This is a genomic window from Delftia sp., assembly GCF_059499305.1.
On sequence record NZ_JCABYI010000004.1, the window covers coordinates 338,224 to 449,564 of the forward strand.

Annotated in this window: 102 protein-coding genes, 1 pseudogene and 1 riboswitch (2 of these 104 only partly in view); of the genes and pseudogenes, 39 read left to right on the plus strand and 64 right to left on the minus strand. The window is 66.3% G+C overall.

Annotated features, from left to right (window positions below):
- The 5 genes from AC5I49_RS03350 to lptF all read right to left on the minus strand — a co-directional run.
- On the minus strand, positions 1-198 hold the beginning of the coding sequence (locus tag AC5I49_RS03350; RefSeq protein WP_310039501.1) for a pyridoxal phosphate-dependent aminotransferase. 969 nt of this gene lie to the left of the window's left edge; only the first 198 of its 1,167 coding nucleotides appear in the window; the start codon lies at positions 196-198; its stop codon lies off the left edge, out of view.
- A gap of 58 nt (positions 199-256) precedes the next feature.
- Positions 257-1,198: a CysB family HTH-type transcriptional regulator gene (locus AC5I49_RS03355; protein ID WP_016445880.1), complete on the minus strand. Its 942-nt coding sequence runs from the start codon at positions 1,196-1,198 to the stop codon at positions 257-259.
- 64 nt (positions 1,199-1,262) lie between these two features.
- Positions 1,263-1,676 (minus strand): sirohydrochlorin chelatase, encoded by a 414-nt coding sequence (locus tag AC5I49_RS03360; protein WP_495788836.1) that lies wholly within the window; start codon positions 1,674-1,676, stop codon positions 1,263-1,265.
- Between the two features lie 10 nt (positions 1,677-1,686).
- On the minus strand, positions 1,687-2,796 hold the full coding sequence (gene lptG / locus AC5I49_RS03365; protein ID WP_017407657.1) for an LPS export ABC transporter permease LptG: 1,110 nt from the start codon (positions 2,794-2,796) through the stop codon (positions 1,687-1,689).
- On the minus strand, positions 2,796-3,923 hold the full coding sequence (lptF, locus tag AC5I49_RS03370) for an LPS export ABC transporter permease LptF (RefSeq protein WP_016445883.1): 1,128 nt from the start codon (positions 3,921-3,923) through the stop codon (positions 2,796-2,798). Before lptF ends, lptG begins: the two co-directional genes overlap by 1 nt.
- Before the next feature lie 23 nt (positions 3,924-3,946).
- Between lptF and AC5I49_RS03375 the strand changes: the two genes are divergently transcribed.
- From AC5I49_RS03375 to AC5I49_RS03385, 3 genes are read left to right on the plus strand one after another with little or no spacing between them, the layout of a single operon-like run.
- On the plus strand, positions 3,947-5,536 hold the full coding sequence (locus AC5I49_RS03375; protein ID WP_016445884.1) for a leucyl aminopeptidase: 1,590 nt from the start codon (positions 3,947-3,949) through the stop codon (positions 5,534-5,536).
- 45 nt (positions 5,537-5,581) lie between these two features.
- Positions 5,582-6,013, plus strand: coding sequence for a DNA polymerase III subunit chi (locus tag AC5I49_RS03380; RefSeq protein WP_016445885.1), 432 nt, complete (start codon positions 5,582-5,584; stop codon positions 6,011-6,013).
- Positions 6,014-6,016: 3 nt separating this feature from the next.
- Complete coding sequence (locus tag AC5I49_RS03385; RefSeq protein ID WP_016445886.1) at positions 6,017-6,832, plus strand: hypothetical protein; 816 nt, start codon at positions 6,017-6,019, stop codon at positions 6,830-6,832.
- Positions 6,833-6,883: 51 nt separating this feature from the next.
- On the opposite strand, the gene AC5I49_RS03390 is transcribed toward AC5I49_RS03385, so the two are convergent.
- On the minus strand, positions 6,884-7,900 hold the full coding sequence (locus AC5I49_RS03390; RefSeq protein WP_212645690.1) for a D-2-hydroxyacid dehydrogenase family protein: 1,017 nt from the start codon (positions 7,898-7,900) through the stop codon (positions 6,884-6,886).
- Positions 7,901-8,336: 436 nt separating this feature from the next.
- Positions 8,337-8,981 (minus strand): DUF4124 domain-containing protein, encoded by a 645-nt coding sequence (locus AC5I49_RS03395; protein WP_074922388.1) that lies wholly within the window; start codon positions 8,979-8,981, stop codon positions 8,337-8,339.
- Positions 8,982-9,148: 167 nt separating this feature from the next.
- A riboswitch (Fluoride riboswitch) is annotated at positions 9,149-9,212 on the plus strand.
- 81 nt (positions 9,213-9,293) lie between these two features.
- On the opposite strand from AC5I49_RS03395, the gene crcB reads away from it, so the two are divergent.
- Together crcB and AC5I49_RS03405 are read left to right on the plus strand one after the other, a co-directional pair.
- On the plus strand, positions 9,294-9,680 hold the full coding sequence (gene crcB / locus AC5I49_RS03400; RefSeq protein ID WP_495788837.1) for a fluoride efflux transporter CrcB: 387 nt from the start codon (positions 9,294-9,296) through the stop codon (positions 9,678-9,680).
- Positions 9,681-9,858: 178 nt separating this feature from the next.
- Positions 9,859-10,410, plus strand: a complete 552-nt coding sequence (locus AC5I49_RS03405; protein WP_046239633.1) for a P-loop nucleotide/nucleoside kinase family protein — start codon at positions 9,859-9,861, stop codon at positions 10,408-10,410.
- Positions 10,411-10,467: 57 nt separating this feature from the next.
- On the opposite strand, the gene AC5I49_RS03410 is transcribed toward AC5I49_RS03405, so the two are convergent.
- The 3 genes from AC5I49_RS03410 to AC5I49_RS03420 all read right to left on the minus strand — a co-directional run bounded on the left by AC5I49_RS03410 (position 10,468) and on the right by AC5I49_RS03420 (position 12,965).
- Positions 10,468-11,445, minus strand: coding sequence for a FecR domain-containing protein (locus AC5I49_RS03410; protein ID WP_495788838.1), 978 nt, complete (start codon positions 11,443-11,445; stop codon positions 10,468-10,470).
- 4 nt (positions 11,446-11,449) lie between these two features.
- Positions 11,450-11,926, minus strand: coding sequence for a sigma-70 family RNA polymerase sigma factor (locus AC5I49_RS03415; RefSeq protein ID WP_017405010.1), 477 nt, complete (start codon positions 11,924-11,926; stop codon positions 11,450-11,452).
- Positions 11,927-12,083: 157 nt separating this feature from the next.
- On the minus strand, positions 12,084-12,965 hold the full coding sequence (locus AC5I49_RS03420) for an AraC family transcriptional regulator (protein WP_047472432.1): 882 nt from the start codon (positions 12,963-12,965) through the stop codon (positions 12,084-12,086).
- Positions 12,966-13,106: 141 nt separating this feature from the next.
- Here AC5I49_RS03420 and AC5I49_RS03425 point away from each other — a divergent pair, with 141 nt between their 5' ends.
- Positions 13,107-14,288, plus strand: coding sequence for an MFS transporter (locus AC5I49_RS03425; protein ID WP_017405012.1), 1,182 nt, complete (start codon positions 13,107-13,109; stop codon positions 14,286-14,288).
- An 83-nt stretch (positions 14,289-14,371) separates the two neighbouring features.
- Here the strand turns inward: AC5I49_RS03425 and AC5I49_RS03430 are convergent, their stop codons facing one another.
- Together AC5I49_RS03430 and lexA are read right to left on the minus strand one after the other, a co-directional pair.
- Positions 14,372-14,779: a hypothetical protein gene (locus AC5I49_RS03430; protein WP_016445895.1), complete on the minus strand. Its 408-nt coding sequence runs from the start codon at positions 14,777-14,779 to the stop codon at positions 14,372-14,374.
- A 162-nt stretch (positions 14,780-14,941) separates the two neighbouring features.
- On the minus strand, positions 14,942-15,616 hold the full coding sequence (gene lexA, locus AC5I49_RS03435; RefSeq protein WP_016445896.1) for a transcriptional repressor LexA: 675 nt from the start codon (positions 15,614-15,616) through the stop codon (positions 14,942-14,944).
- Between the two features lie 98 nt (positions 15,617-15,714).
- Between lexA and AC5I49_RS03440 the strand changes: the two genes are divergently transcribed.
- Positions 15,715-16,704, plus strand: coding sequence for an asparaginase (locus AC5I49_RS03440; RefSeq protein WP_495788839.1), 990 nt, complete (start codon positions 15,715-15,717; stop codon positions 16,702-16,704).
- Between the two features lie 90 nt (positions 16,705-16,794).
- On the opposite strand, the gene adk is transcribed toward AC5I49_RS03440, so the two are convergent.
- From adk to AC5I49_RS03470, 6 genes are all read right to left on the minus strand, one after another.
- The gene (adk, locus tag AC5I49_RS03445; protein ID WP_016445898.1) at positions 16,795-17,451 is read right to left on the minus strand and encodes an adenylate kinase; all 657 of its coding nucleotides are present in this window, start codon (positions 17,449-17,451) and stop codon (positions 16,795-16,797) included.
- 256 nt (positions 17,452-17,707) lie between these two features.
- Complete coding sequence (kdsB, locus tag AC5I49_RS03450; protein ID WP_272206407.1) at positions 17,708-18,502, minus strand: 3-deoxy-manno-octulosonate cytidylyltransferase; 795 nt, start codon at positions 18,500-18,502, stop codon at positions 17,708-17,710.
- A gap of 53 nt (positions 18,503-18,555) precedes the next feature.
- Positions 18,556-18,738 carry a Trm112 family protein gene (locus AC5I49_RS03455; RefSeq protein ID WP_016445900.1) on the minus strand — a complete coding sequence of 61 codons (183 nt, stop codon included), beginning with the start codon at positions 18,736-18,738 and terminating at the stop codon, positions 18,556-18,558.
- A 64-nt stretch (positions 18,739-18,802) separates the two neighbouring features.
- On the minus strand, positions 18,803-19,819 hold the full coding sequence (gene lpxK, locus AC5I49_RS03460; protein ID WP_392416913.1) for a tetraacyldisaccharide 4'-kinase: 1,017 nt from the start codon (positions 19,817-19,819) through the stop codon (positions 18,803-18,805).
- A 13-nt stretch (positions 19,820-19,832) separates the two neighbouring features.
- A complete protein-coding gene (locus AC5I49_RS03465) occupies positions 19,833-20,258 on the minus strand; it encodes an ExbD/TolR family protein (RefSeq protein ID WP_012205405.1) in 426 nt (141 codons plus the stop codon).
- A 22-nt stretch (positions 20,259-20,280) separates the two neighbouring features.
- Positions 20,281-20,913 (minus strand): MotA/TolQ/ExbB proton channel family protein, encoded by a 633-nt coding sequence (locus AC5I49_RS03470; RefSeq protein WP_016445902.1) that lies wholly within the window; start codon positions 20,911-20,913, stop codon positions 20,281-20,283.
- A gap of 395 nt (positions 20,914-21,308) precedes the next feature.
- Between AC5I49_RS03470 and xseA the strand changes: the two genes are divergently transcribed.
- Positions 21,309-22,634, plus strand: a complete 1,326-nt coding sequence (xseA, locus tag AC5I49_RS03475; protein WP_495788840.1) for an exodeoxyribonuclease VII large subunit — start codon at positions 21,309-21,311, stop codon at positions 22,632-22,634.
- Between the two features lie 318 nt (positions 22,635-22,952).
- Positions 22,953-23,534 carry a superoxide dismutase gene (locus AC5I49_RS03480; RefSeq protein ID WP_016445904.1) on the plus strand — a complete coding sequence of 194 codons (582 nt, stop codon included), beginning with the start codon at positions 22,953-22,955 and terminating at the stop codon, positions 23,532-23,534.
- Positions 23,535-23,637: 103 nt separating this feature from the next.
- On the opposite strand, the gene AC5I49_RS03485 is transcribed toward AC5I49_RS03480, so the two are convergent.
- Positions 23,638-25,182, minus strand: coding sequence for an MFS transporter (locus tag AC5I49_RS03485; protein WP_495788841.1), 1,545 nt, complete (start codon positions 25,180-25,182; stop codon positions 23,638-23,640).
- A gap of 113 nt (positions 25,183-25,295) precedes the next feature.
- Here AC5I49_RS03485 and AC5I49_RS03490 point away from each other — a divergent pair, with 113 nt between their 5' ends.
- Positions 25,296-26,177 (plus strand): LysR family transcriptional regulator, encoded by an 882-nt coding sequence (locus tag AC5I49_RS03490; RefSeq protein WP_016445906.1) that lies wholly within the window; start codon positions 25,296-25,298, stop codon positions 26,175-26,177.
- A 34-nt stretch (positions 26,178-26,211) separates the two neighbouring features.
- Here the strand turns inward: AC5I49_RS03490 and AC5I49_RS03495 are convergent, their stop codons facing one another.
- Entirely contained in the window at positions 26,212-27,429 is a 1,218-nt protein-coding gene (locus AC5I49_RS03495) for an MFS transporter (protein WP_043791374.1), read from the minus strand.
- Between the two features lie 122 nt (positions 27,430-27,551).
- On the opposite strand from AC5I49_RS03495, the gene AC5I49_RS03500 reads away from it, so the two are divergent.
- On the plus strand, positions 27,552-28,148 hold the full coding sequence (locus tag AC5I49_RS03500; RefSeq protein ID WP_026062285.1) for a TetR/AcrR family transcriptional regulator: 597 nt from the start codon (positions 27,552-27,554) through the stop codon (positions 28,146-28,148).
- Positions 28,149-28,192: 44 nt separating this feature from the next.
- Here AC5I49_RS03500 and AC5I49_RS03505 read toward each other — a convergent pair whose 3' ends face one another.
- The 3 genes from AC5I49_RS03505 to AC5I49_RS03515 are packed head-to-tail and all read right to left on the minus strand — an operon-like array spanning position 28,193 to position 31,163.
- Positions 28,193-29,053: an isocitrate lyase/PEP mutase family protein gene (locus AC5I49_RS03505; protein ID WP_016445909.1), complete on the minus strand. Its 861-nt coding sequence runs from the start codon at positions 29,051-29,053 to the stop codon at positions 28,193-28,195.
- A gap of 44 nt (positions 29,054-29,097) precedes the next feature.
- Complete coding sequence (locus AC5I49_RS03510) at positions 29,098-30,108, minus strand: Bug family tripartite tricarboxylate transporter substrate binding protein (protein ID WP_279492548.1); 1,011 nt, start codon at positions 30,106-30,108, stop codon at positions 29,098-29,100.
- Between the two features lie 44 nt (positions 30,109-30,152).
- Positions 30,153-31,163: a tripartite tricarboxylate transporter substrate binding protein gene (locus AC5I49_RS03515; RefSeq protein WP_016445911.1), complete on the minus strand. Its 1,011-nt coding sequence runs from the start codon at positions 31,161-31,163 to the stop codon at positions 30,153-30,155.
- A gap of 219 nt (positions 31,164-31,382) precedes the next feature.
- Here AC5I49_RS03515 and prpR point away from each other — a divergent pair, with 219 nt between their 5' ends.
- Positions 31,383-33,380 carry a propionate catabolism operon regulatory protein PrpR gene (prpR, locus tag AC5I49_RS03520; RefSeq protein WP_495788842.1) on the plus strand — a complete coding sequence of 666 codons (1,998 nt, stop codon included), beginning with the start codon at positions 31,383-31,385 and terminating at the stop codon, positions 33,378-33,380.
- Here prpR and AC5I49_RS03525 read toward each other — a convergent pair whose 3' ends face one another.
- Complete coding sequence (locus AC5I49_RS03525; protein ID WP_288896192.1) at positions 33,381-34,301, minus strand: LysR family transcriptional regulator; 921 nt, start codon at positions 34,299-34,301, stop codon at positions 33,381-33,383.
- Between the two features lie 67 nt (positions 34,302-34,368).
- Here AC5I49_RS03525 and AC5I49_RS03530 point away from each other — a divergent pair, with 67 nt between their 5' ends.
- Complete coding sequence (locus tag AC5I49_RS03530) at positions 34,369-35,301, plus strand: pyridoxal-phosphate dependent enzyme (RefSeq protein WP_026062287.1); 933 nt, start codon at positions 34,369-34,371, stop codon at positions 35,299-35,301.
- Positions 35,302-35,335: 34 nt separating this feature from the next.
- Here AC5I49_RS03530 and prpF read toward each other — a convergent pair whose 3' ends face one another.
- The gene (gene prpF / locus AC5I49_RS03535) at positions 35,336-36,547 is read right to left on the minus strand and encodes a 2-methylaconitate cis-trans isomerase PrpF (RefSeq protein WP_043791372.1); all 1,212 of its coding nucleotides are present in this window, start codon (positions 36,545-36,547) and stop codon (positions 35,336-35,338) included.
- Positions 36,548-37,203: 656 nt separating this feature from the next.
- Here prpF and AC5I49_RS03540 point away from each other — a divergent pair.
- From AC5I49_RS03540 to AC5I49_RS03560, 5 genes are all read left to right on the plus strand, one after another.
- Positions 37,204-40,410: a bifunctional diguanylate cyclase/phosphodiesterase gene (locus AC5I49_RS03540; protein WP_495788843.1), complete on the plus strand. Its 3,207-nt coding sequence runs from the start codon at positions 37,204-37,206 to the stop codon at positions 40,408-40,410.
- A gap of 133 nt (positions 40,411-40,543) precedes the next feature.
- Entirely contained in the window at positions 40,544-44,071 is a 3,528-nt protein-coding gene (gene smc / locus AC5I49_RS03545) for a chromosome segregation protein SMC (protein ID WP_392444168.1), read from the plus strand.
- 57 nt (positions 44,072-44,128) lie between these two features.
- Entirely contained in the window at positions 44,129-45,469 is a 1,341-nt protein-coding gene (locus tag AC5I49_RS03550) for a cell division protein ZipA C-terminal FtsZ-binding domain-containing protein (protein ID WP_016445918.1), read from the plus strand.
- 47 nt (positions 45,470-45,516) lie between these two features.
- Positions 45,517-47,652 (plus strand): NAD-dependent DNA ligase LigA, encoded by a 2,136-nt coding sequence (gene ligA, locus AC5I49_RS03555; RefSeq protein ID WP_016453503.1) that lies wholly within the window; start codon positions 45,517-45,519, stop codon positions 47,650-47,652.
- Positions 47,652-48,659, plus strand: a complete 1,008-nt coding sequence (locus AC5I49_RS03560) for a patatin-like phospholipase family protein (protein ID WP_016445920.1) — start codon at positions 47,652-47,654, stop codon at positions 48,657-48,659. The genes ligA and AC5I49_RS03560 overlap by 1 nt, the downstream gene beginning before the upstream one ends.
- Before the next feature lie 19 nt (positions 48,660-48,678).
- Here the strand turns inward: AC5I49_RS03560 and AC5I49_RS03565 are convergent, their stop codons facing one another.
- The 3 genes from AC5I49_RS03565 to AC5I49_RS03575 form a co-directional block, all read right to left on the minus strand.
- Complete coding sequence (locus AC5I49_RS03565; protein ID WP_495788844.1) at positions 48,679-51,489, minus strand: chemotaxis protein CheW; 2,811 nt, start codon at positions 51,487-51,489, stop codon at positions 48,679-48,681.
- A 247-nt stretch (positions 51,490-51,736) separates the two neighbouring features.
- The gene (locus AC5I49_RS03570; protein ID WP_016453500.1) at positions 51,737-52,300 is read right to left on the minus strand and encodes an NUDIX hydrolase; all 564 of its coding nucleotides are present in this window, start codon (positions 52,298-52,300) and stop codon (positions 51,737-51,739) included.
- 147 nt (positions 52,301-52,447) lie between these two features.
- Positions 52,448-53,143: a fumarylacetoacetate hydrolase family protein gene (locus AC5I49_RS03575; RefSeq protein WP_016445923.1), complete on the minus strand. Its 696-nt coding sequence runs from the start codon at positions 53,141-53,143 to the stop codon at positions 52,448-52,450.
- Between the two features lie 87 nt (positions 53,144-53,230).
- Between AC5I49_RS03575 and maiA the strand changes: the two genes are divergently transcribed.
- Both maiA and AC5I49_RS03585 read left to right on the plus strand, forming a co-directional pair.
- Positions 53,231-53,896, plus strand: coding sequence for a maleylacetoacetate isomerase (maiA, locus tag AC5I49_RS03580; protein WP_016445924.1), 666 nt, complete (start codon positions 53,231-53,233; stop codon positions 53,894-53,896).
- Entirely contained in the window at positions 53,893-54,774 is an 882-nt protein-coding gene (locus tag AC5I49_RS03585) for a purine nucleoside phosphorylase YfiH/LACC1 family protein (RefSeq protein ID WP_016445925.1), read from the plus strand. The genes maiA and AC5I49_RS03585 overlap by 4 nt, the downstream gene beginning before the upstream one ends.
- Here AC5I49_RS03585 and AC5I49_RS03590 read toward each other — a convergent pair.
- The gene (locus AC5I49_RS03590; protein ID WP_016445926.1) at positions 54,694-55,038 is read right to left on the minus strand and encodes a hypothetical protein; all 345 of its coding nucleotides are present in this window, start codon (positions 55,036-55,038) and stop codon (positions 54,694-54,696) included. The genes AC5I49_RS03585 and AC5I49_RS03590 overlap by 81 nt on opposite strands.
- A gap of 144 nt (positions 55,039-55,182) precedes the next feature.
- On the opposite strand from AC5I49_RS03590, the gene AC5I49_RS03595 reads away from it, so the two are divergent.
- The 3 genes from AC5I49_RS03595 (at position 55,183) to phbB (ending at position 59,327) form a co-directional block, all read left to right on the plus strand.
- A complete protein-coding gene (locus AC5I49_RS03595; protein ID WP_017405032.1) occupies positions 55,183-57,072 on the plus strand; it encodes a PHA/PHB synthase family protein in 1,890 nt (629 codons plus the stop codon).
- 123 nt (positions 57,073-57,195) lie between these two features.
- The gene (locus AC5I49_RS03600; RefSeq protein WP_016445928.1) at positions 57,196-58,377 is read left to right on the plus strand and encodes an acetyl-CoA C-acetyltransferase; all 1,182 of its coding nucleotides are present in this window, start codon (positions 57,196-57,198) and stop codon (positions 58,375-58,377) included.
- 212 nt (positions 58,378-58,589) lie between these two features.
- The gene (gene phbB, locus AC5I49_RS03605) at positions 58,590-59,327 is read left to right on the plus strand and encodes an acetoacetyl-CoA reductase (RefSeq protein ID WP_026062290.1); all 738 of its coding nucleotides are present in this window, start codon (positions 58,590-58,592) and stop codon (positions 59,325-59,327) included.
- Positions 59,328-60,039: 712 nt separating this feature from the next.
- On the opposite strand, the gene AC5I49_RS03610 is transcribed toward phbB, so the two are convergent.
- From AC5I49_RS03610 to dapC, 15 genes are all read right to left on the minus strand, one after another.
- A complete protein-coding gene (locus tag AC5I49_RS03610; protein WP_046982572.1) occupies positions 60,040-61,014 on the minus strand; it encodes an isoaspartyl peptidase/L-asparaginase family protein in 975 nt (324 codons plus the stop codon).
- A complete protein-coding gene (locus AC5I49_RS03615) occupies positions 61,011-62,093 on the minus strand; it encodes an amino acid ABC transporter permease (RefSeq protein ID WP_046238316.1) in 1,083 nt (360 codons plus the stop codon). The genes AC5I49_RS03610 and AC5I49_RS03615 overlap by 4 nt, the downstream gene beginning before the upstream one ends.
- Before the next feature lie 17 nt (positions 62,094-62,110).
- Entirely contained in the window at positions 62,111-63,160 is a 1,050-nt protein-coding gene (locus AC5I49_RS03620; protein WP_154834386.1) for an amino acid ABC transporter permease, read from the minus strand.
- A gap of 20 nt (positions 63,161-63,180) precedes the next feature.
- On the minus strand, positions 63,181-64,218 hold the full coding sequence (locus tag AC5I49_RS03625) for an amino acid ABC transporter substrate-binding protein (RefSeq protein WP_312839800.1): 1,038 nt from the start codon (positions 64,216-64,218) through the stop codon (positions 63,181-63,183).
- Complete coding sequence (locus AC5I49_RS03630) at positions 64,215-65,144, minus strand: MurR/RpiR family transcriptional regulator (protein WP_231574450.1); 930 nt, start codon at positions 65,142-65,144, stop codon at positions 64,215-64,217. The genes AC5I49_RS03625 and AC5I49_RS03630 overlap by 4 nt, the downstream gene beginning before the upstream one ends.
- Positions 65,145-65,392: 248 nt before the next feature.
- Positions 65,393-67,465: an ABC-F family ATP-binding cassette domain-containing protein gene (locus AC5I49_RS03635; protein ID WP_495788845.1), complete on the minus strand. Its 2,073-nt coding sequence runs from the start codon at positions 67,463-67,465 to the stop codon at positions 65,393-65,395.
- Positions 67,466-67,559: 94 nt separating this feature from the next.
- Positions 67,560-68,570, minus strand: coding sequence for a tripartite tricarboxylate transporter substrate binding protein (locus AC5I49_RS03640; protein WP_495788846.1), 1,011 nt, complete (start codon positions 68,568-68,570; stop codon positions 67,560-67,562).
- A 65-nt stretch (positions 68,571-68,635) separates the two neighbouring features.
- Positions 68,636-69,859, minus strand: a complete 1,224-nt coding sequence (locus AC5I49_RS03645; protein ID WP_016453489.1) for an acyl-CoA dehydrogenase family protein — start codon at positions 69,857-69,859, stop codon at positions 68,636-68,638.
- Between the two features lies 1 nt (position 69,860).
- Positions 69,861-71,453, minus strand: a complete 1,593-nt coding sequence (locus tag AC5I49_RS03650; protein ID WP_209671210.1) for a class I adenylate-forming enzyme family protein — start codon at positions 71,451-71,453, stop codon at positions 69,861-69,863.
- 180 nt (positions 71,454-71,633) lie between these two features.
- On the minus strand, positions 71,634-72,641 hold the full coding sequence (locus tag AC5I49_RS03655; RefSeq protein ID WP_495788847.1) for a LysR family transcriptional regulator: 1,008 nt from the start codon (positions 72,639-72,641) through the stop codon (positions 71,634-71,636).
- A 1-nt stretch (position 72,642) separates the two neighbouring features.
- Positions 72,643-73,620, minus strand: coding sequence for a 50S ribosomal protein L3 N(5)-glutamine methyltransferase (gene prmB / locus AC5I49_RS03660; RefSeq protein WP_046238306.1), 978 nt, complete (start codon positions 73,618-73,620; stop codon positions 72,643-72,645).
- A gap of 22 nt (positions 73,621-73,642) precedes the next feature.
- Positions 73,643-74,803, minus strand: coding sequence for a succinyl-diaminopimelate desuccinylase (dapE, locus tag AC5I49_RS03665; protein WP_016445942.1), 1,161 nt, complete (start codon positions 74,801-74,803; stop codon positions 73,643-73,645).
- An 85-nt stretch (positions 74,804-74,888) separates the two neighbouring features.
- Entirely contained in the window at positions 74,889-76,058 is a 1,170-nt protein-coding gene (locus tag AC5I49_RS03670; RefSeq protein WP_016445943.1) for a PilT/PilU family type 4a pilus ATPase, read from the minus strand.
- Positions 76,059-76,238: 180 nt separating this feature from the next.
- On the minus strand, positions 76,239-77,063 hold the full coding sequence (gene dapD, locus AC5I49_RS03675; RefSeq protein ID WP_012205450.1) for a 2,3,4,5-tetrahydropyridine-2,6-dicarboxylate N-succinyltransferase: 825 nt from the start codon (positions 77,061-77,063) through the stop codon (positions 76,239-76,241).
- A gap of 51 nt (positions 77,064-77,114) precedes the next feature.
- Entirely contained in the window at positions 77,115-78,320 is a 1,206-nt protein-coding gene (gene dapC, locus AC5I49_RS03680) for a succinyldiaminopimelate transaminase (protein ID WP_026062293.1), read from the minus strand.
- A 188-nt stretch (positions 78,321-78,508) separates the two neighbouring features.
- Here dapC and AC5I49_RS03685 point away from each other — a divergent pair, with 188 nt between their 5' ends.
- On the plus strand, positions 78,509-80,047 hold the full coding sequence (locus AC5I49_RS03685) for a methyl-accepting chemotaxis protein (RefSeq protein ID WP_074922264.1): 1,539 nt from the start codon (positions 78,509-78,511) through the stop codon (positions 80,045-80,047).
- A 36-nt stretch (positions 80,048-80,083) separates the two neighbouring features.
- Here AC5I49_RS03685 and AC5I49_RS03690 read toward each other — a convergent pair whose 3' ends face one another.
- The 3 genes from AC5I49_RS03690 to dusA form a co-directional block, all read right to left on the minus strand.
- On the minus strand, positions 80,084-80,800 hold the full coding sequence (locus AC5I49_RS03690) for an RnfABCDGE type electron transport complex subunit B (RefSeq protein ID WP_017405044.1): 717 nt from the start codon (positions 80,798-80,800) through the stop codon (positions 80,084-80,086).
- Between the two features lie 23 nt (positions 80,801-80,823).
- Positions 80,824-82,197, minus strand: a complete 1,374-nt coding sequence (locus AC5I49_RS03695; protein WP_016445947.1) for a polyhydroxyalkanoate depolymerase — start codon at positions 82,195-82,197, stop codon at positions 80,824-80,826.
- 167 nt (positions 82,198-82,364) lie between these two features.
- Positions 82,365-83,375 (minus strand): tRNA dihydrouridine(20/20a) synthase DusA, encoded by a 1,011-nt coding sequence (gene dusA, locus AC5I49_RS03700; RefSeq protein WP_080650078.1) that lies wholly within the window; start codon positions 83,373-83,375, stop codon positions 82,365-82,367.
- Positions 83,376-83,897: 522 nt separating this feature from the next.
- Between dusA and AC5I49_RS03705 the strand changes: the two genes are divergently transcribed.
- Both AC5I49_RS03705 and AC5I49_RS03710 read left to right on the plus strand, forming a co-directional pair.
- Positions 83,898-84,065, plus strand: coding sequence for a hypothetical protein (locus AC5I49_RS03705; protein ID WP_156493777.1), 168 nt, complete (start codon positions 83,898-83,900; stop codon positions 84,063-84,065).
- A 73-nt stretch (positions 84,066-84,138) separates the two neighbouring features.
- On the plus strand, positions 84,139-85,560 hold the full coding sequence (locus AC5I49_RS03710) for an HD domain-containing phosphohydrolase (RefSeq protein WP_495788848.1): 1,422 nt from the start codon (positions 84,139-84,141) through the stop codon (positions 85,558-85,560).
- Between the two features lie 42 nt (positions 85,561-85,602).
- Here the strand turns inward: AC5I49_RS03710 and AC5I49_RS03715 are convergent, their stop codons facing one another.
- Positions 85,603-86,130, minus strand: coding sequence for a hypothetical protein (locus AC5I49_RS03715; RefSeq protein ID WP_495788849.1), 528 nt, complete (start codon positions 86,128-86,130; stop codon positions 85,603-85,605).
- A gap of 130 nt (positions 86,131-86,260) precedes the next feature.
- Here AC5I49_RS03715 and AC5I49_RS03720 point away from each other — a divergent pair, with 130 nt between their 5' ends.
- The gene (locus AC5I49_RS03720; protein WP_016445950.1) at positions 86,261-86,539 is read left to right on the plus strand and encodes a hypothetical protein; all 279 of its coding nucleotides are present in this window, start codon (positions 86,261-86,263) and stop codon (positions 86,537-86,539) included.
- 60 nt (positions 86,540-86,599) lie between these two features.
- Here AC5I49_RS03720 and AC5I49_RS03725 read toward each other — a convergent pair whose 3' ends face one another.
- Entirely contained in the window at positions 86,600-88,066 is a 1,467-nt protein-coding gene (locus AC5I49_RS03725) for an IPTL-CTERM sorting domain-containing protein (RefSeq protein WP_495788927.1), read from the minus strand.
- Positions 88,067-88,123: 57 nt separating this feature from the next.
- Positions 88,124-88,534, minus strand: a pseudogene (locus tag AC5I49_RS03730) (hypothetical protein); the annotation flags it as partial.
- Positions 88,535-88,722: 188 nt separating this feature from the next.
- Here AC5I49_RS03730 and AC5I49_RS03735 point away from each other — a divergent pair.
- Positions 88,723-89,067 (plus strand): hypothetical protein, encoded by a 345-nt coding sequence (locus AC5I49_RS03735; RefSeq protein ID WP_151020288.1) that lies wholly within the window; start codon positions 88,723-88,725, stop codon positions 89,065-89,067.
- A 199-nt stretch (positions 89,068-89,266) separates the two neighbouring features.
- Complete coding sequence (locus AC5I49_RS03740) at positions 89,267-90,406, plus strand: SH2 domain-containing protein (RefSeq protein ID WP_495788850.1); 1,140 nt, start codon at positions 89,267-89,269, stop codon at positions 90,404-90,406.
- A gap of 76 nt (positions 90,407-90,482) precedes the next feature.
- On the opposite strand, the gene AC5I49_RS03745 is transcribed toward AC5I49_RS03740, so the two are convergent.
- Positions 90,483-90,620 (minus strand): hypothetical protein, encoded by a 138-nt coding sequence (locus AC5I49_RS03745; RefSeq protein WP_495788851.1) that lies wholly within the window; start codon positions 90,618-90,620, stop codon positions 90,483-90,485.
- Positions 90,621-90,762: 142 nt separating this feature from the next.
- Here AC5I49_RS03745 and AC5I49_RS03750 point away from each other — a divergent pair, with 142 nt between their 5' ends.
- Together AC5I49_RS03750 and AC5I49_RS03755 are read left to right on the plus strand one after the other, a co-directional pair.
- Complete coding sequence (locus AC5I49_RS03750) at positions 90,763-91,569, plus strand: IPTL-CTERM sorting domain-containing protein (RefSeq protein ID WP_495788852.1); 807 nt, start codon at positions 90,763-90,765, stop codon at positions 91,567-91,569.
- A gap of 27 nt (positions 91,570-91,596) precedes the next feature.
- Entirely contained in the window at positions 91,597-92,523 is a 927-nt protein-coding gene (locus tag AC5I49_RS03755) for a BclA C-terminal domain-containing protein (RefSeq protein ID WP_374005233.1), read from the plus strand.
- A 584-nt stretch (positions 92,524-93,107) separates the two neighbouring features.
- Here the strand turns inward: AC5I49_RS03755 and AC5I49_RS03760 are convergent.
- The 6 genes from AC5I49_RS03760 to AC5I49_RS03785 all read right to left on the minus strand — a co-directional run bounded on the left by AC5I49_RS03760 (position 93,108) and on the right by AC5I49_RS03785 (position 99,994).
- A complete protein-coding gene (locus AC5I49_RS03760) occupies positions 93,108-94,136 on the minus strand; it encodes a hypothetical protein (RefSeq protein WP_343739727.1) in 1,029 nt (342 codons plus the stop codon).
- 232 nt (positions 94,137-94,368) lie between these two features.
- Positions 94,369-95,058 (minus strand): ANTAR domain-containing response regulator, encoded by a 690-nt coding sequence (locus AC5I49_RS03765; protein WP_495788853.1) that lies wholly within the window; start codon positions 95,056-95,058, stop codon positions 94,369-94,371.
- A 2-nt stretch (positions 95,059-95,060) separates the two neighbouring features.
- A complete protein-coding gene (locus tag AC5I49_RS03770; RefSeq protein ID WP_016445955.1) occupies positions 95,061-96,209 on the minus strand; it encodes a transporter substrate-binding domain-containing protein in 1,149 nt (382 codons plus the stop codon).
- An 80-nt stretch (positions 96,210-96,289) separates the two neighbouring features.
- Complete coding sequence (locus AC5I49_RS03775) at positions 96,290-98,014, minus strand: nitric oxide reductase activation protein NorD (protein WP_495788854.1); 1,725 nt, start codon at positions 98,012-98,014, stop codon at positions 96,290-96,292.
- A 12-nt stretch (positions 98,015-98,026) separates the two neighbouring features.
- Positions 98,027-98,884: a CbbQ/NirQ/NorQ/GpvN family protein gene (locus AC5I49_RS03780; RefSeq protein WP_047219023.1), complete on the minus strand. Its 858-nt coding sequence runs from the start codon at positions 98,882-98,884 to the stop codon at positions 98,027-98,029.
- Between the two features lie 72 nt (positions 98,885-98,956).
- Complete coding sequence (locus AC5I49_RS03785) at positions 98,957-99,994, minus strand: aliphatic amidase (protein ID WP_043791758.1); 1,038 nt, start codon at positions 99,992-99,994, stop codon at positions 98,957-98,959.
- On the opposite strand from AC5I49_RS03785, the gene AC5I49_RS03790 reads away from it, so the two are divergent.
- Positions 99,993-100,172, plus strand: a complete 180-nt coding sequence (locus AC5I49_RS03790) for a hypothetical protein (protein WP_495788855.1) — start codon at positions 99,993-99,995, stop codon at positions 100,170-100,172. The two genes, AC5I49_RS03785 and AC5I49_RS03790, sit on opposite strands and share 2 nt — an antisense overlap.
- Positions 100,173-100,301: 129 nt before the next feature.
- Here the strand turns inward: AC5I49_RS03790 and AC5I49_RS03795 are convergent, their stop codons facing one another.
- Both AC5I49_RS03795 and AC5I49_RS03800 read right to left on the minus strand, forming a co-directional pair.
- On the minus strand, positions 100,302-101,711 hold the full coding sequence (locus tag AC5I49_RS03795) for a GntP family permease (RefSeq protein ID WP_209803573.1): 1,410 nt from the start codon (positions 101,709-101,711) through the stop codon (positions 100,302-100,304).
- A gap of 21 nt (positions 101,712-101,732) precedes the next feature.
- The gene (locus AC5I49_RS03800; RefSeq protein WP_209803575.1) at positions 101,733-102,245 is read right to left on the minus strand and encodes a hypothetical protein; all 513 of its coding nucleotides are present in this window, start codon (positions 102,243-102,245) and stop codon (positions 101,733-101,735) included.
- A gap of 110 nt (positions 102,246-102,355) precedes the next feature.
- Between AC5I49_RS03800 and AC5I49_RS03805 the strand changes: the two genes are divergently transcribed.
- Positions 102,356-104,590, plus strand: coding sequence for an NADP-dependent isocitrate dehydrogenase (locus AC5I49_RS03805; protein ID WP_016454629.1), 2,235 nt, complete (start codon positions 102,356-102,358; stop codon positions 104,588-104,590).
- A gap of 155 nt (positions 104,591-104,745) precedes the next feature.
- On the opposite strand, the gene rbp is transcribed toward AC5I49_RS03805, so the two are convergent.
- Together rbp and AC5I49_RS03815 are read right to left on the minus strand one after the other, a co-directional pair.
- Positions 104,746-105,093 carry an RNA-binding regulator gene (gene rbp, locus AC5I49_RS03810; RefSeq protein WP_016445960.1) on the minus strand — a complete coding sequence of 116 codons (348 nt, stop codon included), beginning with the start codon at positions 105,091-105,093 and terminating at the stop codon, positions 104,746-104,748.
- A gap of 111 nt (positions 105,094-105,204) precedes the next feature.
- Positions 105,205-105,414 (minus strand): hypothetical protein, encoded by a 210-nt coding sequence (locus tag AC5I49_RS03815; protein ID WP_016445961.1) that lies wholly within the window; start codon positions 105,412-105,414, stop codon positions 105,205-105,207.
- Between the two features lie 315 nt (positions 105,415-105,729).
- Here AC5I49_RS03815 and AC5I49_RS03820 point away from each other — a divergent pair, with 315 nt between their 5' ends.
- From AC5I49_RS03820 to fur, 6 genes are all read left to right on the plus strand, one after another.
- Positions 105,730-106,173 carry a Fur family transcriptional regulator gene (locus AC5I49_RS03820; protein WP_017405058.1) on the plus strand — a complete coding sequence of 148 codons (444 nt, stop codon included), beginning with the start codon at positions 105,730-105,732 and terminating at the stop codon, positions 106,171-106,173.
- 66 nt (positions 106,174-106,239) lie between these two features.
- Positions 106,240-107,460: a zinc metallochaperone GTPase ZigA gene (gene zigA / locus AC5I49_RS03825; RefSeq protein WP_495788856.1), complete on the plus strand. Its 1,221-nt coding sequence runs from the start codon at positions 106,240-106,242 to the stop codon at positions 107,458-107,460.
- A gap of 45 nt (positions 107,461-107,505) precedes the next feature.
- Positions 107,506-108,396: a GTP cyclohydrolase FolE2 gene (gene folE2 / locus AC5I49_RS03830; RefSeq protein WP_016445964.1), complete on the plus strand. Its 891-nt coding sequence runs from the start codon at positions 107,506-107,508 to the stop codon at positions 108,394-108,396.
- A gap of 44 nt (positions 108,397-108,440) precedes the next feature.
- Positions 108,441-108,590: a type B 50S ribosomal protein L36 gene (gene ykgO, locus AC5I49_RS03835; RefSeq protein ID WP_013802515.1), complete on the plus strand. Its 150-nt coding sequence runs from the start codon at positions 108,441-108,443 to the stop codon at positions 108,588-108,590.
- On the plus strand, positions 108,587-109,147 hold the full coding sequence (locus AC5I49_RS03840) for a gamma carbonic anhydrase family protein (protein ID WP_016445965.1): 561 nt from the start codon (positions 108,587-108,589) through the stop codon (positions 109,145-109,147). The genes ykgO and AC5I49_RS03840 overlap by 4 nt, the downstream gene beginning before the upstream one ends.
- A 17-nt stretch (positions 109,148-109,164) precedes the next feature.
- A complete protein-coding gene (fur, locus tag AC5I49_RS03845; RefSeq protein WP_016445966.1) occupies positions 109,165-109,614 on the plus strand; it encodes a ferric iron uptake transcriptional regulator in 450 nt (149 codons plus the stop codon).
- Here fur and AC5I49_RS03850 read toward each other — a convergent pair.
- The 3 genes in view from AC5I49_RS03850 to AC5I49_RS03860 are tightly spaced (at most 23 nt apart) and all read right to left on the minus strand, a layout consistent with a single transcriptional unit that may run on beyond the window.
- Positions 109,601-110,386, minus strand: coding sequence for a DNA alkylation repair protein (locus tag AC5I49_RS03850; protein ID WP_016445967.1), 786 nt, complete (start codon positions 110,384-110,386; stop codon positions 109,601-109,603). The genes fur and AC5I49_RS03850 overlap by 14 nt on opposite strands.
- On the minus strand, positions 110,383-110,874 hold the full coding sequence (locus AC5I49_RS03855; protein WP_012205483.1) for a MarR family winged helix-turn-helix transcriptional regulator: 492 nt from the start codon (positions 110,872-110,874) through the stop codon (positions 110,383-110,385). Before AC5I49_RS03855 ends, AC5I49_RS03850 begins: the two co-directional genes overlap by 4 nt.
- Before the next feature lie 23 nt (positions 110,875-110,897).
- Positions 110,898-111,341: the final stretch of a PepSY domain-containing protein gene (locus AC5I49_RS03860; protein ID WP_495788857.1), read on the minus strand. The gene runs 1,089 nt beyond the window's last position; 444 of the gene's 1,533 nt are visible here — the last part of the coding sequence; its start codon lies beyond the right edge, outside the window — the gene reads right to left on this strand; it ends in the stop codon at positions 110,898-110,900.

Sequence of the window (111,341 nt, forward strand, 5' to 3'; positions counted from 1 at the left end):
GTACTGGTTGTGGCCGGCCTGCATGGCGGCCGTGACGGCATCGACCAGCCTGGGGTCGCAGCCGAAATCGGGAAAGCCCTGGCCCAGGTTCACCGCCTGGTGCTCGGCGGCCAGGGCCGACATGGTGGTGAAGATGGTCGTGCCCACATGGGGCAGGCGGCTGGGGAAGGCGGGCGTGCGGGGCGTGGCAGAAGTCATGGCGGAAACAGCGGACAGCGGGAGCGGACCCGCACTGCAGGTCCGGTGGGGCGGAGGATCAGAGTTCGTAGTCGTGCACGTGGCCGTTCATGGCGCGCATGATGAGATCGCGCGTCAGGCGGTCGCTGAGCAGTTCGGCGAATCGGTAGACGAAATTGCGCAGGTAGGCGCCTCGCTTGATGGCCACGCGTGCCACGCTTTGGCCGAACAGGTGGCCCATGGGGCGCACGACCAGGTCATTGACCGGGTCGTCGCGCATGGCCATTTCGGCCACGATGCCGATGCCCAGGCCCAGGCGCACATAGGTCTTGATCACGTCGGAGTCAATGGCCTCCAGCACGATGCGCGGACGCAGGCGGCGCGTGGCAAAGGCCTGGTCGATCTTGCCGCGACCCGTGAACGAAGGGTGGTAGGTGATCAGCGATTCGTGGGCGATGTCGTCCAGCGTGATGCGCTCTTTCTGCGCCAGCGGGTGGCCTGTGGGCATGACCAGCACGTGCTGCCATTCGTAGCAGGGCAGGGTGACGAGATCGGGGTAGTCGGCCAGGGATTCGGTGGCCATGCCGATGTCGGCCACCTCGTCGATGACCATGCGCGCCACCTCTGCCGGAGTGGCCTGGTGCAGGCTGATCGTGACCTTGGGATACAGGTCGCGCAGCCGTGCCACGGCAGGCGGAAGCACGTAACGGGCCTGTGTGTGGGTGGTGGCAATCGACAGCGTGCCGCTGTCCTGGGCGCTGTACTGCTCGCCGATGCGCTTGAGATTTCCGATCTCGCGCATGATGAGTTCGATGCTCTTGAGCACCTCCAGGCCGGGTTCGGTGATGCGCTTGAGGCGCTTGCCGTGGCGCGCAAAGATGTCGATGCCCAGCTCCTCCTCCAGCTCGATGATGGCCTTGGAGACGCCGGGCTGCGAGGTGTGCAGGGCCTTGGCCGCCTCGGTGAGGTTGAGGTTGCGGCGCGCCGCTTCTTGGACGAATCGGAATTGGTGCAGGTTCATGGCGGTGACAGCAGGGTGCTGCGCGCCATTATGCTGCATTTATATAAAGAAGCGATTCGTTATTTCAGCTTCCCGGCGCGCCACGGGGCTCCGTGGCCACCAGTGCCAGTTCTGCCAGCAGGGCCGTGACACGCGGATGCTCGCCCACGGCCGGCTGCAGGTCCACGGCCACCTGCGGATGGGTATCGCTTATCTCCTGCACCAGCTTCGGGATGTCCTCGCGCGCATGTTTGCCCGTGCCAAGGAACAGGGGCAGCACGGTGATGTGCGTGGCGCCGGCCTCGACCAGCCCGCGCGCGGCAGTGGGCAGGTCGGGCGCGCAGGCCTCCAGGTAGGCGCAGGCGGCCAGGGATTGGGGATGCGTCTGCTGAACGGCCTTCAGCACGGCCTCGATGGGTTGGCGCCACAAGGCGTCGCGCGAGCCGTGTGCCAGCAGGATCAGTCCAGTCCTGTCGGCAGATGTTGTCTCGTTTTGCATGGCAACGGTCCTAGCGGCGCAGCACCAGCCAGGTGAAGGCCGTCAATGAAAGAAGGCTGTAGAGCAGGCCCGGCGCCGCAGCGGTCAGCCAGGGCGACCAGGTCTGCAGCGTGCCGATGTAGCCGAACACGTTGTTCAGCAGGAAGAAGCTGATGCCGGCCATGACGCCGCCGAACACATAGGCCGCGATGCCGCCCGAGCGGAAATGCAGGTAGGCGAAAGGCAGGGCCAGCACCACCATCACCAGGCAGCTCATCGGGTAGAAGACCTTGCGCCAGAACTCGATCTCGTACTTCTGCGCAGCCTGGCCGTTGGCTTCCAAGTGGCGCACATACTGGAACAGCGAGATGGTGGACATCCGATCGGGCTTGAGCAAAGCGGCCGAGACCATCTCGGCGCTGATGCCCGTCTTCCAGTTCATGCTGTCTTCTTTCTCGCGCTGCAGCACCATGCCGCCGTCGGGCTTGGCCGTCAGGCGGCTGGCCTGCACGCCCTGGAGCATCCAGGATTCTCCGTCTTCGCTCACCTGCGCCGATTCCGCATGGATCTGGGCAGAGATGCGGCCCTGGCCGTCAAAGTCGAAGATGCGCACATTCGAGAAATCGCCCGGCCCGCGAATGGCACGCACGTTGATGGCAATGGAATGATCGCCCTGGCGCTCCTTGAGCCAGGCACCCGTGGCCCCGCGTGATAGCTGGGCCAGGTGGATGGCGCGTATGTTCTGGCCCGCGTTCTCGGCCGCAGGTGCCAGGTAGTCGCCGGTGCCGAAGGTGACCAGCACAAAGCCCAGGCCCAGCACCATCAGCGTGCGCAGCGCCAGCCAGGGGCCCATGCCGCTGGTGCGCATGATGGTGAATTCCGAGCTCTGGGCAAAGCGCGCCATCACGTAGATGGTGCCGATCAGCACGGTGATGGGCATCAGCTCGTACAGGTGGCTGGGAATGCGCAGCACCACGAAAAGCAGCGCGTGCGTGATCTTGTAGCCGTTGTCGCCGCCGCGCCCGACCCATCGCAGCTCATCGACCAGATCGAAGAAGAAGAACAGCGCCAGGAAGGCCAGCGTCACATAGCCGACGGCCGCGATGATGTCGCGGTACAGCAGGTTTCTCAGAACTCTCATCATGGCACCGCCTTCGCGTCGTCCAGGGCAGTCGGCTTGCAGGGCCTGCGCCACAGATCGCGCGGCGACCAGCGCCTGTGCCGCACCAGCAGCACCAGCAGCGCCAGCAGCAACGTGCCGCCGTGCAGCAGGGCCGTCATGGCGGGCATGCTCAGCTTGCCCGAGGCCACCCAGTTCTCGCCCAGCGTCATGAGGTTGTAGTACACGATGAAGGCGAACAGCGCGAGCATGAGGCTGCCGCTGCCACCGGCACGCGGGTTCACGCTGGCCACGGCCAGGCCCAGGATCACGAAGTTCAGCGCCGCCAGAGGCAGGCCTATGCGCCAGCCCAGTTCGGCGCGGTAGATGGGTTCGGTGCGCGGCAGCAGCTCATGCGTGTACGTGCTGCGCGCGGCCATTTCCTCGGCGGCGGCCAGATTGTTGCCGCTGCCGAGCTGCGTGCCGTATTCCTTGAACTCGCTGATCTTCACCGAGCCGTCGCTGGTCTGCGTCTCCATGCGCTGGCCGTCGGTCAGCACGGCCATGCGTTCGCCCTTGACCACTTCCAGCCGCGCCCCGCGCGCCGAGGTCACGGACTCGCGCCCGCGCTCATTGGCCACGATGAACACATTGTTGGCAGCGGTGGCGCTGGGCACGTCCTTGTCGATGAAGAACACGCGCGAGCCGCCGGCAGACTCCTGGAACTCACCGGGAGCGATGCGGTCGATGTCGCTGCGCTGCTCGAACTGGGTCTTGATCTGCTCGATCTGCTGATTGGCCCAGGGCAGGATGCCCAGGCCCAGCACGGCGATCACGGCCAGCACCGGCCAGGCAAAGCGCAGCAGCGGGCGCAGCAGGCTGGCCAGTCCCTGGCCTGCGGCGAACCAGATCACCATCTCGCTGTCGCGGTACATGCGCGACAGCGAGCCGACCACGGCCACGAAAAGTCCCAGGCCCAGGATGGTGGGCAACTGGCCAAGCACCGTATATCCCATGACCAGCAGAACGTCGGAAGGGCTGACATTGCCCTTGTAAGCCTGACCCAGCGTGCGGATCAGCATCATGGTCATGACGACCGTGATCAGCACCACGACCGTGGCACCGAAGCTGCGGGCCAGCTCTTTGCGTATGGATGAATCGAATAACATTGGCTGAAAGGAAAACGCCGATTATGAACTTTGAACTGAAGCCGTTGACGACTGCCGCTGCAGTACGTGAAAAGTGTGACCTGTTGTTGGTGCTGGTGACCGAAGCCACGGCCACGGGCAGCGACGCGCTGTCCACCCTGGTCGCTCACGCGGTCAAGGCCGGAGATTTCGAAACGGCAGCCGGCAAGCAGTTGGCACTGTACGGCCTGCCGGCCGTGGCCGCCCGCCGCGTCGTGCTGCTGGGCGCGGGCAGCGGCTCGGCCCGCGACGTGCGCCAGGCCGTGGCAGGCGCAGGCTCGGCCCTCAAGGCAAGCGGCGTTGGCAAGGCCGTGCTGTGCTTCGGCTTCGAGGCCACGGGTGGCGCTGTTGCAGCAGCGGTGGTGGCCGCGGCCGATGCCTGCTACAGCTATACCCACACCAAGCCCCAGGCCAAGCCTGTGGCGCTCAAGAAGCTGGTGATCGCGGCGACGGGCGCCAGTGCCGCGTCCGGCAAGTCCGGCGACAAGAGCGGGGACAAGGGCGGCATCGCCGCCGCTTTCAAGATCGCCGTGGCCCAGGCCGAAGGCATGGCCCTGGCGCGCGAATGGGCCAATCGCCCGGCCAACCACGCCACTCCCATGCTGCTGGCCGACGCAGCCCGTGCCCTGGCCAAGCTGCCCGGCATCAGCTGCAAGATCCACGGCCCCGCCGAAGTCGCCAAGCTCGGCATGGGCGCCTTCATGGCCGTGGCCCAGGGGTCGGAGCAGCCGCTGCGCTTCATCGAGCTGCACTACAACGGCGGCGCCAAGGGCGCCGCGCCCGTGGTGCTGGTGGGCAAGGGCATTACCTTCGATACCGGCGGCATCTCGCTCAAGCCTGCCGCCGAAATGGACGAGATGAAGTTCGACATGGGCGGTGCCGCCAGCGTGCTGGGCGTGTTCCAGGCGCTGGCCCAGCTGCAGCCGGCCATCAACGTGGTCGGGCTCATTCCGGCCTCCGAGAACATGCCCGGAGGCGCAGCCGTCAAGCCGGGCGACGTGGTCACCAGCATGAGTGGCCAGACCATAGAAATCCTCAACACCGATGCCGAAGGCCGCCTCGTGCTCTGCGATGCGCTGACCTACGCCGCCCGCTTCAAGCCCCGCGCCATGGTGGACATCGCCACGCTGACCGGTGCCTGCGTCATCGCCCTGGGCGGGCTGCGCAGCGGCATGTTCTCGCCCAGCGACGAGCTGGCCCGTGCGCTGGAGCAGGCGGGCGATGCCGCGCTCGACCCGTGCTGGCGCATGCCGCTGGACGAGGAGTATGGCGAAGGCCTCAAGAGCAATTTCGCCGACATGGGCAATGTGGCAGGCCGCGCAGGTGGTGCGGTCACGGCGGCCAAGTTCCTGCAGCGCTTCGTGGGAGACATTCCCTGGGCTCATCTGGACATCGCCGGCACGGCCTGGAAGAGCGGCGCCGCCAAGGGCGGCACGGGCCGCCCCGTGGGCCTGCTGCTGCACTACCTGCTGGCCAGCGTCGATGCCGGCAAGGCGCCATCCAGGGCCGGCGCGCCCAAGTCGGTTGCGGCGCCCAAGGCCGGCTCTCCCAGCCGCCGCAAGGCAGCCGCTGCAGTCCAGCCGGAGCAGGCCTGATGGCATCGTCCCCATCCGCACGGGCCTGCGCGAAAGGAGCATCGCTTGACTGAAGTGGCGTTCCATTTCAACGCGCCTGACAAGCTGGCCTATGTGTGCCGTCTTGCGCGCAAGGCACTGCGGCATCGCACGCAACTGGTGGTGCTGGGATCTTCCGCGTCGCTCAAGGCCTTGTCGCCCAGGCTCTGGAGTGTCTCGCCCACCGATTTTCTTGCCCACGCCGTCGAAGGCGATGGGGCCGGCATTGTGGCCTTCTCGCCCATCGTGCTGCTGGAGCGGCTGGACAGCGCGCCGCACCACGACATGCTGGTGAATCTGGGCGGCGATGTGCCAGAAGGATTCGAGCGCTTTGCGCGTGTCGTTGAAGTGGTGTCTGCCACCGATGAGGAAGACCGGCATCTGGCCCGGCAGCGCTGGAAGCATTACGTGGCGCAGGGGATTTCCATCAAGCGCCATGACCTGGTCCTCAAGGAGTAAGCCATGAGCGCTCCCTCCAAAACCCCGCCACGCTTTGTTCCCACGCTCACCGATGTCGTGCCGGTCGATGCAGTGCAGTCGCCGGTGGCAGAACCGCCCGCTGTCGCTGCGTCCGAACTGCCGCACAGCGGCGAGACCGATTCCTGGGCGAGCGAAGGCATGCTTGCGCCACGCCGCGGCCTGGTTTCCATGCCCGCGTCCCTGCCGCCGCTGCCCCTGGATCTGCAACCCCAGCGGTCCATGGTCGCCGAGCCTGCGCCGCCTGGACAGGGCCCGCGGCCTGCAGTGCAGCCAGTGCATTCCGACTATCTGCCGCCCAGTGCGCCGTCCGTGGAAATGCAGCTGGCCCAGGAGAGCCGTCTGCTCGAAGTGGCCGAAGTTGCCGAACCGGCCGATGTGCCAGAGGTGGCCCCGGCCGCACCGATCGAAGACGACATTCCTGCCGCGCCGGTGGTGCAGGCCGACGCTGCCACGCAAGGGGTCGAGCCGGATCCGGCATCTGCGGCACCTGGAGCACCTGGGGCATCACCCGCCTGTGTATTGCCCACCATGGAGTCCATCTGGGACAGCCACGCGCAGCAGGTCACCGAGGAGTATCTGGTCCATCGCCTCATGCAGCGCGTGGACCTGGTGCTGGACCAGCGCCTGCGCGATGCCATCGCCACGGTGGTGCAGCAGCAGACGCGATCCATCGTCGTGCGCCTGCGCGAAGAGGTGGAGTCGGTGGTGCGCCAAGCCGTCTACGAGGCCGTGGCCGACGAACTGGCCCACCGGGCGAGTGCCGCACGCGGCGATGCTGTACAGGGCGGGGGGCGTTGATCCGTGATCGGGTAGGCGGGTGAAGGGCGAGGTGCCCGCCTGACCCGGCCTTCAGCCTGCGCGTGCCGGGCCTGAGAGCACCTCGGGATTGAGGATGTTGCTGGGCTGGCCTGCAGCGAAGTTCACCACATTGTCGAAGGCGGCGCGGAAATACAGCTCATAGCTGTCTTGCTCCACATAGCCGATGTGCGGCGTGCAGATGCAGTTCTCCAGCCGCAGCAGTGCGTGGCCCTGGAGAATGGGCTCGCTCTCGAAGACATCCACGGCCGCCAGGCCGGGGCGGCCACGGTTGAGCGCGCCCAGCAGTGCATCGGCCTCCACCAGTTCGGCGCGCGAGGTGTTCACGAACAGGGCTGTGGGTCTCATGCGCGCCAGATCCTGGGCGGTGACGATGCCGCGTGTGGCCTCATGCAGGCGAAGATGCATGGACAGCACATCGGATTCGGCAAAGAAATCCTCGCGCGAAGCGGCGGCCGAAAAGCCGTCGGCCTGGGCCTTCTGGCGCGAGGACTCGCTGCCCCAGACCAGAACCTTCATGCCGAAGGCATGGCCATAGTGGGCCACCAGCCTGCCAATGCGGCCATACCCCCAGATGCCCAGCGTGCGCCCGTGCAGCACGCTGCCCAGCCCGAAATTGGCGGGCATGGACGCCGCCTTGAACCCCGATTGCTGCCATGCGCCGTGCTTGAGGTTGGCGATGTACTGCGGCAGCCGCCGCGTTGCCGCCATGATCAGCGACCAGGTCAGCTCGGCTGGTGCGATGGGCGAGCCCACGCCCTCGGCAATCGCAACGCCCTGGTCGGTGCAGGCCTGCACATCGATATGGGCGCCGGCCTTGCCGGTCTGCGCGATCAGCTTCAGGCGCGGGAGTTTTTCCAGCAACTGCCGGCTGATCTGCGTGCGTTCGCGGATCAGCACGATGATGTCCGCATCGCGCAACCGCACCGACAGCTGGCCCACACCCTTGACGGTATTGGTGAAGACCTTGGCGTTGAACGGCTCCAGCAGCCGCGCACAGTCCAGCTTGCGTACGGCGTCCTGGTAGTCGTCAAGAATGATGATGTTCATTGCCTGTGAATCTCTCATAAGCCTTTGATTTATCTCTGGGTTGCCGCGCAAGAGGTTGTCGGCAAATGTTCTGATCCGCTTTTGCGCTTTGCCCTGGGCATCATCAACGCCTACCTGAACCGGCCTGCCTGACTATTGTGTGACGCTTGCGCAGCCAGGGCCCCGAGGCCCGACGGTCACATTGTCGTTCAACCAGCCCCGGGCTTGAGGCTGAAGGCTTCGGCCCGCGCCAGATCGCGCAGCCGTGGTTACACAAGCCGCGCAGATGCCAGCAAGCCCTGGCAGGTGAAGCCGATCACTGGCACGCTCTGTCGCCCGCGCAGCTGTATCAGCGAATTACACCCTGCAACGCCTTGCGGACCCCTGGTCAGACGGGACTTGGGGGTTGCCACCTGCCGGCGAAGCCGGTGAAGGCCGAGAGTGTGATGGACCGCGCTCAGTCGCACTCAATCATGGTTCCACCCAGTATTCGGCAGCTCCGCCCTTGACTGTCACTGATGAATTGGCCGTTGCGGTTGTAGATTCCGCCATTGCTGTCGTAGCAAAGTGCACCCTTGCAACTGGATAGAGGAACAGGCTGGGCCGCCCGCGGTGTGAAAACCGGCTTCGGTGGTTCCTGCATCAGCGGCGTATTGGAGCCGCATGCAGCATTGACGCTGGTGATTGCTGCATTGGTGCGTATCCGTTTTTCATCCAGGGAAAGGGTGCGAATGCTGGATACGAATTCCAGCTCCTTGCGCGCCTCCTTGCACTGGGAGGATGCGCCGAGCTGCTCCGGTGCAGGAGCATTCGCCTTGCGGGCCTGCTGTTCGATGACGCGCTGCTGGCTCTCGATCTGGCGCTGCTGCATTTCGTTCATCTGGCGCTGCTGCTTTCGCTCATTGGCCTCTGCGGCCTCGGCCCGTTCGCGGTAGATTTCATCGTCCGATTTTTTGCGCTGTATCAGTGCGCCGGATTGGTCGCTGCTGCAGGGGCTGTCTGAAAAAATCAGTTTTCCAGAAACATCCTTGCATTGATAGACCTGGGCGGTGGCAGGTAAAGCCAGAAATGTCGCAACGATTGTCAGAGTCAATAGGCGCATATGCATCTCGGTGAATGAATGGGAGTGATGGTATCCCGGTACGGTGAATCGGTTGAGGTTAAGTTATTCCAATAGGCCGCTGCAAGGGATGCAGGGTCGGTATTGCCGCCACGGGATGGCTGCCTGTGCTCGCTTGCCCGGAGTAAACTCGACCACCGCAGCAATGGCTGCACGATGGGAATGGAGCTTCCCGAAACCGCCCTGCAAGGGGCTGATGGCTCCTGCCTTGGTGGGGCGTGTCCTGCCGGTGGCAGGGCCGTGTCTTGATCCTGCCCGGCGCGCCCGTCCCGGTTGTTTGATGAAAGGACGGTCATGGGTATCTACGGTTTCATTTTGGTGTTCGTGGGCGGCGGCCTCGGCTCCGCGCTACGGCATGGCTCGAACCTGCTTGCACTGCGGCTGGTGGGCAGTGCCTATCCGCTGGGCACCTTGGCGATCAATGTGCTGGGCGCTTTCGTGATGGGGGTGGTGGTGGAGTGGTTTGCGCTCAAGACTTCGCTGCCGCAGAGTGCGAGGCTGTTCATCACCACGGGCATTCTGGGCGGCTTCACCACGTTTTCGACCTGCGCACTGGAGATCGGCATGCTGTACGAGCGCGGCGACTGGCTCGCTTCCGTGCTGTATGCGCTGGGTTCGCTGGTGCTGGGCGTTGCCGCGCTGTTTGCGGGGCTGGGGCTGGTTCGGATGGTGGCCCATTGAGGCGCCCTGATTGCGCTATGCTGTGCGCCATGGCCCGCCTGAACGCAACGCAGATTATTCGCACCATCCATTGGATGGTGGGTTAGCCAGCGGCCTTCGGCGCCATGCAACCCGCCCAGAGGAGGCGGGTTTTTTCATTCCGCCTCCAGGGTTTTCACAAGCCTTTCAGGAGATGGATATGCAGGTTTTCGAACCGTCCCGCCATGCGGACGACGCCCAGGCCGATTCCCGCGCTGCGCGGCCGGCCACGCTGCACATGGTCTGCGGCAAGATCGGCTCGGGCAAGTCGACGCTGGCACGGCAACTGGCGGCGCAGCCCGGCACGGTGCTGGTCAGCGAGGATTCCTGGCTGGCCGGTTTGTATCCTGGCGAGATGCAGTCGGTGGCCGACTATGTGCGCTGCAGCGCGCGGCTCAAGGGATTGATGGGGGCACATGTGCAGGCGCTGCTGGATGCCGGCGTTTCAGTGGTGCTGGACTTTCCTGCCAACACGCTGGAAGGCAGAGGTTGGGCGCGCAGCGTGTTCGAGAGGGTGGGTGCCTCCCACCGCCTGCATTTCCTGGATGTGCCCGATGAGGTCTGCAAGCAGCGCCTGCGTGCGCGCAATGCGGCGGGGGATCATCCCTTTCAGGCCAGCGATGAGCAGTTCGACCTGATCACCAGCTACTTTGTCGCGCCTTGCGCACAGGAGGGCTTCGACGTGGTGCATCACCCGTATGTGCGGGCCTGACCGCAAAGGCCGTGCGGCCGCCGGCTCGCCCACTGGAACGCCTCCTCGATCGCCTACTCAATCCCCGCCAGACCGTGCCTGCACTTGCACCCAATAGCGTGTACGGGTGCTCAACTGCAAGGGGAAGCGGCTGACGAGCGCGGCCAGGGCGCGATCGGTGTCGTCCACGGGAAAGGCGCCCGAGACACGCAGGCCTGCCACCTCGGGCGTGCAGCCCAGGTAGCCGGGCCGGTAGCGGGCGAGGGCGTCGATCAGCTGGCCCAGCGGCATGTCCAGCGCGATCAGTCCGCCTTCGTGCCAGCTGGCGGCAAAGGGATCGGCAGACGCGGGTGGCTGGGCGGCGCTGGCCGAGAAGGCGGCGTGTTGCCCGGCCTGCAGCTCGGTGGGGGTGGCTTCGCTGTCCAGGGGCTGCAGGCGCACGGTCTTTTCCTGCACGTTGACATGGCACAGGCCGTCGTCCGCGACATGGACCGTGAAGCGCGTTCCCAGGGCCAGTACATGGCCTTGCGGGGTTTGCACACTGAAGGGGCGGCCCAGTGCGTCTGGCCCGGTGGCGACGAGGATGCGGCCGCGGTAAAGGCGCAGCAGGCGCTGGCGGTCGTCGAAAGCCACGTCCACGGAGGTGGCTGTATCCAGGGCCACCAGGGAGCCGTCGGGCAGCGTCAGGTCGCGGCGCTCGCCAGTGGCGGTGCGATGAGCTGCCTGCCAGTGCTCGAGCGGCGCGCCTTTGCAGGCGAGCCAGGCCGTGGCACCACTGCCCAGGCCAAGGGCCACAGCACGCACCGCAGAACGGCGATTGGGGTCGGAGCGGCGGCCCAGCGCCTGGCGCGCCAAGGGTGCGGGCAGATGCGACAGCTGTGCGGTGACGGATTGCACGCGCAGCCAGGCGCGCTGGTGGGCGGGGTCGGCCTCGTGCCAGTCCGTCCATGCCTGCTGCAGGCTTGGCGTCACCGCGGTGCCGCGCAGTTTCACGTGCCAGGCAGCGGCCTCATGCAAGGCCCGTCGGTCGTTGCTTTCCAAAGATCCCTCGCCCATGTGGCTATGCCAGGACCAGGCAGCAATGCTCCATCGCCCGGGTCAGGTAGTTGCTGACGGTGCGCAGCGACACGCCCAGGCGCTCGGCGATCTCGGGGTAGCTCAGTTCCTCGAAATGGGACAGGACGAAGGCTTCGCGCACCTTGGGTGCAAGGCCCTGGAGCATGCGGTCCACGTCGAGCAGGGTCTGCTGGACGATGGCCTGCTCCTCGGGCGAAGGCGCCAGCGACTGCGGCAGCTGTGCAAGATAGTCCAGATAGGACTGCTCCAGCGTGCGGCGGCGAAACAGGTCGGTGACCAGGCCGCGGGCGATGGTGGCCAGGTAGCGCCTGGGCTCGCGGATGTCCTGCTGCGGCACTGGCGAGCGCAGCAGGCGCACGAAGGTGTCCTGGGCCAGGTCGGCCGCATCGTCACGGTTGCCCAGGCGCTTGCGCAGCAGGCTTTCCAGCCAGGGATGGTGATTCTGGTAGAGGCTGTGCACGGAGAGGGCTTGTGCGAAAGAAGCGGGGAGGCCGGGCGTAGAAGCCGAGATGGGCAACGTGGCGGTCTCGGTTGCAAAAGATAATAAGAATGCTTATCAATTATCTTTCACGCAGGCTTTACTCCTGAGGACTGGGTATCTTTCTGTTGCATGTGCGCTACAGGGAGATGCTGGCGGAACTTCCACGCCGGCCCTGCGCCGGGCGATTGCGCTGGTAGGCGCTGGGCGGAGCGCCAAAGCTGCGCCGGAAGACGGCGGTGAAGGCGCTGGGACTGTCGTATCCATGGGAGAGCGCCACTTCCAGGACCGAGGCGCCAGCGGCCAGCCGGGGCAGGCTGAGCAGAAGACGGGCCTGGCGGCACCATGCGCCGAAGTTCATGCCGGTCTCGCGCAGGAACAGGCGTGCCAGCGTGCGGGGATGCATGTGCAGCCGCTGTGCCCAACTGGCCAGGCCGGCGTCCTGCGATGGGTCGTCCACAAAGCTGCGGCAGCAGGCGGCCAGGGCGCCATGCCGGGGCATGGGCACGTGCAAGGACAGGGCGCGGGCGCGCTCCATTTCGTCGAGGATCAACTGCATGACACGCTCCTCCCTGCCGCCCAGCGGGTAGTCCATGGGCAGCTCGATGGCCTCCAGCACGAGTTCGCGCAGCAGGGGCGTGACCTGCATCACTCGGCAGTCTTGCCACAGGCCGGGCCGCAGCCCCGGCTCCACGAACACGGTGCGCATGGCCACGGGGCCGGCGGCCATGTGGATGGCGTGCAGGGCCTGTGGTGGAACCCAGACGGCGCATCCCGGGGGGACGACCCAACTGCCCGAATCCGCGCGGATCAGCATCACTCCCTCGGTGGCATGCAGCAGCTGGCCGCGGCGGTGGGCATGCGGTGCGATGGCAGCGCCGGCCGCCATGTCTGTGGCAAAGGCCACGACCGGGCGGGCCGTGTGCTCGCCGTGCGGGGGCAATGGAGCGGCCGCAGGCACGTCATCCAGGCAAGCGCGTGTGCGGGCATGGGAAAGTGGGCCACTTTGCCGGGTTGTCATTTTCTCGACGATTGTTGTTGCTTCGTAGCAGGAATGCAGATCATGCACTTTCTACGATGACCCACTTTCAATCCGCAGGAAAGTGGCAGGTATGGAGATGATTTCCCTTTCGAGAATGACGGACGTGACAGGAGGCAGGGCATGAACCGCGCACGTCTGGGGCTGCTTACGGGCACGCATGCCATCAACGACCTCTACCAGGGACTGGTTCCTGCGCTGTTGCCCTTCATGGTGCTGGAGCGCGGCTACAGCTATACGGAAGCCAGCGGCCTGATGCTGGCGGCCACGGGCCTGTCGAGCATGGTCCAGCCGCTGTTCGGCCTGTATGCCGACCGGTCGCCACGGCCCTGGATGGTGCCGGCCGGCTTTGTGGTGGCCGCCCTGGGCCTGGCCCTGGTGGGCATGAGCCCGGACTACTGGGTCAGCTGGTTGGCTGCCGTGCTGTGCGGCCTGGGGATCGCGGCCTACCATCCGTCCGCAACGGTGGCGGCCCGCATGGCGGGCGGCGGCTCGCAGAAGGCGATGAGCGTGTTTTCGGTGGGCGGAACGGCGGGGGCATCGTTCGCTCCCATGCTGGCTGCGGCCGTGGTGGGCGCAGGCGCCTTGCACCGCAGCTGGATGCTGGCCCTGCCTGCAGCGGCCATGCTGGTGCTCTGGTATGCCTGTACCTGGCGGGATGGAGCCAAGGACCATTGCGCCACCCGGCGCCCGGCCGTGGCGCAGGGCGAATTGCCCGCCAACCACTGGCGCGCCTTCTTCCTGCTGTGCGGGGTCATCGTCTGCTGGTCGATTCCCTATGTGACGGTGCTGTCCACCCTGCCCATGTTCGTGACGCGCGAGCTGGGCGGCTCGGACTTCATGGGAGCGGCCACGCTGACCTCATTCACAGCCGCTGCGGCGGTGGGCACTTTGCTGGGGGGCACGCTTGCAGATCGCCGGGGGCGCATGCAGGCCATCCGCGCCGGCTACCTGTTGGCATTGCCTGCTCTGGCGGCCCTGGCCCTGGCCTCCACGCCATGGATGGCGCTGGCCTGCACCATGGCCCTGGGCGTGTGCATGTTTCTTCCGTTTGCCGCCCAGGTCACGCTGGCCCAGGACTATCTGCCGCGCAACCAAGCCACGGCCAGCGGGCTGACCCTGGGGCTGGCCATGTCGATAGGCGGCATGGTGGCGCCGTTGTTCGGCATGCTGTCCGATGCGCGCGGACTGCGTTTTTCGTTGAGCGTCGTGCTGTGCATTCTGTGCGTTGCCGCGGCGCAGGCGTGGTGCATGCGCAATCGGCGCAGCGAGGGGAGTGCTGCACCGGCGGCTGTCAGGGCCTGATGCGCAGCCCCTGCCGCTGGGCAAGGCAAGAGACAGGCCCGGGCTCTCGCAGACCGGGTGGACGGGTTGGTCTCAGGGCGACCTCAGGCCGGTGTCTGCGCGCCGTGCGCTTCCATGCGTTCCAGGGCGGCACAGACATCGGCCATGCGGCCCGAGATGAACAGGCATTCGGGCTGCTCCTGCGGCGAGCGCTGGATGATGCGCAGACCCGAAGGCAGGGCCTGATCTGCCGGAAGGGAGGGCAGTTCGGGTTGCAGGGGCAGCAGCAGCTGCGCATCCCTGTGTTCTGGTAGCCGTGCTGACTTGCTGCGCCGCTGCTGGCTGCGGCGGCGGGCCTTGCTGAAGGACAGGATGGTCGCCTGCTCGGATTGCACAGGCGATTCGGGCTGGATGGTGCGCATGGCGGGCTCCATGGCGGCGGCGGGCAGGCGAATGCCCTGTGCCAGGCGCAGGAAGGACAGAGAAGACAGTGTTGGCAGAGCGAATCCCATGTGACGACTCCTGTTGGCGTATTTCAAAGAGGCATGGACACAGGCAGGATTGCGGTTTGCGGGCAAAGCTCCGCCCAGGGCGAAGCTGCAAGGCTTCGCGCCTACCACCTGGGCGGTGCATGAAGTAGGGGGTGGCAACCCGTGCAGGGCTGCCTGTCCGGCTTACATGGACATGCTGTTGCGGATCAGCCCCACGGCCAGGCCTTCAATGGCAAAGGCCTCTTCGGGAGCGACGCGGATCACCGGGTAATCGGGGTTTTCCGGCAGGAGCTCCACGCCCTGCGTGGTGCGGCGCAGGCGCTTGACGGTGACTTCATCTCCCAGGCGTGCCACGACGATCTGCCCGTTGCGGGCTTCATGCGCGGACTGCACGGCAAGCAGATCGCCGTCCATGATGCCCGCGTCGCGCATGGACATGCCGCGCACGCGCAGCAGATAGTCCGGGCGGACCTGGAACAGGCTGGGTTCGACGGAATAGGTCTGGTCGATATGTTCCTGGGCGAGAATGGGCGAGCCCGCCGCAACGCGGCCCACCAGCGGCAGCATCAGCGGCGCCAGGGCCGACAGCGGCAGCCCGAAGCTGGTGCCGCGTGCGGCATTGATGTTGCGCACGGTGTCGGTACGCAGGCGAATGCCGCGGGAGGTGCCGCTGACCAGTTCGATCACGCCTTTGCGGGCCAGGGCCTGCAGGTGTTCCTCTGCTGCGTTGGCGGACTTGAAGCCCAGCGTGTTGGCGATTTCCGCGCGGGTGGGGGGCGCGCCCGTGCGGGAGATGGCGGCCTGGATCAGGTCCAGGATCTGTTGCTGGCGGGCGGTGAGCTTGGGATGGTCGAGCATGGCGTGCGTCCGGTCCTTGAATTCAGATGGCAGGCAGAGAAGTCATCTGATGATTTATACAGTATCTGTATTTTTAACCAGTTTTCCAAGAGGTGCAAGTGGGGCAGTCAAAGTTGGTGATTCTTGGCACGGGCGGCACCATCGCCGGCCGGGCGGATTCGCAGTCGCAGGCAGTGGGATACAAGGCCGGACAGATCACGGTGCAGTCGCTGCTCGATGCCGTGCCGGATCTGGAGCAGCAGGCGCTGGGGCCTGTGCAGACGCAGCAGATCGCGCAGGTGGACAGCAAGGATATGGACTGGCCCGTGTGGCGCGCGTTGCTGCGTGCCTGCACGCAGGCGCTGGAGGATGCGGACACACGCGCCGTGGTGATCACGCATGGAACGGACACGCTGGAAGAGACGGCCTGGCTGCTGCACAGCCTGCTGCCTGCCGCCAAGCCCATCGTGCTCACTTGCGCCATGCGCCCGGCCACGGCCCTGCTGGCCGACGGACCGCAGAATCTGCGCGATGCCGTGACCGTGGCCGCCAGCGGCGGGCGCAGCGGTGTGTGGGTGGTGGCCGGCGGCGAGGTGCATGCGGCGGCCCAGGTGCAAAAGGTCCAACCTTACCGACTGCAGGCCATGCGCTCCATGGAAGGTGGCCCGCAGGCCGTGGTGGAGGAAGGACGCGTGCGCTGGCTGGTGCCTGATGCGCCGGTCACGCCGGTCGCCCCCGTTGCGCGGATGGTGATTTCCGCTCCCGCGCTGTCTGATCTGCTGGCGCTGGATGAGCTGCCCTGGGTCGAGGTGGTGTTCAGCGGTGCCCTGGCGCGAGCCTGCGGCGTGGATGCGCTGGTGGCCGCAGGCGTGCGCGGCATCGTGGTGGCCGGCACGGGCAATGCGACCGTTCACGAAAGCATGGAAGCAGCCTTGCTGCGTGCGCGCGACAAAGGCGTCTGGATCTGGCGGGGCACGCGCTGCGCCGAAGGCCTGCCCGTTGCCTCGGGGCTTGGCACGGACCCCGCAGAGGCCGATCTGGTCCAACTGCCCGTGGCCAAGGCGCGGATTGCCATGATGCTGGCGCTGGCCGTGCAGCCGCGCGACTGATCCTCCGGGCGTCGCCGGCGCTTCAGATGCAGGCCGGCAACAAAAAAGCACCCGGCGGGTGCTTTTCTGGGGTCTGGCGCATGGCCTGCGTCATTCAGCCAGTGCTGCGAGGGCGCGCTGGGTGATGTCTTCCACCGAGCCCAGGCCGCTGATGGCGCGGTACTTGGGGGCTGCTGCGGCTTCCTTCTCGGCCCAGGCGCGGTAGTAGTCCACCAGCGGGCGGGTCTGGCTGCTGTAGACGTCCAGGCGCTTCTTGACCGTTTCTTCCTTGTCGTCCTCGCGCTGCACCAGCGGCTCGCCTGTCACGTCGTCCAGGCCTTCGACCTTGGGCGGGTTGAACGTGACGTGGTAGGTGCGGCCCGAAGCGGGGTGGGAGCGGCGGCCGCTCATGCGCTCGATGATGGCATCGAAGGGCACATCGATCTCGAGCACGTAGTCCAGCTTCACGCCGGCGGCCTTCATGGCGTCGGCCTGGGGAATGGTGCGGGGAAATCCGTCGAACAGGAAGCCGTTGGCGCAATCGGGCTGGGCAATGCGCTCCTTGACCAGATTGATGATCAGGTCGTCGCTGACCAGTTGGCCGGCGTCCATCACGGCCTTGGCCTGCTGGCCCAGGGGCGTGCCGGCCTTGACGGCGGCACGCAGCATGTCACCGGTGGAGATCTGGGGAATGCCGTACTTCTGGCAGATGAAAGCGGCTTGCGTGCCTTTGCCGGCGCCGGGTGCGCCCAACAAAATCAGTTTCATGGAAGTCCTTGAGGAGAGTAGAAATTCTTGTCTGCCGGATCGGCCCACCGGGGCGGACAGTCCATGCGTCATATTTTTGTCGCGGGCAAGGATAGCACGCACAGGGCCAACACTGGCTTACACGCACGGGGCAAAACTGTCGCCTGTGCAATCGCCAAAACCTGCGTTTTGCTGTCCGACAAAACCGCATGGGCGGTGTTGCTGCAAATGGCGATGCCCGGCATCGCCATTTGTGCGTTTTCAGCGGCCGGCCGATTCAGGCCGGCGGGTTGGACAGCTGGGCACGCACCCGCTCCAGATCCTCGCGCGTGTCCACGCCAGGGCCGGGTGCATGGGGTGTGACATGGACGGCGATGCGGTGGCCGTGCCACAGCGCACGCAACTGCTCCAGGGCCTCCAGTGCCTCGGTGGGTGCCTGGGAAAGCTGGGGGAAGCTGCGCAGGAAGCCGGCGCGATAGCTGTAGATGCCGATGTGGCGCAGCGGTGCGAAGCCGGGGTGGCCCAACGCTGCCGATGCCGTCTCCCACCATGCCTGGTCCGCATGCTCGCGCGCGAAGGGAATGGGCGCACGGCTGAAATAGTGGGCCATGCCCTGGGCATCGCAGACGACCTTGACCACGTTCGGGTTGACGAAGTCGGCAAGGCTGTCAATGGCATGCGCCGCCGTTCCCATGCTGGCCGAAGGTTGCCGGGGCAGCAGGGCGGCCACGGCGTCGATGAGTTCGGGGGCGATCAGCGGCTCGTCGCCCTGGACATTGACCACGATGTCATCGCCATCGAGATCCAGCAGCGCGCAGGCCTCGGCCAGTCGGTCGCTGCCGCTGGCATGGTCGTTGCGCGTGAGCACGGCCGCCACGCCATGCGCGGTACAGGCGGCGAGGATGCTTTCGTCATCAGCTGCGACCACGCACCGTGCGGCGCCGCTGCGGCTGGCGCGCTGTGCCACGCGCACGACCATGGGAAGCCCTGCAATGTCGGCCAGGGGCTTGCCCGGCAGGCGGCTGGAAGACAGGCGGGCGGGAATCAGAACCGTGAAGGGCGCGGAGGACATGGTGCGTGCAGGAGTGAGGCGAAGGCGTGGGGCGGCGCAGATGATGGGAAAAATCAGTCCTCGATCTCGTCGTCGTCCAGCGTGCGGGCCTCGGTTTCCAGCAGCACGGGAATGCCGTCGCGCACCGGGTAGGCCAGGCGCGCGCTGCGCGAGACCAGTTCCTGGTGCTCGCGGTCAAAGCGCAGCGGGCCTTTGGTGACGGGGCAGACCAGCAGTTCGAGAAGTTTGGCGTCCATGGCGGATCCTGTGTTTTGAAGGGAAAGGGCGGGCCGTGGCAGCCAGCCGAGACGGAGATGATAGTCAGGCGGGGCAGGGGCGCAGTGCCTGCAGCCGCTCATCCAGCAGCGCCCAGAAATCCGCCGGCAGCTGCAATTGCAGCGCAACCGCCCAGGCCTGGGGATGGGTGCGCCACAGCTTGACGGCATCTTTTTCGGTGCAGACCAGCGGGTCTTCGTTGCGCCCCAGGCGCTGGAAGCTCTCAAAATTATAGTGATCCGGCAGCGCCTGGACATGCTCCAGCGTCAGGCCTTGCTCGCGGGTCAGCATGGAGAAAAAGCCCTCGGGCCGGGCCACGGCGGCCACGGCCTCCACGGGTCGTCCGCGCAGGGTCGCCAGGGGAATGCGCTCACCGCGCGCATTGACGCCTTCAGCGGCCAGTTGGCGATGCATGGCAAAGGCGGGTGCATCCGTTGGCGGGCAGGTACCCGCGTGCAGCACGGCGGTGACGGGGCGCGGCCAGGGCTCGCGCAGCGGGCCGGCCGGCAGCAGCCAGCCGTTGCCGATGCCGTCGTCATTGAAGACGCACAGCTCGATGTCGCGGGCCAGGGCCAGGTGCTGCAGGCCGTCGTCGCTGATGACCACATCCACCTGCGGATGGCGGGCGCGCAGGGCCTGGACGGCCTCGATGCGCTTGCGGGCCACGAAGACCGGCACGCCGCTGGCACGCGCCAGCAGCGCGGGCTCGTCACCCACGTCGGCGGGGGCGCTGTCAGGACGGGCCTCGCGGCAGTCGTCCGTGCTGCGGCCATAGCCGCGCGAGACGATGCCGGGACTCCAGCCGCCATCGCGCAGATGGCGGGCCAGGGCGAGCGTGACGGGGGTCTTTCCGGCGCCGCCCGCAATCACGTTGCCGACGACGATGACCGGAATACCGGCCTGGCCCCCACGCCTGAAGCCCAGTGCATAAGGCAGCCGATGCAGGCCCAGCAGGGCGCGGTACAGCAGGGACAGGGGAAGGAGCGCGCAGGCCAGCGGACCGCGGCGGCGCCAGGCCGCGCGAAGCCCCCGGGCTGCGGGGGCAGGACCAGTCCGGGGCATGGCGGCCTTGCCTTCAGCGCCCGGCGCTGGCCGAGGTCTGCGTGGCGAAGGTGATCTGGGACAGTCCGGCGCGGCGCGAGGCTTCCATCACCGATACCACGGACTGGTGCGGCGCAGTGGCATCGGCGCTGATGATGACCACGCTGTCCTTGCCGGCGACGGCCGCTGCGGCCAGCGCCTGGGTCAGGCCAGTGACGCTGCGGTCTTCCACGGCGGTCTTGTTGATGGCATAGCGGCCATCGGCTGCGATGGCGACGATGATTTCGCGGGGCCGGTCGCGCTGCTGCTCGACGTCGGCCACCGGAAGGGTCAGCTGCAGCTCGGTGAACTTGCTGTAGGTGGTGGACAGCATCAGAAAGATCAGCACCACCAGCAGCACGTCGATGAACGGGATCAGGTTGATCTCGGGCTCGTCACGGCGGCGGGGACGGAAGTTCATGTCAGGTCTCTCGCGTGCTGGTTCACTTGCCGCCGACGCGGGTGAGGTGGCGCACGAACTGTTCGGAAGCCAGCTCCATGCCCAGCAGGTAGCCGTCGACGCGGGCGCGGAAGTAGCGCCAGAAGATCAGGGCCGGAATGGCGACGATCAGGCCGAAGGCCGTGTTGTACAGGGCGATGGAGATGCCGGCCGCCAGCTGGGCGGGGTTGCTGCCGCCGGTGGCCGATGCGCCGCCTTGCGAGCCGAAGATCTCGATCATGCCGATCACCGTGCCCAGCAGGCCCAGCAAAGGGGCGGCAGAGGCGATGGTGGCCAGTGCGCTCAGGTGCTTTTCCAGCGTGTGGGCGGCGGCGCGGCCGGCGCCTTCCATGGACGCGCGCAGCTCTTCCTCGCTGCTGTCCGGATGGGCCTGCAGTGCGCGCAGCCCGCTGGCCAGGACCTCGCCCAGCGTGGAGTTCTGTGCCAGTTGCTGCACGACTTCCTGACTGGGCAGGCCGCGCGAGGACACGGAAATCGCCTCGCCCAACAGGGCAGGCGGCGCAACACGGGCTGTTTTCAGCGCCACGAAGCGTTCAAAGACCAGGGCCAGAGCCAGGATGGAGCAGGCAATCAGTGGCCAGATCGGCCAGCCTGCGGCTTGTATGATCGACAGCAAGTTGTTTTCCCCCCGCGTTTAACTGCAGCCGACGATTATGGCCCAGCCATGTGGCCGGTCCAGGCGTCCCGGCTGCGCGATCGGCCTAAAACTGTGACCGGGCGCAGCATCCAGGCAACGGGCGGTGTCCCGGTTTCCGGCCTCGGGCTTGCTCATATAGCACAATTTTCTGTGGATAACTTTGTTATCAAGCTGCCTGCGCAGATGCGGCGGCGACGGCGAATGACCACTGTGACAAATGTGAATTCTTTGTTTCAGTAAAAAATCTCTTATTAATCAAATGCTTGCGAGGTATTCTTGAGATTGCTTGTGCAAATCATCGCCAAAGTGCCTCTTCAAGGCTGCATCTGCCGGCCTGTGGAGAATGTTGCACTGCATGCTGACCGGGAGCCCGCATGAGCGGTGCATTTGGCGCAATGAATCCAGCAGCGGCGCCGCTGGTCTGGGAAGTCGGCGCGCTGTGCCGCGCCGTGAGCGATGCCTTGCAGGCGCGCTTCAATCCGGTGGCGGTGCGCGGCGAGATCAGCGGCTTCTCGCGCGCGGCCAGCGGCCATTGCTACTTCAGCATCAAGGACGCCGGCGGGCAGATCCGCTGCGCCATGTTCCGGCGCGCGGCCCAGCTCATGGACTTTTCGCCGCGTGATGGCGAGCTGGTCGAGTTGCGGGGCCGGCTGGGTGTCTACGAGCAGCGCGGTGATCTGCAACTGGTCGTCGAAAGCATGCAGCGTGCAGGCCAGGGCGCACTGTTCGAGCAGTTCCTGCGGCTGAAGGCGCAGCTGGAGGCCGAAGGCCTCTTCGATGCGGCGCGCAAGCGCAGCCTGCCGCCGCTGCCGCGCGGCATTGGCGTGGTGACTTCGCCGGGGGCTGCCGCGCTGCACGACGTGATCACCGCGCTGCGCCGCCGCGTGCCCCACATCCCCGTGGTGCTGGTGCCGGCCCTGGTGCAGGGCGCGCAGGCACCGGCCTCGCTGATCGACGCGCTGCAAAGGCTTTATGGGCTGGCGCAGGAAGGCGCGGGATCGGTGGCCGGCGCGCCGCACATCGACACCATCTTGCTGGTGCGCGGCGGCGGCTCCATCGAAGACCTCTGGGCCTTCAATGACGAGCGCCTGGCCCGCACCATCGTGCAAAGCCCGGTGCCGCTGATCAGCGGCGTGGGGCACGAGACCGACTTCACCATTGCCGACTTCTGCGCCGACCTGCGCGCGCCCACGCCCACGGCGGCGGCAGAGTTGGTGAGCCAACCGCGCGACGTCTGGCTGGGTGCGCTGCAGCTCATGCAGTGCCGGCTGGAGGACGGGGTGCAACGGCTGCTGGACCGCCAGCAGCAGCGCCTTGACCTGGCGTCGCAGCGCCTGGGCCGGCCCAGCGAACAGCTGGCGCGCAGCCGGCTGCAGCTCAGCCGCCAGGCGCAGCGCCTGCGCCATGCCATGCAGTTGAGGCTGCAGCGCATGGACCACGCGGGGCAGGGCCTGCAGGCGCAGCTGCCTGCGGGCATGCGCCGCGGCCTGGACAGGCGCGCGGACCACCTGGCGCGCATGGAGCTTCGCCTGCAACTGCTGGACCCGCGCCTGGTGCTGCAGCGCGGCTATGCCCTGCTCACCGATACCGAGGGCCATCCCGTGACCGAGGCGCGCCGTGCGCCACCGGGCACGGCGCTGCAGGCGCAACTGGCGGACGGCAGCCTGGACCTGGTGGTGACGCAGCCGCGCCTGCTCTGAACTGCGGCCCGCTGTGTGCAGCGTTCGGCGTGCAGGGAGTGGCGGGCGGCAGGCGGTATCCGTGTAGGCCGATTGGCCGGATTGCGGTCAATTCACATCCACCCTCGCGGCAGCGGGCCAAGATGGCCGATTTGGAGCGCGCTTTCGCCGCAGGGTCACGAACTTGTTCCTACAATGCCCGTTCGGGTGCGTGAGGGCCAGGGCTCGCAGCAATGCGCGCAATGCAGGCCCCGCGCGACGGTCACGGCAGGCGCTGCAGGCGCTCTGCGCAACAGGTGCTGGCCCGTCCTAAAAGATTTCAACCACGAAGGAAACACCATGGAACATACCTTGCCCCCTCTGCCCTATGCGATTGACGCGCTGGCGCCCCACTACAGCCAGGAAACGCTGGAGTACCACCATGGCAAGCACCACAACGCCTATGTGGTGAACCTGAACAATCTGCAAAAGGGCACCGAATTCGAAAGCATGACCCTGGAAGAGATCGTCAAGAAGTCTTCCGGCGGCATCTACAACAACGCAGCCCAGATCTGGAACCACACCTTCTTCTGGAACTGCATGGCCCCCAACGGTGGCGGCGAGCCCACCGGCGCCCTGGCTGACGCCATCAACAAAAAGTGGGGCAGCTATGCCGCCTTCAAGGAAGCCTTCGTGAAGTCGGCCGTGGGCAACTTCGGCTCCGGCTGGACCTGGCTGGTGAAGAAGGCCGATGGCTCGGTGGACATCGTCAACACCGGCGCCGCCGGCACGCCCCTGACCACGCAAGACAAGGCCCTGCTGACCGTGGACGTCTGGGAACACGCCTACTACATCGACTACCGCAACCTGCGTCCCAAGTTCGTCGAGACCTTCCTCGACAAGCTGGTGAACTGGAAGTTTGCCGAGCAGAACTTCGCCTGATCGAAGCAGCTGCCAGCAATGTGCACGCGCAACGTGCACGCAGCGCCCAAAAAGCCCCGAAAGGGGCTTTTTTGCTTTCTGGCTGAGGCCGGGGTGCCGCCGTTCAGCGGCGCTGACCGCGCAGCCGCCACCCCGTCCACAGCGCCGTGCACACCAGCAGCAGCGTGGCGCCGGCGATCACGGCGCTGAAACCCTGGCCGAAGGCCGTGCGTGCCAGTTCGGTCAACTGGTGCGCGGCCTGAGGCCTCAGCTGTTCGGCGGCCAGCAGGGCTTCGTCCAGGCTGTCGCGCACGGAATCGGGCAGGGCCAGGCCCAGCCCCTCAGGCAGGCGCAAAGAGCCTGCGTACACGGCCGACAGCAGGCTGCCCATCAGCGTCACGCCCAGGGCGCCGCCCAGCTCGTATGACACCTCCTCGACCGAAGCCGCCATGCCTGCACGGTCTGCGGGAGCGCTTTGCATGATGGTGCTCGACGCCGTGGTCATGGCCGCGCCTATGCCCAGGCCCAGCAGGGCCAGCGCCCCCGCCTGCGGCCACCAGCCCATGTCATGGACCAGCAGGTAGCCGCCCATGCCCAGGCCCGACAGCAACAGGGAGGCCGGCAGCATGCGAGCCCCACCCAGTCGCGGCAGCCAGTGGCCTGCGACGGGGCCGGCAACAAAGGCGGCCAGCGGCAGCGGCAGCACGGCCAGGCCCGCCTGCAGCGGAGACAGGCCCTGCACCAGTTGCAGGCGCTGGCTGAAGACCAGTTCCATGCCGATCAGCGCTGCCGCAGCCACCAGGGCCGAGGCCACGGCCGTGGCAAAGGCCGGGTTGCGGAACAGGGCGAAGTCCAGCAGCGGGTCGCTGCTGCGCCGCTGGCGCCGCACGAACAGCGCGAGAAAGCCCAGGCCCAGCACCAGGGCCACGGCGGCCAGGGCCCAGTCGGGCGACTGTTTGCCGGCTTCCTTGATGGCGTAGGTGCTGCCCACCAGGCCTGCCATGACCTGCAATGAGCCGATGAAGTCCCAGGGCCGCTGCGAAGTGGCCGTGCCTGCGGGAATCAGCCAGCCGGCCAGGGGCAGGGCGAGCAGCACGATGGGCACATTGATCAGGAACACCGAGCCCCACCAGAAGTATTCGAGCAGCAGCCCGCCCACCACCGGCCCGAATGCCGCGCCGCCCGAGGCCACCGAGGCCCAGATGCCGATGGCCAGCGCGCGCTCGCGCTCATCGGCAAAGCTCAGGCGGATCAGGGACAGCGTGGCCGGCATCATCATGGCCGCGCCCACGCCCAGCAGCGCGCGCGCCGCAATCAGCAGGGTGGGCGAGGGCGCAAAGGCCGCGCACAGCGATGCCAGGCCGAACACGCACAGCCCGGCCATGAACAGCCGCTTGTGGCCGAGCCTGTCGCCCAGCGTGCCCATGCCCAGCAGCAGGCCGGAAACCACCAGGGCATAGATATTGACGATCCACAGCTTGGCGGAGGCCGTGGCCGCAAGGTCATGCGTGAGGCGCGGCAGTGCCGTGTAGAGCACCGTCATGTCGATGACGATGAGCAGCAGCGCCACCGAGACGATGGCCAGCACCAGCCAGCGGCGCGGGTCGGCCGCCAGAGATTTGGAGGGATGCCCCGCAGCGAGGACCCGGGTTTGCGTCGTGAACGCCATAAAGCACCTGTTTGCCCCTGGCCTTGTGGGCCGGAGCTTCCTTTGGATGAAAGCCGCAGTTTCCATCAATAAAATGCTTTATCAAAGTTTGATTCAATCCATAAAATTGATGGATGGAATGGACACTGGACAGACTGAGGCATTTCGTGGCGGTGGCCGAGGCCGGCACCATGACCGAGGCTGCGCGCCGCCTGGGCCGTGCGCAATCGGCCGTGAGCACGGCCATCGGCCTGCTGGAGGCCGATCTGGGGCTGGAGCTGTTCGACCGTGTGGGACGCCATGTGCGGCTCACGGCCGCAGGCGAGGTCATGCTGCTGGAGGCCCGGTCCCTGCTGCACCAGGCCCAGGCCATGGACCACCGCGCACGCGCCCTGGCCGCAGGCGGGCAGGCGCGCCTGGCCGTTGCGCTGGACGAGGCATTGCCCTATGTGCCGCTGGCCCAGCTGTTCAAGGAGCTGGCGGCGCGCTTTCCGGCCATGGAGCTGACCGTGCTGAACGGCACGGCCTCCGAAGTGGCCGAGCATGTGGCGGCGCAGCGTGCCCAGGTCGCCTTCCAGTTCGACCGAGCGCCTGCGCCGGCCACCTGTGCCCAGCGCCATATCGGCAGCGTGCCGCAGACCATTTGCGTGGCCAAGGGCCATGTGCTCGATGGCGCAGAGCCCTTGACGCGCAGGCAGCTGGCCGCGCACCGCCAGTTGCTGATGCACATCGAGGGCGTGGAGGACACCGTGCTCAGTCCCGCCGTCTGGCGCTCCAACAGCTTCTATGTGATTGCCGACATGGTGGCCGACGGCTTGGGCTGGGCCATCCTGCCGGTCAATATTGCCGAGTTCGGCGATCTGCGCCCGCATCTGCGGCAACGCGCCTGCGAGGGGCTGGCGCTGCCGCCGCTGACCGTGCGCATGCTCTGGCTGGAAGGGCTGGCGCCCGGGGTCGAGGCGCTGTGGATGCGCCAGCGCCTGGCCGAGCTGCTGGCCTTGATGGCCACGGCCTGAGCGGTCTGGGCTGGCGCGGGCGTTGGGGCCGTGTTCAGGTGCAGGCAGCGGCTGCGTCTTCGGCAGGCGGGCTCTCTGCTCGTGCCTGGCGTGCGGCCAGCACGCCCAGGGCCCACATGACAGCACCGGCCAGCAGCGCCACCACGAAGGAGATGCGCGCGCCCCACAGGTCGGTGGCCCAGCCGGCGGCGGCCGCGCCCAGGGCCACGCCCATGGCAATGCCGGTCAGCAGCCAGGTCATGCCCTCCGTCAGGCGCTGGGGCGGCACCTGCTGCTCCACCAGGCCCATGGCCACGGTGATGGTCGGGCCGAAGGTAATGCCGGCCAGCAGCACGGCCAGGGTCAGCGTGAACACATTGGTGGCCAGCAGCAGGGGCACGGCCGTGATGCAGACCGAGGCGCCCACCCAGGCGATCTGGCGGTGCAGCGGCGCCTTCAGGCGCAGCGTGCCGAACACCAGTCCCATCACGCAGGAGCCCAGCGCATAGAACGACAGCACGATGCTGGCCGCCGCCGGCTGGCCCTGCTGCGTGGCAAAGGCCACGCTGGCCACGTCGATGGTGCCCACGATGATGCCCTGGGCCAGCATGAACAGCGCCAGCGTGCGCACCACGGGATGGCGGGCCAGCGACTGCTGGCGCGTGCGCCGCTGCGATGTGTCCACGGGTGGCTCTGTACGGCGCTGGGCCACGAACAGCGCCACGCCCACCAGCAGCAGCAAGGAGGCGGCCAGCGGCCCGGCCTCGGGGAACAGCACCATGCTCAGGCCGACCGACAGGGGCGGGCCGACGATGAAGCAGACATCGTCCAGCACGGCCTCCAGCGCATAGGCCGTCTGCAGTTGTGGCGTGCCGCGCAGCAGCACGGTCCAGCGCGCACGCACCATGGCCGGCATGCTGGGCAGGGCACCCACCAGCGCTGCCAGCACCAGCAGCAGCCACTCCGGTCCCTGCCAATGCGCGCAGGCCAGCAGCGCAAACATGGCGGCAGCACTCACGGCCGCTGCCCAGGGCAGGACCTTGCGCTGGCCATGGCGGTCCACCAGGGCCGAGATGCGGGGCGCCAGCACCGCGATGGACAGCGCAAAGCAGGCGGCGACCGCGCCGGCCAGCGTGTAGGCGCCGCGCTGCTGGGACAGCATGGTGATCAGGCCGATACCCGTCATGGAAAGGGGCAGGCGGGCCAGGAGACCGGCCAGCACAAAGGCGGCCGTGCCGGGCCGGGAGAACAGCTGGCGGTAGGCGTGGAACATGGAAACCTCGGAAGACGGACAGGCCGCTGCAATCACATACGCGGCGTATGTCAGCGATTCTACGGGTTGCCCATGACGCGCCGTATCATTGGCATACGTTTTGTATGTGAATGGAGTGCGCCATGCGCAAAAGCCGGGCCAGCATGATCGAGGAGACACGCGCCAAGCTCATCGAGGCTGCGCGCGAGGCCTTTGGCAGCCAGGGCTATGCCCAGGCCTCCATGGACGAACTGACGGCCAAGGCCGGCCTGACGCGCGGCGCGCTGTACCACCATTTCGGCGGCAAGCCGGGCCTGCTGGCCGCCGTGGTGGCGCAGATGGATGCCGAGATGGACGCACGCCTTGAGCAGGTGCTGGCCGACCATGCAGATCCCTGGGAGGGGTTCCTGGCCTACTGCCGTGCCTACCTGGCCATGGCGCAGGAGGGCGAGATACGCCGCATCGTGCTGCAGGATGCGCGCGCCGTGCTGACGGGCACGGACCAGGGCGAGCAGCACCGTGCCTGCATCGCCTTCGTGGCCGGCTACCTGGAGCAGCTCATGGAGCGCGGCGTGATCGTGCGTGCCAATCCGCTGGCCATGTCGCGCCTGCTCAATGGCTGCCTGGTGGAGTCGGCATTCTGGATTGCCGAGGAAGGGGCGCCCCCCGAACGCCTGCAGCAGGCGCTGCAGGCGCTGGAGTTGACGCTCAAGGGGTGGAAGGCGCCTGCGAGGGGCTGAGCGGCGCTGCGCCAGCCCGCCCTCGCTCGAACTTCACTCGTGCTTCACTCGTACTTCTTTTCCAGCGCATCCCAGAACGGCTTGTTGACCAGGCGCTGGCGCTCGGCAAAGGGGGCGACCACGGCGGGGTTCTCGTCCACCCTGCGCTCGTTGCGCAGCTGGCCCAGCGCCTTTTGCATGCCGGCCACGGCGCCTTGCAGCGCGGCATTGGCATACAGCACCAGGCCATAGCCCAGGTCTGCCAGCTCGCCCGCGTCGGTGATGGGCGTCTTGCCTCCGATCACCATGTTCATCAGCTGCGGCGTGGACAGGCGCTGGGGCAGGGCGCGGATTTCTTCGGCCTGGGTCACGGCCTCCACGAAGAGGATGTCGGCTCCCGCCTCGGCAAAGCGCTGGGCGCGCTCGACGGCAGCCTCGAAGCCCTGCGTGGCGCAGGCATCGGTGCGCGCCATGATCAGCGTGCCCTGGTCGCGGCGCGCGTCCACGGCGGCCTTGATCTTGCCCAGCATTTCCTCGGTGGAAATCACTTCCTTGCCATTGAAATGGCCGCAGCGCTTGGGGCTGATCTGGTCCTCGATCTGGATGCAGTCGGCGCCCGCGCGCTCCAGCGTGCGCACCGCATGGTAGGTGTTGAGCGCGTTGCCGAAGCCGGTGTCGGCATCGACGATCAGCGGCAGATCCACGGCGTCGCGGATGCGGGCCGTGTGGTCGGCGATGTCGGTCAGGCCCATGAAGGCCTGGTCGGGCAGGCCGAACCACATATTGGTCACGCCAGCGCCGGTCACATAGATGGCCTCGAAGCCGAGATCGGCCACGACGCGCGCGGACAGTGCGTTGAATGCGCCGGGCACGAGCACGCCGCGGCGCGCTTCGGCCAGGGCCTTGAGTTGTTGCTTGGTGTTCATGGAGGGTTCTGTCGGATGGGAAAAAGCGATGCGCGGGCTGGCGCTCAGTCCAGCGTGATGTTGGCGTTCTTGATCACCGGGCCCCACTTGGCGCGCTCGGCCTCGATGAACTTTCCGTAGGCCTGGGGCGTGCCGCCCATGACCATGCCGCCCGTGTTCTCGATCATGGCGCGCACCTCCGCGTCCTTGAGGGCCTCGTTCACGGCCTTGTTCAGGCGCTCGATCACGGCCGGCGGCGTGCTGGCCGGCGCGATCATGCCCAGCCAGTTGTATGACTCGAAGCCCTTGATGCCCGCCTCATCCAACGTGGGCACGCCGGGCAGCACCTTCAGTCGCTGCTTGCTGGACACGGCCAGCGCCTTGACCTTGTCGCCCTGGATGGCGGGCAGGGCCGCATAGCCCATCTCGAACATGAAGGCCAGGTGGCCGCCCATCAGGTCGGTGGCCGCCAGCGCGCCGCCCTTGTAGGGCACATGGACCATTTCCGTGCGCGTCTGGAAGGCCAGCAGCTCGCCCGACAGGTGGTGGGCACCGCCCACGCCCGACGATCCATAGGTCAGCGTGCCGGGCTTGGCCTTGGCTGCCGCGACCAGTTCGGCCACGGTCTTGAACGGCTGGTTGGGCGCCGTGGTCAGGATCAGCGGCGCCTCTTCGATCAGGATGATGGGCTGCAGGTCGCGTGCGGCGTTGTAGGGCAGCTTTTTCATCAGCATGGGATTGGTCACCAGCGGACCCGGCGAGCCGAAGCCGAAGGTATGGCCGTCCGTGGCCTTGGCGATGGCATCCGTGCCCGTCACGCCGCCCGCGCCGCCGCGGTTGTCGATCACGATGGGCTGGCCCAGGCTCTGGCCTATCTTGTCGGCGATCTTTCGGGCCCGCGTATCGGCAAAGCCGCCAGCCGCATAGGGCACGATGAGCTTGATGGGGCGCGAGGGCCAGGCATCTGCGCCCTGGGCCACGGCGCTGGCGGGGGCAGCGAGCAGGGCGGCAGCGGTGGCGATGGCGCTGAGGGCCAGGCCCATGCCCAGGCGGAGGGTGTTGCGGCGGGTATTCATGGTGTCTTGTCTCGGTTGGGATCGGTGGTGATGGCGCAAGCGGTTCACTTTTCCTGCATGTTCGCGGCCTTGACGATCTCGCCCAGGCGCTTGCGTTCGGCGTCTGTGAACTTCACGAACTCGGCGCGCGTGCCGCCGATGGGCTCGATGCCCAGGCCCTTGAGCTTTTCCACCGTGGCCGGCTCCTTCATGGCCTTGTCCACGGCGGCGGCCAGCTTGTCCAGGATGGCGGGCGGCGTCCCCTTGGGCGCATGGATGCCGGCCCAGTGCGCGATCTGCAGCTCGGCAAAGCCCTGCTCCACGGCGGTGGACAGCTGCGGATAGGCCGAGATGCGCTGCGTCCAGGTGGTGGCCAGGGCCTTGAACTTGCCTTCGTTGAGGATGTGGGGCAGGGCGATGATGCTGGCCTCCGACGTGCCCTCCACCTGCCCGCCCAGCACGGCCGTCGTGCTCTCCGACCCGCTCTTGTAGGGCACGGGCTGCAGCTGGGCGCCGTACTTCACGTTCAGCATCTCGGCCACGAAATGCGGCGTGCTGCCCGTGCCGGCCGTGGCGAAATTGAAGCCCTGGCCCTTCTTCGATGCCTCGACGAAATCGCGCAGGTTCTGGTAGGGCGCGTTCTTGGGAACCACGATCACGGACGGCGCCAGGCCGATCATGGCCACCGGAACCAGCGCATCGTCCTTGAACGGCATGGTCTTCTTGATCATGCTGTTGGAGATCACGCCAGCCGCGCTCACCAGCAGGGTGTAGCCGTCGGGCTGGGCCTTGGCCACGATGTCGGCGCCCACCGTGCCTCCCGCACCCGCGCGGTTGTCGACCACCACGGGCTGGCCCAGGATCCTGGACGCGCCTTCGGCAGCCGAGCGTGCCATCAGGTCATTGGCGCCGCCTGCCGAGAACGGCACCACCAGGCGAATGGGGCGGGTGGGCCAGGCATCGGCGGCGCCGGCAGCCCGTGCAGCGAAGGAGCAGGTCACGCCGGCCAGCGGCAGCGCGGCGGCAAGCAGGGTGGCCAGGGCGGTGCGGCGGGGCAGGCGGGATGGCTGGTTCATGGGGTCTCCTGGAAATGCTTGAAATGATTGAAACGCCTGCCCTGTTTGCAAGTGGCATGCCACCGGATCAAAGGGTAAACCCTTGATATCGCAAGTTGTTGATGTGAATGGGTTTTGTGATTCTTGAAAAGCCTGCTCTGCAGGCATTCACCGATTTGCCCGGTGCGGTGTTGCATGAATGAAATAATCGGTTGCATGAATGAATCAGTTGTGCCTTCCATGCATGCAACCCCTGCCGGCCCCCGCGCAGCCTGGCCGCGCGTCGTCACTGTGGGCCGCCACCGCATCGGCCGCGTGCTGGAGCGCATGTCGCTGGCCGTGGGCGATCAGGTGCGTGTGGAGCATGTCAGCGCGGCCTTTGACGATGCCGTGCAGGCCGTGCGTGCGCTGCAGGCAGTCGAGCCCATAGACGCCCTGGTGGCCGCAGGGGCCAGCGGCGCCTGGGTGCGCGAGCGGGTCGATATCCCCGTCGTCATGATCGAGGTGCGGGGGTTCGATCTGCTGCAGGCGCTGGCCAGCGCACGTGCACTGGCCCAGTCCGGCGGCACGCCGCGCATCGGGCTGGTGTCGTTCGACCATCCCTCGCCGCATCTGGCCCAGTTCGACGCGCTGTTCGGCGCCGGCATTGCGCAGTTCAGCTACCACGGACCCGAAGATGCCCAGGCCTGCGTGCGTGCGCTGCAGGCCGCCGGCGTGGGCGCCGTCGTCGCGCCCGGCCTGGTGGCCGACCTGGCCGAGCAGGCCGGCATTCCCAGCGTGCTGCTGTACTCCGATGGCGCCGTGCTGCAGGCCCTGCGTGATGCCGTGCTGCTGGCCCGCCACCGCCATGCCGAGCGCGCCCGCCACCAGCGGCTGGAAACCGTGCTCGGCCAGTTGCAGGACGGCGTGGTCGCCGTGGACACGCAAGGCCGCATCCAGGCCCTGAACCCCACCATGGCCGCGCTGCTGGGCGCGCCCGCCAATGCGCTGCATGGCCGGCTGCTGGACGAGGTGGCACCCGCGCTGGCACTGGCACAGGCGCTGCAGTCGCAGTCCCTGGAGCCCGAAGGCAGTGAAGACGTGGTCCAGCTGGCCATGCGCACCCTGGTGGTACGGCGCGCGCCCATCGTGGAAAACGGCCAGCTCACGGGCGCCTTGCTGGTCTGCCGCGACCCCGCCACCATCCAGCGCGCCGACCGCCACCTGCGCGCCAACCGCAGCCTGCGCGGCGCGGGCGTGCGCTGGCGCATCGAAGACTACGCGGGCGACAGCGGGCCCGCCCAGCGCGTGCGCCGCCTGGCGCGCCAGTTCGCGGCCAGCGATGCCACCGTGCTCATCCAGGGCGACAGCGGCACGGGCAAGGAGTTGCTGGCCCAGGGCATGCACCGCGCCAGCCGGCGCGCCGCCCAGCCCTTTCTGGCCGTCAACTGCGCGGCCCTGGGGGAAAGCCTGCTGGAGAGCGAACTCTTCGGCTACGACGAAGGCGCTTTCACCGGCGCGCGGCGCGGCGGCAAGACCGGGCTGATCGAGGCGGCCCATACGGGCACCTTGTTCCTGGACGAGATCGGCGACATGCCGCTGGCCCTGCAGTCCCGCCTGCTGCGCGTGCTGCAGGAGCGCGAAGTGCTGCGCGTGGGCTCCACCACGCCCGTGCCGGTGGACCTGCGCGTCATCGCCGCCACGCACGCCGATCTGGCGGCCCTGGTCGAGTGCGGTGAATTCCGGCGTGACCTGTTCTACCGCCTGGCCGTGCTGCGCCTGTCCATGCCCGGACTGCACGAACGCGGCCCGGCCGATGTCCAGGCCCTGGCCCGCGCCATGCTGGCGCGGCGCCTGCGCACGCAGTCGCTGCAGGCGGAAGGGCCATCGCTGGAGCCCTTGCTGGCGGCCTTGCTGGAGCTGGCATCCGGCCACCGCTGGCCCGGCAATGCGCGAGAGCTGGACAACTGGGTGGAACGCCTGCTGGCCTGCCGCCACGACCTGCGCGACAGCGCGGGCCGCGTGGACATGGGCCGCTTGCGGGAGCTGTTTCCTGAATGCGGCGGGGCTGGGCAGGGTACCGTTCAGGCCCTGCCAGCGCAGCAGCGGCAACTGCAACTGCGCGAGGCCCGGCGCGATGCCGAGCGCCAGCGCATGCGCGAAGTGCTGGAGCAGGTACAGGGCGACCAGCGCCGCGCCTGCGAGATCCTGGGCATCAGCCGGGCCACGTTGTGGCGCAGGCTCAAGGCGCCGGACTGATCAGGGTGCATGGCCACCCAGCCGCTCGGCCAGGAAATCCATCAGCACGCGCAGCTTCAGTGGCAGATGTCTGGTGGGCGGGTGAAGAATCCACAGCTGGCCGCTGTAGTTGGGCAGGAAGCTCCAGTCCGGCAGCACCTGCACGATGCGCCCGTCCGCCAGGGCCTGCCGTGCCGTGAAGCGGGGCAGGCTGGCGATGCCGATGTGCTGCAGCACGGCGTCCAGCCGCACACCGGTGTGGTTGGCGGCATAGCGCCCGCGCACGGCCACGGTGACGGTCTTGCCGCGGCCGCGCAGCTTCCAGTGCGCGTCGCCGGGCTCCTCCCCCAGGTAGATGCAGCTGTGGGCCTTGAGCTCCAGCGGATGCACGGGCGTGCCGTGCCGGGCCAGGTACTGGGGCGAGGCGCACAGCAGATGGTCGATGTCCATCAGGTGGCGGCCCATGAGGCCTGGCGGCGGGTGGTTGGTGATGCGTATGGCCAGGTCCACGGGGTCATCGATCAGGTCCATGTAGCGGTCTTCCAGCCGCATTTGCACGTCGACCTCGGGATACAGGGCCAGGAAGTCGGGCATGTGGGGATGGACCACGGTATGGCCCACGGCCTTGGGCACGCTGATGCGCACCAGGCCGCGCGGCTGCGCGTCCTGAAGCAGGGATGCAGCCATGACGGCCTGCGCGGCGCCCACCATGTCCAGGCAGCGCGCATGCACTTCGCGGCCGGCCTCGCTCAGGCGCAGCTTGCGCGTGGTGCGTTCCAGCAGGCGCAGGCCCAGCGCCTTTTCCAGCCGCGCCACGCCCCGGCTGGTGGCCGATGGCGTGCTGCCCAGCTGGCGCGCGGCCTCGGAGAAGCTGCCCGTGTCCACCACCTTGACGAAGATGGCCATTTCCCCGAACAGGGGCAGGGCTTGATTTGTGCTCATGGCGCAAAGAATATTTGGAATACCGGGGGATTATCGCGATGGCAGCCCGGTTCTACACTGCCGCTCCATGCCTTTGCACACCTCCACTCCCCTCATCGAATCCCATGCCCTGGGGCAGGCCAGCGGCCAGAACATCTGGCTCAAGCTGGACGCGCTGCAGCCTTGCGGATCATTCAAGCTGCGCGGCATAGGCCATGCCTGCGAGACCCTGGCGGGCCAGGGCAAGAAGCGCTTTGTGGCCTCGTCGGGCGGCAATGCCGGCATTGCCGTGGCCTATGCGGGACGGCAGCTGTCGATGCCCGTCACCGTGGTCGTTCCCCAGACCACGACCGAGCATGCACGGGCATTGATCCGCGCCCAGGGCGCCGAGCTGATCGTGCATGGCTCCGTCTGGGACGAGGCCAATGCGCTGGCCCAGTCCCTGCTGGGTGCCGACGATGCCTTTGTCCACCCGTTTGACGATCCGCTGCTGTGGGCCGGGCATTCCACCCTCGTCGACGAACTGGCCGCTGCCGGCTTCAAGCCCGACGCCGTGGTGCTGGCCGTGGGCGGCGGCGGCCTGCTGGCCGGCGTGGTGCAGGGCCTGGAGCGCCATGGCTGGACCGATGTGCCCGTGATCGCGGCGGAGACGGCCGGCGCCGATTCTCTGGCGCAGTCCCTGGCCCAGGGCCGCCGCGTACTGCTGGACCGCATCACCAGCGTGGCTACTTCGCTGGGCGCGCGCCAGGTCTGCCAGAGAGCCTTCGATCTGGCGCAGGTGCACCCCGTGCGAAGCGCCGTGGTGACGGATGCGCAGGCGCTGCAGGCCTGCCTGCGCTTCATTGACGACCATCGCCTGCATGTGGAGCCGGCCTGTGGCGCCGCGCTGGCCCTGGCCTACGGGCGCGCTCCTGCGTTGCAAGGCTTCCAGCGCGTGCTGGTGGTGGCCTGTGGCGGCACGACGAACACGCTGGAGCAGCTCCAGGCGTGGCGTGGGGCGGCGCTGGCAGCCGAGGCGTGAGCACGGCTGCGGCCTGAAGACCCGGCCCGCGCATTCATGCGGCGTTCAACACCTCGCCGGGGACCCTGATCCAGCCTTCCATCAGGATGCGTGCGCTGCGGCTCATCAGGGCCTTGGTCACCTGCCACTGGCCGTTCACCAAACGGGCCTCGGCGCCCACGCGCAGCGTTCCGGAGGGGTGGCCAAAGCGCACGGCGCTGCGCTCGCCGCCGCCTGCCGCCAGATTCACCAGCGTGCCCGGCACGGCCGCTGCGGTGCCGATGGCCACGGCAGCCGTGCCCATCATGGCGTGGTGCAGCTTGCCCATGGACAGGGCGCGCACCAGCAGGTCCACGTCACCCGATTCAATGCGCTTGCCGCTGGATGCCGTGTAGGCGGCCGGTGGCGCCACAAAGGCGATCTTTGGCGTGTGCTGCCGTCTGGCGGCCTCGGCCAGGTCCTTGATCAGCCCCATCTGCAGCGCGCCGTGGGCGCGTATGGCCTCGAAGCGGGCCAGGGCCTCGTCGTCCGTGTTGATGGCGTCCTGCAGCTCGCAGCCCGTGTAGCCCAGGTCCTGGGCGTTCAGGAAGATGGTCGGAATGCCCGCATTGATCAGCGTGGCCGCCAGACTGCCCACGCCGGGCACGTCCAGCCGGTCCACGAGGTGGCCTGTCGGGAACATGGCTCCGCCATCGTCTCCTTCATCGGCGGGATCCAGGAACTCCAGCGCCACTTCGGCGGCCGGGAAGGTCACGCCATCGAGCTCGAAGGAGCCGGTCTCCTGGACCTGGCCTTGCGTGATGGGCACATGGGCCACGATGGTCTTGGCGATGTTGGCCTGCCAGATGCGGATGGTGACCGTGCCGTTGCGAGGAATGCGCGCGGGATCTATCAGTCCCATGTGGATGGCGCAGGGCCCCACGGCGGCCGAGAGGTTGCCGCAGTTGCCGCTCCAGTCCACAAACGGCTGGTCGATGGCGACCTGGCCAAACAGATAGTCCACGTCATGGCCTTCCCGCGTACTGGGAGCCAGGATCACGGCCTTGCTGGTGCTGGACGATGCATTGCCCATGCCGTCGATCTGCTTGCCGTACGGGTCGGGGCTGCCCAGGGCGCGCAACAGGATGGCGTCGCGCACGGGTCCGGGGTGCCGGGCCGCCTCGGGCAGATCCTGCAGGCGAAAGAACACGCCCTTGCTGGTGCCGCCGCGCAGGTAGGTGGCAGGGATGCGCAACTGGGGAAGAAAGGTTTCGGGGATCGCGCCCATCTCAGGCCTCCTGTGCTGTTGTTCGTATCTGTGTCTGTTCTTGCGGTCTGCCGATCGCCGGAGCGCGCAGCCTCTGGCGGCGGTTGATGCACATGGACGGTGTCCCCTGCGGTGTCAGGCGATGGCAGTAGGCCAGGTTTGTTGCAAGCGCCATGCCATCCGCATCAAGGGAAAACCCGTGCAAGCCTTGCAGCGCGCCAGCACAGGGCGTGTGCACTGCGGTGCTGGCTGCCGCCGCAACATTCGTTTCACTGCCGTTTCAAAATTGCTGCTTTTGATTTCATGGATGAGGGAGCGTGCAACGGTTCGGTCCCCCAGTCCCACGCCGGCCTGCGGAGCTCTCTAGGGTTTGCCCGGGCCAGCCTTCAGCAAGTGTGCTTGCAGACGATAGAGGAAGGGTGTTTGTAGGATTTGTCTTATCCATGGTTCGCCTGCCGCGTGCCGAAATCCATTTATCCTCGCGCTCTGCTCCATATGGCCTGTACTGCCCTTTCCGGTGAACCTGCCATGGGGCTGGCAACGAGCGGTTCCGTGCTCCTGGACCGATTTCCCGTGACCGCCTATTCCGCCTTAGCCGCTCCATGTCAGTTTTTGCCCAGCGCACGCTTGTAGCCATCCGGGCCGCCTGGCCAGCCGCAACCGTCATGGCGGTGGGCATGTGCCTGAGCGCTGTGCTTGCCTTGCAGCAGCAGCGGGCGCTGGAGCGTATCGACCTGCAGCGCCATACCCAGCAGGCCCAGTCGGCCCGCCAGGCGCTGGAGATGCGCCTGGATGCCTACGCGGTCATGGTCCAGCATGTGGCCAACCAGCTGGCCGCCTCTCCCGAGATGGGGCAATCGGCCTTCGCGCGCATGGCGCAGGCGCTGCGCATACAGGCGCAGCCGGGCATGCAGGCGCTGTCCTTTACACGGGCCGCAACGCAGCGCGGTCTGCCCGGCCAGGATCAGGCCTTCACCGCTCGGCCCGGGCCGCACTATTTCTTCATCGACTATCTCTGGCCGCTGGAGGGCAACGAGTCCATTGCCGGCCTGGACATGCACGACCGCCCCAGCCTCATGGCCAGCATGGTGCGCAGCCGCGACAGCGCGGCCGCCGTGGTCTCGGCACCGTTTGCGCTGAAGCAGCCCGGCGAGCATGCCACCGCCGTGCTGGTGCGCGCGCCTGTCTTTGCGCTTGTGGACCACCAGTCCCCGGACGGGGAGGCCGCGCAGCCGCTGTTTCTGGGGACTGCCGACGTCAGCGTGCGCGTGCACGACCTGGTGCAGGATCTGCATGAACGCGGCTTTCTGCGCCGGCTTGCGCTGGCCATGCATGACGCAGGCCCGACCTCGCCCCTGCCGCCGGCCGGCATATCGCCGCTGCCGCTGTACCTGGGCGCGGCCTGGCCGGAGCGCGGGCAGGAGGCGGCCGGCATGGGCGACACCGGCCAGGTGGTGCTGGAGCAGACGCTGCAGGCCCAGGACCGGCTGTGGCGGTTGAACTTCATTCCCATGGGGACGGCCCTGTCCTGGACCGAGCGTGTCCAGCCCCTGGTTCTTTTCGCGCTGGGCATGCTCGTGTCGGCCCTGCTGGCGTCGCTGGCGGCGGCCTGGTGGCGGCGCCATCCTTCCAGCTGGGCCCAGCTGCGCGCCTCCTCCCGCAGCATGCGCGAGAGCGATGCCCGCTTTCAGGCCCTGTTCGAGCAGGCTGCCGTGGGCGTGGTGCAGGTCGATGCGGCCAGCGGCAACGTCCTGCATGTGAACCGCAGGTACTGCGACATTACGGGCCATGAGGCGCAGCAGCTGTGCCAGCGGCCCCTGCTGGCCCTGTTGGCGGCCGAAACCCTGGAGGGCGACCGGGTGCTGCTGCAGGAGCTGACGGCGGGCCAGCGCGGGGCGCTGCAGATCGAGCGGCAGCTGCGGCGCCGCGACGGCACCCTGGTCTGGGTGGAGCTGCATATCTCCGCGCTGGGCCATGGCCCGTCCCGGCGGCTGATGGCGCTGGTGCAGGACATCAGCGCGCGGCGCCACCTGCAGCAGATGCAGCGCGATGGATCGCGCCATCTGCGCATGGTCATCCAGCGCCTGCCTCTGGGCCTGGCCATGCTTCAGGACGACGGCCGCTTCGCCTACTGGAACGAGGAATTCATGCGCCTGGCGGGCCACGGTGCCACGGCCGGCATGGATGGTGATGGCTGGTGGTGCAACATGTGTCCCGATGAAGCCCGCCGCCTGCGCATGCAGCGCCGCTTCGAGGCCGCGCAGGCGAGGGCGCGCGTGGCACAGAGCCTGCACAGCGGCGAGTCCGACAGCTGCGGCACCCTCAACTGCGAGGAATACCAGCTCATGGGCAGCGATGGCCGCACGCGTTCCGTATCGATAGGCGGCATGCTGCTGGACGAAGGCTGCCTGCTGATCCTGCAGGACCAGAGCCAGCGCAAGACCGCCGAAGAGGAAATCCGCCGCCTGGCCTTCCACGACGCGCTCACCGGCCTGCCCAACCGCCGCCTGCTGGTGGACCGGTTGCAGCAGGCGCTGGCCTCCAGCCGCCGGCGCGGGCGCTGCGGCGCCGTCATGCTGCTGGACGTGGACAACTTCAAGGCCTTCAACGACAGCCTGGGGCTGGAGCTTGGCGATGTGCTGCTGCGCATGATTGCCGAGCGCCTGGCGCAGTCCCTGGGGCCCGAGGCCACGCTGGCCCGCCACAGCGGCGATGACTTCGTCGTGCTGCTGGAGGACCTGGGCAAGGACTCCATGCATGCGGCCTCGCAGCTGGAAGGCGAGGTCCAGCGCATGCGTTCGCTGCTGCAGCAGCCGCTGCAGTTGGCAGGCCAGTCCTGCCACATCACGATGAGCATTGGCGCCAGCCTGTTCGGCGAGCAGGAACTGAGCGCCGACGAGGTGCTGCGCCGCGCCGAAATGGCCATGTACCAGGCCAAGGGCATGGGGCGCAATACGCTGCAATTCTTCGATCCGCAGTTGCAGGCCGTGCTGCGCTCTCGCACGGCCATGGAGCAGGAAATGCGCGAGGGCCTGGTGCGCAGCCAGTTCGTCCTGTACTACCAGCCGCAGATGGCGCACGGACGCATCGTGGGCGCCGAAGGCCTGCTGCGCTGGAACCACCCGCGCGAAGGGCTGGTGCCGCCCTCGCTCTTCGTCTCGCTGGCCGAGGAGACCGGCCTGATCCAGCAACTGGGCGAATGGGTGCTGGGCGAGGCCTGCAGGCAGCTGGCGCAATGGGCGGCGGACCCCGAAATGGCCTGCATGGTGCTGGCCGTCAACGTCAGCCCGCGCCAGTTCCACCAGGCGCGCTTCGTGGAGCAGGTGCTGCAGGCGCTCAAGGAGCACGGCGCCAACCCGCGCCTGCTCAAGCTGGAGCTGACCGAAAGCCTGCTGCTGGCCGACGTGGACGACACGGCCGCCAAGATGGCCACGCTCAAGGCCCACGGTGTCGGCTTCTCGCTGGATGACTTCGGCACAGGCTATTCCTCGCTGGCCTATCTCAAGCGCCTGCCGCTGGACCAGCTCAAGATCGACCGCAGCTTCGTGCGCGACGTGCTCAGCGACCCCAACGACGCGGCCATTGCGCGCACCATCGTCGCCCTGGGCACCAGCCTGGGACTGCAGGTCATTGCCGAAGGCGTGGAAACCGAGGCGCAGCGCCAATTCCTCGAAGACCAGAGCTGCCACGTCTGGCAGGGCTACCTGCTCAGCCCGCCCGTGCCCGTGCGCAGCTTCGAGGCCCTGGTGCGCGAGGCCGCCCCCGCGCAGCGCCCCCCGGCCTTGAGCCCCGCATGCCTGACCCAGCCGGCGCAACACCGGCCCGAAGTGGCGGAATGCACGGACGCCAGCACGGGGCCAGAGGTCCCTTCAAACCATTCTTGACATTCGCAGCGGCCCCGCCCGGGCCGCTTTCCATTCTTGAGAGGGGGTGGCGCGCGGTATCATCCCGAGCTGCCTTGTTCTTTCCCCACCTCCTTGTTTGTCCGTTCGCCGCGGACCGCTTTGTGCCTGCATCGTGCGCCTGAATTCCATCAAGCTGTCCGGCTTCAAGTCCTTCGCCGAGCCCACCAACTTCATGCTGCCGGGTCAACTGGTGGGCGTGGTGGGCCCCAACGGCTGCGGCAAGTCCAACATCATGGATGCGGTGCGCTGGGTGCTGGGCGAGAGCAAGGCCAGCGAGCTGCGCGGCGAGTCCATGCAGGACGTGATCTTCAACGGCACCACGCACCGCAAGCCGGCCAGCCGCTCCAGCGTGGAGCTGGTGTTCGACAACAGCGACCACCGTGCGGGCGGCCAGTGGGGCCAGTTCGGTGAGATCGCCGTCAAGCGCGTGCTCACGCGCGAGGGCAACAGCAGCTACTTCATCAACAACCAGGCCGTGCGCCGCCGTGACGTGCAGGACGTGTTCCTGGGCACGGGCCTGGGCCCGCGCGCCTACGCCATCATCGGCCAGGGCACGATCAGCCGCATCATCGAGTCGCGCCCCGAGGAGCTGCGCCTGTTCCTGGAAGAGGCCGCAGGCGTGTCCAAGTACAAGGAGCGCCGGCGCGAGACCGAGAACCGACTCTCGGCCACCACCGAGAACCTCACGCGCGTGGAGGACATCCTGCGCGAGCTCAACAACAACCTCGACCGGCTGGAGAAGCAGGCCGAGGTGGCGGCGCAGTACAACGCGCTGCAGTCCCAGGTCACGCTCAAGCAGCAGCAGCTGTGGTTTCTCAAGCGCGCCGAGGCCGAGGCCGAGCAGGACCGCGTGCGCGTGGAGGGCCTGAAGGCCGTCAACGAGCTGGAAGAGCGCATGGCCGACATCCGCAACAACGAAAGCGGACTCGAAACCCTGCGCCAGGCCCACTACGACGCCAGCGACCAGGTCAACCAGGCCCAGGCCAAGCTCTACGAATCCACGGCCGAGGTCGGCAAGCTGGAGGCCGAGATCCGCTACGTGCTCGAAGGCCGCCAGCGCGTGCAGCAGCGGCTGCAGCAGCTGTCCGAGCAGGTGCTGCTGTGGAACAGCCGCCGCGAGGAGGCCGAAGCCGAAATCGAAAATCTCGACGGCGCCGGTATGGACGCCGAGGAACAGGCCGAGATGCTGGCCGCCCAGGTCGAGGAGCAGAGCATGCGCCTGCCCGACCTGGAAGAGGCGCTGCGCAATGCCCAGAAGGCCGATGCCGACCAGCGCGCCAGCGTGGTGCAGGTGCAGCAGCAGATCCAGGTGCTGGCCGCTGAGCAGCGCAGCCTGGACGAGCAGCGCCGCCAGTTCGAGACCCGCTTCGAGCGACTGCGCGCCGACCGCAATGCGCTGGAGACACCCGACGAGGCCCGCCTCCACAATCTGCAGTCCCAGCTGGACGAGGCCCGCGAACTGGCTGAAATGGCCGATGCCGTGCTCAACGAGCTGCAGGACTCCGTGCCCCAGCTCGATGAGGACCGTCGCACGCGCCAGCAGGCCGTCAATGCCGAGGCCGCGCGCCATGCCGACCTGTCGGCGCGGCTGGAAGCCCTCAAGGCCCTGCAGGAAAAGGTCAAGACAGACGGCAAGCTCCAGCCCTGGCTGGCCAAGCACGGCCTGGACGGCATGCAGGGCCTGTGGAGCCGCATTGCCATCGAGCCCGGCTGGGAAAACGCGCTGGAGGCCGCGCTGCGCGAACGCCTGGGCGCGCTGGAAGTGGGCCGGCTCGACATGGTGCGCGGCTTCCTGGGCGCAGGCGGGCACGATGCGCCCCCCGCGCGCCTGGCCTTCTTCAGCCCGCCGCAGGGCGCCCCCGCGCCCGCGCCGGGGCGCTGGCAGCACCTGTCCGATCTGCTGCGCGTGAACGATGCCGGCCTGCGCGCCGTGCTCGGCGACTGGTTGCAGGACTGCTACACGGCGCCCACGCTGGAAGAGGCGCTGTCGCGCCGCGGCGAGCTGCGGCCCGGCGAGACGGTCTATGTGCCCACGGGCCATGCCGTCAGCAGCCACAGCGTGAGCTTCTATGCGCAGGACTCGGAGCAATCCGGCCTGCTGGCACGCGCCCAGGAAATCGAGCACCTCGAAAAGGAAGTGCGCGCCCAGGCGCTGATCTCCGACGAATCGCGCACGGCCCTGGTGCGTGCCGAAAGCGCCTATGCCGAGGCCTCGCAGCGCCTGGTCAGCGCCCGGCGCGAGGCCAGCGAATCGCAAGGCCGCGCCCATGAGCTGCAGGTCGAGACCCTGCGCCTGTCGCAGCTGGCCGAGCAGGCCCGTGCGCGCAATGCCCAGATCAGCGCCGACCTGGCCGAGGTCGAGGCCCAGCTGTCCGACATCGAGGAGCGCCGCGTGGCGGCCGAAGCCCGCTTCGAGGAACTGGACATGCAGCTGGCCGACAGCCAGGAGCGCCATGCCCTGCTGGGCGACAAGGTGCTGGAGTCCGAGCGGCGCCTGAACGAATCGCGCGAGCAGCTGCGCACGCTGGAGCGCCAGGCCCAGGAGGCCACCTTCTCGCGGCGCAGCCTGGAGGCGCGCCGGGGCGAACTCAGCCGCACCATAGAGACGGCCAGCCAGCAGGCCCGCTCGCTGGCCGACGAGCAGCAGCGCGCGCAGGACGAACTCACGCGCCTGACCGATGCCGCCGCCCAGGGCGGCCTGCAGGACGCGCTGGATCTGAAGATGCAGCGCGAGCAGGCCGTGGCCGCGCGCCGCAGCGAATATGACGACCTGACCAACAAGCTGCGCGCCAGCGACGAACGCCGCCAGCAGCTGGAGAAGGCGCTGGACCCGCTGCGCCAGCGCATCACCGAATTCCAGCTCAAGGAGCAGGCCGCGCGCCTGGGCCTGGAGCAGTACTCCACCCTGCTGGAGGAGGCCGGTGCCGACCTGGCAGCCGTCTCCCAGTCCATTGCCGAGGCCAATGTGCGCATGCACGGCCTGCAGGGCGAAATCGACCGGCTGCACCGCGAGATCGCCGCCCTGGGCGCCGTCAACCTGGCGGCGCTGGACGAGCTGAAGCTGGCGCGCGAGCGCAAGACCTTCCTTGACGCGCAGACCGAGGACCTGACCCAGGCCATGAACACGCTGGAAGATGCCATCCGCAAGATCGACGCCGAGACGCGCGAGCTGCTGTCGGGCACCTTCGAGACCGTGAACGGGCATTTCGGGCGCATGTTCCCCGAGCTGTTCGGCGGTGGCCAGGCCAAGCTGGTGATCACCGGCGATGAAATCCTCGACTCGGGCGTGCAGGTGATCGCGCAGCCGCCCGGCAAGAAGAACCAGACCATCCACCTGCTGTCCGGTGGCGAGAAGGCGCTGACGGCGATTGCCCTGGTCTTCGCCATCTTCCAGCTCAACCCGGCGCCGTTCTGTCTGCTGGACGAGGTGGACGCGCCGCTGGACGACGCCAACACCGAGCGCTATGCCAAGCTGGTGGCCAGCATGAGCAAGGGCACGCAGTTCCTGTTCATCAGCCACAACAAGATCGCCATGGAAATGGCGCAGCAGCTCATCGGCGTGACCATGCAGGAGCAGGGCGTGTCCCGCATCGTGGCCGTGGACATGGAGTCCGCGCTGTCCATGGCTGAGCTATCCTGAGCATGTCCGCAACCTTTCGAACCTATTTGCTGGAACGACGTTTCATTCCTTCATTCCATGAGTAACCTGCAAATCAGTCTGGCCGTCCTGGGCTTTGTGGTGCTGGCCCTGATCATTGCCTACAACAGCTGGTCCGCACGCCGCAACGCACCCAAGCGCGCCGACCCCGTCGAAGAGGCGCAGCGCGATCCCTCGCGCCATGAGCCCGGCATGGACACCGTGGGCCACGGCCCGGACCTGACGCACAGCCTGCGCGAGCCCGTGCTGGGCGACTTCGGCACGGCAGCCCCGGGCCAGAGCCCTGCCGCCGTGGACCGCTTTGCCGAAACCGATGCCGAACTGGCCCATCTGGTCCAGCTCGAAGAGCAGCAGCGCCAGGCCGAGGCCCAGGCCGCTTTGGCGGCCAAGGCAGCCCAGGCGGTGCAGACCGCGCAGGCTGCCCATGCCCTGCAGGCGGCTGAAGACGCCAGCGCATCGGCACCCGCATCTGCGTCAGTGCCTGCGCCATCCCCGTTGGCACCGCAGTCCATCGAGCCTTCCCTCAACGACGCGGCCCTGACCAGCGCTGCGGCCAGCCGGCCGGGCCTGGATGCGCTGATCGATGCCATTGCCCCCGTGCAGGTCGGCCAGGCCGTGCCTGGCGAACTGGCGCTGCAGGCCCAGCCGGCCACGCGGCGCGCGGGCAACAAGCCGTTTGCCATCGAAGGCATGAACCAGTCCACCCACCAGTGGGAGCCGCTGCAGCCCGGCCAGCGCTACCTGGGTTTCCAGGCCGGCGTGCAGCTGGCCAACCGCACGGGTGCGCTCAACGAGATCGAGTTCTCCGAGTTCGTTGCCAAGGTGCAGCGCTTTGCCGACGCGCTGGGCGCCACGCCCGACGTGCCCGACATGCTGCAGGAAGTGGCGCGTGCGCGCGAGCTCGACCAGTTCGCCAGCGAGCACGATGCCCAGCTCACCTTCATGCTGCGCGCACGCCAGGCCTCCTGGAGCGCGGGCTATGTGCAGCAGAACGCATCGCGCCAGGGCTTTCTGCCGGGCTCCATGCCCGGGCGCATGGCCCTGCCTTCGCCCACGCCCGGCATGCCGCCGGTGCTGGTGCTCAACTACGACCCGCAGGCGGCCATGGCCGACGACCTGGACACCTCGGTGGTGCGCGAGTTCCTGCTGAGCCTGGACGTGCCCCAGGTGCCGCGCGGCGAGCAGGCCTTCGTGCAGCTGCGCCAGGTGGCCGAGCGCCTGTGCCAGACCATGGATGGAGTGCTCTGCGACCAGAACGGCTACCTGCTGCCGGCCATGGCGCTGGACCCCATCCAGCACGACCTGGAACAACTCTATGACAAGCTCGACAGCCGCGAGCTGTCGGCGGGCTCCATGCTGGCGCGGCGACTGTTCAGCTGACGCGGCGCGGTGCCCCTGGTGCACAACAGGCTCCTGGCCTCAACCCCATGAACGACAATCTGGATCTCTTCTCCGGCGCAGCCCCCGCGGCGCCGGAGTCCGGGGCCGCCCCCGACAAGGTGCTGGCCAAGGTGCAGGCGCTGCGCGCCCAGCTCAACCAATGGGCACATGAGTACTACGTGCTGGACACGCCCACCGTGCCCGACGGCGAGTACGACCGCGTCTTCCAGCAATTGCAGGCCTTGGAAGGTGCCTACCCCGAACTGGTCACCCCGGACTCGCCCACGCAGCGCGTGATCGGCGCCGTGCTCGACGGCCTGATGCCTGTGCGCCATGCCGTGCCCATGCTCAGCATCCGCACCGAGACCGACAACGAGGCCACGGGTGCCGAGGCCTTCGACGCACGCATCCGCAAGGAGCTGGAACTGGCCGAAGGCGCACCGCCCGTGGAATACGTGGCCGAGCCCAAGTTCGACGGCCTGGCCATGAACCTGCGCTACGAGAACGGCCGCCTGGTGCAGGCCACCACGCGCGGCGACGGCGAGGTGGGCGAGGACGTCACACACAACATCCGCACCATCCGCAAAATTCCGCTGTCCCTGCCCGAAGGCAAGGGCGTGCCGCCCGTGGTCGAGGTGCGCGGCGAGGTCTACATGGGCCGCGCCGATTTCGTCCGGCTCAATGAACGCCAGCAGGCCGCCGGCGGCAAGAGCTTTGCCAATCCGCGCAATGCGGCGGCGGGCTCGGTGCGCCAGCTGGACTCGGGCATTGCGGCCCAGCGCCCGCTGTCCTTCTTCGCCTATGGCCTGGGAGAGATCACGCCGGCCGCGCAGGGCGGCCCCGACTTCGGCACCCACTACGCCATGCTGCAGACGCTGCGCGACTGGGGCTTCCCGGTGGCGCCCCAGGTCTGTATCGCCAAGGGTGCGGCCGAGCTGGTGGCCTTCCACCAGCGCATGGGCGCCGAGCGCGCCACGCTGCCCTACGAGATCGACGGCGTGGTCTACAAGGTCAACAGCCTGGCCCAGCAGCGCCAGCTGGGCTTTGTCTCGCGCGAGCCGCGCTGGGCCGTGGCCCACAAGTACCCGGCCGAGGAAATGCCCACGCGCATGGAAGGCATCGACATACAGGTCGGCCGCACGGGCAAGCTCACCCCCGTGGCGCGCCTGGCGCCCGTGGCCGTGGGCGGCGTCATCGTCACCAATGCCACGCTGCACAACCTGTTCGAGATCCGCAAGAAGCGCGTGCGCACCGGCGACACCGTGGTCGTGCGCCGCGCCGGCGATGTGATTCCCGAAGTCGTGGGCCGCGTGCCCGGCGACCGGCCGGCCTATGTGCCCAACTTCCGCATGCCCGCTGCATGCCCCATCTGCGGCAGCGCGGTGTCGCGCCCCAAGGGCGAGGCCAACCACCGCTGCACGGGCGGCCTGTTCTGCCCGGCGCAGCGCAAGGAGGCCATCCTGCACTTCGCCGCGCGGCGCGCCATGGACATCGAGGGCCTGGGCGACAAGCTGGTGGACCAGTTGGTGGACGGCCATGTGGTGCGCACGCTGCCCGACCTCTACCGCCTGGGCCTGGTGGCCCTGGCATCGCTGGACCGCATGGCCGAGAAGTCGGCCCAGAACGTGCTGGATGCGCTGGAGAAATCCAAGAAGACCACGCTGGCGCGATTCCTCTTCGGCCTGGGCATCCGCCAGGTCGGCGAGTCCACGGCCAAGGACCTGGCCCGCCATTTCGGCCAGCTGGACGCCATCATGGACGCCAGCGTCGAGCAACTGCTGCAGGTGCGCGACGTCGGGCCCATCGTGGCCGAGAGCATCCACACCTTCTTCGCCCAGCCCCACAACCGCGAGGTGGTCGAGCAGTTGCGTGCCTGCGGCGTGCACTGGGAAGAGGGCGCGGCGCGCGAGCAGACCGCCCAGCCCCTGGCCGGCATGACCGTGGTGCTCACCGGCACGCTGCCCACGCTGGGCCGCGACCAGGCCAAGGAGATGCTGGAGGCCGCTGGCGCCAAGGTCTCCGGATCGGTCAGCAAAAAGACCAGCTACGTGGTCGCGGGCGCCGAGGCCGGCAGCAAGCTGGCCAAGGCCGAGGAACTGGGTGTGCCCGTGCTGGACGAGGCCGGCATGCTGGCCCTGCTGGCGGGTGACCCCCCTGCTGCAGCCGCAGCGGAGCAGGGCTGATGGCGCTGAGTCCGCGCAAACCCGTGGTCGGCCTGGCGCTGGGCAGCGGGTCGGCGCGCGGCTGGGCGCATTTCGGCGTGCTGCGCGCGCTCGAGGATGCGGGCCTGCGGCCCGACATCATCTGCGGCTCGTCCATCGGCGCCCTGGTGGGCGCCTCCTATGCGGCCGGTGAAATGCAGCGCTTCGAGGAATGGGTGTTGGGCCTGGGCATGCGCAAGGTCTTCGGCTTCATGGACTTCAACATCGCGGGCGGCATGCTCAAGGGCGAGAAGCTGATCTCGTTCTGGCGCGAGCATTTCGTGGACTCGGCCATCGAGGATCTGAAGATTCCCTTCGGCGCCGTGGCCACCGACCTGCATTCGGGTGCCGAGGTCTGGCTGCGCAAGGGCTCCATCGCCGATGCCGTGCGCGCCTCCATCGCGCTGCCCGGCCTGTTCACGCCCGTGCAGCGCGAAGGGCGGCTGCTGGTCGATGGCGGCATCGTCAACCCCGTGCCCGCCTCGCTGGCGCGCGCCATGGGCGCGGACATCGTGATCGCGGTCGATCTCAATGCCGACATCATGCGGCGCCACATGCGGCCGCTGGCGCCCGCTGCCGCCATGGCCGCTGCGCCGCCGCTGGAGGAGGCCCCGCCCGCCGTGGAGCAGGGCGTGGCGCCCGAGGACCTGTCGGGCCAGGCCAGCGCCGTGGCCGGCTCGGCCTGGATGCGCCGGCTGCAGCGTGGCGTGATGGGGTGGATGCCCGGCCACCACCGCGATGAGGCAGGCCGCGAGACCGAGCCCCCGCCCCGGCCGCCCTCGCTGCTGGACGTGGTGATGACCAGCGTCAACATCATGCAGATGCGCATCACGCGCAGCCGCATGGCGGGTGACCCGCCCGAGCTGGTGATCGCCCCGCGCCTGTCCCACCTGGGCCTGCTGGACTTCCACCGCGCCCGCGAGGCCATCGACGAAGGCTACGAGGCGGCGCAGGCCGCGCTTCCGGGCCTGCGCCACTGGGGTCTGTGAGGCCCCGGGGGAACGCGCCCTATGCCGCCTGGGCATCCCAGGCCGCCTCGCGCTCCACTGCTGCCGCGCTGCGGTCTGCGTTGGCCGCCGCGCCGCGCGAAGGCTGCAGCCGTTGCATCAATGCAGCCGGATCCAGGCACTGGATCAGCGGCAGGCCCGCGCCGGCATGCACCAGCTCCCGCACCAGGGCCGGCGTCGTGGAGGCCACGCTGAGCATGGGCGATTCCACCAGCGCGCTGGCCGGCAGCCGGTGCACGCCTTGCAGCGCGCTGACCAGCAGCCCCACGCGCAGGCCGCCGTGCTGGACCACGATGACCTGCGACTGCTCGGTGACCACGCCGGGCCGGCCCTGCAGCAGCGCGGCCAGGTCGAACACCCAGACATAGCCGCTGACGCTGCCCTGGCTGCGCCGCGCCAGCGCACCCACGCAAAACGGCAGCCGCCCTGCCGCCACGGGCGAGATGGCGCTGGCGGGCAGGGCCTCGCAGACATCGCCCGCGCGCAGGGCCAGCAGGCTGGCGCCCACGTAGAAGCTGGCCAGTTCCACCGGCGCATCGCCGCCGACGTGCGCGGCGAGCGCACGCGCGACAGGACGCGAGCCATCCAGCCGCGTGGCCGGCGCCAGGCGCAGGGCGCGGTTGCGCGCATCGGCATGCACAGGGCCCAGCCGCTGCAGGCTCAGGCTGACGAGGCCGGCCAGTGTGGCCTCCGTTGCGCTTTCCTTTGCATCGCGTGCCGCGCCCTGGTCCAGCCGGAACTCGCGGTAGCCGCGCCCGGCAGCCATGCCGACGATGCAGTAGTGGCCTTCGATTTCCTCAATGCTGCTGCGTACCTCTCCATCGGCCAGCGTTGCCAGCCCGGCCACGCCTTCTATGCAACTGCCCAGCGGCCGACCGCCGTGGCTGGCGGCGATGATGCGGCCGTCGCGTGCCACGTAGAAAGCCTCCATCGGCAAACGGGGCAGGCCGTGGTCTTCGGGGCCGGCGTCTTCGGACTGCTCCGGTGCAGCGGCCTGCAGCATGGCCTGCAGTTCTCGGCGCGTGTGGAACAGCAGGGCAATGCCGCCGATGGCGGGGCCCTGATCTGCGCCCTGCCCATGCCCATGTCCATTGGTGGTTGAAGGGGCGCGCAATGCGGCGTGGTAGACGTGGACGGGCAGGCCCCCATCGTCCAGCTCCTGCACGTGATAGGCCTGGGCATCGCGCAGCGCCATGGTGGCCTGCAGTGCCGAGGCCTGCACGCGCACGCCGGGTGACAGCGGCAGACCGGGTTCGTCCTCATGGCTGCAGGCCAGCACCAGGCCCTGGGCGTCATACAGCGCAATGCGCGCATAGACGGTGTACAGCGCATTGAGCTGCTCCAGCAGACGCTGCGCGGCGTCGTGTGCCTGTACCGACAGGGCCAAGCAGCCGCTGTTGTCTTGCAGCACTTTCTGCAGGCCTGGCGTCAGGGCCCACCAGCGGCAATCGTTGGCGCGTTCGTAGAGATTGCGCTCCAGCAGGTCCATCAGCAGCCGGTTCAGCGTGGTGTGCTCCTGCAGCCGCGTGGACAGCGCCGTCTCGTGCAGGCCGTGGATGGCGCGCGTGAACACGGCATGGGTCAGGTCGCCGGTCTCGCTCATCTGCTCCAGCACGGCCTGCAGCGGGTCCGGGTGGGCCGTGCCCTGCACGGGGGACTCCGGTGCCTGGCTGGCAGCCAGCACCTGGCCGTTCCAGACCACGCGGCGTATGTCGTCGGCCGCGCGTGCCATGGCGTGCAGGGGCGGGCAAAAGCCCCGGGACTGGGCCATCAGTCCTTCGGCGATGGCAGGCTCCAGTGCCTGCAGGACCTGCGGCCTTTGCTGGGTGGCGAAGGCCAGGTCCAGCGGCGCCATGACCTGGGTCTGCCAGCCCTCGGGGCCCGCATAGCCCTGGTAGGGCAGGGCGCGGGCCGTACGCACCAGATAGGTGCGGCCGGCGTGGATCAGCGGCTGCACGGCATCGCCGTGGTGCATGGGCACGCGGCTGCCGGGGGCGATCCAGTGGTCATCGCTGCTGGCAATGACCACTCCAGCCGCATCCAGCAGCAGTCCCACCTGGGCGCGCGGCCCGCCCGAGGCAAAGATGGCCTGCATCTCGGCCGCGAAGTCGAAGCTCAGGCACAGCACGCCGAGCACCGCCATGGTGCGTGGATGCAGCAGGCGCTGCGCGTAGATCAGGCGGTCTGCGCCGGGCAGCACGCAGCTGGCGCCGAAATGGCTGACATGGCCGGCCTGCTGCAGGCACTGCTGGAACCAGCCCTCGGCGCAGGGCGGCAGCGGCTTGTCGCCTGCCTGGGCGCGTGCGCAGACCTGGCCCTGGGTGTCCAGCAGCAGGATGTCGTCGTAGACCGTGTACTTGGCACGGTAGGCCTGCAGGTGCAGCTGCAGCGGAGCCTGCCAGGCGTGCAGGCCGCCCGCGGCCATGTCCAGCAGGATGTCGCCATCGCCGAGCTGGGCCATGGCCTCGCACAGCACGGAATCGGCGGCCAGGAAGCCGACATCGGCCGTGCGCTCGTAGAGGCTGCGCACCAGCAGGTCGATGGCATGGCTGGACTGCATGCCCAGCTGGGCCATGGCTTCCTGCGCGGACTGGGCCAGCTGCGACTGCAGCAGGCCTTGCTCCAGCTGCTCCAACCCCTGGCGCGTGTCGGTCAGCATGGACACCAGGGCCTGTCCCTGCTGCGAGGCCTGCATGCGGGCCGAAGCCTCGATGAGACGCCACATGAGCCGGATCTCGCGCAGGTCGGCGGCGTTGCGGTTGAGTTCCCGCAGGTGGGGAAGAATCAGGTCGGTGGGCAGGGATGTGGCCATGGGGCGCTCCGCAGTCAGGTTCAGGTTTGGTAAACCAACTTTTCCGCTCAGGGAAAAGCCCTATGCAAAGAGCAAGAAGGAGGCCAGTTTGTGACTAAATGTGTCTGCAAGGTGACATAGGGGTGACGGACCGCCGCCTGCTCCACGCCCGCAGCCCGTCCGGTGCCACACCGGGGCATGGCCCGGCATCACCGCAGTGCGTACGCCGGCGCCGTGCAGCACGGTGGTGCCTGGCGGCCGTGCAGGCCTACAGGCTCAGGTCGATGGAATGCACCCGGTGCGCGTCCAGCAGGCCGGCAGCCCGGTCGGCGAAGTAGCGCTCCAGCGTCACGCGCACGGTGCGGAAGGCCAGTTCTTCCCAGGGAACATCGGCCTGCGCAAACAGGCGGGCCTCCATGGTCTCGGGGCCGGGGTAGAACTGCTCGCTGCGCAGACGGGCGCGGTAGAACAGATGGACCTGGCTGACCTTGGGCACGTCCACGATGGAAAACAGCGGCCCCATCTCGATGTCGGCGCCGGCTTCCTCGTCGGTCTCGCGCTGGGCGCCGCGTGCCGTGGTCTCGGCCAGTTCCATGAAGCCTGCGGGCAGGGTCCACAGGCCCCGGCGTGGCTCGATGTTGCGCTTGCACAGCAGCACGCGGCCGTCGTCGGTCACGGGGATGGTGCCCACCACGTTCAGCGGGTTCTCGTAGTGGATGGTGTGGCAGTGCGGGCACACGGCGCGCTCGCGCGTGTCGCCATCGTCAGGAAGGCGGTAGACCACCGCCGTGCCGCAGGCTCGGCAGAACTTGATGGGGCTGCGAAAAATCATGCCGACACCATGAAAGTGAAAGCGCCGCCAGACGGAAGGCAGTAAGGCATTCCGTGCGGCGGACCGTGGGTTCAAACACAAAGGCCGGCAGGCCGGGGAGCGTGCTCCCTGCTGCCTTGCCGGCCTGTCGCCAGGCTCAGAGAAAACTCAGGCGATCTTGACGCTCAAGGGGCTCAGCCCGTCGATGCGGCCTTCCAGCAGGTCACCGCGCACCACGGCGGCCACGCCTTCGGGCGTGCCCGTCATGATCAGGTCGCCGGGCTGCAGTTCCCAGGCCGCCGACAGGTGCTCGATGGTCTCGGCAATGTTCCAGATCAGCTTGCCGATGTCGCTGCGCTGGCGGTCGGCGCCATTGACCTGCAGCGAGATCGCGGCCTTGGCGATGTCGCCGGCCTCGGCTGCCGGGGTGATGGGGCCGATGGGTGCGGCATGCTCGAAGGCCTTGCCGATGCACCAGGGTCGGCCCTGCTTCTTCATGTCGTTTTGCAGGTCGCGGCGCGTCATGTCCAGGCCCACGGCGTAGCCCCAGATGTAGTCCAGCGCATCGGCTGCCAGGATGTTCTTGCCCGCCTTGCCGATGGCCACGACGAGCTCGATCTCGTGGTGCAGGTTGGAGGTCAGCGTGGGGTAGGGCATGGTGCCCGTGGTGCCGGCCTCGACGGGCACGATGGCGTCGGCAGGCTTGAGGAAGAAGAAGGGCGGCTCGCGGCCGGTGAAGCCCATCTCCTTGGCGTGTTCTTCGTAGTTGCGGCCCACGCAGTAGATGCGGTGCACGGGGAAGCGCTCGGGGCGGCCCAGGACGGGTACGCTGGCCACGGCGGGCGGGTTGAAAACGTAGCTCATGTCGGTGTTCCTCTGGCGCCTTGTCTCTTGGGCGCCGCCGCAAGTGTGCCATGCATCGGCGCTGCTGCACGGTATGCTTTGCGGTCTATGAAGCTCCACACCTACTTCCGCTCGTCGGCCTCCTACCGCGTGCGCATTGCGCTGCAGATCAAGGGCCTGGACTATGAATCCGTACCCGTGCACCTGCTGCGCGGCGACCACAAGGCGCCGGCCTATGCCCAGCATGTCGGCGATGCGCTGGTGCCGGCGCTGGAGACCGAGGACGGCCACTGGCTGACCCAGTCCATGGCCATCATCGAATATCTCGATGAGACCCATGCCGAAATACCGCTGCTGCCGCGTGACGCCCTGGGCCGTGCCCATGTGCGCGCACTGGCCCAGATGGTGGCCTGCGAGATCCATCCGCTCAACAACCTGCGCGTGCTCAAGTACCTGGTGCGCAACCTGGGTGTCTCTGACGAGGCCAAGAGCGGCTGGTACGTGCATTGGGTGCGATCGGGCCTGGAGGCCTTCGAGCGCCAGCTGGACCTGCTGGCCGCCGAGCGCGAGGCCGCCGGCCTGCCGCCTTCGCTGTTTTGCTGGGGCGACACGCCCACGCTGGCCGATTGCTGCCTGGTGCCGCAGATCTTCAACGGCCGCCGCTTCAACGTGAGCCTGGACGGCCTGCCGCGCCTGGCGGCCATCGTCGATCGCTGCGAGGCGCTGCCGGCCTTCCAGAAGGCCCATCCCTCGGCCTGCCCCGACGCGGAATGAGCGCGGCCCGGCCTGACTCCATCCCCGGCACCATCCCCGCATCCTGGCTGGTGCCCGACTGGCCCGCGCCGCCCGGCGTGCACGCGCTGTGCACCTCGCGCGAAGGCGGCGTCAGCACGGCGCCCTGGGGCAGCCTGAACCTGGGCGACCATGTGGGCGACGACCCCCAGGCCGTGCGCGCCAACCGCCAGCGCCTGCAGGAGATCGTGCGTGCGGATACGCCGGATGCCTGCGCGGTGTTCCTGCAGCAGGTGCATGGCGTGGATGTCATCGCACTGGATGCAGGCAGCGCGCAGGGCCAGGCCTTCGATGCCTGCGTGACCAGCGCCTCGGGCGTGGTCTGCACCATCATGGTGGCCGATTGCCTGCCCGTGCTGCTGGCCCATCGCAGCGGCGCCGTGGTGGGCGCGGCCCATGCGGGCTGGCGCGGTCTGGCCGGAATGCCGCCTGGCCATGCGGGTCAGCCGTTGGCAGGCGGTGTGCTGGAGTCTCTGTTCAAGCGCTTTGCCGATCAGCTCCGGACCGCGCCCGAGCAGGTGGCGCCGCAGACCCTGGCATGGCTGGGCCCTTGCATCGGTCCGCGTTCCTTTGAGGTCGGTGCCGAGGTGCGAGCTGCCTTCATCGCGCATGACGCCGCCGCCGCCGCGCATTTCACCGCCATACCTCAGGCGGGCGAGGGCACCCCCAAGTACCTGGCCAGCCTGGCCGGGCTTGCGCGACAGCGCCTGGCGGCGCTGGGCATCACGGCCATCCATGGCAATGACGGCAGCGACGCATGGTGCACGGTGCTCAACGACTCACGGTTCTTTTCGCACCGGCGCGACGCTGCCCGCCTGGGCAGCAGCGGCCGATTCGCCGCCTGCATCTGGAAGGACTGAGGGCGCGGGCGCGTCCGGTGCGTCCGCCGTGCCCTGCGAGGCCTGCTGCTGCGCCAGCCAGGCCTGGCGCTCGGCCAGTTCGCGCGCATGGCGCTTTCGGTTGCGCGCGGGCGTACCCATGATGTAGATCACGATGGACAGCGGCAGCAGTCCATACAGTGCGAAAGTGACCAGGGCGCCGAGTATGCTGCCCGTGGGGCTGGCGGCTTCGGCCACGGCCATCATCAGCGTGACATACAACCAGGCGATAACAACGAGATACATGGTCGATTCGAAAAAGGCGCACCGGGCACGGGTTTTTGTGGAGGGCTGTGCCGGGCAACGGGGGGCTCGCCTGGGTCACAATCAAAACGGATGCCCCGCAAGCCCCAGGCTATTGCGAACGGCATCCGCGAACAAGGATGCAGCATGAATTTTGACCCACTCGCAGGCCTGCCAGGCCAACCCATCCAGCAATTCTGGAACGAGCAATGGAGCCGGACGCTGCAGATACTGCAGCAGATGGGATCACCGGGAATGCCGGGAGCACAGGGCGCGGGCATGCCGGACATGGCCCAGGCCTGGAAGGCTGCAGTCCCCGAACCCGGCGCCTTGCCCGAGAACGCGCTGTCGCTGGACCCCGAAAAGCTGCTGGAGCTGCAGCGCCAGTACCTGGACGGCGCCAAGGCCATGTGCGAGCAGGGCGGCGCCCAGGCGCTGCTGGCCAAGGACAAGCGCTTCAACACCCAATCCTGGGCCGACAACCCGCTGACGGCGGCCACCGCAGCCACCTATCTGCTCAACAGCCGCATGCTCATGGGCCTGGCCGAGGCCGTGCAGGCCGACGAGAAGACCCGCAACCGCGTGCGCTTCGCTGTGGAACAGTGGCTGGCGGCCATGTCGCCCAGCAACTTCCTGGCACTCAATGCCGAGGCGCAGAAGAAGGCCATCGAAACCCAGGGCGAGAGCCTGGCCCAGGGCGTGGCCAACCTGCTGGCCGACATGCGCCAGGGCCATGTATCCATGACCGACGAGAGCCTGTTCACCGTGGGCAAGAACGTTGCCACCACCGAAGGCGCCGTGGTGTTCGAGAACGAGCTGTTCCAGCTCATCGAGTACAAGCCGCTGACGGACAAGGTGCACGAGCGTCCCTTCCTCATGGTGCCGCCGTGCATCAACAAGTTCTACATCCTGGACCTGCAGCCCGACAACTCGCTGATCCGCTATGCCGTCAGCCAGGGCCACCGCACCTTCGTGATGAGCTGGCGCAATCCCGACGACAGCCTGGCGCACAAGACCTGGGACAACTACATCGAAGACGGCGTGCTCACCGGCATCCGCGTGGCACGCGAGATCGCAGGAGCCGAGCAGATCAACGTGCTGGGCTTTTGCGTGGGCGGCACCATGCTGTCCACCGCGCTGGCCGTGCTGCAGGCGCGCCACGACCGCGAGCATGGCGCAGCTGCTGCTCCGGCGGCCAAGGCGGCTCCAGCCAAGCGCGCGGCTGGCAGCCGCAGCGCCGCCCGCACATCCACAGCCCGCGCCACGGCGCCGGCCGGCGTGCCGTTTCCCGTGGCCAGCGTCACGCTGCTGACCACTTTCATCGACTTCAGCGACACCGGCATCCTCGATGTCTTCATCGATGAGTCCGTGGTGCGCTTCCGCGAAATGCAGATGGGCGAGGGCGGCCTCATGAAGGGCCAGGACCTGGCATCGACCTTCAGCTTTCTGCGTCCCAACGATCTGGTCTGGAACTACGTGGTGGGCAACTACCTCAAGGGCGAAACACCGCCGCCGTTCGACCTGCTGTACTGGAACAGCGACTGCACCAACCTGCCCGGCCCGTACTACGCCTGGTACCTGCGCAACCTCTACCTGGAAAACAAGCTGGTCCAGCCCGGTGCGCTGACCGTCTGCGGCGAGCGCATCGACATGCACCAGCTGCGCCTGCCGGCCTATATCTACGGCTCGCGCGAGGACCACATCGTGCCCGTGGGCGGCTCCTATGCATCGACCCAGGTGCTGGGTGGCGACAAGCGTTTCGTCATGGGCGCATCCGGCCACATCGCGGGCGTGATCAATCCGCCGGCCAAGAAAAAGCGCAGCTACTGGCTGCGTGAGGACGGCCAGCTGCCGCCCACGCTCAAGGAGTGGCAGGCCGGCGCCGACGAGTACCCGGGCAGCTGGTGGGCCGACTGGAGCCCCTGGCTGGCCGAGCACGGCGGCAAGCTGGTCGCGGCGCCAAAGCAGTACGGCAAGGGCAGGGAATACACGGCCATCGAGCCGGCCCCGGGCCGCTACGTGCTGGCCAAGGCCTGAGGCACAATCGTTTCGATGCTGCAGCGCAATAACGCCGCGGCTTGAATGCAGGGTGCCGCTGCCGCAGCTTCGGCAGTGCGTGCCCGGGCATCCCTTCAAGAGTCCAAAGAAAGGTCCGTCATCATGGAAGACATCGTCATCGTTTCCGCTGTCCGCACTGCCGTTGGCAAGTTCGGCGGCACCCTTGCCAAGATCCCCGCCACCGAACTGGGCTCCATCGTGATCCGCGAGGCTCTGAGCCGCGCCAAGGTCGGCACCGACCAGGTCGGTGAAGTCATCATGGGCCAGGTGCTGGCCGCTGGCGCAGGCCAGAACCCTGCACGCCAGGCCATGATGAAGGCCGGCATCGCCAAGGAAACCCCGGCCCTGACCATCAACGCGGTCTGCGGCTCGGGCCTGAAGGCCGTGATGCTGGCGGCCCAGGCCGTGGCTACGGGCGACAGCGAGATCGTCGTGGCCGGCGGCCAGGAGAACATGAGCCTGTCCCCCCACGTGCTGCCGGGCTCGCGCGACGGCCAGCGCATGGGCGAGTGGAAGATGGCTGACACCATGATCGTGGACGGCCTGTGGGACGTCTACAACCAGTACCACATGGGCATCACGGCCGAGAACGTGGCCAAGGAAAAGAGCGTCAGCCGCGAACAGCAGGACGCCCTGGCCCTGGCCAGCCAGCAAAAGGCCACGGCCGCGCAGGACGCCGGCAAGTTCGTGGATGAGATCGTTCCCGTCAGCATTCCCCAGCGCAAGGGCGATCCCGTGGTCTTTGCGGCCGACGAGTACATCAACCGCAAGACCAACGCCGAGGCGCTGGCAGGCCTGCGTCCGGCCTTCGACAAGGCCGGCTCGGTGACGGCCGGCAATGCTTCGGGCCTGAACGACGGCGCCGCCGCCGTGGTGGTGATGAGCGCCTCCAAGGCCAAGGCCCTGGGCCTGACGCCGCTGGCGCGCATCGTCTCCTATGCCACCAGCGGTCTGGACCCCGCCACCATGGGCCTGGGCCCGGTGTTCGCCTCGCGCAAGGCGCTGCAGCGCGCCGGCTGGTCTGCGCAGGACGTGGACCTGTTCGAGCTGAACGAAGCCTTCGCGGCACAGGCCTGTGCGGTGAACCAGGAGCTGGGCATCGACCCGGCCAAGGTCAACGTCAACGGCGGCGCCATTGCCATCGGCCACCCCATCGGCGCATCGGGCGCCCGCATCCTGGTGACCCTGCTGCACGAGATGCAGCGCAGCGGCGCCAGGAAGGGTCTGGCCGGCCTGTGCATCGGCGGCGGCATGGGCGTGGCCATGACCGTGGAGCGCGTCTGAAAGGCTCCGTGAAAACGTTAGCAAGCTTTCAGGGTAGATCCTAGGCTTGACTAGGGCCTGCCCGAAGAGGGGCGCAGCGCACGCGCTGCATACTAGCCATGCGAGGGGGCCGGGCCCAGAGGCTCAGGCACCCTTGGCGATAACCGGCGTAAATGTTCCGGTTGTCATGGATAGATTGATCTGAAGCAACCATTGATTGACAGGAGAGAAGAATGGCTCAAAAAGTAGCGTATGTCACAGGGGGAATGGGAGGCATCGGAACGGCCATCTGCCAGCGTCTGCACAAGGAAGGCTTCAAGGTCATCGCAGGTTGTGGTCCGTCGCGCGACTTCCAGAAGTGGCTTGACGAGCAAAAGGCGCTGGGTTTCACCTTCCATGCATCGGTGGGCAATGTGGGCGACTGGGCTTCCACCGTCGAAGCCTTCAGCAAGACCAAGGCCGAGCACGGCAACATCGATGTGCTGGTCAACAACGCCGGCATCACGCGTGACCGAATGTTCATCAAGATGACGCCCGAAGACTGGCAGGCCGTGATCGAGACCAACCTCAACTCCATGTTCAACGTGACCAAGCAGGTCGTGGGCGACATGGTGGAAAAGGGCTGGGGCCGCATCATCAACATCAGCTCGGTCAACGGCGCCAAGGGCCAGGCCGGCCAGACCAACTACTCGGCCGCCAAGGCCGGCATGCACGGCTTCACCATGGCGCTGGCGCAGGAGTTGGCCACCAAGGGCGTGACCGTCAACACCGTGAGCCCCGGCTACATCGGCACCGACATGGTCAAGGCCATCCGTCCCGACGTGCTGGAGAAGATCGTGGGCACCATCCCCGTCAAGCGCCTGGGCGAGCCCAGCGAGATCGCATCGATCATCGCCTGGCTGGCTTCGGAGGAAGGCGGCTATTCCACCGGCGCCGATTTTTCGGTCAACGGTGGCCTGCACATGCATTGAACCTGCAAGGGTTCGCGCTGCAAAGGAGCCTCCGGGCTCCTTTTTTGTTGGGCAGCCCCGCGGCAAATGTCCCAGAAATGACAAAACCCGCTGAAGCGGGTTCTGTGGAAGAGGGGGTCTGCACGGAAGGCCGTCAGACCGGTGGTGTCAGAGACTGGGGCACCGAGTGCGCCAGCCAGCGCCTCAGCGCTTGCGATCGCGTTCGTCTTCGGGCCAGATGGACATGATGGCGTTCGTTTGCATGGAAACTTCTCCTGTATTGCTCTCTTAACGCGGGCTGGATTCAGCTGGTTGACAGGTTTTTAAAAAATTTTCGAAGGAAGTCGAAACTTTTTCGTGACCCGGTTTTCAAGCGCTGCGGGGGCCGCGCTTGCGGTCACGGTCATCCCATGGCCAGACAGCTTGGGCCAGCGCAGCGGCTGCAAAGCGGGTCTGCAGGGCGGTGTGGGAAAAGATGTCGGTCATTGCAGTCACTCCTTTGCGTGTTCAACGCGGGGCAGTGGCGGCAGGTTGACTCAGGGATTGCCCCAGGACGCAAGCAATTGCAAGCCCGGAGGTGGTGATCTGTCAGTTTGAAGACAGATTTCTGGTGCGGTGAGAAAAAATCCGTTTCCTGACAGAGGCTTACGGGCGGGGCGGGCCAATGTCGATGCTGTTACGCCTCGTTGCCCGCAATGCGTGGGCACAGGTCAACCCGGGGTGAAAACGTCCATCAGGCAAAAATCAGGGTCACGGCAGGCGCGTCGTCCACGATGTAGCCGCGGTACATGCCGGCGCTGTTGAAGGGGCAGTGCACGCGTCCGTCGCTGTCCACGGCCACCACGCCGCCCTGGCCACCGATGTGTGTCAGCGTGCCCCGCACTGCGGCGTCGGCTGCGAGTTCCAGGCTTTGCCCCAGGTAGCGCATGCGCGCATGGATGTCGTGCGCGATGGCTGCGCGCAGGAAATGCTCTCCGGTTCCGGTGGCCGCCACGGCGCAGGTGGTGCTGTCGGCGTAGAAACCTGCGCCCACCACGGGCGTGTCGCCCACGCGCCCGGGGCGCTTGTTGGTCAGCCCGCCGGTGGATGCCGCGGCGGCCAGGTTGCCATGCACATCGCGCGCCACGGCGCCGACCGTGCCCATCTTGCCGTTCTCGTTCAGCGGAGCAGGGTGCGCCGCCAGTCCGCTGGCGTCGTGGTCCAGCAGCGCGGTCTGGCCGGATTGCGCCTGCACCCGGCGCAGCTGTGCCAGGCGCTCGGCAGATTCGAAGTAGCCTGCATCCATCCGCGCCAGCCCGCGCTCATCGGCAAACCGCTGCGCCCCTTCGCCGACCAGGAGCACGCACTGGCCGTCGTCAAGAACATGCCGTGCCAGCGCAATCGGATTGCGCACCTGGCTGACGGAAGCGACTGCGCCGGCCCGCAGGTTGCTGCCGTCCATCAGGCCGGCGTCCATCTCGTGGCGCGCGTCGCGTGTGTAGACGGAGCCGCGCCCGGCATTGAACAGCGGGCAGTCTTCCAGGGACTGGCACGCGGCCTGGACGGCGTCCAGCGCGCTGGCGCCGCGCCGCAGCAGGGCGGCGCCCGCCTCCAGCGCCTGGGCCAGCGCGGCGTGGTAGGGGGCCTCGTCGGCCTGGCCCTGGATGACGGTGCCTGCTCCGCCGTGCACGGCAATGGAAAATTTTCGGGAGTTCTGGGGCATGTTCATTGGAGTGCGTAGCGCGATTCCAGGAAGCGGCCATAGCGGGCGATGCCCAGGCCGATGAGCAGGTAGACGGCACAGACCACCATGTACATCTCCACGAAGTACGCAATCCAGTGGGGGTCGCTCATGGCCATCTTCAGGGAGCCAGTGATGTCGTAGATGTTCACGATCGCCACCAGGGAGGTGTCCTTCACCGCGCCGATGAAGTTGCTCACCGTGGGCGCTATGGTCACGCGCAGCGCCTGCGGCAGGACCACGTGGCGCAGCACCTGCACCCTGGTGAAGCCCATGGCCTGGGCCGCCATGACCTGGCCTTGGGGCACGGCCTGCAGCCCGCCGCGAAACACCTCGGCAAGATAGGCCGCGCTGAAGGCCGCCAGGCAGACGGCGATGCGGACCATGGGGTCTACCCTCCATTGCGCGGGCACCAGCATGGGCAGCACGAAGGCCCCGAAGAACAGCAGTGTGATCAGGGGCACGCCGCGCACGGCCTCGATGAAGCCCGTGCACAGGATGCGGATCAAGGGCAGGCTGGAGCGCCGGCCCAGCGCCAGCAGGATGCCCAGCGGAACGCCGGCCAGGCAGGCGATCACGGCAAGGAACAGGGTCAGCGGCAGGCCGCCCCACAGATCGCTGGGCACGGGTGCCAGGCCGGCCACACCGCCGGCCATCAGCACGCCAAAGCCGGTCAACCCGGCCAGCAGCATTGCCATGCCGGCGCGGCCGAAGAAGCGCGGTAGCGCCGCCACGCCCACGCTGCCCAGCAGCCAAAGGCTGGCGGCGACGGGGCGCCACTGTTCGGCCACGGGATAGCGGCCCAGGAATACCAGGCGGTATTTCTCGCGCACCACGCCCCAGCAGGCGCCGGCCGCAGCGCGGCATGTGTCGGGGTTGGCTGCGGTTTCGGCGTCGAGCAGGCCCCAGGCCAGCAGTTTCCAGCCCGCCCACAGCGCGGCCAGCAGCAGCGTGGCGGTGATGAGCCCGGAGAGCGCATCCGGAAACAGGCTGGCGCGCAGGCGCTGCGCCAGCGGAACCCGGGGCGGGGCCACCGGCAGGGCCGGTGCGCGGAGTACGGCACTCATGGGCAGGTCTTTCCCGGCTAGCGTGTGATGAAGGCACTGCGCTGGTTGAAGGCATTCAGTGCCAGCGAGGTCAGCAGGTTGATGGCCAGGTAGACCACCGCGATGATGGTCACGCATTCGATGGCCTGGCCGGTCTGGCTCATGGCGGTGTTGGCGACCATCACCACGTCGGGGTAGCCGATGGCCACGGCCAGCGAGGAGTTCTTGATGGTGCTGAGCGCCAGGTTGGTATAGGGGGGAATGATCACCCGCAGGGCCTGCGGCAGCACGACCAGGCGCAGCTGCTGGCCGCGGCGCATGCCCAGGGCCGAGGCAGCGTTCCATTGCCCGCGCGGCACGGCCTGCAGACCGGCGCGCACGATCTCCGCGCAATAGGCGGCGGCATACAGGCCCAGGGCGCCCACCAGAGCCAGGAATTCAGGCGTCAGCGCCAGTCCTCCGTCGATGCCGAACATGCCCGGTTGCGGAGAACTCCAGTGCCAGCCAGCCGCGCTGTCGTACACCGGGCCGGGCAGGGCCAGCCCCGCCTTGCTCAGAAAGCCCAGGGGGCCGATGGCCAGAGGGTGGTCCACATCGGGCAGCAGCGAAGTCAGCGCGAAATACCACAGCAGCACCTGCACCAGCAGCGGGATGTTGCGCGCCACATCGACATAGAGGCGCACGGCGCCGCGCAGCAGCGGATGCCTTGCCACGGCGGCCACGCCCAGCAGCAGGCCCAGCACGGTGGCCAGCGCGAGCGCGGGCACGGCGGCGCGAACCGTGTTGGCCACGCCGGCTGCGACCGCACGCAGGTAGCTGTCGCCGGGCTCGTAGGGCAGCAGCCCTTCGGAGATGGAAAAGCCGGCCGTCTGTTCCAGAAAGCCGAAGCCCCCGGCAATGCCGCGCGCGGCCATGTTGCGGCTGGCGTTGTGCGCCAGCCAGCCCAGCAGCAATATCAGCAGCCAGCCGATGGCGAGCTGCAAGGCCAGCCGGCCCCAGCGTGGCCGGGTGGGGGCCGGTGGCTGCCGTGCCCCGGTGTCGATGGCATTCACGGCTTTCACAGCATCTACAGCGTTCGCGGCGTTCATGGCAGGGTGCCCTCGGCGCGTCAGTTCATCGGCGGCGACATCATCAGGCCGCCCTTGGTGAACAGCGCGTTCTTGCCGCGCGGCACGTTCAGGCCCGACCTGGCGCCCAGGTTGCGCTCATAGCTCTCGCCATAGTTGCCCACGGCCTTGACGATGCGCAGCGCCCATTCCTTGTCCAGCCCCAGCTGCTTGCCCAGGTCGTCGCTCTGGCCCAGGAAACGCTTGACCTGAATGCTGTCGGAGCGGGTCTTGAGCTCGTCGGCATTGGCCTGGGTGATGCCCAGTTCCTCGGCCTCGATCATGGCGTTGAGTGTCCAGCGCACGACGGCGAACCATTCGTCGTCACCGCGGCGCACGGCCGGGCCGGCCGGCTCCTTGGAGATGACTTCGGGCAGGATCACGTAGTCGTCGGGGTTGGCCAGTTCCTTGCCGCGCAGCACGGCCAGGGCGCCGAGGTCGCCGGTATAGGCCTGGCAGCGCCCGCTGCTGAAGGCCTGCAGGGCGGCTTCGGGGTTGTCGAACACCACCGCCTTGTAGTTGAGCTTGTGGGCGCGAAAGTACTCCGACAGGGTCTTTTCCGTGGTGGATCCGCTGATCACGCAGATGGTGGCGCCAGAGAGCTGCTTGACGCTGTTCAGGCCGGGTTTCTTCCTGGCCATGAAGCCCTGGCCGTCGTGGAAATTGATGCCCGCCCACATCAGGCCCAGGCCGTTGTCGCGTGTGAAAGTCCAGGTGGTGTTGCGTGCCAGCAGATCGATCTCGCCGGACTGCAGCGCCGTGATGCGTGTCTGGCCGCTGGTGGGGATGAATTTCACCTTGCCGGCGTCGCCCAGGGTGGCGGCCGCCACGGCGCGGCACAGATCCACGTCCAGCCCGGACCAGTTGCCGCTGCCGTCGGCCAGCGCAAAGCCTGCGCGCCCCGTGTGCACACCGCAGGCCACGGCGCCGCGCTGCTTGATGCCATCCAGTGTCTTGCCTGCGTGGGCCGGCGCGGCAGCGAGCGTGGCCGCGGCGGCCATCGAGGCGAAAAGAAAGCGGAAACGGGCAGGGGCATTCATGCGGAGTCCTTTGCGGCGGGATGGGGGGCCTGGGGTTGCGGCTTGCTCGCCGCAGGTGAAGCGGGGCTGCTGTCCGGTGTCAGGTAGGGAAGCACCGACTCGGACAGTTCGACCAGGCTGCGCACGGCCTGGGGCGTGGCGCGGATGACCTGGGTGGCCAGCGCTTCGACCATGGCCATGGCCGCCAGCACCGACGATGGGAGCAGAGGGTGGGCGGCAGGGGCCAGCAGCACGTAGTCGGCCTGGCCGGCCAGCGGGCTGGTGGCCTCGTCGGTGATGGCGATGGTCAGGGCGCCCCGCTGGCGCGCATGCGCCGTCAGCTCCACCGCTTCGCGTGAGTAGCGCGGCAGCGAGATCGCGATCAGCACATCCTGCTCCGTCAGCCCTGTCATGCGCCGGACGGCTTGCTCCGTGCCGCCTGCGCAGGCCACTTCCAGCACCTGGGGTAGATAGGGCTGCAGTGCGTCGGCGCCAAAGGCTGCCACATGGTGGGAGCTGCCAAAGCCCATGAACAGGACGCGCCGCGCGCGGCAGATGCGCTGGGCCAGTTGATCGAGCAGGCCGGGGTCGCAGGCCTGTGCGGCCGCCTGCAGATTGCGCTGCGTGTGCTCGAAGGCCTGCGCTCCCACGGCGCTTGCGGCAGGCTCGTGCGCCGCGCGCAGCTTGTTCACGGGCTCCAGGGCCTGTTGCAGCTGGCGGCCCAGGTGCAGGCGCAGATCGGCAAAGCCTTCGTAGCCGGCGTGCTTGGCGAAGCGGTTGACGGCAGCCAGGGAGCCTCCACAGGCATTGGCCACTTCCTCGGCGCTCAGCGTGACGGCCAGGACCGGATGCGCGGCCATCCAGCGGCCGACCCGGGCGACGGCGGGCGAGCCATCGACGCTGGCGCGCAGCAGTTCCTGTACGGCGGGATGGGGATGGAGTTCCATGAATGAATGAAAGTGAATGATCTCTTTCATTCATTATTTTTTAGGAATGAAATCTTTCATTCAGGGGAAACCCTGAACCGAACGATCCATGCGTTCCGCTGGCTGCGGGGGAGTGCGAGGGCGTTGGGAGAGGGAGGGGCCTCAGGGGCGCACTTCGGCTGGGCCGAAGTGGAGCGCCGTCTTCACGCGGGACGACGCTTGTGGCAGGCGGGCCAATGGGACCGCCTAGTTTTCGAGAACGACTGGAATCAGTCGGACATCGCGGCCGACAGCTGCTCGATCTGCTCGCTCAGTTCCAGCCAGCGTTCTTCCAGGCTGTCGATCTCGTCGTTGCAGGCCTTGAGGCTGCGGCCTGCTTCGGCCATCTCGGCGGGCGAGATGGGCTGGCTCAGCAGGCCCTCCAGCCGCGTGCGTTCGGCCTGCAGCTGGGGCAGGCGCTTGTCCAGCTGTTCCAGTTCCTTCTTGAACGGCCGGGTCTTCTCGGCCATCTGCTGGCGGGCCAGGGCGGCCAGGCGCCGTTGCTCGCGCTGGTCTCCGGCGCTGGCGGCCGGCGGCGTGGAAGGGGCAGCGGGGGCCGGGGCCAGCGCAGCAGCCACGGGGGCCTGCACTGCAGGTGCTGCAGCTGCTGCACCTGCTGCGGGCTCCACCTGCGCTGCCGCCTTGCTGGTGGCCGCAGCCGCCTGTTCGGCCTTGCGGGCTTCCTCGCGCAGGCGGCGGGATTCTTCCAGCAGGTAGCGCTGGTAGTCGTCCAGGTCGCCGTCGAAGGGGCCGACCACGCCACGGCCGACCAGCCAGAAGTCCTCGCAGACCGAGCGCAGCAGCGCGCGGTCGTGGCTGACCAGCATGACGGTGCCGTCGAAGTCGTTGATGGCCATGGCCAGGGCCTCGCGGGTGGCCAGGTCCAGGTGGTTGGTGGGCTCGTCCAGCAGCAACAGGTTGGGGCGCTGCCAGACGATCATGGCCAGCACCAGGCGGGCCTTTTCGCCGCCGCTCATGCTGCCCACAGCCTGCTTGACCATATCGCCGCTGAAGTTGAACGTGCCCAGGTAGCTGCGCAGGTCCTGCTCGCGGGCCTGCGGGCCGGTGGCGCCGGTGTCCCGTGCCAGGCGGATCATGTGCTCCATGGGGTTTTCGCCGGGACGCAGCACATCCAGTTCCTGCTGGGCGAAGTAGCCGATGTTCAGGCCCTTGCCTTCGGTCACGGTGCCGGCCAGTGCTTTCATCTCGCGCGCAATGGTCTTGACCAGGGTGGACTTGCCCTGGCCGTTGGCGCCCAGGATGCCGATGCGCTGGCCCGCCAGCACCGAGCGGTTGACGCCGCGCAGGATGGTGGTCGCCTGGCCTTCGTCGTCCAGGTAGCCGAATGCGGCGTCCGTGATCGCCAGCATGGGGTTGGGCAGGTTGGCCGGCGGCTTGAACTCGAAGGTGAAATCGGCGCTGGCCAGCATGGGTGCGACCTTTTCCATGCGCTCGATCTGCTTGACGCGGCTTTGCGCCTGCTTGGCCTTGGAGGCCTTGGCCTTGAAGCGGTCGATGAATTTCTGCAGGTGGGCGATCTTGTCCTGCTGGCGCTCGAACGAGGCCTGCTGCAGCAGGATCTGCTGGGCGCGCAGTTCCTCGAACTTGCTGTAGTTGCCGCCATAGCGCGTGACCTGCGCGTTTTCGATGTGCAGCGTGGTGTTGGTGATGGCGTCCAGGAATTCGCGGTCATGGCTGATCACGACCAGGGTGCCGGGGTAGCGCTTGAGCCAGGCTTCCAGCCAGACCAGGGCGTCCAGGTCCAAGTGGTTGGTGGGCTCGTCCAGCAGCAGCAGGTCGGAGGGGCACATCAGCGCGCGCGCCAGCTGCAGGCGCATGCGCCAGCCGCCGGAGAAGCTGTTGACGGGGTGCTCCAGCTCGGAGACCTTGAAGCCCAGGCCCAGGATCAGGGCCTGGGCGCGCGGCACGGCATCGTGGGCGCCGGCATCGGCCAGGTCCACGTGGGCGTGGGCGATGGCCATGCCGTCCTCGCTGGCCTCGGCGGCCGCGAGCTGGGCGTTGAGCTCGCTCAGGCGCGTGTCGCCGTCCAGCACGAACTGGGTGGCCGTCTCCGAGGTCTCTGGCATGTTCTGCGCGACCTGGCCCAGGCGCCATTGCGAAGGGATGGAGAACTCTCCACCGTCCTCGGCCAGGCTGCCGTTGAGCAGGGCGAACAGGCTGGACTTGCCGGCGCCATTGCGTCCGACAAGGCCGACTTTTTCACCAGGGTTGATGGAGACGGAGGTGCTGTCCAGCAGCACGCGGGTGCCGCGGCGCAGGGTAATGTTGCGAAGGCTGATCATGAATGGGCAGGATTATCCCAGCGATTGCGCCAGGGCAGTATTGCCGCCCGCCATGCCCGTGCCCGGCCACGGTGCAAAGCCCTGGTACCAGGCCCTAGATCGGCTGTATGCCCACGCGCTGCATCATGGACTGGGTGAACTGGATCTCGCGCTCGAAACCCTTGGCATAGGCGTCGGCGCTGGTGATGGCGACCTTGCCGCCTTCCTGCTCCAGCAAGGCGATGACCCTGGGCTGCCTGAGCACCTCCTCCAGCGCCGTGCGCAGCCGCTGGACGATGGGCTCGGGCGTGGCGGCCGGCACGGACACGCCGCCCCAGGACGTGAGGTTGACATTGGGCACGCCCAGCTCGGCCAGGGTCTGCACCTGGGGCAGCTTGGCGTTGCGCTGCGGCCCGGCAATGGCCAGCGGCACCAGCTTGCCGGCCAGCACCTGGGGATAGGCCACGGAAAACAGCGGGGCGCCGAAGGCCACCTGCTGGCCCAGCACGGCATTGACCAGTTCCGAGGCGCCCTTGTAGGGCACATGGTTGACCTGCAGGCCCATGCTGGAGGCCAGCATCTCCACGCCCAGGTGCGACGGCGTGCCCACGCCGCCCGAGGCATAGTCCAGCGCGCCGGGCCTGGCCTTGGCGCGGGCGGCCAGGTCATCCAGCGTGCGCATGCCCGAGTCGGCATGCACGACGACCAGGATGTCCGAGCGCGACATGCCCAGCACATGGCGGAAGTCCTTGAACACGTCGTAGCCCGGGCTTTTGTACATGCGCATGGCGGCGGCCATGGGCGAGCCCGAGTACAGCAGGGTGTAGCCGTCCGCCGGTGCCTTGGCCACCTGGCGGGCGCCGATGTTGCCGCCCGCGCCGGCGCGGTTGTCTATCACCACGGGCTGGCCCAGCTGGGCCGACAGCGCCTCGGCCACGATGCGCGCGGCCGTGTCGGGGCTGGTGCCGGCCAGGTAGGGCACCACCCATTTGATGGGGCGCGTGGGCCAGGCGCTGTCGTGCGCTGAGGCTGTGGCGGCCCAGGGCAGGCCTGCAGCAAGCGATGCGGCGCCTGCAGCCCGCAGGAATTGGCGGCGGTCCTGGCCGCTGCTGGTGATGTGTGGCATGGCTTTGTCTCCTGGTCTTTTGTCTTTTCTGTTTGCTGGGGGAGTGCTGGGGCTGGCGGTCAGCCTCAGGCGCCGGCCCGCTCCAGCAGTTCCTTGGCGATGGTGTTGCGCTGTATCTCGCTGGTGCCCGTGAGCACGCGGTACATGCGCAGCATGCGGAACAGGAATTCCACGCGCCGGCCCTGGACGATGCCTTCGCCGCCATGGATCTGCACGGCGCGGTCGGCGATGCGAAACGCCGTCTCCGAGCAGAACAGCTTGCTCATCGAGGCCTGGGCGCGCGCGTCGATGCCGGCGTCGATGGCGCGGGCCGTCTGCACCATCAGCGCGCGCGCGGCCATCCATTCGGTGGCCATGTCGGCCAGCATGTGCTGTATGGACTGGAACTGGGCAATGCTGCGGCCGAATTGCTGGCGCCCCAGCGCATAGTCGCGCGCATCGCGCAGCGCCACCTGCGCCAGCCCCAGCATGGCCGGGCAGTGCAGCAGGCGGTTGACGGTGATGCGGCCCAGCGCCAGGGCCAGGCCCCGGCCCGGCTCGCCGATCAACTGGGCCGCGGGCACGCGGCAGCCGTCGAGCACGATGTCTCCCGTGCTCGATTGACCGGCCATGGTCTTGTAGCCGCTGACCACCTGCACACCCGGTGCATGCAGGTCCACGAAGAAGGCGCTGATCTCGCGCTGCGGGCTGCCCTCGGGCGCGGTCGAGGCCATGAGCACGGCGAAGTCGGCAAACGGCGAGCCCGAGATGAAGCGCTTGCGGCCGTGGAGCACGTAATGGTCGCCTTCCAGCACGGCGCGCGTCTCCAGCGCGCCCGCGTCCGAGCCGGCCGCCGCCTCGGTCAGCGCAAAGCAGATGGACTTTTCGGCGCGTGCCACGGGCAGGATGAACTGCTCCATCTGCAAGGGCGTGGCCTTGCGGATCAGCGCGCCTATGCGCGGCGGGCCGCTGAGTTCGCCCAGCACATGGGGCGCGAAGGGCGATCCCGTGGCGTAGATGGCCTCCTTGACCAGCACCTGGTCGAGCACGGACAGGCCGGCGCCGCCCATGGCCTCGGGCAGGGTCATGCCGTAGAAGCCGCGCGCATGCGACAGCTTCCAGACCTGGCGCAGCAAATCGGTGGAGGCGCTGTTTTCATGGTCCACACCATGCGCGCGGGCGAGGTCGGCCAGTTCGCCGTGGATGAAGGCGTTGAGCGCGTCGATCAGGCCGGCTGCGCGCTCGGAGCCTTCAAAGGGCATTTCCAGCAGGGCAGCGTTGGCGGTGGGGAGTGTGTCTTTGGCGTTCATCTCAGTTCACCTTGCGGGCGTGGTTGGCCCAGTAGGGCGCCTGCACGGCGCGGCGCATGACCTTGCCGTTGGGGTTCTTGGGCAGTTGCTGCACGAATTCGATGTGGCGCGGGCGCTTGAAGCCGCCCAGGCGCTCGGCGCAGAAGCGGTCCAGCGCGGCACTGTCGCCGGCCAGGCCGGGCTTGAGCACGATGTGGGCGGCCACGGCCTCGCCCCATTTGTCGTCGGGGATGGCGAACACGCAGGCATCGGCCACCGAGGCGTGTTCGTAGAGCACGGACTCCACCTCGGACGGATAGACGTTGAAGCCGCCGCTGATGACCATGTCCTTCTTGCGGTCCACGATGTAGACAAAGCCCTGCTCGTCCATGCGGGCCAGGTCGCCCGTGTGGTAGCGGCCGTTTTTGAGCACCTCGGCCGTCAGCTCGGGCGCGCGCCAGTAGCCTGCGAAGACATCGGCGCCGCTGACCACGATCTCGCCGATCTCGCCCTCGGGCACGCGGCGGCCTTCGTCGTCCACCACCTCCACCAGGGATTCCAGAAAGGGCCGGCCGCAGGATGCCAGCCGCTCGGGCCGCGACGCGCGTGCCTGCAGGTGGTCCTGCACCGTCAGGCCGCAGACGCCGGAGGTGGTCTCGCCCGCGCCGTAGCCCTGGGACAGGATGGGGCCGAACACGTCCATGGCCTGCAGGATGCGCGCGGGCGCCATGGGCGCTGCGCCGTAGCCCAGGCGTTGCAGGTCGGGCAGCGGGCGGTAGCGGCCGCCGATCTCGGCCAGCAGCATGTTGATCATGGTGGGCACCATGAAGGTATGGGTGACGCGCCGCGCCTGCATCTCGGCCATGAAGGCGCCCGGCTCGAAGCCCGAGAACAGGTGGATGGTGGCGCCCGTGCACAGCGCCGGCACCATCTGCATGCCCGAGGCGTGGGTGACCGGCCCCACCAGTCCCAGCACATGGCCGGCCTGCATGCCCTCGCCGCGCATCAGGAACTTGCGCAGCTGGGCCAGGCGGTTGCCGAAGGTCTGCATGGCGGCCTTGAGCACGCCCGACGAGCCCGAGGTGTAGTGCAGCACGGCCACCTCGTGCTCGTGCACGTCCACGGGCTGGAAGCGGTCGCTGGCGCGGGCGAGCAGCGCTTCGTAGTTGCTGTCGGCAGGGCCGTCCAGCAGCAGCAGGCGCACGTCGGCAGACTGCAGGTGCGGCTTGAAGGCCTCGGCGCGCGCGGCCGTGGTCACGATGATGGAAGCATCGCTGTTGGCCGCGATATCGCCTACTTCGCGTGGAGACAGGCGTGCGTTGAAGGGCGCCTTGATGAGCCCGGCCTTGTAGCAGGCGATCTCGATCTCCACGATTTCCACGCAATTGGGCAGGTAGATGCCCACGCGGTCGCCGCGGGCCAGCCCCTGGGCAAGCAGGGCGTTCGCCAGGCGGTTGGAGCGCTGCTCAAGCTCTGCGTAGCTGATGCTGCGTGTGGCGCTGGTCACCGCAGGTTGCTCGGCATGGGCCCTGCAGCTGCGTGCGACGAGTTCGCCGACATTGGGTATGGGGAGGGAATGGGGGTGGCCTGCGGTGGGCCGGGATGTCTCGTGCATGGCATTCCTTGGCTGAAGCCGCGCGTTTTGCGCGGCGTGCCATGCACTGTTGCAGAAGAGGACCGGGCCGGGGAAATACCGATTAGTGATTCAGTTGCATCAGAAAAATTGATGTCCAGACCAACCCTTGCCGTTTTTGCTGATGACCATCGGGCTGCCGCACTACGCTGGGCTGCTGCATCACATCTGCTGCGGGTGCTGCCAGCGCGCCTGCCAGAGGCCCGCCGTGATCAGTTGCCGGGCCTGGTCCAGCAGTGCCTGCCGGACCACCTGCAGTGCCGGGTCTCCGCCGCGGTTGGCCTGCACGGCCAGGAAGTAGCGGCGCAGCAGCGCGGGCGCCGCGACCTGGGCCACGATCCAGCCGGGCTGGAGGCCCGTGGGCGCCGCCTTGGCGCCCTCGCGCAGCCAGGCGGGCGCATCGCTCAGCGAGCAGGCGGGCGTGAAGGTGAAGCCCGCGCCGCAGTGGTAGAGCGAGCGGATGACGCGGGCGGAATCGTGTTCGTGGACGATGTTCAACCGCAGCTCCCGCGCATCGGCGGCGGCCTCCACGGTCTGGCGGATGGAAAAGCGGCGCGACTGCAGCACCAGCGGCAGCTGGCAGGCATGGGCAAAGTCCATGTGCGGCAGGCCGCCGTCCGGCGCCGGGCGCAGCAGCGGGGCCACGCTGCCATCGCCATCCTGGCCGCAGACGTAGATGGATTCCTCGGCCATGGGCTGCACCTGCAGGTCATGCAGGCTGGCCGTGTCCACAAGAACGGCCAGGTCGGCGCGCCGGTCCAGCATGGCCTTTTGCACCATCAGGCTCAGGTCGTCGAGCACGAAGATGCGTATGCGCGGGTGGCTGTGGCGCAGGCTGGCAATCAGGGGGCCTGCCAGCAGGCTGGTCAGCAAAAAGGGCAGGGCGATGGTGACCGAGCCTTCGGGGCCTTGGGGCAGGCGCTGTATGCGCTCGCGCATGGCATCGGCGTCGGACAGCAGGCGGCGGGCATCCTCGTACAGCTGCGCGCCGGCCGGGGTGGGGGTCACGCCGGCGTGGCTGCGCTCCAGCAGTTGCGCACCCAGCTCGCCTTCCAGCTTCTTGATCTGCGCCGTGAGCGCGGGCTGGGCCACGTACAGCGAGTGCGCGGCGCGCGAGAGGCTGCCAGCCTCCAGCACGGCGATGAAGTAGCGCAGCGCCCGCAGGTCCATCTCAGCCCAGGGGGCGGTATTGCGGGCGCAGGGCCTCGATATCGCCTTCGGTCCAGGCGCGCAGTGCCTCCTGGGTGATCAGCAGCACCTGCTCGTCGCCCGAGCTGGTGTCCAGCCAGAACACGGGCAGGTCGGGGAAGGCGGCTTCGAAGAAGTCCTTTTCATTGCCGATCTCCAGCACGACCACGCCTTCCTTGGCCAGGCGCGAGGGCAGGTCCTGCAGCAGGCGGCGGATGAAGTCCATGCCGTCGGCGCCGCCGGCCAGCGCCAGCTCGGGCTCGGCCTGGTATTCGGCAGGCAGGCGCGACATGCTGTCGGCGTTCACATAGGGCGGGTTGCACAGCACCAGGTCCCAGGGGCCGGGCAGGGCGGCCAGGCCGTCGCTCTCCAGCAGTTGCACGCGCTCGGCGAGTTCATGGCGGTCCACGTTGATGCGCGCCACGGCCAGCGCGTCGGCCGAGATGTCGGCGCCCGTGACCTCGACCTCGGGCCAGGCCATGGCCGCCAGGCAGGCCAGGCTGCCGTTGCCGGTGCACAGGTCCAGCACGCGGCGCGTGCGGTCGGACAGCCAGCCGTCGATGCTGCCGTCGGCCAGCAGTTCGGCAATGAAGCTGCGCGGCACGATGGCGCGCTCGTCCACGTAGAAGGGCACGCCCTGCAGCCAGGCCTCGCGCGTGAGGTAGGCGGCGGGCTTGCGCGTTCGGATGCGCTCGGCGAACAGCTCGGCCACTTCGGCCTGCTGCTCGGCGCTCACCGGCTGGCTGGCCAGGGACTCGGGCGCGCCCGGCGCCAGTTCGCTGTCCAGTGGCAGGCCCAGCTTCCAGAGCGTGAGCCAGGCCGATTCGTCTTCGGCCGTGGCCGTGCCGTGGCCAAAGGCCACGCCGGCCGCCGTGAGCGCCGCGGCGCCCGAGGCCACGAGGTCGGCGATGGTGCTGCCCGAGATGGCGGGAATATTGGCAGGGGTGGGGGCGGATGTCATCGTCGGCTCCTTGGGCGCGCGTTCAGGCGGCCTGCTGGCGCTGCAGCTCCTGGAGCGTGCGGCGGTAAATGTTCTTGAGGGGCTCGATGTCAGCCACCACGATGTGCTCGTCGATCTTGTGGATGCTGGCGTTGGGCGGGCCCACTTCCACGACCTGGCTGCAGATCTGGGCGATGAAGCGGCCGTCGCTGGTGCCGCCCGTGGTGGACAGCTCGGTCTCCAGGCCGGTCTCGGCGCGGATGGCCGCCTGCACGGCATTCACCAGCGTGCCCGGCGTGGTCAGGAAGGGCTGGCCGCCGATGGTCCAGGCCAGCTCGTACTCCAGTCCATGGCGGTCCAGCACGGCGTGCACGCGCTGCTGCAGCGATTCGGCCGTGGACTCGGTGCAGAAACGGAAGTTGAAGTCGATGGTCACATGGCCGGGGATGACGTTGGATGCGCCCGTGCCGCCATGCATGTTGCTGATCTGCCAGCTGGTGGGCGGGAAGAAGGCGTTGCCCTCGTCCCAGCGCGTGGCGGCCAGTTCGGCCAGGGCCGGCAGGGCCTGGTGGATGGGGTTGCGCGCCAGCTGCGGGTAGGCGATGTGGCCCTGGATGCCCTTGACGGTGAGGCGTCCGCTCATGGTGCCCCGGCGGCCGTTCTTGATCATGTCGCCCGTGCGGTCCACGGAGGTGGGCTCGCCCACGATGCACCAGTCCAGGCGCTCGCCGCGCTCGCGCAGCAGCTCGACCACGACCTTGGTGCCGTCCACCGAAGGGCCTTCCTCGTCGCTGGTCAGCAGCAGGGCAATGTCGAAGGAGGGAGTTGGCGTCTCGGCCAGGAACTCCTCCAGTGCCACGACAAAGGCGGCGATGGAGGTCTTCATGTCGCTGGCGCCGCGGCCGTATAGCTTGCCGTCGCGGTGCGTGGGCACGAAGGGCGGGCTGCTCCACTGCTCCAGGGGGCCGGTGGGCACCACGTCGGTATGGCCGGCAAAGACCAGCACGGGCCGGTCGGTGCCTGCGCCGGAGCGCCTGGCCCAGAGATTGCGCACGCGAAAGCTGTCGGGGCCGCTGTCGATGCGCTCGCAGGCAAAGCCCATGGGCAGCAGGGCATCGGCCAGGAGTTCAAGGCAGCCGGCGTCTTCCGGGGTCACGGATGGCAGGCTGATCAGCTGCTCGGTCAGTTGCAAGGTGCGGGACATGGTGGGAAGGTCAAAAAACAAAAAAGTCGGAGGGCTGGCTGGCGCCAGCGTGCTCCGACATTGTGAACGCTGCAGGCCCGGCCGTTCAGTTCGGCTTGACTTCCAGCATGATTTCGGTGAACGAGGGCATGTCGTCCTCACCGGGCGTGGCCAGTTCGGCGAACTGGCTGGACGGCGCGGCATGGCCGGCCTTGACCACGTCGTTTTCCAGGCGCCACATCAGGTTGGTGGGCGAGTCGGCAAAGGCCAGTCCCTCGGCGCGGTCGATGCGGCCCGAGCGGATCAGCTGGGCCAGCGCCTCTTCAAAGGTCTGCGAGCCTTCGGCCATGGATTTCTCCATGGCCTCCTTGACGCCCGAGAAGTTGCCGCGCTCGATCAGGTCGGCGATCAGCTTGGTGTTGAGCATCACCTCGACGGCCGGCATGCGGCCGCCATCCACGGTGCGCACCAGGCGCTGGGAGATCACGCCCTTGAGCGCTGCCGACAGCTCGCCCAGCATGGTCGGCCGGATTTCCTCGGGGAAGAAGGACAGGATGCGGTTGAGCGCGTGGTAGCTGTTGTTGGCGTGCAGCGTGGCAAGGCACAAATGGCCCGACTGCGCAAAGCCCATGGCCGAGGACATGGTCTCGCGGTCGCGGATCTCGCCGATCAGGATCACGTCGGGCGCCTGGCGCAGCGCATTCTTGAGCGCAACCTGCAGCGATGCCGTGTCGGATCCCACTTCGCGCTGGTTGACGATGGAGCGCTTGTTGCGGAACTGGTATTCGATGGGGTCCTCGATGGTGAGGATGTGGCCCGTGAGCTTTTCATTGCGCGCGTCGATCATCGAGGCCAGCGTCGTGCTCTTGCCCGAGCCCGTGGAGCCCACGACCAGCAGCAGGCCGCGCTTTTGCATGATCAGCTCGCCCAGCACGGGCGGCAGGTTCAGCGTGTCCATGGGCGGGATGTGCTGGGCGATGAAGCGGATCACCACGGCGCAGCTGCCGCGCTGGTGCATGGCGCTGACGCGGAAACGCCCCACGCCGCGCAGCGGCACGCCCATGTTGAGCTCGCCCGTCTCGTCCAGCTCCTGCAGGCGCTCGGCCGGCACGATCTCGGCCAGCAGGCTGCGCGGCGCATCGGGCGGCAGCAGCTGGTTGTTGATGGGGACGCATTCGCCGTTGATCTTGATCAGCGCCGGCGCGTTGACCGCCAGGTAGACGTCGGACGCCTGCTTCTCGCCCATCAGGCGCAAAATCCTCTCCATCGTGCCCATGTGTTCCCCCAAATTCGTGTGCTGTCGCTGTTCTTGGATCGTTGTCACGCGCTTTTGACGTGAAACGGGCGTCCGCTGCCTGGTGGCCGGGGACGCCCTCGAGAGTATGCCTTGGTCCATCCCCTGAACAGGGGATGTTTTGGCGCCGCAACCACGCCTTTGGCGCGGTCCGGATGCAGGTCAATCGCGCAGCAGGTCGTTCAGGCTCGTGGTGGAGCGTGTCTTGGCATCGACCTTCTTGACGATGATGGCGGCGTACATGCTGTAGCGGCCGTTGTCCTTGGGCAGGTTGCCCGACACCACCACCGAGCCGGCGGGCACGCGGCCGTAGCTGGTCTCGCCGGTCGCACGGTCATAGATGGGAGTGGACTGGCCAATGTACACGCCCATGGAGATCACCGAGTTCTCTTCCACGATCACGCCTTCGACGATTTCGGAACGCGCGCCGATGAAGCAGTTGTCCTCGATGATGGTCGGGTTGGCCTGCAGCGGCTCCAGCACGCCGCCCAGGCCCACGCCGCCGGACAGGTGCACGTTCTTGCCGACCTGGGCGCAGGAGCCCACGGTGGCCCAGGTGTCGACCATGGTGCCTTCGTCCACGTAGGCGCCGATGTTCACGTAGGAGGGCATCAGGATGGCGCCCTTGGCCACGAAGCTGCCACGGCGGGCCACGGCCGGAGGCACGACGCGCACGCCGGTGGCGGCGATCTCGGCCTCGGTCATGCCGGCGAACTTGGTGGGCACCTTGTCGAAGAAGTTCAGGTCGCCGGACTGCATCAGCACGTTGTCCTTGAGGCGGAAGGACAGCAGCACGGCCTTCTTGATCCACTGGTGCACGGTCCACTGGCCCACGCCTTCGCGCGTGGCCACGCGCAGCTGGCCGTTGTTCAGGGCTTCGATCACGTGGTCCACGGCCTCGGTCACTTCCTTGGGCGCGGCAGCGGGGGAGAGGCTGGCACGGTTGTCCCAGGCGGTGTCGATGATGGATTGCAGCTGTTGCGTCATATGGCTTTGGTGATCAAAGGGTTTGTGAGGAAAGGGGTGGCCAGGCGTGGCTCAGCGCTGGCGTGATTCTATGAATTGTGCAATGCGCTGGGCCGCCTCCAGGCATTCGGCGGTCTCGGCCACCAGGGCCATGCGCACGCGCCCGGCGCCCGGATTGCGGCCATTGGCCTCGCGCGCCAGGTAGCTGCCGGGCAGCACGGTCACGCCGGTGGCGGCATACAGCTCGCGTGCAAAGTCGGCGTCGTCCAGGCCCAGCGATTCGGGAATGCCGGCCCACAGGTAGAAGCTGGCATCGGGCAGGCGCACATCCATCACGCGCGCCAGCACGGGGGTGACCTGGTTGAACTTTTCGCGGTACAGGCGGCGGTTTTCCTCGACATGGGCCTCGTCGGCCCAGGCCGCGATGCTGGCCGTCTGCACCACGGGGCTCATGGCGCCGCCGTGGTAGGTGCGGTACAGCAAAAAGGCCTTGATCAGGGCCGCATCGCCCGCCACGAAACCGCTGCGCAGGCCAGGCACATTGCTGCGCTTGGACAGGCTGGTGAACATCAGCAGGTTCTTGTAGTCCGTGCGGCCCAGGCGCTGCGCGGCTTCCAGTCCGCCCAGTGGAGGCGTGCCGTCGAAGTAGATCTCGCTATAGCACTCGTCGCTGGCAATCACGAAGCCATGGCGGTCGGACAGCGCAAACAGCTTTTCCCATTCGGCCAGCGGCATCACCGCGCCTGTGGGGTTGCCGGGAGAGCACACGAAGATCAGCTGGGTCTTTTCCCACACGTCGGCGGGAACGCTGTCCCAGTCCACCGCGAAATTGCGCGCGGCATCGCTGGGAGCGTAGTACGGCTGGGCGCCGGCCAGCAGGGTGGCGCCTTCGTAGATCTGATAGAACGGGTTGGGGCAGATCACGCGCGCGCCGTCCTGGCTGGCGTCCACCACGACCTGGGTGAAGGAAAACAGGGCCTCGCGCGAGCCGTTGACCGGCAGCACCTGGGCGGCGGCGTCCAGCGCAATGCCGTAGCGCTGGCGCGCCCACTGGGCGCAGGCTTCGCGCAGCGCGGGCTCGCCGGCTGTGGCCGGGTACTTGGCCAGGCCGCCCAGGTCGGCGCTCAGCGCCTGTTCGATGAAGGGCGGCGTGGCATGGCGGGGCTCTCCGATGCCAAGGCTGATGGGGCGCACGCCCGCCGGTGGCTGGACCCCGGCGAACAGTTTGCGAAGACGCTCAAACGGGTAGGGCTGGAGTCGGGAGAGCAGGGGATTCATGGGCTCGCATTATGGATTGATGCGCTTTCGGCATGCCGTTGTCACAGGGGACTGCGGGTCTGCACGCTGGCTTTTTTGCATTCTGTTACCTATTCTGGCATGGTCTCGACTGGGGCCATGCCAACTCGTGTGGCGGGGCCTCGCAAACGGTGAATTCCAGATACCAATGACAAGAGAGGCAGACAGCTATGCAGGCAGGCGCTGGCATGGAAAAAGATGGAAGCAGGCATCGTAAGCGTACATCCGGCCCAGGTGCCGGCTTCCTCGTATGCACGGTGTGGGCATTGGCGGGGCCGGCGCTGGCGTTGGTGGCCGATTCGCTGGGCCTGGGGCCCTGGGTTTGGGCAGCCTTGCTGCTGTGGGCCGGGCTGCTGCTGGGCGGCATGCACAGGCTCTGGTCGCGGGTGATCGGCGAGCGCGAATTGCTGCAGCAGGCCATGCAGGGCATCGCCCAGGGAGACCTGAGCCAGCGCGTGGCCGTGGAGGCTGCGGCCTCCCAGGAGGGCGCAGGCGACGTCCAGACGCCCAAGGCCTTGCTGGGCGGCATGGTGACCTCGCTGTCGGGCATGGTGGCCGATGTGCGCAGCAATGCGGCCCTGGTGGCGCAGGCCGGGCAACAACTGGTGAACGAGCACCAGGCACTGTCCGATCGCACCGAACTGCAGGCCACCAACCTGGCCCAGACCGTGGTCAGCGTGGAGCAGCTCAGCAGCGCCGTGCAGCACAACGCCGACGTGGTGGGCGTGGTCCACCACCAGGCCAGCGCGGTGCGCGGCGCGGCCGATGAAGGCGTGGTGGCCATGGGCCGCGCCGTGGAGTCGGTGGAGACCATTGAAAGCAGCGCCGGCCGCATGCGCGAGATCATTGGTGTGATCGACGGCATTGCGTTTCAGACCAACATCCTGGCGCTCAACGCTGCCGTGGAGGCGGCGCGTGCGGGCGAGCAGGGCCGCGGCTTTGCCGTGGTGGCCAGCGAGGTGCGCTCCCTGGCCGGCCGCTCGGCCGAGGCGGCGCGCGAGATCCGCCACCTGATCGGCGATGCGCTGGCCCAGGTGGAGCACAGCACCGAGTTGATCCGCACGGCCGGGCGAGGCATGGAGCGCGTGACCGAAGGCATTCGCCAGGTGGCCGAGCACATGGGAGAGCTGTCGCAGTCCACCGGCAGCCAGAGCACGGGCCTGGCCGAGATCAGCCGCGCCGTGCACCAGATCGACGAGATCACCCAGCACAACGCGCAGATGGTGGGCCACGCGCTGGACCAGGCACGCGCGCTGCAGCAGCGCGCGCAGATGCTGTCAGGGGCGGTGTCGCGCTTTCGGCTGCAGCAGGGCACGGCGGAGGAGGCCGTGGCCCTGGTCGAGTCGGCCCTGGGCCTGGCGCGGCGCGGAGTGGCCACCGAGGCACTGCTGGCCGCCGTGAACGACCCCGGCCAGCCCTTCCATGACCGCGATATGTACGTTTTCGCCCTGGCCGCCGACGGCAGCTACCGCGCCTTTGGCGGCAACCCTGCGCGTGTGGGCGTGCGCGTGCAGGAGCTGCCAGGCGTGCGGGGTGAGCAGCTGCTGGCCGACATCATTGCCCAGGCCGAGCGCGGCCCAGGCTGGGTGGAGTACGACTTCAGAAACCCTGCCACGCAACAGGTACAGACCAAGATGTCCTTCGTCTGCAAGCATGGCGGGCTGTACTGGGGATGCGGCGTCTACAAGAGTCTGGCGCTGGCGGCCTAGCCTTGGCCTGGAAGGCAGACTGCCGCCTGGCGGGCTTCACTGGCACGCGTTCGGCGATGGACCGCCGCCCGCGCGCTGGGCACGTGCGCGGGCCAGGATGGCGGCGATGGTGGCCTGCTTGCTCTCGGCCACGGGAGGTGCGGGGCAGGGTGCTTGAGGGCTGGCGTCGTCGGCTGCTGCCTGCTCTGCCTGCGCAAGAGGCGTCGGTGCCCGGCTTGCACTCAAACGCTCGCGCTCCACTTCACGCTCGCGGTGCAGCACATAGCGCTGGCGCGCATGCTCGGCCTGCTGGGGGCTCCAGGCAGACCAGCCTGTGGCCGGGCCGCTGGCGTTGTGCAGTTCGATGCAATCGACCGGACACACGGGAATGCACAGTTCGCATCCCGTGCAGTGGGCTGCGATCACCGTGTGCATGAACTTGTTGGCCCCCAGGATGGCATCCGTGGGGCAGGCCTTGATGCACAGGGTGCAACCGATGCACCAGGCCTCGTCGATCACCGCCACGGTGCGCGGGGCTTCCATGCCGTGCTCGGCGCTCAGCGCAACAACGGGCCGACCCGTCAATGCGGCCAGCCGCTCCACGCCCGCAGCGCCGCCCGGTGGGCACTGGTTGATGCCAGCCTCGCCCGAGGCCACGGCCTGGGCGTAGCTGGCGCAGTCAGGGAAGCCGCAACGCGTGCACTGCGTCTGCGGCAGCGCGGCGTCTATGCGCGCTGCCAGATCGTCGCGGGCGAGCATGGCGGTGGAGGACATGGCGTGGCGGGCTTGCTCGGGAATCAGCCTGCCTGCACCTTGGCGCCACGCTTGCGTGGCTGCTCGGCGGCCGTTGGCGCGTCATCGCTCAGGCTGCTGGCATGGCCTGCAGCGCTGGCGGCGGTGGCGCTCTCGGGCTGGTGGGTGCTGATGAATTCGCGCACCTGCGGATAGACGATCTCTCGCCAGCGGCGGCCGCTGAAAATCCCATAGTGTCCCGCGCCCGGCACTTCAAGGTGCCTGCGCTGATCCGCGGCAATGCCCGTGCACAGATCGTGCGCAGCCCGCGTCTGGCCGGAGCCGGAGATGTCGTCCAGCTCGCCTTCGATGGTCAGCAGGGCGCTGCCCTTGATGTCCTGCGGGCGCACCAGTTCAACCTTGTCCTCGGGCGAACGCACTTCCCAGGTGCCATGGACCAGCTTGTAGTCCTGGAACACCGTGGCGATGGTCTCGAGGTAGTAGTCGGCATCCATGTCGAGCACGGCGTTGTACTCGTCATAGAACTTGCGGTGGTGCTCGGCGCTGGCGTCGTCACCCTTGATCAGGTCCTTGAAGTAGTCGTAGTGGCTCTTGGCGTGGCGATCCGGGTTCATGGCCACGAAGCCCGAGTACTGCAGGAAGCCGGGGTAGACGCGGCGACCCACGCCCGGATAGCCTTCGGGCACGCGGTAGATCACATTGTTCTCGAACCACTCGAAGCTGCGGTTCTGCGCCAGGTTGTTCACCGAGGTCGGCGAGCGGCGCGCATCGATGGGGCCGCCCATCATGGTCATGGACAGCGGAGGCGTCTCGCCACGGCTGGCCATCAGCGACACGGCCGCCAGCACCGGCACCGTGGGCTGGCAGACGCTGACCACATGGCACTGGCCGTACTTGCCCTGCAGGTAGCGGATGAACTCCTGCACATAGTTCACGTAGTCGTCGAGGTGGAACTCGCCATCGGCCAGCGGCACCAGGCGGGCGTTCTTCCAGTCGGTGATGTAGACCTTGTGGTCGCCCAGCATGCTTTGCACCGTATCGCGCAGCAGCGTGGCGTAGTGGCCCGACAGCGGCGCGACGATCAGCACCACGGGCTGGCTCAGCATGGTCTGCAGTGTCTCGGTGTCGTCGGAGAAGCGCTTGAAGCGGCGCAGCTCGCAAAACGGCTTGTCCACTTCGACCCGCTCGCGGATCGTCACGTCCACGCCGCCGACATCGACGCTGCGCAGGTTGAACTCGGGCTTTTCGTAATCCTTGCCCAGGCGGTAGAACAGGTCGAACCCGGCGGCCATGCGCTGGGACATCGGACCCTGGCTCAGCAGCGAGTGGGGGTTGCTGTAGAGCTTGGCTGCAGCCTGCGCGAAATCGGCAAAGGGCTCGACCATGGCGCGCTGGATTTCGTAGAGCTGATAGAGCATGGATACAAGGGGTTGTTTGGATTTGTTGCAGTGCAATATATCAGCAGCACGCTAAGAAAATTGGTAGTAAAACCCCTCTAATGCTGTCGCTTAAGTGATAGCTTGACTGATGGTTGTAAGCTGGCGGCCGCCCAGCCCCCGGCATTCCTGCAATGCAGTGCGGCGCGCTAGGCGGCAAGCGCCGCTTCGGCCGGTTTGGTGCGCGCAAGCCGCATCACCTCTGAAGGCGGCAACTGCTTGAACTGGTGGTTGCTCCACACCTGGCGCCAGCGCCGCGCACCTGCCAGCCCGTTGCGCAACCCCAACATATGGCGGGCTATCGAATACCAGTGCGTGCCGTGCGTGCGCGCCTCTCGCTCCATGTAGGCCACCATCTGCTCCTCGATGGACTCGCGCGTGTGCTCCACGCCAGCATCGCCGTAGTACAGCGCATCCCACGAGGCCAGCCACCAGGGGTTGTGATAGGCCTCACGCCCCACCATCACGCCATCGACCTGCTGCAGCAGCTCCTGCACGGTGGCGTCGGCCTTGATGCCGCCATTGATGGCAATGGTCAGCTGCGGAAAATCCTGCTTGAGCCGGGCCACGATCTCGTAGCGCAGCGGCGGGATCTCGCGGTTTTCCTTGGGAGACAAGCCTTTGAGCCAGGCATTGCGTGCGTGAACGATGAACACGCGGCATCCCGCATCGGCCACCGTGCCCACGAAGTCGCGCACGAATTCGTAGCTCTCGTCCTTGTCGATGCCGATGCGGTGCTTCACCGTGACAGGCACGTCCACCACATCCACCATGGCCTTCACGCAATCGGCCACCAGCGGCGCCTCATTCATCAGGCAGGCGCCAAATGCACCGCGCTGCACCCGCTCGCTGGGGCAGCCGCAGTTCAGATTGATCTCGTCATATCCCCACTGCGCTCCCAACCGTGCAGCCTGCGCCAGATCCGACGGCTCGCTGCCGCCGAGCTGCAACGCCACCGGATGCTCCTCGGCCTCGAACCGCAGATGCCGTGGCACATCACCGTGCAGCAGTGCGCCCGTGGTCACCATCTCGGTATACAGCAGGGTATGGCGGCTCAGCAGTCGGTGCAGGTAGCGGCAGTGCTTGTCAGTCCAGTCCATCATGGGCGCCACGGACATGCGCCACATGCTGGAAGATGCTTGATTTTCTACGTTTGTCATTGATCTGATTGGGTTTTTTGCTCTGGCGTCGTTGCCTGGTTCTTCGCCATCCAACCCCGTTTTTGCTGATTTTCTCGCTGGCTTTGCCACATCCTTCACCTGTCGCAAAACAGATGGGACCATCACTTCACGCAAGCGCACGGATGGCTTGCTTGCCCGCTTGCCTGCACCGCACAGATCCGGCTGATGGAGAACGGCACGTTTGTCCACCGCGAAAGCCAGGCCTACCGTCGGAAAGTGCTGGCCAATGGGTGGCTGCGCAGGCGCGAGCACGAGATGGACCAGGAGCACGCTTCTGGCCAGGCGCCAGGCCGTGCGCAAGAAAATTTCAGTGGGGGAGCCACTGCGGGATTATGTCAGTGCGGTCAAAAACGTGACTGAGTGGGGCCGTTGCAAAAAGGCCGGCATCGCGCGACTGCAGGCCTCTGGTCGGGCCGACCTCCAGGCCGCCAAGCTCACGGTGCAGGATCTGATGGGCCACACCAAGAAGCGGCGCACGGAAGACGAGGCCGGCCCGCCGCCGTGCTCAATGACATGGTGTGGCTGCGCCAGGTCTTCCTGCATGCTTCGGCCGCGCGCGGCATTGATGCGCCGCTGCAGGTGCTGGACCGCGCCAGGCTCAAGCTGCTGCGCACGCGGGTGCCCGCCTACGCGGCCGGGCTTCAAGCGTGGCCGACAAGACTGCCTTGAATCCAAGTGAGAGCTCTGCCTGGAGCAAATTTCATCCATTGCGCGAAACTGGGGTAATGGTAGCTAGATGTAAGTGAGTGGCGAGAAGCGGATAAATTTGATCTTAAAGAATTTCTATCTGCACATTGCTTTTCGATGGCATATTGGCGAGGCCATGCATCGAATAAGACAAATGGAGGCACGCCAAATGAATGTTAAAGAGAGGCAAGAATCATTCGCGCCGCAATCGCGGTTGCAAGCATTGATGGTTGATTGCGAGGTGGAAGATTTTTCAGGGTTGGGCCTGTTGCTCGGTCAGGCTGGATATGATACGCGAATGGCGGCAAGTGCGCCGGAAGCGTTGGCTGAGTTTGCTGGTGGACGAATTGATTTGTTGATATGCAATACGCGTGTAATTGACAAGGATGGTGGGCAGTGGCTGGAAAATCTCGTTGGGCAGTCCCCTGATCTGTTCGTGATTTTTCTTTCGGAATGCAGTCCCGTGGCAATTACGAAAGGCCTTGGTCGGTTGCTGGGCTTGCACCGCCATATAGTCAAACCTTGGAATAGTGAGCAATTTTTGGCTGTCATTGAGCAACTGAATGATCAAAAAATTACACGCTATGAGAATATTCGGCTAGAGCAAAAAAATAGAGCGCTGACGAAGGAGTTGGCAGAACTAAATGCAGCTGTTGAGCTGACTGCCCATGAGCATGACGACGAATTGTTGGAGGCGCATAGGAAACTTAAAAAAAGCTTCGTCGCATCGATCCGAATGTTTTCAAATCTGCTTGAGTGGCGAGGGGGGATACTTGCCGGACATTCAAGACGCGTTGCGGATCTAACCCGCCGAACCGCAAGTATTATGCAGCTAAGTGAAGCAGAGCAGCAGAATGCTTTTGTCGCTGCGCTCATTCATGATATCGCTCATATTACTCTTCCCGATGGGATGTTAAGCAAGCCCGTCCCAAGTTTAAGTCATGAGGAACTGGATAAGTATAGAAACCATAGCAGTTTGGGAGAGCAACTGCTTCTGTCGATAGATGATGCGCATCTTGTCGCTACTCTCGTCAGGTCTCACCATGAGCGATTCGATGGAGCAGGTTACCCTGATGGCCTAAAGGGGAAGGATATTCCAATAGGTGCTCGCATAATTGCGGTTGCTGATTTTTACGATGACCTGATGGTGGGGCATTTGAGCAGTAAGCCGCTAACTTGCGCAGAGGCAAGAACGCTCATTTCGCATAGTAGAGGAGCACAATTTGATCCAGAGGTTGTGGATGCTTTCTTGCAAATTGTGATTCAGGCGACCCCTGCTCCCGACCCGGCTCCAATTAATGTTCCCTGTTCAGAATTGAGGCCAGGGATGATTTTGGCTCAAGACTTCGTATCGAGGGAAGGCTTGGTCTTGCTTACAGCAGGTCGAGTTTTGACGCCAGAGTTGATACGCAGAATGCAATTGCGTGTTGATCTTGGTCGAAAGTTTCCAATTCGTGCTGTAGCGACGGCTGTTTGATTGGATTGAGTAATTATTTTGGTCTGGACTTGGTCCAGTTTTTTATAGCCTTCGCTCTCTGGTTGTTTTTGAGAATTTGAGTAGAATTTCTCCATTGGTTGTAATTGCTTGTTTTTCTGATATGTCAGCTATAAGTGAAGGCGGTACTTCTGTTGAATACAGCTTGTTTTTGCTTATTCTATATAAAATCCTCGTTTTTCCGACTATGAATTCATCTCCTTCGATTATTCCTATATACCGGCCATTTTTTGTATAGGCTTTCCACCATCCGCCTTCGATCATTTTATGCCTCGCTGTGCTGTGATTTATTATTGGCGCCACCATGCCAATCCTTGAGCATGAAATGTTATTATGAAAGCCGCCCGATATTTCAATTGATGCAAAATTTGACAAAGTAATTGATTTTGATAATTTATTATCAAAATCGCGCCTGGCAAGAGTAATATCTGGATATACGTGGAAACACGGATGGTCACTTGGCGTAAATCTCGACGTCGTGCCTACCAAGGCTGCCACCTTCGGCAGGATGAGCAAGGAACACATGCAGGCGCCGCAGTGGGAGCGCATCAAGCGGGATTGCTGGAGCCGGTCCTCGCTGCGCGTCCGTAGGACTCTCGCCACCGGAATCTTGCCCAGGGACCGACAGCCTGCAGCCTGTTGCTGGCACACCATGACAGCTCTGAAGCAACAGGAGCAATGAATGGCGATTTCAGAAAAGATCCAGGACCTGCGCAAGTGGGATGACTCTCGCAAGGGATTCACGGGAGAGCATTGGCTTGTGCTCGGTGCCGGCCTCTTGGCGCTGCGCCATGCCCGGCGCGCGGAAAGTGGCATGGGCCGCCTTGTGAGTGGTGCGCTGGGCACGGCACTGATAGCGCGCGCAGCCACGGGCCGCGACGGTGTATTGGGAACGGCAGGACGATTGGCTGCAAAGCCCACGCTGGCCGAGCGCCTGCTGATCGCCGCGCGCCGCCTGTAGACGCCCGGACAAAGAAAAGGCCCGCAGTTGCGGGCCTTGCTTTTTCAGGTCAGGCCTGCATCAGCGCTGGCGGCGCATGCGGCGCAGGCCGAATATTGCCAGCAGGGCAGACATCAGGATGGCGCCCCATTCGCTGAGCGTGGGAACGGCTGCTGCGCCGCCTGCTGGGGCTGCTGCCAGCACGGGCACGAGCGGATCGGCGATCACGCCCACGGCAGGGTTGGTGTCACCAGGGCCGTTGTCCGTGATGGTGTAGGTCACCGTGGTGCGCGCGCTGTCCACGATCACGTTCAGCGCGGTCGCAGGGTCAAACCAGCCGCCGACACCATCGGGCTTGCGGAACTGCACGCCTTCGGGGAGAGCGCTGGGATAGGTGAGAGTCATCGTCACAGATCCGGTGCAGTTTTCGGCGCTGAAAGCGAATTGTCCGCTGGGCGCTTGCAGGTTCGGTGGGGTGGAGGTCACAGGTCCGAAGCCGCCGCCAGGTTGCAGCGTGCAAGTGGTGCCGCCGCCGGACATCGTGGCAGACGGTATGCCGGTCATGCCAGGCACGCTGCCGGGCGCGCTCACCAGTTGCAGTTTGCGGGGCGTGGCTTGTGTGCTTGCAGAGGCTGCACCGGTTGTCCCGTTGGAGGCTGCGACCGTGAAGTTATAGGTGAAGCCATTGCTCAGGCCAGCCACGACAATGGGGGATGTCGTTCCTTGCTGAGTGATCACACCAGGCGCACCGGGCACGGCCACGGGGGTCGCGATCACGGTATAGCCTGTGATGGGCGCGCCGCCATTGGAAGCAGGTGCAGTGAAGGTTACCGTAGCCTGCCCGTCGTCTGCAGCGATGTTGCCGATGGTGGGGGCTCCGGGTGCCGCTGCATTCACCATGAAGGTTTGAGACACCTGTGATGCAGGCAGGTAGCTTGCGTTACCACTTTGGTTCGCATCAACGGTGCAAGAGCCTGTGTTCACAAAAGTCAGCGTGCCGCCCGTGGTGACCGTGCATACCGCAGTTGTGTTTGCGCTGAAGGCCACCGGCAGGCTGGAGCTGGCCGTCGCGGTCAGTGTTGGCGTTGTGCCGAAAGTTTGGTCGCCGGGGTTTGGGAACGTGATGTTCTGGTTTTGCTGTCCATTCACCAGTACGCCGGTCGTGGCGCCTACGTTCGCCAAATTCAGCACAACGTTGGTGCCTCCGCTCGTCATCGTGCTCCCGTTGAGATCGATAGCGGTTCCTAACGACACTCCATTTGCGTCAACATCACCTGGCTGCACGGTATATATGAAGGTCAGGGCGGAGCTGTTGCTGCCACCGACGAAGTTCGCTTGCCGCAGAGTTGAACCAATCGTCAAAGGAATTGAGGGCGTGCCGCCAGCTGTGACGGTCACGGGAGCGCTGTAGGTCACAGTGAACTGCAGGTTCTGTCCAGCACTATAGGTTCCGTCGGGGGGAACGCTTACTGATTGCACTGAGGCGGCAGGAGCTACAAGCGTGTAGCTCAGCGTGGTTTGGCAGGCTTTGGAGTCTGTGATGGTCACCGAATATTGACCGGGAGCCAGTCCTGTCGCGGTTGCCGCTGCGCCACCGGAGGGGGTCCATGAGTAAGTGTAGCCAGGAGTTCCCCCTGTCGCGACAACTGTTGCGCTACCGTTGTTGCCTCCAACGGGATTGATCTGCGACTGCGTGCCTGACAATGTTTCAGGCTGTCCAACGGTCGTAGACGCTGTTCCTTGCAGGCCGTTATTGTCAGTAACCGTAACTGTATAGTTGCCTGCTATGAGACCTGTTGCGGTAGCGTTTGTGCCTCCAGAGGGGCTCCATGAGTAGGTGAAGGGCGCAACACCGTTCTGGGTGATTTGGGCAGTGGCCGTGCCGTTGTTTGCCCCGTTACAAGAGGCATCGGTGTGGGACGCGGACAAGATCAGCTGTGCGCTTGCAGAGCCGGTGTAGGTGACAAGAGCAAAGATGCCGCCTAGCACCCATGTGCGGAAAACCCCAGAAGACATGTTGTTCCCTTACTTTGGAGATCGGCGCAATCTCTCTAGCTCTGTTTGCTGAACTTTTGTTTGATGACCAAACGCGCTGCAAATTGTATGAATTTGTGTATATTGTGTCTATCACTGAAACTTGGTAGTTACTCCGGCTAGGCGGCCTGGTCCTGCGGCGTTCGTCCCAAGCCTGCCAGCTTCGGGGGATGAGCAAGGAATACAAGCAGTTTCCGCAGTGGGAACGCATCGAGCAGTACTACAGGGTCGGCATCCAGGGCCTGAGGCAGATCGCAGCAGGGCAGGACATCAGCCAGGGGGGCGATCCGCAAGGCGCTGAGAGTGATGACTGGAGCTGGGTGCTGTCGGAGCGCATCCAGGACAAGGCCGAGCAGTCGGTACGCAAGGAGGCGGTACGCAGCGAGGTCTGCGCGGAACGCAGGGCGTCCGAGCGGCCCACGGCCCTTGTGCGCTCACTGCGACTGCCAAGAAATACGGCAGGACTGAGAGCCATTATTCGAACTCCTCGGCGCCCGAGGAATGATCGTTTCTGAATGGCTGGCTTAGCTTGAGAATAGATCCGCAGGTGGTGATGACTGGACAAAGCGTCAACTTCCGGAGGGTGCTCTGAGGCTATATTCCGTCTGCGGGAAGCTGCGTTCGTAACTTGAACGCATGCGCCTGGGAGGGCGTTTCATGCGTGCGCCTGAAGCTGTGTCAAGGCTTGCGATAAATATTCAGAGGAAATTGGCAATGGGTATCGCTTTTCGTCAGACTGAAATCAATATCAAGATTGCCAAGAAGCAAGGCAAGGAGATTTCCAAGCTTCTGCAGGACAAGGGATGGATTGCAGAGGATATGCCGTTGGATGCCGCAATGGCAGCTATTGGCTGGCATGGAAAATATCAAAAAACTCTGCTGACAATTGATGAGATTGATGTTGATAAAATAACCAAACAGGTATCCGAACAGTTTGAGGCGCTGGCTGCTTTTGTGCGAGATGGAAGCTTCGTCCGTTTTGAATCAGAGGAGAGCAGTAAAGACTACGCTCTATGTGTTTTCGAGGGGGGCAAGGCTCATGGCTATGGATGGTTGGGAACCCGTGAAAAAACCGCAGTGGTTGCCGCCATCGGAACTGTGCCCAGCGGTCCATGGAATGAGTATATTCATGACGAATCGCCTTCCCGAGAAAAGCTGACAGATCACCGCTATTGGGCGGTGATGGCCTGGAAAATGGCTGAGTACATTCAGTTCATTGCTCAGAGTTCCAAGAGCTTCAGTGCCAAAGATAAGGAACAAGCTTATTGGATCATCCGCGCTGGTGAGGCCGCCAGAACCACTTTACTGGGGACGCGTCCTTTGCTCGTTCAGGATATTCAGATGTATGAGAAGGATGTGAGTCAGATTCCGCGGCTCATTGCAAGCGACTTGCATGAGGTGAAACTGCGCTGGTTAAAAGGGCCGCGTAAGAAGTTAGCAGCGTTGGATTTTGACATCAATGCTGGTGAATTGCAGGCGCTCCTCCGCTACCGTGATACATTTGCGCCGACGAAAGAGTTCTTGGTTGATGGACAGGAGGGTGTATATCAACCGGAAGTGCTTGAGTTCTTAGAATGCCTGCGTGATGCGTCTTGGTTTCAGCAGCTTTGCAAGCTGGCGAAGGATGGCGATAAGCGTACGGAGGTCATTCTGGAGTTTCACGGGTGGATGTCCGATGTAATGGAAACTGCCGATCTGAAGGAGCTTTTGTTTAAACTGCATTGGATTGCCTCCGCTGACAAGGGAAGCGCTGCCATCGTTCCTGGTGTGAGCAGTGAAGAGATTTCTTCGTATATGGCTGGCGAAATCTACAACGCAATGCAGAGAATCAGCCAACTGGCCGCGACAAAGTAAGGTTGCTGAGAGGCTTCTCTTGTAGGCGAAAGCACTCTGCTATCAGCCGACCATGTGAAGCCTCAGTTCGCGGGCATCAGCACGTCGTGCCAAGCCTGACAGCCTCGACGGAGTTCCGTCCGCGAGTTAATGCATACCGCAGCCCCCCTAAAGCGCCGCCGATGGCGGCATTGACCTGTTCGAGCTTGGCGTTATCTCCATCGATGTGCTTCATGATGGGCGGCGGCGATGGCCCTGCTAAACGCAGTCAATTGAGACCGTGAATCAGAAGATGGATTAGCGATGCGCCTCCGGAATCGGGAACGGCAGAGCCCGTCCGCTGGAGTCAATGCTGCGGATTCCCGTGCCAAACGCGAATGTTTTCTTGGTTGAAAAACTCAATTTTTAACTTTTTGTTTCTGTTGACAATGATTGACACTTTCAATCATTTCACTTGTGCGCACCTTGCGCTCAGGTTCAACGGAACTTGTCTGATGAAGTTTTCCCTTTGGCGATGTCTGGGTGGAGCAGGCTTGGCCCTCATGCTGTCCTCCAACGCAGCGGCCCAGTGGTCCTATCCACCGGGCAGCTCTCTGGTTGTCCCGCCGGGCGGGGCCGTGGACCTGTCCTGCTCTGCGCTGGACATGCAAGGAACCCTGGACCTGGGAGGCGCGCTGACCGTCGATTCTTCGGCTACGTTCGCAAGTACCGCCGCCATCACGAACAGTGGCGGAACGCTGTCGGTGGGTGGTGACCTGCAGATCAACGGATCACTGAATGCCGGCAACAACACGATCGAGCTGCGCGACGGCTGCGATCCGGGCAACACCAGCCAGCTCAGCGGCACCCTGGTCGTGCAGAACCTGACCATCAGGAGCAGCACGGGCCGCACCTTTGTGCTGCCTGTCGGGGCAAATATCACCGTGCTCGGGACGCTGACCGTCGAGGGAGTGCCTGGTCAGCCTGTGGTGCTGCAGGCTGCCAGCGGCACTGCGGTCATCAACCTGGGTCCCGGTGCGACGGTGGTACGCACCAATGCGACGGTTCCGCCCACTGTGCAGATCGGTGCAGGTCCCGGCCCATCGGCTGCGGCCATTCCCACACTGAGCGAGTATGGGTTGGTCCTTCTCTCTGTGCTCATGGGACTGGCGCTTTGGCGTCAGCGCCGCACTGCACAACGTTAGCCACTACACATTCAGACCATGAAAACCATGAAATTCACGCTGCGCTCTGTCTCTTTCGCCGCGGCCATCGTCTTGAGCGGCGCTGCAGTGGCGGCTCCTGGCGGCGCCGACATCACCATCACACCACCGGCCAATGGTGGATTCGTCATCAAGAACAATGCAGGCAATGCAGAGCGGCTCCGGGTGATGGAAACAGGCGATGTATATCTGCCCAACCTGTCCAATACAACGGAGGCTGGCAGCGTGGCCTGCTATGACGACGCGACGGGGCGGCTGGGCAAGTGCGCAGCAGGGGCGATTGTGGGGAACCCGGGTCCAACGGGAGCAACCGGAGCGACTGGTGCCACAGGACCGGCGGGCGCGACCGGAGCCACCGGCCAGGCAGGACCGGCGGGCCCCACAGGTCCGATTGGCATTCAAGGCCCAGCGGGCCAGACAGGCGCTCAAGGCCCCATTGGTGCCACGGGCCTTCAAGGTCCGACGGGGGCGCAGGGTGATATTGGCTTGCCTGGTCCCACAGGCCCCACTGGACCAGCAGGGGCTGGAGGAACTACCGCCACCTCGATGGCTGCTCACAACACTAGCGGTTCTGTAATAGCTGTGGTTCTCGGTGGGACCGATATTCCATTGCCTCAGTCGCAGAACATCTCAGGTTTCTTTGCTAATGGTGCAAACACATTATTCACCGTTCAATCGAGTGGCAGATATAGAATTAAGTATTCTATAAAACTCACCAACTCTTTACTTGTTTCAGTAAGAGTTTTGTTGAACGGAACAGGAGTTGTTCCGCTTACGGAGAATCCCTCGATTTCCGTTTCAAGATTTGATGGTGAAACAATTTTGGCGCTCGCTGCTGGAGATACACTGAATCTTCAGTTTTTTGGAATAGTTGCAGCAGTTACTTTGCAAGCGGGTAATGGCGCTACGCTTATTTTGGAAAAATTGAGCGATTAGACTGGTTTGTCTTCTGCATGCAGGCGAGCTTTCTTTGGAAATTATTGATAATTATTACTGAAGCATTGCTCGTCGCAGTTTTGCCTGTAGAACCCAGCGCGGCCATACTCGCCCTAAAAGTCCGCTCAGCTGCCAGGTGCAGCAAAGTTGCTACATGGTGACTGGAGGATGAAGGTAAGTTATTGTCAAATAAAAGATTTTTCTAAAAATGTATCCAGTCCATCATGGGTGAAACGGGCCACATGGCGGCGGGTGCTTGGGATTCGCGGTGTGTCATTGTTTCGATTGAAGTTTCTGCTGCGCCTGCGCTTTTGTGCTTTGCACCATCGCACGCCTGTCTTTGCTTGCAGGTGACAGGTGAAATGCAGCCATGCATCGCGCGGTTCCGATCCCTAAGAAGGCGGCCAATCCATCTGTCGCCAGTCTGGGCAGGATGGTCGCCGTGCGGCGGCAGCGGCGCCGTAGAGGACGGTGGCCGCCGGTTCGGCCAAGGGGCAGGGCGCAGGCAACCCTAAATTATTTTAGGGAGGGTAAAGACGTGGCCTGTCCGGGGCTGGCTGGACTGGGTCATGGTGCAAAGCAGCTCAACAGAGGTGCGGCGCGGTTATCAGGTAAGCAAGGATGGCAGTGCACACACAAGCCAAGGCAACCATCAGTCCCAGCCACATGCCTTTGCGGGCGAGCATTGCCTCGTCCTTTGCACGGGCGGCCTCATTACGGTAGAAGGCGGCTTCTTTTTGCGCTTCCATCGCGCGATTTCGTTCTGCCCGCAGTGCAGCTTCCGAAGCTATCGCGCTGCGCCTGGCGTACTCGGTTCTTTTGTCTTCGCGCTCTTCCTGTTCCCTTCGCCGCCCCTCCAGCATGTGGCTGAACGGCGTCGATCCTGTTATTTGTTGGCGGGGTGGGGTATCTACCCCGCTGGGTCGTACTTTGAGCAGTATGGGTTGAATTGGAGTAATTTTTTTGGTGGGGCTGTCTGGTGTTTTTTGAGTTTTTATCTCGTTATCTGGTGTATTTTTGGAGATGGGATTTTCTGAAACCTTGATATTGATCTTAGGGTTTGATGTGGTTGGTTTGGATTTGCTGATTTTCGCGTTGAACTCTGTGAGGGGAATCCCTGGTGAAACATGGGTTTCTCGGGTCTTATTGTTTGCATGGCTGGCGGGCTTTGAGTTTTTTGATGCGATATAGGAATGGTTTGATATTTTGTCAGGAGTTTTTACTCCATGCGGGTAGGAATGGAGAAACGAAGCATATTCAAAACCACCTGAAGCCTGCTGCTGGAATGGATTGATATCTTTCGGCGGTGATGGCGATTGCGATGAGCCTTTTGAGCTTGATGTTGCCGATTGGAGGTCAGGTTCCGGAAGGCTCTGTGGCGATTGGGCAGTTTCATTCCCGAGAATTTCTTCAGGCGACAAGGCAGAGATGCTTGCATTCAAGGCCGCTCTCATCCTGTCCAGGGCTTTGTGATCACGTCCTGCGATGGATCCACTCAGGCCTGCGGCCTGTAAGCTGAGATCAGCAGGAGGAGTGGGGCTCTGCCCAAGATGATTTTTGAGCATGTTGCTTTCCGATTCTCTGTCTTCTTGCAACTTTTTCGGATCTGTCATTGCTCTCTCACGGTCTCAGATGTGATCAGGCTATTGTGTCATCCCGGCCGCTTGGGCCTATGCCTTTGCAAGGCAATGAAGCACTTGCCGGTCATCCTTGTTCTTGGCGCAGTCAACGGGCCTGCGGCGCCCTTGACGGCATCAATACTCGGTGTTTCTGAACTTGGCAGCCGACGCAATGACGATGTGCCAATAGCGCCTCACTCGTCCGCGTTGTTTCTGCCCGGCCCCTTCACTGGCCCACGCCCTTGCCCAGCGACAGTATTTCGCTCGCATGGACGATGGCCTGGGCAATCTCCTCCACCGAGCTGCGCCGGCTCATGGCCTGGGCGCGGATCATTTCGTAGGCCTGGTCTTCGTTGATCTGGTGGGTTTGCATGAGGATGGCCTTGGCTTCGGCCACGCGGCGCTGGCCCAGCAGCTTGGCCTGGAGCTTGGCGATGCGTTGCTGCTGCTGGCGTGATTCCTTGTGGTTTCTGCGCGCCAGCACCAGGGTGGACAGCAGGCCGAAGGAGCGAATGGGCGAGGGCAGGATGGCCTGCACTTGCAGTTCCAGCACGGCGGAGACGATGGTGGGGTTCTCGTAGTTGACCACGGCGATGGCGGTGGGCGGGCTCTCTCCCTCGCCCTGGGTCCAGGCGTAGTTCAACTGCAGGTGATCGGGGCGCACGGCCAGGAAGACCACGTCCGTGCCCTCGGGCAGGCTGGGCTGGGGCGGCCAGATGGCCTGGACCTGGCAGCCTATGCGCTGCAGCTGCTGGGCCAGCAGTCGGCCGTCCGCGTCGTCGGGGTGGACGACGGCAATGCGCAGCTGGCGCAGTTCCTTCAGTTGGGGCGAGGTGGCACGCAGCAGCGGTTTTCTTTCCAGCAGCGGCCGGCCTGTGGCAGCGCTGCCTGCGTCCTTGTTCGGGGCGGCATCCACGCTCAGTTCTCCAGGGCACCGAGGCTGGCGGTCCAGTCGCCCAGTGAATGGGTGACCAGATAGGGGTCGGGCGAGACGGCCCGGGTGGCCTGGCGCACGATGGTGAAGCCGCCTTGGGCATTGGCGCGGCCCACGCGCGGGTACAGCCAGGTGTGGTGGTTGCCGGGATCGAGCCGGATGCGGCCCTGGGGCGCGTCGAACTCGCTGCCCAGCAGATGGGGCAGCAGATCGCCGATGCGGTCGCTGCCGGCCTGGCGGAAGGCGTTGGCGAACAGGTGCATCTGAAAGTAGGCGGCTTCCCAGCACAGGTTGGGCCTGCAGTCGTCGCCCAGGCGCTGGCGCAGCCGGGCCAGGCAGCGCGCATTGGCCGGTGAATCGATGGACTGGAAGTAGGGCGCGGCCGTGAAGTGGCCGGCCGCCACGTCGGCACCCATCTGGGCGATCTCGGCCTCGGAGGTGGTGAGGCTGGCAATCGGCATGGTCTGCGGATTGAAGCCCGCGTCGGCATAGGCGCGGTAGAGGCTGGCCGTGGAGTCGCCGACCACGGTGGAGAAGATGAAGTCCGGCTGCCTTGCGCGGATGTCCTGCATGATGGCCGCGTAGTCGCGCTCGGTGGCGTCCAGCGGCAGGTAGTGTTCGCCCAGCTTGTCGCTGCCCGGGTGCTGCATGACCAGCTCGCCCATGATGCGGTTGGACTCGTAGGGATAGATGTAGTCCGAGCCGATGAGGTAGACCCGCGCGCCGAAGCTGCTGGTCATGTAGTCGGCCAGTTGCACGCTGTTCTGGTTGGGCGCGGCGCCCGTGTAGATGACATTGCCCGAGAACTCGAAGCCTTCGTAGAGCGTCGGATAGAACAGCAGCCGGTTCCACTTCTCGACGATGGGGATGACGGCCTTGCGGCTGCTGGACATGTAGCAGCCGAAGATGACGTTGATGCCGTCGCGCACGATGAGCTGCTCGGCCAGCGCCGCATAGCGGGCCGGCGTGGAGGCCGGGTCGTAGCGCACGGCGACCAGTTCACGCCCCAGCAGGCCGCCCGACTCGTTGATTTCGTCGATGGCCAGCTGCGCGCCCTGCAGCTGGGACTGGCCGATGGTCGATGTGGTGCCGGTGGCCGAGTAAAGAATGCCGACTCTGACGGGGTCGTTCATGGGTTCCTTGTATGCCAGGTGCTGGCGTGCGTTCTTTGCAGGCTTCAGGTTAATCGAGATTTCCGTGGCGCTTGCCGTGGTCAGCGGCCGGCTGCGAGCCTTGCGCCCATCTGGGACAGCCGCCTTGGCAGATGCCGCGCGTCGTCGGCAATGCCGTAGTTGCGCCCGCCAAAGATGTGGCGCACATAGCCGTCAGCCTGGCTGTCAACGGCCAGGCAACTGATGCGTATGCCTGCGGCGCGGGCCTGCTGCACGGCGCAGCGCGCGTCTTCGATCAGGTAGCGGTCGTCATGCACGTCGATGTCGGCGGGTGCTCCATCGGTGATCACCAGCAGATGGCGCTGGCCGGCAGGCTCGGCCGCCAGCAGGCTGCTGGCGTGGCGCAGGGCGGCGCCCAGGCGTGTGGAATGGCGCCCCTGCAGTGCCTGCAACCGTGTGGCCGCTGCTGCGGCAAAGGGTTGGCCGAAGTCCAGCAGGCGCAGGTAGCGGACCTCGGCGCGCGTGTTGGACGAGAAGGCGTGGATGGCCAGGCGGTCCACGCCGGTTCTGTGGCCTGCGCGCGATTCGGCCAGCATGAGGGCCGCCTGTTTCTCCAGCTCCAGCAGGCTGGCGCCGTGGGGGCCGGGCGTGTTGACCGATTCGGAAGCGTCCATCAGCACCAGCAGGCTGGTGGGGCGCGGGCCTTTGCCGGCCCGCATGAAAAGGCGTGGTTCCGGGCGCAGGTTCAGGCGGCGGTCCACCTGGACCTCGAGGGCGGCGTTGAAGTCCAGGTCATCGCCTTCCCACTGGCGGCGCAGGCGCTGGCGCCGGTCCAGCTGGCGTGCGGGCGGCAGCGGCAGGGGCGGCATTGTCTGCAGTCGGGAGGTGGCGCCATTGCCCGGCCTTGCTTCGGACTGCCAGGCCGGTAGGGTGTCGATGACGGTGCACCAGTCCGTCTTCAGGCGCTCCAGCCTGCGATCCCATTCGGGGTAGCTGTGGCGGGACAGTTCCAGGTCAGGCGACGGGCCTTCTGGCCCTCCAGGCTGTGGTCCGGCGGAGGGGGATGGGGGTTTTTGGGCCGCGCGTGCTGCGGTCTGCTGCAGCGCCAGGCTGTCGTTCGGGTCCTGGGGTGACTCCGAGTGCTGCCAGAGATAGCTGTTGTCATCACGGTAAATGCTGGGCACGGCATGGTGCTGCGGGTCCATGCGCACGCGCATCTGGCCCAGGTCGTTGGCCAGGATGGAGGCAATGGCCCGGAATGCGGCGTAGTCCTCCAGGCCATGGCGCGTGGCGGTGTCCTCGAACAGGTCACGGGCCTTGTGGATCCAGTGGTTGCCGTCCATACGGCCTGGCCACAGCAGCATGCGGTCCAGTCGGGCCATGAAGGCGGCAAAGCCCAGGTCGGATGGGTCGGGCTCGGGCGCGATGCAGGCCTCGAACCAGCGGCGCACGCCAGGGTGCTGCAGGCACAGCAGCCGTTCCACGCGCGCATCTTCCAGTGCGGCCACCACGGCCTGGCCCATGGGCTTGAGGGCGCCGCTGTTCTGGCGGGCGGGCGAAAAGCGCAGGTGGGCTGCGGCATGGGCCACCATGGCAGCGTGCCGGTCTTCCTGGACGGCCAGGCCATGCGGGAGCAGCAGGCGGGCCGGCGCGCTTGTCAGCACGGCGCGCGGGGGTAGCGCCTGCGCGGCCATGGTCGTGGCCGAGGCCGTGACGCGCGTGAGCGGCTGCACGGTGACGCTGCGGCGCGCCAAGCCGCTGGCCAGCAAGCTCAGCCTGTGGAGCAGGCGGGTGTCTTCGGACAGTGCAAGGGCAGGGGCTGGCATGGCGTGCTGACCTCAGGCGCCGAACTCGGCTGCGACCAACTGGCGCAGCGCGGCGGCGGTGTCGGGGTCGTCGGTCAGGGCGCTGGTGATGGTCATGTCGCAGCTGTCGTGCACCGAGACGCCGTCGCGCATCAGCAGGCCTGCGTAGATCAGCATGCGGGTGGAGGCGCCTTCATCCAGGCCCCGGTGGCGCAGTTCGCGCGTGCTGCGTGCCAGGCTGACCAGGCTGCGAGCGGTGGCCGGGGCAATGCCGGTCTCGTGGGCCACGATGTCCGCCTCGATCTCGGGCGCCGGGTAGTCGAAGTCCAGGGCCGCGAAGCGCTGGCGGGTCGATGGCTTCATGTCCTTGGCGCTGCTCTGGTAGCCGGGGTTGTAGGAGACCACCAGCTGGAAGTCGGGATGGGCATGCACCACCTCGCCCTTCTTGTCCAGCGGCAGGGCACGGCGCGCATCGGTCAGCGGGTGAATGACGACCGTGGTGTCCTGGCGGGCCTCCACCACCTCGTCCAGATAGCAGATGCCGCCGTGGCGCACGGCAAGGGTCAGCGGGCCGTCGTGCCAGGCCGTGCCGTCGGCATCCAGCAGGTAGCGGCCCACCAGGTCGGAGGCCGTCATGTCCTCGTTGCAGGCCAGCGTGACCAGGGGGCGCTTGAGCGCCCACGCCATGTACTCCACAAAGCGCGTCTTGCCGCAGCCCGTGGGGCCCTTGAGGATGAGCGGCATGCGGTGCTGGTAGGCCTGCCGGTACAGCTGCACTTCGCGGCCCGAAGGGCGGTAGAAGGGCTCTTCCTCGATGCGGTAGGCCGCCAGCGGGTCGGCGGCCTGGCTGGCAGGAGCGTGCAGCGGGCCTGTGGTTGTTGTCGTGCTCATCTTCACTCTTCACCTTTCCGTGTTCATGGGCGGGCCTGCCCCCAGGCCTGCAGGCTCGGAGGCAGGACGCTGTCAGCGGTGCCTGGGCGCCTCGTGCGGAATGCCTTCGATGGGGCATTCGGGCGTGCCTACGGTGGTGCGCGTGAAGGACTCCACCATCTCGCGCGTGCCCTCGGGATCGTTGACCCACTGGCTGTAGAAGTTGTAGGGGCAGGCGGCCACGCCCTTGTCGCCGTCGCCGGAGTTGATGGTGCCGGTGTAGCCGCGGTGCACGAGCTTGAACAGATGGTTCTGAGACTGGCCGTTCTTGCGCGCATCGCGGATCAGGTGCTTGGACAGTTCGGCGTACTGGATGCCCATCTCCTCCTCGCCGGTCTCGCCCAGGGTGCGGCCGTCGAAGCCGATGATGGCCGAGTGCCCGAAGTACGAGTACACGCCGTCGAAGCCCGCCGCATTGGCCACGGCCACGTAGCAGTTGTTCATGAAGGCCATGGCCTTGGAGACCATGATCTGCTGCTCCTTGGCCGGGTACATGTAGCCCTGGCAGCGCACGACGAGCTCGGCGCCGCGCATGGCGCAGTCGCGCCAGATCTCGGGGTAGTTGCCGTCGTCGCAGATGATGAGGCTGATCTTCAGGCCCTTGGGGCCTTCGCTCACATAGGTGCAGTCGCCCGGGTACCAGCCCTCGATGGGCACCCAGGGCATGATCTTGCGGTACTTCTGCACGATCTCGCCCTGGTTGTTCATGAGGATCAGGGTGTTGTACGGCGCCTTGTTGGGGTGCTCCTCATGGCGCTCGCCGGTCAGCGAGAACACGCCCCAGACATTGGCCCTGCGGCAGGCGTCGGCAAAGATTTCGGTCTCTTCGCCCGGGATGGCGCTGGCCGTGTCGTACATCTCCTTGGCGTCGTACATGATGCCGTGCGTGGAGTACTCGGGAAAGATCACCAGGTCCATGCCCGGCAGGCCGCGCTTCATGCCTACCAGCATGTCCGCGATCTTGCGGCAGTTGTCCAGCACCTCGGCCTTGGTGTGCAGGCGCGGCATCTTGTAGTTGACCACTGCCACGCCGACGCAATCGTTGCTGCTGGAAATATCTCCGTGTCTCATGCTGCTGCTCCTGAAGGGGTTGATGGGGCGGCGTGCGGCATCGCTGCCCCTTCGATTCCCGGCCAACAAAAAAAGGCCCGAACCGCTCCAGGTCAGGGAGCGGTTCGGGCCTTGTTGCCCGACATCGGCGCTGGCAGCTTTGGCAGCGGATGTCGTCTTGTCGATGATTCGGGAATGAACCGGGGCGATGCCTTATCGCCGTGCATGCATTGTTGCCATGCACCCGCCCCGCGCATATACGTCATATGCCGGTTGTGGCGGGCGCGATGCCGTGGTATTTCCCGCGCGCGCTCTGCGCCCTGGTCCCTCAGAAGGACCCGAACATGGTGCCGAGCGTGATCACCAGCACCAGGGCCAGCAGGGGCGCGCCTATGGTCATGATGGCGATGTTGCCGTACGACTGGCGGTGCGTGAGGCCGCAGATGGACAGCAGCGTGATGATGGCGCCGCTGTGCGGCAGAGTGTCGAAGCAGCCGGCCGCCATCACGGCCACGCGGTGCAGCAGCTCGGGGCTGATGCCCAGCTGGGCGGCCATGGCCAGGTAGTCCTTGCCCAGCGTGGACAGTGCAATCGACAGGCCGCCGGACGACGACCCCGTGATGCCTGCCAGCACGTTCATGGCCACGGCCTCGGAGATCAGCGGGTTGTGGGGCGCCACGTTGAGCACGGCCTCGCGGATGATGGCAAAGCCGGCCAGGCTCGCGATGACGGCGCCGTAGCCCACTTCCGAGGCGGTGTTGAAGATGGGCAGCATGGAGCCCAGCACGCCCTTGTTCACCGACTCCTTGAGATTGCGCCAGCGGCCCAGGCCCAGCAGCACCAGTGCGGCGCAGGCCACGGCCAGGGACAGGATCAGCGCCCACAGGCCCGTCTGCTTGGCCGGGTTCACGGCAGGAAAACGGTCCTTGAGGAAGCCGAAATCCATTTGCGGGAACACGCCGTAGGTCAGCAGCGCGTTGACCGCGATCACCAGCACCAGCGGCAGCAGGGCCAGCAGCAGCGGCAGGTCCCGGCGGTTGTGCAGGGCGGGGCCGCTTTCGTCATGCAGGCCCTGCTCGACGGCATCGTCATGGTCGCCGTAGCCTTCGCCGGCCACGCGCGCCTTGGCCGCGCGCGACTGCAGCCACCACAGGCCCAGGGCCAGCATGGTCATGCCGCCGATGATGCCCAGGCCCGGCGCCGCGAACACGTTTGTGCCGTAGTAGGGAATGGGAATGGCGTTCTGGATGGACGGCGTGCCCGGCAGCGCCGTCATGGTGAAGGTGAACGAGCCCAGCGCGATGGTGGGCGGTATCAGCCGCTTGGGCACATGGGCCGCGCGGAACAGCGACTTGGCAATCGGATAGATGGCAAAGGCCACCACGAACAGCGACACGCCGCCATAGGTGAGCACGGCGCAGGCCAGCACCACCGTGAGGATGGCGTGCTTCTCGCCCAGCACGCGCATGATCCAGTGCGATATCGCGGTGGCCGCGCCCGAGTCGGCCATCAACTGGCCGAACAGCGCGCCCAGCAGGAACACGGGGAAGAACTGCAGCATGTAGTTGCCCAGTGCGCCCATGAAGGTGCTGGTGTACAGCGGCAGCATATGGCCCAGGTCGCCGGACAGCAGCACGGCCACGGCGGCCATCAGGGGGGCCAGCAGCAGCACGGAGATGCCTCGGTAGGCCAGGAACATCAGTCCCGCCAGTGAAATCACGATTGCCAGGGTACTCAAATCGTCTCCAGTCCAGTAGTTCTAGTCAAAAAGACAGAATAAAGGCGGATGGATGACAATTTGGCGTAATTGGCGTGCTTTGTAGATGACTTGGCGCAATATGTCGCCACGTTTACCCGTGTTTCCGGGCATTGGCGTGCGATTGCTGACCCAGCCGCCGGTGCTGGCCGGGGGCGTTTCCGACCCGGCCTGTGTTTGCCGTGAACAGCGCTTGATCAGCGCCTGATCACGGGGTTTTCGCCGGGGGTGTTTGCCCGCCGCTTCGCGCACGATGAATCGTCGTGGATGTATCGGCTCTGGGTGTGGCCCGGTGCTCTGCCATGCTTGCGTGTCCGTCACGCCACAGCATTTTTTGCATGGCAGAAAACGCAGGGGCTCCAAGCCGTTTCCCTGTGAAAACAGGGCCTGAATGCCGCTGTAAAACCCTAAGTCTTCTACAAGACTTAAAAAATCCGGCAGGTTCCGCTTAGAATTTTGTATTGTGGGATCGCATTGCAGAAAACGCCGGGGCAGCATGCTGGCGCGACGGGGCATTGCGTGACGGTCCTACAGCGTCAGGCTGCACCGGCCCGTTTCCCCTAGCGGATGCCCGGTTCGACGGCCTGCGGCGCGACCCCTACCTTTTTCACTACCTGAGACAAGAGATGAGCACGCAGCAACCCACCATCATCTACACCCTGACCGATGAGGCCCCGCGCCTGGCCACCAGTGCCTTCCTGCCTGTGGTGCGCGCCTTTGCAGCACCCGCCGGCGTGAATGTCGAGACCGCCGACATCTCCGTGGCCCACCGCATCCTGGGTGAGTTCTCCGAATTCCTGGCCGAAGACCAGCGCGTGGCCCACACCCTGTCCGAGCTCGGCAAGAAGACGCTGGAGCCCGATGTCAACATCATCAAGCTGCCCAACATCAGCGCCTCCGTGGCCCAGCTGACGGCTGCCATCAAGGAGCTGCAGGGCAAGGGCTACGCACTGCCCGACTACCCCGAGAACCCGTCCAACGACCAGGAAAAGGACATCAAGGCGCGCTACGGCAAGTGCCTGGGCTCGGCCGTGAACCCCGTGCTGCGTGAAGGCAACTCCGACCGCCGCGCTCCCGCCGCCGTCAAGAACTACGCCAAGAAGCACCCGCACTCCATGGGCGAGTGGAAGCAGTGGTCGCAAACCCATGTCTCGCACATGGAGCACGGCGACTTTTACCACGGCGAAAAGTCCATGACCCTGGACAAGGCCCGCGACGTCAAGATGGAGCTGACCACCAAGAGCGGCAAGACCGTGGTGCTCAAGCCCAAGGTCGCGCTGCAGGCCGGCGAGATCATCGACTCCATGTTCATGAGCAAGAAGGCGCTGTGCGACTTCTACGAAAAGGAACTGGACGACTGCCGCGACGCCGGCATCCTGTTCTCGCTGCACGTCAAGGCCACGATGATGAAGGTCTCGCACCCCATCGTGTTCGGCCACTGCGTGAAGATCTACTACAAGGAAGCCTTCGAGAAGCACGGCAAGCTGTTCGACGAGCTGGGCGTCAACGTCAACAACGGCATGTCCACGCTGTACGAGAAGATCGAGACGCTGCCCGCCTCGCTGCGCGAAGAGATCATCCGTGACCTGCACGCCTGCCAGGAACACCGTCCCGCGCTGGCCATGGTGGACTCCGCCAAGGGCATCACCAACTTCCACTCGCCCAACGACGTGATCGTCGATGCCTCCATGCCCGCCATGATCCGCCAGGGCGGCAAGATGTGGGGCGCCGACGGCAAGCCCTACGACTGCAAGGCCGTGATGCCCGAGTCCACCTTTGCCCGCATCTACCAGGAGATGATCAACTTCTGCAAGTGGCACGGCAACTTCGACCCCAAGACCATGGGCACCGTGCCCAACGTGGGCCTGATGGCGCAAAAGGCCGAAGAGTACGGCTCGCACGACAAGACCTTCGAGATCGAGGAAGACGGCGTTGCCAACATCGTCGACCTGGCCACCGGTGAAGTGCTGATGAGCCAGAACGTGGAGCAGGGCGACATCTGGCGCATGTGCCAGGTCAAGGATGCGCCCATCCGCGACTGGGTCAAGCTGGCCGTCACGCGTGCCCGCAACTCCGGCATGCCTGCCGTGTTCTGGCTGGACCCCTACCGTCCGCACGAGGCCGAGCTGATCAAGAAGGTCAACACCTACCTCAAGGACTACGACACCACGGGCCTGGAAATCCACATCCTGTCGCAGGTCCGCGCCATGCGCTACACGCTGGAGCGCGTGGCCCGCGGCCTGGACACCATCTCGGTGACCGGCAACATCCTGCGCGACTACCTGACCGACCTGTTCCCCATCATGGAATTGGGCACCTCCGCCAAGATGCTGTCCATCGTGCCGCTGATGGCCGGTGGCGGCATGTACGAAACCGGTGCCGGCGGCTCCGCTCCCAAGCACGTGCAGCAGCTGGTGGAAGAAAACCACCTGCGCTGGGATTCGCTGGGCGAGTTCCTGGCACTGGCCGTGTCGCTGGAAGACCTGGGCATCAAGAACGGCAACGACAGCGCCAAGCTGCTGGCCAAGACCCTGGACGAAGCCACCGGCAGGCTGCTGGACGAGGACAAGTCGCCTTCGCGCCGCACCGGCGAGCTGGACAACCGCGGCAGCCAGTTCTACATCGCCCTGTACTGGGCGCAGGCCCTGGCTGCCCAGACCGAGAACGCCGAGCTGGCCGCCAAGTTCGCTCCCCTGGCCAAGCAGCTGGCGGACAACGAGTCCAAGATCATCGAAGAGCTGCGCGCCGTGCAGGGCAAGGCCGTGGACATTGGCGGCTACTACCAGCCCGACGTGGCCAAGATGGACGCCGTGATGCGCCCCAGCGCCACCTTCAACGCCGCCATCGACGCGCTGCGGTAAGCCACTTCGCCTTTGCCGGGGCCAGACCCCGGCAGGCTTGAAGCATGACCGGCCGGCCCGCAAGGGCGGCCGGTTTTTTCATGCCGACATCGGCAGAAAACCGCAGGCGAAAAAAAACCGGCCCAGAGAGCCGGCTTTCTTGGAATTGGACGCTATCAGTAGCGACCGCCGCCGTGTCCGCCATTGCCATAGCCGACGTCGGCACGCTTGCCTGCATAGCCTTGCGGGCTGTAGCCACCCGAGCTGCGGCCTTCTTCGCGAGGACGCGCCAGGTTCACGACAATCGAGCGTCCGTCCACGGACATGCCGTGCAGGCCGGTGATGGCGGCCTGGGCGACTTCGGCAGAAGCCATCTCCACAAAGCCGAAGCCCTTGGAGCGGCCGGTTTCGCGGTCCATCATGACCTTGGCGGAAGCCACGCTGCCGAATTCGGCGAAGTTGCTTTCCAGGCTGGAGTCGGTCACGGAGTAGGGCAGATTGCCCACGTAGATTTTGGTGGTCATAGGAAAACCTCTTTGCTTAGATGTGCGCAAACGGGCGCACCGTTGGAATGCAGGCGGAGGACTGTGCAATCCGCCGCAGGAAATGGATAGGGGTTCGCAGCAAGCGGGCCATCAGCACGCAGGCGGGTGCTGCATGCAGGTCTGAAGCCAGCCTTGGGTGACGGCAAACAGCCGTGCCGCTTCGCTGGAGGCGAATGCCTTGTCGAAACGGAATACGCGGCAGTAGCTGCCGTTGCCCTGGGAGCGATGGACCGAGAAGGAGGCACGGAAGCGGCCGCAGTCGGTCGGGTGTGTCGAGGGCGAGACGACGTACTTGCCCATGGGAATGCCGGTGTTTGAAATGTGGTTCAGTCAGGTTCGCAGCCTTGAAAAGGCCTGCGTGAGCATCTAGGAACTCGGTTGGCTGCAGCTCTACAGACCAACTGGGCGACAAAGGTCGCGAAACACATCCTGCAGGAAGCGGCTGGCAAGCCGTTGCGCGGGAGATGTGGTTGCCGACTCAGGTACTGGGTACGGGTCTCGACAACGGTGCTGACTATATCCTGTTGAATATTTAAACGCAACTTAATATTCTTTTTAATTGTAAAAACCTGCCTGACAGCTGTTGTTTTGTTATGTTATAACGTCACAATTCTGATGTGGCGCAACATCGCCAACCGTTTTCTGGAACAGGAAATCACCATGCCCACCCCTTTGACCGCCAACCAGCAACGGGTGCTCGACGCCCTGCGCCAGGCCGGTGCACCGCGCACGGCCTATGCACTGCTCGACCAGCTGCGTGACCACGGGCTGAGCGCCCCCACGCAGGTCTACCGCGCGCTGGACAAGCTGGCCGAGCAGGGCGTGGTCCACCGCCTGGAGTCGTTGAACGCCTATGTGTGCTGCTCGCACCCGGATGAGGGCAGCCATGACTTCTCGGCCTTTGCGATCTGCGACAGCTGCGGGCAGGTGGACGAGTTTGTCGACGACGCGCTCAACCGCTGCCTGGGCAGCTGGGCGCACGGCCATGCGTTCGCGCTGGCCCATTCGAACATCGAGCTGCATGGCAAGTGCTCTGCCTGCACTGCGCTGCACGCCTGAGGCCCTGCCTGCCGCACGCGGCTGCAGTGCCAGCAGCGTGCTCCCTTTCCCTGCTTGAGAGATTCCATGATGCATACCGTAGCGCCGGTTCAGCCGCCGCATGCCCGATTGCCGGTGACCGTACTGTCGGGCTTTCTGGGCGCGGGCAAGACCACCTTGCTCAACCACATCCTGCACAACCGCGAAGGTCGGCGCGTGGCCGTCATCGTCAACGACATGTCCGAGGTCAACATCGACGCTGCCCTGGTGCGTGATGGCGGGGCCGACCTGTCGCGCACCGACGAAAAACTGGTGGAGATGAGCAACGGCTGCATCTGCTGCACGCTGCGCGAGGACCTGCTGGTGGAGGTGGCACGGCTGGCGGGTGAGGGCCGCTTCGACCAGCTGGTCATCGAGTCCACGGGCATCTCCGAGCCGCTGCCGGTGGCCGAGACCTTCACCTTCGCGGGCGAGGACGGACGCAGCTTGGGCGATGTGGCGCGGCTGGACACCATGGTGACCGTGGTCGATGCCTTCAACTTTCTGCACGACTATGGCTCGCGTGACAGCCTGCGCTCGCGCGGCGAATCGCTGGGCGAGGAGGACCGCCGCACGGTGGTCGATCTGCTGATCGAGCAGGTGGAGTTCTGCGATGTGATCGTGCTCAACAAGATCGACCTGGTCACCGATGAGGACTGCAGCCGGCTCATGGCCATCCTGCGCGGGCTCAACCCGCGTGCCAGGCTGGAGATCGCCTCCTTCGGCCAGCTGCCGCTGGATCGCGTGCTCGATACGGGGCTGTTCGATTTCGAGGAGGCCTCCAGGGCGCCGGGCTGGCTGCAGCAGTTGCGTGGCACGCACCAGCCCGAGACCGAGGCCTATGGCGTTGCCAGCTTTGTCTACCGCGCCCGCCGCCCCTTTCATCCCCGGCGCTTCTTCGGCCTGGTGCAAAGCGAATGGCCGGGCGTGGTGCGCTCCAAGGGGTTTTTCTGGCTGGCCAGCCATCCGGCGCTGGCCGGCTCCTGGTCGCAGGCCGGCGCCGTGGCCCGCCATGGCCCGGCCGGGCACTGGTGGGCCGCCGTGGAGGCCGAGCGCTGGCCGCGCGACCCCGAAAGCGTGCAGCGCATCCTGGACAAATGGGTCGATGGCGTGGGCGACGCGCGCCAGGAACTGGTGCTGATCGGCATGGGCATGGACGAGCAGGCGCTGCGCGCACTCCTGGACGAATGCCTGCTGACCGATGCGGAAATGGCCATGGGCCCCCAGGCCTGGACGCAGTGGGACAACCCGTTTCCCGACTGGAATTGAACGAATACCGCGCCGCCCTCGCGGGCGTGGCCCCTGGAGCCCCGAATGCTTGCACCTCTTCCCGATGTTTCCCTGACCGATCCCGCGCCCAGCCTCAGCCCGCTGCAATGGGTGGGCATGCAGGGCATAGACCTGCCCGTGACCGTGGCCGAGCCCGGCTACTGGCGCGAGCTGCATGCGCGTGCCGATGTGCAGGTCGATCTTCCTGCGGCCCATGTCAAGGGCATACACATGTCCCGGCTGTACCGCCAACTGGACAGCCTGGCCGAGGAATCCGCGCTGTCTGCCCTGGCGCTGCGCCATGCGCTGCAGGCCATGATCGACAGCCACCTGGACTGCCAAAGCCGCAGCGCCCGGCTGCGCCTGTCGCTGGACCTGCTGACCCAGCGGCCCGCCCTGGTCACCCACGATCTGTCGGGCTGGAAGTCCTATCCCGTGCGCCTGGACGCCACGCTGGCGCAGGGCGTGTTCCAGCTGCGGCTGCAGGTGGGCGTGGGCTATTCCTCGACCTGCCCCTGCTCGGCGGCACTGTCGCGCCAGTTGCTGGAGCAGGGCTTTTTGCAGGCCTTTGCGGGCGAGCCGCTGGTGGAGCCGGACCAGGTGGCTTCCTGGCTGCGCCGGCACGGCACGCTGGCCACGGCACACAGCCAGCGCAGCGAGGCCCAGGTCAGCGTGGACCTGGCCTGTGATGCGCCCGACCTGGGCATCCTGCCCCTGATCGCCCGCGTGGAGCAGGCGCTGGGCACGCCCGTGCAGACCGCCGTCAAGCGCGCCGACGAGCAGGCCTTTGCCGCGCTCAACGGCCGCAACCTGATGTTTGTCGAGGATGCGGCGCGCCGCATACAGGCCGCGCTGGAAGGCAGCTACGCCCAGCCGCGCGTGCATGTGCGCCACATGGAGAGCCTGCATCCGCACGACGCCGTGTCCTGGGCATGACCCGCGAGCCGGCCCCCGTTTGTCTACAACCCAAGGAGTTTTCCATGCAAGTGCTCTCGTCCCTCAAGGAAGCCAAGCTGCGCCATCGAGACTGCCAGGTGGTGCGCCGCCGCGGCCGCATCTACGTCATCTGCAAGAGCAACCCGCGCTTCAAGGCCCGCCAGGGCGGCGCAAAGAACAGGCGCAAGGGATGATCCGCAAGAACCCGCGCGGCGACCTGCCGCGCATCCATGCCAGCGCCTTCGTGGACCCCACAGCCATCCTGTGCGGACTGGTGATCGTGGAGGAGAACGTCTTCATCGGCCCCTATGCGGTGATCCGTGCCGACGAGATGGATGCGGACGGCCACATCGATCCCATCGTGATCGGCGCCCACTCCAACATCCAGGACGGGGTGGTGATCCACTCCAAGTCGGGCGCGCGCGTCAGCGTGGGGCAGCACACCTCGATCGCCCATCGCGCCATCGTCCACGGGCCCTGCACCGTGGGCAATGGCGTGTTCATCGGCTTCAACAGCGTGCTGTTCAACTGCGTGGTCGATGACGGCTGCGTGGTGCGCTACAACGCCGTGGTCGATGGATGCCACCTGCCGCCAGGCTTTTATGTGCCGTCCACCGCGCGCATAGGCCCGGAGACCGACCTGTCCACGCTGGCCCAGGTGCCCGCCGACGCCAGCGATTTCTCCGAGGACGTGGTCCGCACCAACAACGAACTGGTGCGCGGCTACAAGGCCATCCACAATGAGTTCTGACCGGCCGGGAGGGCTGCATGTCCGATTCCGCTGACCTCAAGAACCTGGGGCTGAAGGCCACGCTGGCGCGACTGTGGGTGCTGGACATCTTTCGCCACGGGGCCGACCGGCATCTGGCGGCGGAGGAGGTCTATCGCCAGCTGCATGACCAGGGCCGGGGCACCAGCCTGGCCACGGTCTACCGCGTGCTGGCGCAGCTGGAGCAGGCCGGGCTGCTGCGGCACCAGCGCTTTGCGGCGGGCAAGGCGGTCTATGAACTCGATGACGGCGAGCACCATGACCACCTGATCTGCACGCGCTGCGGCCTGGTGCAGGAGTTCCACGATGCGGTGATCGAGCAGCGCCAGAAGCTGCTGGCGCGCTCGCATGGCTTTGCCATCGTGGAGCACTCGCACATCCTCTACGGGCGCTGCGTCAAGCCCGACTGCGAGCGGCTGGCGGGCCGGCAGGCACCTACCGCTCCTTGAGGCTGCGCTGCGCACGCTCGCAGATGCGGCGCGTGGCGGGCACGGGCGATTCCTGGAGCCATTGCGCACACAGGGCGCGCACCCAGTCAGGCCGGCTCTTGGCCGCGTCGTTGAGCCAGTTGGCCACCGAGTCCTGCACATAGGGCGAGGCATCGGCGCGCAGCCGCTGCAAAAGGGGCAGGGCGATCTCCGGCTGCTGCTTGAGCGCCGCGATATGGCTGCACCAGACGCCGCGCGGCCGCAGGGCCTCGCTGGCGAAACGGCGCAGGCGGTCGGAGGGCCGCCTTGTCCACCGGGACAACTCGGCCACGGCCTGCGGCAGGTCGCTGGCCAGATGCGGGCGCACGCCCATCCACGACCATTCGCGCACGCCGAAATGCGGGTCATCGGCCAGCGGCTGCAGCAGCTCCAGGCGCTGGCTCAGGGTCAGGCCCGGCTGCGCACCGGCCATGAAGCAGGCCCAGCCGCGCACCGTGTCAGAGCGGTGCGTGAGGCAGCGCTGCCAGCCGGCCTGGCCCAGCGCCTGCCACAGCAGGCCGCCAATGCACTCCATGCGCTTGAGAATGCCCAGCTGGCCCAGCGCCTGCGCCGTGTCCTCCAGTTGCGGCCACGCGTCGGGAAAGACGGCCTGCAGCAGCCGGGCCTGGTCCACGGCCAGGCTTTCGGTCAGCGTGGCGGTCTCGATCTCGCCCAGGGACAGGGCCTGCAGCAGTTCGGGAGTGATATCGACCTTGCGGTTGGCGCCCTTGCGCCGGGGGGCGGGCGCCTTCATGCGCTGGCCTCCACGCCTGCGGCGGCCTTGGCCAGCAGCTTTCCCAACTGGCCGCGTTCGGCGGGCGACAGGTTGGAAAACAGGCCGGCGATCCATTGGCTGTGCCGGGCAAACAGCTTGCGCGCCAGCTGGCGCCCCTTGGCGGTGAGCTGCACGCGCAGCGCGCGGCGGTCGGCCGGGTCGGGCAGGCGCTCGGCCAGGGCCTCGCGTTCCAGGCCGTCCAGCAGGCCGGTCACGGTGGCGCGGGTGATGCCGGCCTGCTCGGCCAGGTGGTTGGGGGCCAGCCCTTCGCTGGCGGATTCCAGCAGGAACAGCAGCACGAAGCGCCCTTCGGACAGGCCGTGCGGCGCCAGCAGCGCGGCGCAGTCACGGTCGATGCGCGCAGCCAGGGACAGGGTCTGGAAGCACAGCCGCATGCTGTCCACGTCGTCCAGCTTGCGGCGCTCGGCCTCGGCCAGCAGGGCCTGGTATTTCTGTTCGAGTTGCATGTGGCAAGCATACAGTATGGCGGCTAACCATGTGCGCCCGCCTTGGCCGTTGCCGGCATCCGGGCTCCGTGGCTGCGCTTTTTGCGCAGCCGGCGCAGGCCGATGACCACGCCCGTGGCGCTCATCAGCAGGCCGCCCAGGCTGAAGGCCAGCAGCAGCGCATCCCACAGCGGCCGGCGCTGCAGCAGCGGCAGCCAGTCCCAGCTGTGCAGCATGGCGAACAGCCAGCGCTTGAGGCGCTGGATGCCGTCCAGCCGGCCCAGCACCTGTCCCGTGTGCGGGTCGATGTGCACCCAGCTGGCCGCGGCATCGCCAAAGACCACGCGCAGCACGGGCAGGGGCTTGTCATGGCCGCCCATCATGGTGTGCTCGGCGCGCTCGTACCAGTACAGGTCGTGCGCGGTCAGCCATTCGCTGCGCAGCACGGGTGCGTCGACCAGCACGGCCGCGCGGTCCAGCAGGGCCTC

Excerpts from the sequence above, each read along its gene's own strand:
- AC5I49_RS03355 (WP_016445880.1), bottom strand. The coding sequence starts at position 1,198 with ATGAACCTGCACCAATTCCGATTCGTCCAAGAAGCGGCGCGCCGCAAC.
- AC5I49_RS03360 (WP_495788836.1), bottom strand. The coding sequence starts at position 1,676 with ATGCAAAACGAGACAACATCTGCCGACAGGACTGGACTGATCCTGCTG.
- lptG (WP_017407657.1), bottom strand. The coding sequence starts at position 2,796 with ATGAGAGTTCTGAGAAACCTGCTGTACCGCGACATCATCGCGGCCGTC.
- lptF (WP_016445883.1), bottom strand. The coding sequence starts at position 3,923 with ATGTTATTCGATTCATCCATACGCAAAGAGCTGGCCCGCAGCTTCGGT.
- AC5I49_RS03375 (WP_016445884.1), top strand. The coding sequence starts at position 3,947 with ATGAACTTTGAACTGAAGCCGTTGACGACTGCCGCTGCAGTACGTGAA.
- AC5I49_RS03385 (WP_016445886.1), top strand. The coding sequence starts at position 6,017 with ATGAGCGCTCCCTCCAAAACCCCGCCACGCTTTGTTCCCACGCTCACC.
- AC5I49_RS03390 (WP_212645690.1), bottom strand. The coding sequence starts at position 7,900 with ATGAACATCATCATTCTTGACGACTACCAGGACGCCGTACGCAAGCTG.
- AC5I49_RS03395 (WP_074922388.1), bottom strand. The coding sequence starts at position 8,981 with ATGCGCCTATTGACTCTGACAATCGTTGCGACATTTCTGGCTTTACCT.
- crcB (WP_495788837.1), top strand. The coding sequence starts at position 9,294 with ATGGGTATCTACGGTTTCATTTTGGTGTTCGTGGGCGGCGGCCTCGGC.
- AC5I49_RS03405 (WP_046239633.1), top strand. The coding sequence starts at position 9,859 with ATGCAGGTTTTCGAACCGTCCCGCCATGCGGACGACGCCCAGGCCGAT.
- AC5I49_RS03410 (WP_495788838.1), bottom strand. The coding sequence starts at position 11,445 with ATGGGCGAGGGATCTTTGGAAAGCAACGACCGACGGGCCTTGCATGAG.
- AC5I49_RS03420 (WP_047472432.1), bottom strand. The coding sequence starts at position 12,965 with ATGACAACCCGGCAAAGTGGCCCACTTTCCCATGCCCGCACACGCGCT.
- AC5I49_RS03425 (WP_017405012.1), top strand. The coding sequence starts at position 13,107 with ATGAACCGCGCACGTCTGGGGCTGCTTACGGGCACGCATGCCATCAAC.
- AC5I49_RS03430 (WP_016445895.1), bottom strand. The coding sequence starts at position 14,779 with ATGGGATTCGCTCTGCCAACACTGTCTTCTCTGTCCTTCCTGCGCCTG.
- lexA (WP_016445896.1), bottom strand. The coding sequence starts at position 15,616 with ATGCTCGACCATCCCAAGCTCACCGCCCGCCAGCAACAGATCCTGGAC.
- adk (WP_016445898.1), bottom strand. The coding sequence starts at position 17,451 with ATGAAACTGATTTTGTTGGGCGCACCCGGCGCCGGCAAAGGCACGCAA.
- kdsB (WP_272206407.1), bottom strand. The coding sequence starts at position 18,502 with ATGTCCTCCGCGCCCTTCACGGTTCTGATTCCCGCCCGCCTGTCTTCC.
- AC5I49_RS03455 (WP_016445900.1), bottom strand. The coding sequence starts at position 18,738 with ATGGACGCCAAACTTCTCGAACTGCTGGTCTGCCCCGTCACCAAAGGC.
- lpxK (WP_392416913.1), bottom strand. The coding sequence starts at position 19,819 with ATGCCCCGGACTGGTCCTGCCCCCGCAGCCCGGGGGCTTCGCGCGGCC.
- AC5I49_RS03465 (WP_012205405.1), bottom strand. The coding sequence starts at position 20,258 with ATGAACTTCCGTCCCCGCCGCCGTGACGAGCCCGAGATCAACCTGATC.
- xseA (WP_495788840.1), top strand. The coding sequence starts at position 21,309 with ATGAGCGGTGCATTTGGCGCAATGAATCCAGCAGCGGCGCCGCTGGTC.
- AC5I49_RS03480 (WP_016445904.1), top strand. The coding sequence starts at position 22,953 with ATGGAACATACCTTGCCCCCTCTGCCCTATGCGATTGACGCGCTGGCG.
- AC5I49_RS03485 (WP_495788841.1), bottom strand. The coding sequence starts at position 25,182 with ATGGCGTTCACGACGCAAACCCGGGTCCTCGCTGCGGGGCATCCCTCC.
- AC5I49_RS03490 (WP_016445906.1), top strand. The coding sequence starts at position 25,296 with ATGGAATGGACACTGGACAGACTGAGGCATTTCGTGGCGGTGGCCGAG.
- AC5I49_RS03495 (WP_043791374.1), bottom strand. The coding sequence starts at position 27,429 with ATGTTCCACGCCTACCGCCAGCTGTTCTCCCGGCCCGGCACGGCCGCC.
- AC5I49_RS03500 (WP_026062285.1), top strand. The coding sequence starts at position 27,552 with ATGCGCAAAAGCCGGGCCAGCATGATCGAGGAGACACGCGCCAAGCTC.
- AC5I49_RS03505 (WP_016445909.1), bottom strand. The coding sequence starts at position 29,053 with ATGAACACCAAGCAACAACTCAAGGCCCTGGCCGAAGCGCGCCGCGGC.
- AC5I49_RS03510 (WP_279492548.1), bottom strand. The coding sequence starts at position 30,108 with ATGAATACCCGCCGCAACACCCTCCGCCTGGGCATGGGCCTGGCCCTC.
- AC5I49_RS03515 (WP_016445911.1), bottom strand. The coding sequence starts at position 31,163 with ATGAACCAGCCATCCCGCCTGCCCCGCCGCACCGCCCTGGCCACCCTG.
- prpR (WP_495788842.1), top strand. The coding sequence starts at position 31,383 with ATGCATGCAACCCCTGCCGGCCCCCGCGCAGCCTGGCCGCGCGTCGTC.
- AC5I49_RS03525 (WP_288896192.1), bottom strand. The coding sequence starts at position 34,301 with ATGAGCACAAATCAAGCCCTGCCCCTGTTCGGGGAAATGGCCATCTTC.
- AC5I49_RS03530 (WP_026062287.1), top strand. The coding sequence starts at position 34,369 with ATGCCTTTGCACACCTCCACTCCCCTCATCGAATCCCATGCCCTGGGG.
- prpF (WP_043791372.1), bottom strand. The coding sequence starts at position 36,547 with ATGGGCGCGATCCCCGAAACCTTTCTTCCCCAGTTGCGCATCCCTGCC.
- AC5I49_RS03540 (WP_495788843.1), top strand. The coding sequence starts at position 37,204 with ATGTGCCTGAGCGCTGTGCTTGCCTTGCAGCAGCAGCGGGCGCTGGAG.
- AC5I49_RS03550 (WP_016445918.1), top strand. The coding sequence starts at position 44,129 with ATGAGTAACCTGCAAATCAGTCTGGCCGTCCTGGGCTTTGTGGTGCTG.
- ligA (WP_016453503.1), top strand. The coding sequence starts at position 45,517 with ATGAACGACAATCTGGATCTCTTCTCCGGCGCAGCCCCCGCGGCGCCG.
- AC5I49_RS03560 (WP_016445920.1), top strand. The coding sequence starts at position 47,652 with ATGGCGCTGAGTCCGCGCAAACCCGTGGTCGGCCTGGCGCTGGGCAGC.
- AC5I49_RS03565 (WP_495788844.1), bottom strand. The coding sequence starts at position 51,489 with ATGGCCACATCCCTGCCCACCGACCTGATTCTTCCCCACCTGCGGGAA.
- AC5I49_RS03570 (WP_016453500.1), bottom strand. The coding sequence starts at position 52,300 with ATGATTTTTCGCAGCCCCATCAAGTTCTGCCGAGCCTGCGGCACGGCG.
- AC5I49_RS03575 (WP_016445923.1), bottom strand. The coding sequence starts at position 53,143 with ATGAGCTACGTTTTCAACCCGCCCGCCGTGGCCAGCGTACCCGTCCTG.
- maiA (WP_016445924.1), top strand. The coding sequence starts at position 53,231 with ATGAAGCTCCACACCTACTTCCGCTCGTCGGCCTCCTACCGCGTGCGC.
- AC5I49_RS03585 (WP_016445925.1), top strand. The coding sequence starts at position 53,893 with ATGAGCGCGGCCCGGCCTGACTCCATCCCCGGCACCATCCCCGCATCC.
- AC5I49_RS03590 (WP_016445926.1), bottom strand. The coding sequence starts at position 55,038 with ATGTATCTCGTTGTTATCGCCTGGTTGTATGTCACGCTGATGATGGCC.
- AC5I49_RS03595 (WP_017405032.1), top strand. The coding sequence starts at position 55,183 with ATGAATTTTGACCCACTCGCAGGCCTGCCAGGCCAACCCATCCAGCAA.
- AC5I49_RS03600 (WP_016445928.1), top strand. The coding sequence starts at position 57,196 with ATGGAAGACATCGTCATCGTTTCCGCTGTCCGCACTGCCGTTGGCAAG.
- phbB (WP_026062290.1), top strand. The coding sequence starts at position 58,590 with ATGGCTCAAAAAGTAGCGTATGTCACAGGGGGAATGGGAGGCATCGGA.
- AC5I49_RS03610 (WP_046982572.1), bottom strand. The coding sequence starts at position 61,014 with ATGAACATGCCCCAGAACTCCCGAAAATTTTCCATTGCCGTGCACGGC.
- AC5I49_RS03615 (WP_046238316.1), bottom strand. The coding sequence starts at position 62,093 with ATGAGTGCCGTACTCCGCGCACCGGCCCTGCCGGTGGCCCCGCCCCGG.
- AC5I49_RS03620 (WP_154834386.1), bottom strand. The coding sequence starts at position 63,160 with ATGAACGCCGCGAACGCTGTAGATGCTGTGAAAGCCGTGAATGCCATC.
- AC5I49_RS03625 (WP_312839800.1), bottom strand. The coding sequence starts at position 64,218 with ATGAATGCCCCTGCCCGTTTCCGCTTTCTTTTCGCCTCGATGGCCGCC.
- AC5I49_RS03630 (WP_231574450.1), bottom strand. The coding sequence starts at position 65,144 with ATGGAACTCCATCCCCATCCCGCCGTACAGGAACTGCTGCGCGCCAGC.
- AC5I49_RS03635 (WP_495788845.1), bottom strand. The coding sequence starts at position 67,465 with ATGATCAGCCTTCGCAACATTACCCTGCGCCGCGGCACCCGCGTGCTG.
- AC5I49_RS03640 (WP_495788846.1), bottom strand. The coding sequence starts at position 68,570 with ATGCCACACATCACCAGCAGCGGCCAGGACCGCCGCCAATTCCTGCGG.
- AC5I49_RS03645 (WP_016453489.1), bottom strand. The coding sequence starts at position 69,859 with ATGAACGCCAAAGACACACTCCCCACCGCCAACGCTGCCCTGCTGGAA.
- AC5I49_RS03650 (WP_209671210.1), bottom strand. The coding sequence starts at position 71,453 with ATGCACGAGACATCCCGGCCCACCGCAGGCCACCCCCATTCCCTCCCC.
- AC5I49_RS03655 (WP_495788847.1), bottom strand. The coding sequence starts at position 72,641 with ATGGACCTGCGGGCGCTGCGCTACTTCATCGCCGTGCTGGAGGCTGGC.
- prmB (WP_046238306.1), bottom strand. The coding sequence starts at position 73,620 with ATGACATCCGCCCCCACCCCTGCCAATATTCCCGCCATCTCGGGCAGC.
- dapE (WP_016445942.1), bottom strand. The coding sequence starts at position 74,803 with ATGTCCCGCACCTTGCAACTGACCGAGCAGCTGATCAGCCTGCCATCC.
- AC5I49_RS03670 (WP_016445943.1), bottom strand. The coding sequence starts at position 76,058 with ATGGGCACGATGGAGAGGATTTTGCGCCTGATGGGCGAGAAGCAGGCG.
- dapD (WP_012205450.1), bottom strand. The coding sequence starts at position 77,063 with ATGACGCAACAGCTGCAATCCATCATCGACACCGCCTGGGACAACCGT.
- dapC (WP_026062293.1), bottom strand. The coding sequence starts at position 78,320 with ATGAATCCCCTGCTCTCCCGACTCCAGCCCTACCCGTTTGAGCGTCTT.
- AC5I49_RS03685 (WP_074922264.1), top strand. The coding sequence starts at position 78,509 with ATGCAGGCAGGCGCTGGCATGGAAAAAGATGGAAGCAGGCATCGTAAG.
- AC5I49_RS03690 (WP_017405044.1), bottom strand. The coding sequence starts at position 80,800 with ATGTCCTCCACCGCCATGCTCGCCCGCGACGATCTGGCAGCGCGCATA.
- AC5I49_RS03695 (WP_016445947.1), bottom strand. The coding sequence starts at position 82,197 with ATGCTCTATCAGCTCTACGAAATCCAGCGCGCCATGGTCGAGCCCTTT.
- dusA (WP_080650078.1), bottom strand. The coding sequence starts at position 83,375 with ATGACAAACGTAGAAAATCAAGCATCTTCCAGCATGTGGCGCATGTCC.
- AC5I49_RS03720 (WP_016445950.1), top strand. The coding sequence starts at position 86,261 with ATGGCGATTTCAGAAAAGATCCAGGACCTGCGCAAGTGGGATGACTCT.
- AC5I49_RS03735 (WP_151020288.1), top strand. The coding sequence starts at position 88,723 with ATGAGCAAGGAATACAAGCAGTTTCCGCAGTGGGAACGCATCGAGCAG.
- AC5I49_RS03740 (WP_495788850.1), top strand. The coding sequence starts at position 89,267 with ATGGGTATCGCTTTTCGTCAGACTGAAATCAATATCAAGATTGCCAAG.
- AC5I49_RS03745 (WP_495788851.1), bottom strand. The coding sequence starts at position 90,620 with ATGAAGCACATCGATGGAGATAACGCCAAGCTCGAACAGGTCAATGCC.
- AC5I49_RS03750 (WP_495788852.1), top strand. The coding sequence starts at position 90,763 with ATGTTTTCTTGGTTGAAAAACTCAATTTTTAACTTTTTGTTTCTGTTG.
- AC5I49_RS03755 (WP_374005233.1), top strand. The coding sequence starts at position 91,597 with ATGAAATTCACGCTGCGCTCTGTCTCTTTCGCCGCGGCCATCGTCTTG.
- AC5I49_RS03760 (WP_343739727.1), bottom strand. The coding sequence starts at position 94,136 with ATGACAGATCCGAAAAAGTTGCAAGAAGACAGAGAATCGGAAAGCAAC.
- AC5I49_RS03770 (WP_016445955.1), bottom strand. The coding sequence starts at position 96,209 with ATGAACGACCCCGTCAGAGTCGGCATTCTTTACTCGGCCACCGGCACC.
- AC5I49_RS03775 (WP_495788854.1), bottom strand. The coding sequence starts at position 98,014 with ATGCCAGCCCCTGCCCTTGCACTGTCCGAAGACACCCGCCTGCTCCAC.
- AC5I49_RS03780 (WP_047219023.1), bottom strand. The coding sequence starts at position 98,884 with ATGAGCACGACAACAACCACAGGCCCGCTGCACGCTCCTGCCAGCCAG.
- AC5I49_RS03790 (WP_495788855.1), top strand. The coding sequence starts at position 99,993 with ATGCTGCTGCTCCTGAAGGGGTTGATGGGGCGGCGTGCGGCATCGCTG.
- AC5I49_RS03785 (WP_043791758.1), bottom strand. The coding sequence starts at position 99,994 with ATGAGACACGGAGATATTTCCAGCAGCAACGATTGCGTCGGCGTGGCA.
- AC5I49_RS03800 (WP_209803575.1), bottom strand. The coding sequence starts at position 102,245 with ATGCCCCGTCGCGCCAGCATGCTGCCCCGGCGTTTTCTGCAATGCGAT.
- AC5I49_RS03805 (WP_016454629.1), top strand. The coding sequence starts at position 102,356 with ATGAGCACGCAGCAACCCACCATCATCTACACCCTGACCGATGAGGCC.
- rbp (WP_016445960.1), bottom strand. The coding sequence starts at position 105,093 with ATGACCACCAAAATCTACGTGGGCAATCTGCCCTACTCCGTGACCGAC.
- AC5I49_RS03815 (WP_016445961.1), bottom strand. The coding sequence starts at position 105,414 with ATGGGCAAGTACGTCGTCTCGCCCTCGACACACCCGACCGACTGCGGC.
- AC5I49_RS03820 (WP_017405058.1), top strand. The coding sequence starts at position 105,730 with ATGTGGCGCAACATCGCCAACCGTTTTCTGGAACAGGAAATCACCATG.
- zigA (WP_495788856.1), top strand. The coding sequence starts at position 106,240 with ATGATGCATACCGTAGCGCCGGTTCAGCCGCCGCATGCCCGATTGCCG.
- folE2 (WP_016445964.1), top strand. The coding sequence starts at position 107,506 with ATGCTTGCACCTCTTCCCGATGTTTCCCTGACCGATCCCGCGCCCAGC.
- ykgO (WP_013802515.1), top strand. The coding sequence starts at position 108,441 with ATGCAAGTGCTCTCGTCCCTCAAGGAAGCCAAGCTGCGCCATCGAGAC.
- AC5I49_RS03840 (WP_016445965.1), top strand. The coding sequence starts at position 108,587 with ATGATCCGCAAGAACCCGCGCGGCGACCTGCCGCGCATCCATGCCAGC.
- fur (WP_016445966.1), top strand. The coding sequence starts at position 109,165 with ATGTCCGATTCCGCTGACCTCAAGAACCTGGGGCTGAAGGCCACGCTG.
- AC5I49_RS03850 (WP_016445967.1), bottom strand. The coding sequence starts at position 110,386 with ATGAAGGCGCCCGCCCCCCGGCGCAAGGGCGCCAACCGCAAGGTCGAT.
- AC5I49_RS03855 (WP_012205483.1), bottom strand. The coding sequence starts at position 110,874 with ATGCAACTCGAACAGAAATACCAGGCCCTGCTGGCCGAGGCCGAGCGC.